At 41.0% G+C, this 97272-nt stretch carries 79 protein-coding genes (1 of these 79 cut by a window edge); 48 read left to right on the top strand and 31 right to left on the bottom strand.

The window, feature by feature from the left end:
- Positions 1–64 carry the 5' portion of a COP23 domain-containing protein gene (locus tag H6G76_RS04835; protein ID WP_190696145.1) on the bottom strand. Its footprint begins 464 nt before the window's first position, so only the first 64 of its 528 coding nucleotides appear in the window; it begins with the start codon at positions 62–64; its stop codon lies beyond the left edge, outside the window.
- A gap of 137 nt (positions 65–201) precedes the next feature.
- Between H6G76_RS04835 and H6G76_RS04840 the strand changes: the two genes are divergently transcribed.
- Both H6G76_RS04840 and H6G76_RS04845 read left to right on the top strand, forming a co-directional pair.
- Positions 202–3273 (top strand): filamentous hemagglutinin N-terminal domain-containing protein, encoded by a 3072-nt coding sequence (locus tag H6G76_RS04840; RefSeq protein WP_190696147.1) that lies wholly within the window; start codon positions 202–204, stop codon positions 3271–3273.
- A 210-nt stretch (positions 3274–3483) separates the two neighbouring features.
- On the top strand, positions 3484–5205 hold the full coding sequence (locus H6G76_RS04845; RefSeq protein ID WP_242056314.1) for a ShlB/FhaC/HecB family hemolysin secretion/activation protein: 1722 nt from the start codon (positions 3484–3486) through the stop codon (positions 5203–5205).
- Positions 5206–5255: 50 nt separating this feature from the next.
- On the opposite strand, the gene H6G76_RS04850 is transcribed toward H6G76_RS04845, so the two are convergent.
- Positions 5256–6077, bottom strand: coding sequence for a sulfurtransferase (locus H6G76_RS04850; RefSeq protein ID WP_190696153.1), 822 nt, complete (start codon positions 6075–6077; stop codon positions 5256–5258).
- 106 nt (positions 6078–6183) lie between these two features.
- On the opposite strand from H6G76_RS04850, the gene H6G76_RS04855 reads away from it, so the two are divergent.
- Positions 6184–6843 carry a LuxR C-terminal-related transcriptional regulator gene (locus H6G76_RS04855; RefSeq protein WP_190696156.1) on the top strand — a complete coding sequence of 220 codons (660 nt, stop codon included), beginning with the start codon at positions 6184–6186 and terminating at the stop codon, positions 6841–6843.
- A 136-nt stretch (positions 6844–6979) separates the two neighbouring features.
- Here H6G76_RS04855 and H6G76_RS04860 read toward each other — a convergent pair whose 3' ends face one another.
- Positions 6980–8866, bottom strand: coding sequence for an ABC transporter ATP-binding protein (locus H6G76_RS04860; RefSeq protein ID WP_190696159.1), 1887 nt, complete (start codon positions 8864–8866; stop codon positions 6980–6982).
- Between the two features lie 190 nt (positions 8867–9056).
- Here H6G76_RS04860 and H6G76_RS04865 point away from each other — a divergent pair, with 190 nt between their 5' ends.
- Positions 9057–9713 carry a class I SAM-dependent methyltransferase family protein gene (locus tag H6G76_RS04865; protein WP_190696162.1) on the top strand — a complete coding sequence of 219 codons (657 nt, stop codon included), beginning with the start codon at positions 9057–9059 and terminating at the stop codon, positions 9711–9713.
- Between the two features lie 2 nt (positions 9714–9715).
- Positions 9716–10939: a glutathione S-transferase family protein gene (locus H6G76_RS04870; RefSeq protein ID WP_190696164.1), complete on the top strand. Its 1224-nt coding sequence runs from the start codon at positions 9716–9718 to the stop codon at positions 10937–10939.
- A gap of 25 nt (positions 10940–10964) precedes the next feature.
- Here H6G76_RS04870 and H6G76_RS04875 read toward each other — a convergent pair whose 3' ends face one another.
- Complete coding sequence (locus H6G76_RS04875; protein ID WP_190696167.1) at positions 10965–12005, bottom strand: isopenicillin N synthase family oxygenase; 1041 nt, start codon at positions 12003–12005, stop codon at positions 10965–10967.
- 129 nt (positions 12006–12134) lie between these two features.
- On the opposite strand from H6G76_RS04875, the gene H6G76_RS04880 reads away from it, so the two are divergent.
- From H6G76_RS04880 to H6G76_RS04890, 3 genes are all read left to right on the top strand, one after another.
- On the top strand, positions 12135–13256 hold the full coding sequence (locus H6G76_RS04880) for an aryl-sulfate sulfotransferase (protein ID WP_190696170.1): 1122 nt from the start codon (positions 12135–12137) through the stop codon (positions 13254–13256).
- A gap of 66 nt (positions 13257–13322) precedes the next feature.
- Positions 13323–13988 carry a glutathione S-transferase family protein gene (locus H6G76_RS04885; RefSeq protein ID WP_190696173.1) on the top strand — a complete coding sequence of 222 codons (666 nt, stop codon included), beginning with the start codon at positions 13323–13325 and terminating at the stop codon, positions 13986–13988.
- A gap of 112 nt (positions 13989–14100) precedes the next feature.
- The gene (locus tag H6G76_RS04890; RefSeq protein WP_190696176.1) at positions 14101–15201 is read left to right on the top strand and encodes an aliphatic sulfonate ABC transporter substrate-binding protein; all 1101 of its coding nucleotides are present in this window, start codon (positions 14101–14103) and stop codon (positions 15199–15201) included.
- Positions 15202–15563: 362 nt separating this feature from the next.
- Here the strand turns inward: H6G76_RS04890 and H6G76_RS04895 are convergent, their stop codons facing one another.
- On the bottom strand, positions 15564–15875 hold the full coding sequence (locus H6G76_RS04895) for a hypothetical protein (protein ID WP_190696180.1): 312 nt from the start codon (positions 15873–15875) through the stop codon (positions 15564–15566).
- A 543-nt stretch (positions 15876–16418) separates the two neighbouring features.
- Here H6G76_RS04895 and H6G76_RS04900 point away from each other — a divergent pair.
- Both H6G76_RS04900 and H6G76_RS04905 read left to right on the top strand, forming a co-directional pair.
- Entirely contained in the window at positions 16419–16868 is a 450-nt protein-coding gene (locus tag H6G76_RS04900) for an SET domain-containing protein-lysine N-methyltransferase (RefSeq protein ID WP_190696192.1), read from the top strand.
- Positions 16869–16971: 103 nt separating this feature from the next.
- On the top strand, positions 16972–17397 hold the full coding sequence (locus tag H6G76_RS04905; RefSeq protein ID WP_190696196.1) for an EamA family transporter: 426 nt from the start codon (positions 16972–16974) through the stop codon (positions 17395–17397).
- A 738-nt stretch (positions 17398–18135) separates the two neighbouring features.
- On the opposite strand, the gene H6G76_RS04910 is transcribed toward H6G76_RS04905, so the two are convergent.
- From H6G76_RS04910 to H6G76_RS04950, 9 genes are all read right to left on the bottom strand, one after another.
- Positions 18136–18864 carry a hypothetical protein gene (locus H6G76_RS04910; protein ID WP_190696198.1) on the bottom strand — a complete coding sequence of 243 codons (729 nt, stop codon included), beginning with the start codon at positions 18862–18864 and terminating at the stop codon, positions 18136–18138.
- 127 nt (positions 18865–18991) lie between these two features.
- Positions 18992–21079 carry an S-layer homology domain-containing protein gene (locus tag H6G76_RS04915; RefSeq protein WP_190696200.1) on the bottom strand — a complete coding sequence of 696 codons (2088 nt, stop codon included), beginning with the start codon at positions 21077–21079 and terminating at the stop codon, positions 18992–18994.
- A 341-nt stretch (positions 21080–21420) separates the two neighbouring features.
- Positions 21421–22341 (bottom strand): manganese catalase family protein, encoded by a 921-nt coding sequence (locus tag H6G76_RS04920; RefSeq protein WP_190696203.1) that lies wholly within the window; start codon positions 22339–22341, stop codon positions 21421–21423.
- 503 nt (positions 22342–22844) lie between these two features.
- The gene (locus tag H6G76_RS04925) at positions 22845–23186 is read right to left on the bottom strand and encodes a cupin domain-containing protein (RefSeq protein WP_190696205.1); all 342 of its coding nucleotides are present in this window, start codon (positions 23184–23186) and stop codon (positions 22845–22847) included.
- 15 nt (positions 23187–23201) lie between these two features.
- Positions 23202–24371: a zinc-dependent alcohol dehydrogenase gene (locus H6G76_RS04930; protein WP_190696208.1), complete on the bottom strand. Its 1170-nt coding sequence runs from the start codon at positions 24369–24371 to the stop codon at positions 23202–23204.
- 251 nt (positions 24372–24622) lie between these two features.
- Positions 24623–25018 carry a hypothetical protein gene (locus H6G76_RS04935; protein ID WP_190696211.1) on the bottom strand — a complete coding sequence of 132 codons (396 nt, stop codon included), beginning with the start codon at positions 25016–25018 and terminating at the stop codon, positions 24623–24625.
- Between the two features lie 57 nt (positions 25019–25075).
- Positions 25076–26245: a zinc-dependent alcohol dehydrogenase gene (locus H6G76_RS04940; RefSeq protein ID WP_190696214.1), complete on the bottom strand. Its 1170-nt coding sequence runs from the start codon at positions 26243–26245 to the stop codon at positions 25076–25078.
- Between the two features lie 87 nt (positions 26246–26332).
- Positions 26333–27028, bottom strand: coding sequence for an SRPBCC family protein (locus H6G76_RS04945; protein WP_190696217.1), 696 nt, complete (start codon positions 27026–27028; stop codon positions 26333–26335).
- Positions 27029–27096: 68 nt separating this feature from the next.
- Positions 27097–28194 (bottom strand): DJ-1/PfpI/YhbO family deglycase/protease, encoded by a 1098-nt coding sequence (locus H6G76_RS04950; RefSeq protein WP_190696220.1) that lies wholly within the window; start codon positions 28192–28194, stop codon positions 27097–27099.
- 324 nt (positions 28195–28518) lie between these two features.
- On the opposite strand from H6G76_RS04950, the gene H6G76_RS04955 reads away from it, so the two are divergent.
- Complete coding sequence (locus tag H6G76_RS04955) at positions 28519–28902, top strand: DUF6335 family protein (protein WP_190696224.1); 384 nt, start codon at positions 28519–28521, stop codon at positions 28900–28902.
- Positions 28903–29176: 274 nt separating this feature from the next.
- Here H6G76_RS04955 and H6G76_RS04960 read toward each other — a convergent pair whose 3' ends face one another.
- Entirely contained in the window at positions 29177–30445 is a 1269-nt protein-coding gene (locus tag H6G76_RS04960; RefSeq protein WP_190696227.1) for an ATP-binding cassette domain-containing protein, read from the bottom strand.
- Between the two features lie 407 nt (positions 30446–30852).
- Between H6G76_RS04960 and H6G76_RS04965 the strand changes: the two genes are divergently transcribed.
- Positions 30853–32085, top strand: a complete 1233-nt coding sequence (locus H6G76_RS04965; RefSeq protein WP_190696230.1) for an FAD-dependent oxidoreductase — start codon at positions 30853–30855, stop codon at positions 32083–32085.
- Positions 32086–32301: 216 nt separating this feature from the next.
- Positions 32302–32850: a single-stranded DNA-binding protein gene (locus H6G76_RS04970; RefSeq protein WP_190696234.1), complete on the top strand. Its 549-nt coding sequence runs from the start codon at positions 32302–32304 to the stop codon at positions 32848–32850.
- Between the two features lie 512 nt (positions 32851–33362).
- Here the strand turns inward: H6G76_RS04970 and H6G76_RS04975 are convergent.
- A complete protein-coding gene (locus H6G76_RS04975; RefSeq protein ID WP_190696237.1) occupies positions 33363–33917 on the bottom strand; it encodes a Uma2 family endonuclease in 555 nt (184 codons plus the stop codon).
- 101 nt (positions 33918–34018) lie between these two features.
- On the opposite strand from H6G76_RS04975, the gene H6G76_RS38210 reads away from it, so the two are divergent.
- Both H6G76_RS38210 and moaA read left to right on the top strand, forming a co-directional pair.
- Positions 34019–34153: a CHAT domain-containing protein gene (locus H6G76_RS38210; RefSeq protein ID WP_190696239.1), complete on the top strand. Its 135-nt coding sequence runs from the start codon at positions 34019–34021 to the stop codon at positions 34151–34153.
- A gap of 29 nt (positions 34154–34182) precedes the next feature.
- Positions 34183–35169, top strand: coding sequence for a GTP 3',8-cyclase MoaA (gene moaA, locus H6G76_RS04985; protein ID WP_190696242.1), 987 nt, complete (start codon positions 34183–34185; stop codon positions 35167–35169).
- A 65-nt stretch (positions 35170–35234) separates the two neighbouring features.
- Here the strand turns inward: moaA and rpsD are convergent, their stop codons facing one another.
- A complete protein-coding gene (gene rpsD, locus H6G76_RS04990; RefSeq protein ID WP_190696245.1) occupies positions 35235–35843 on the bottom strand; it encodes a 30S ribosomal protein S4 in 609 nt (202 codons plus the stop codon).
- Positions 35844–36053: 210 nt separating this feature from the next.
- Between rpsD and H6G76_RS04995 the strand changes: the two genes are divergently transcribed.
- On the top strand, positions 36054–36641 hold the full coding sequence (locus tag H6G76_RS04995) for a hypothetical protein (protein ID WP_242056315.1): 588 nt from the start codon (positions 36054–36056) through the stop codon (positions 36639–36641).
- Between the two features lie 332 nt (positions 36642–36973).
- Here H6G76_RS04995 and hetR read toward each other — a convergent pair whose 3' ends face one another.
- From hetR to H6G76_RS05015, 4 genes are all read right to left on the bottom strand, one after another.
- Positions 36974–37876, bottom strand: a complete 903-nt coding sequence (gene hetR / locus H6G76_RS05000; protein ID WP_190696248.1) for a heterocyst differentiation master regulator HetR — start codon at positions 37874–37876, stop codon at positions 36974–36976.
- 1257 nt (positions 37877–39133) lie between these two features.
- Positions 39134–41353 carry a DMT family transporter gene (locus H6G76_RS05005; RefSeq protein ID WP_190696251.1) on the bottom strand — a complete coding sequence of 740 codons (2220 nt, stop codon included), beginning with the start codon at positions 41351–41353 and terminating at the stop codon, positions 39134–39136.
- Between the two features lie 636 nt (positions 41354–41989).
- Positions 41990–43276 (bottom strand): inorganic phosphate transporter, encoded by a 1287-nt coding sequence (locus H6G76_RS05010; RefSeq protein WP_190696254.1) that lies wholly within the window; start codon positions 43274–43276, stop codon positions 41990–41992.
- A 150-nt stretch (positions 43277–43426) separates the two neighbouring features.
- Positions 43427–44473, bottom strand: a complete 1047-nt coding sequence (locus H6G76_RS05015) for an alcohol dehydrogenase catalytic domain-containing protein (protein ID WP_190696461.1) — start codon at positions 44471–44473, stop codon at positions 43427–43429.
- Between the two features lie 372 nt (positions 44474–44845).
- Here H6G76_RS05015 and H6G76_RS05020 point away from each other — a divergent pair, with 372 nt between their 5' ends.
- From H6G76_RS05020 to H6G76_RS05035, 4 genes are all read left to right on the top strand, one after another.
- Positions 44846–45328: a beta-lactamase hydrolase domain-containing protein gene (locus tag H6G76_RS05020; protein WP_190696257.1), complete on the top strand. Its 483-nt coding sequence runs from the start codon at positions 44846–44848 to the stop codon at positions 45326–45328.
- Between the two features lie 337 nt (positions 45329–45665).
- On the top strand, positions 45666–47447 hold the full coding sequence (locus tag H6G76_RS05025; protein WP_190696260.1) for an FAD-dependent oxidoreductase: 1782 nt from the start codon (positions 45666–45668) through the stop codon (positions 47445–47447).
- A gap of 100 nt (positions 47448–47547) precedes the next feature.
- The gene (gene patX, locus H6G76_RS05030; RefSeq protein WP_190696263.1) at positions 47548–47787 is read left to right on the top strand and encodes a heterocyst-inhibiting protein PatX; all 240 of its coding nucleotides are present in this window, start codon (positions 47548–47550) and stop codon (positions 47785–47787) included.
- Positions 47788–48115: 328 nt separating this feature from the next.
- Entirely contained in the window at positions 48116–48871 is a 756-nt protein-coding gene (locus H6G76_RS05035) for a Uma2 family endonuclease (RefSeq protein WP_190696266.1), read from the top strand.
- A gap of 40 nt (positions 48872–48911) precedes the next feature.
- On the opposite strand, the gene H6G76_RS05040 is transcribed toward H6G76_RS05035, so the two are convergent.
- A complete protein-coding gene (locus H6G76_RS05040) occupies positions 48912–49811 on the bottom strand; it encodes a ferritin-like domain-containing protein (RefSeq protein WP_190696269.1) in 900 nt (299 codons plus the stop codon).
- A 297-nt stretch (positions 49812–50108) separates the two neighbouring features.
- On the opposite strand from H6G76_RS05040, the gene H6G76_RS05045 reads away from it, so the two are divergent.
- Positions 50109–50309: a hypothetical protein gene (locus H6G76_RS05045; RefSeq protein WP_190696272.1), complete on the top strand. Its 201-nt coding sequence runs from the start codon at positions 50109–50111 to the stop codon at positions 50307–50309.
- 134 nt (positions 50310–50443) lie between these two features.
- On the opposite strand, the gene glnA is transcribed toward H6G76_RS05045, so the two are convergent.
- Positions 50444–51859, bottom strand: coding sequence for a type I glutamate--ammonia ligase (gene glnA / locus H6G76_RS05050; protein ID WP_190696275.1), 1416 nt, complete (start codon positions 51857–51859; stop codon positions 50444–50446).
- 356 nt (positions 51860–52215) lie between these two features.
- On the opposite strand from glnA, the gene apcB reads away from it, so the two are divergent.
- From apcB to H6G76_RS05080, 6 genes are all read left to right on the top strand, one after another.
- Positions 52216–52725, top strand: a complete 510-nt coding sequence (apcB, locus tag H6G76_RS05055) for an allophycocyanin subunit beta (RefSeq protein WP_190696279.1) — start codon at positions 52216–52218, stop codon at positions 52723–52725.
- A 183-nt stretch (positions 52726–52908) separates the two neighbouring features.
- Positions 52909–53328, top strand: coding sequence for a XisH family protein (locus H6G76_RS05060; protein ID WP_190696281.1), 420 nt, complete (start codon positions 52909–52911; stop codon positions 53326–53328).
- A complete protein-coding gene (locus H6G76_RS05065) occupies positions 53316–53651 on the top strand; it encodes a XisI protein (protein ID WP_190696284.1) in 336 nt (111 codons plus the stop codon). Before H6G76_RS05060 ends, H6G76_RS05065 begins: the two co-directional genes overlap by 13 nt.
- A gap of 191 nt (positions 53652–53842) precedes the next feature.
- Positions 53843–54307, top strand: a complete 465-nt coding sequence (locus H6G76_RS05070) for a hypothetical protein (protein ID WP_190696287.1) — start codon at positions 53843–53845, stop codon at positions 54305–54307.
- 8 nt (positions 54308–54315) lie between these two features.
- Complete coding sequence (locus H6G76_RS05075; RefSeq protein WP_190696290.1) at positions 54316–56484, top strand: Z1 domain-containing protein; 2169 nt, start codon at positions 54316–54318, stop codon at positions 56482–56484.
- Between the two features lie 87 nt (positions 56485–56571).
- Positions 56572–57390 (top strand): TlyA family RNA methyltransferase, encoded by an 819-nt coding sequence (locus tag H6G76_RS05080; RefSeq protein ID WP_190696293.1) that lies wholly within the window; start codon positions 56572–56574, stop codon positions 57388–57390.
- 57 nt (positions 57391–57447) lie between these two features.
- Here H6G76_RS05080 and H6G76_RS05085 read toward each other — a convergent pair whose 3' ends face one another.
- Both H6G76_RS05085 and H6G76_RS05090 read right to left on the bottom strand, forming a co-directional pair.
- Complete coding sequence (locus H6G76_RS05085; RefSeq protein ID WP_190696297.1) at positions 57448–57726, bottom strand: Calvin cycle protein CP12; 279 nt, start codon at positions 57724–57726, stop codon at positions 57448–57450.
- Between the two features lie 347 nt (positions 57727–58073).
- Positions 58074–59423: a GTP-binding protein gene (locus H6G76_RS05090; RefSeq protein WP_190696300.1), complete on the bottom strand. Its 1350-nt coding sequence runs from the start codon at positions 59421–59423 to the stop codon at positions 58074–58076.
- Between the two features lie 694 nt (positions 59424–60117).
- Here H6G76_RS05090 and H6G76_RS05095 point away from each other — a divergent pair.
- From H6G76_RS05095 to H6G76_RS05120, 6 genes are all read left to right on the top strand, one after another.
- On the top strand, positions 60118–63840 hold the full coding sequence (locus tag H6G76_RS05095; protein ID WP_190696310.1) for a diguanylate cyclase domain-containing protein: 3723 nt from the start codon (positions 60118–60120) through the stop codon (positions 63838–63840).
- 396 nt (positions 63841–64236) lie between these two features.
- A complete protein-coding gene (locus H6G76_RS05100) occupies positions 64237–69543 on the top strand; it encodes a PAS domain S-box protein (RefSeq protein WP_190696313.1) in 5307 nt (1768 codons plus the stop codon).
- 255 nt (positions 69544–69798) lie between these two features.
- On the top strand, positions 69799–70767 hold the full coding sequence (locus H6G76_RS05105; protein ID WP_190696316.1) for a PleD family two-component system response regulator: 969 nt from the start codon (positions 69799–69801) through the stop codon (positions 70765–70767).
- A gap of 44 nt (positions 70768–70811) precedes the next feature.
- Positions 70812–71651: an urease accessory protein UreD gene (locus tag H6G76_RS05110; protein WP_190696318.1), complete on the top strand. Its 840-nt coding sequence runs from the start codon at positions 70812–70814 to the stop codon at positions 71649–71651.
- A 22-nt stretch (positions 71652–71673) separates the two neighbouring features.
- Positions 71674–71976 carry an urease subunit gamma gene (ureA, locus tag H6G76_RS05115; RefSeq protein ID WP_190696321.1) on the top strand — a complete coding sequence of 101 codons (303 nt, stop codon included), beginning with the start codon at positions 71674–71676 and terminating at the stop codon, positions 71974–71976.
- Positions 71977–71998: 22 nt separating this feature from the next.
- Complete coding sequence (locus tag H6G76_RS05120) at positions 71999–72304, top strand: urease subunit beta (RefSeq protein WP_190696332.1); 306 nt, start codon at positions 71999–72001, stop codon at positions 72302–72304.
- 86 nt (positions 72305–72390) lie between these two features.
- Here H6G76_RS05120 and H6G76_RS05125 read toward each other — a convergent pair whose 3' ends face one another.
- Positions 72391–72768 carry a GxxExxY protein gene (locus tag H6G76_RS05125; RefSeq protein ID WP_190696335.1) on the bottom strand — a complete coding sequence of 126 codons (378 nt, stop codon included), beginning with the start codon at positions 72766–72768 and terminating at the stop codon, positions 72391–72393.
- 72 nt (positions 72769–72840) lie between these two features.
- On the opposite strand from H6G76_RS05125, the gene ureC reads away from it, so the two are divergent.
- On the top strand, positions 72841–74547 hold the full coding sequence (gene ureC, locus H6G76_RS05130; protein ID WP_190696338.1) for an urease subunit alpha: 1707 nt from the start codon (positions 72841–72843) through the stop codon (positions 74545–74547).
- Between the two features lie 186 nt (positions 74548–74733).
- Here ureC and H6G76_RS05135 read toward each other — a convergent pair whose 3' ends face one another.
- Entirely contained in the window at positions 74734–75573 is an 840-nt protein-coding gene (locus H6G76_RS05135) for a hypothetical protein (protein ID WP_190696341.1), read from the bottom strand.
- 448 nt (positions 75574–76021) lie between these two features.
- Here H6G76_RS05135 and H6G76_RS05140 point away from each other — a divergent pair, with 448 nt between their 5' ends.
- Positions 76022–78292, top strand: coding sequence for a transglycosylase domain-containing protein (locus H6G76_RS05140; RefSeq protein ID WP_190696353.1), 2271 nt, complete (start codon positions 76022–76024; stop codon positions 78290–78292).
- A gap of 60 nt (positions 78293–78352) precedes the next feature.
- Here the strand turns inward: H6G76_RS05140 and H6G76_RS05145 are convergent, their stop codons facing one another.
- Both H6G76_RS05145 and H6G76_RS05150 read right to left on the bottom strand, forming a co-directional pair.
- On the bottom strand, positions 78353–79858 hold the full coding sequence (locus H6G76_RS05145) for a DUF4335 domain-containing protein (protein WP_190696356.1): 1506 nt from the start codon (positions 79856–79858) through the stop codon (positions 78353–78355).
- On the bottom strand, positions 79855–80481 hold the full coding sequence (locus tag H6G76_RS05150; protein WP_190696359.1) for a DUF3038 domain-containing protein: 627 nt from the start codon (positions 80479–80481) through the stop codon (positions 79855–79857). The genes H6G76_RS05145 and H6G76_RS05150 overlap by 4 nt, the downstream gene beginning before the upstream one ends.
- A 441-nt stretch (positions 80482–80922) precedes the next feature.
- On the opposite strand from H6G76_RS05150, the gene H6G76_RS05155 reads away from it, so the two are divergent.
- The 3 genes from H6G76_RS05155 (at position 80923) to H6G76_RS05165 (ending at position 82929) form a co-directional block, all read left to right on the top strand.
- Complete coding sequence (locus tag H6G76_RS05155) at positions 80923–81441, top strand: adenine phosphoribosyltransferase (protein ID WP_190696361.1); 519 nt, start codon at positions 80923–80925, stop codon at positions 81439–81441.
- A 79-nt stretch (positions 81442–81520) separates the two neighbouring features.
- Positions 81521–82561 carry an ABC transporter permease gene (locus H6G76_RS05160; RefSeq protein WP_190696464.1) on the top strand — a complete coding sequence of 347 codons (1041 nt, stop codon included), beginning with the start codon at positions 81521–81523 and terminating at the stop codon, positions 82559–82561.
- An 86-nt stretch (positions 82562–82647) separates the two neighbouring features.
- On the top strand, positions 82648–82929 hold the full coding sequence (locus H6G76_RS05165) for a hypothetical protein (RefSeq protein ID WP_190696364.1): 282 nt from the start codon (positions 82648–82650) through the stop codon (positions 82927–82929).
- Between the two features lie 147 nt (positions 82930–83076).
- On the opposite strand, the gene lspA is transcribed toward H6G76_RS05165, so the two are convergent.
- On the bottom strand, positions 83077–83550 hold the full coding sequence (lspA, locus tag H6G76_RS05170; RefSeq protein WP_190696367.1) for a signal peptidase II: 474 nt from the start codon (positions 83548–83550) through the stop codon (positions 83077–83079).
- Positions 83551–83613: 63 nt separating this feature from the next.
- The gene (locus H6G76_RS05175) at positions 83614–84201 is read right to left on the bottom strand and encodes a biotin transporter BioY (RefSeq protein ID WP_190696370.1); all 588 of its coding nucleotides are present in this window, start codon (positions 84199–84201) and stop codon (positions 83614–83616) included.
- Positions 84202–85179: 978 nt separating this feature from the next.
- Between H6G76_RS05175 and pstS the strand changes: the two genes are divergently transcribed.
- From pstS to H6G76_RS05225, 10 genes are all read left to right on the top strand, one after another.
- Entirely contained in the window at positions 85180–86361 is a 1182-nt protein-coding gene (gene pstS / locus H6G76_RS05180; protein ID WP_190696373.1) for a phosphate ABC transporter substrate-binding protein PstS, read from the top strand.
- Between the two features lie 197 nt (positions 86362–86558).
- Positions 86559–87509, top strand: coding sequence for a phosphate ABC transporter permease subunit PstC (gene pstC, locus H6G76_RS05185; RefSeq protein ID WP_190696376.1), 951 nt, complete (start codon positions 86559–86561; stop codon positions 87507–87509).
- A gap of 19 nt (positions 87510–87528) precedes the next feature.
- Positions 87529–88410: a phosphate ABC transporter permease PstA gene (gene pstA / locus H6G76_RS05190; RefSeq protein WP_190696379.1), complete on the top strand. Its 882-nt coding sequence runs from the start codon at positions 87529–87531 to the stop codon at positions 88408–88410.
- Between the two features lie 136 nt (positions 88411–88546).
- Complete coding sequence (pstB, locus tag H6G76_RS05195) at positions 88547–89353, top strand: phosphate ABC transporter ATP-binding protein PstB (RefSeq protein WP_190696382.1); 807 nt, start codon at positions 88547–88549, stop codon at positions 89351–89353.
- A 938-nt stretch (positions 89354–90291) separates the two neighbouring features.
- Complete coding sequence (locus H6G76_RS05200; RefSeq protein WP_190696385.1) at positions 90292–90792, top strand: DUF2231 domain-containing protein; 501 nt, start codon at positions 90292–90294, stop codon at positions 90790–90792.
- Positions 90789–91394, top strand: coding sequence for a DUF2231 domain-containing protein (locus H6G76_RS05205; RefSeq protein ID WP_190696388.1), 606 nt, complete (start codon positions 90789–90791; stop codon positions 91392–91394). The genes H6G76_RS05200 and H6G76_RS05205 overlap by 4 nt, the downstream gene beginning before the upstream one ends.
- A gap of 165 nt (positions 91395–91559) precedes the next feature.
- Positions 91560–92471 carry a cytochrome c oxidase subunit II gene (locus H6G76_RS05210; protein ID WP_190696391.1) on the top strand — a complete coding sequence of 304 codons (912 nt, stop codon included), beginning with the start codon at positions 91560–91562 and terminating at the stop codon, positions 92469–92471.
- Positions 92472–92509: 38 nt separating this feature from the next.
- The gene (gene ctaD / locus H6G76_RS05215; protein ID WP_190696393.1) at positions 92510–94180 is read left to right on the top strand and encodes a cytochrome c oxidase subunit I; all 1671 of its coding nucleotides are present in this window, start codon (positions 92510–92512) and stop codon (positions 94178–94180) included.
- Positions 94181–94280: 100 nt separating this feature from the next.
- Positions 94281–94892: a heme-copper oxidase subunit III gene (locus tag H6G76_RS05220; protein WP_190696397.1), complete on the top strand. Its 612-nt coding sequence runs from the start codon at positions 94281–94283 to the stop codon at positions 94890–94892.
- Between the two features lie 239 nt (positions 94893–95131).
- A complete protein-coding gene (locus H6G76_RS05225; RefSeq protein WP_190696400.1) occupies positions 95132–97210 on the top strand; it encodes a cation:proton antiporter in 2079 nt (692 codons plus the stop codon).
- Positions 97211–97272: the final 62 nt, after the last annotated feature.

Here is a 97272-nt window from a genome sequence, read left to right on the forward strand (position 1 = left end):
CTACAGCACCCAGAGCTATTATTGGCACCGTGATCATATTTACCCAAGGCCGCCACTTGTTCATCTTACTTAACTCCCCTTCTTGACCAGAATTTAGGCTTGAATATAGACTCAATATTATTATTTTTTTAGTTGGATTTACTTAAACTAAACTAAAACTTCAAGTAATTTTTCAGTGGAATTCATGATTCCCTGTTCAAAATGAAACATCTCCTTCACCAAATTTTCATCACTAGTAGTGTTTATCTTTGCTGCTTAATTACTGGTTTGCCAGCTGCGGCACAAATTTCTTCAGATAACACACTTGGTAGCAACGTGAATCAGTCTGGTAACAGCTTTGAAGTTACCGGGGGGAGACAAGTTGGCAGCAACCTTTTCCATAGCTTTCAACAATTTTCTGTGCCTACTGGTGGTGAGGCTTTTTTCAACAACACCAGTAACTTGAGTAATATTACTAACATTATCAACCGGGTCACAGGTGGTTCAACTTCTAATATTGATGGTTTAATTAGAGAGAATTACGGTGCGAATTTTATTCTCATTAATCCTAGTGGAATTAACTTTGGTGCTAATGCCCAACTAAATATTGGCGGCTCATTTTTGGGGAGTACAGCCAATAGCCTCAGATTTGCCGACGGTGCAGAATTTAGTGCCACTGACACTTCAATTTCTCCTCAACTTACAATTAGTGTGCCAGTCGGCTTGCAATTTGGGCAGAATCCGCAAGCAATTCGTTTACAAGGTCAAGGTCACAACCTCAGCCGACAAAGTTCCATATCTTCACCCTTCACGCGGGGAAACACCACCGGACTAAAGGTGCAGCCAGGTAACACCTTAGCCTTAGTAGGAGGCGGGATTATTTCAGAAGGAGGAACGCTCACAGCCGAGGACGGACGCATTGATTTAGGTAGTGTGGCGGGGGGTTTGGTCAGCCTCAATCCTAATTCTCAAGGTTGGAATTTAAGTTATCAAGGGGTGACAGACTTTCAAGATATCACCTTATCCCAAAAAGCCTTAGCAGATACTAGTGGTATAGGTAGTGGCTCAATTGGGTTGCAGGGGCGAAACATTTCCCTGCGTGATGGCTCAGTGGCATTAATTCAAACCCAAGGGGCGCAAGCAGCGAGTGGTATTCACGTGAATGCTGCTGAATCTTTAGCTTTGGTAGGAACCACAGCAGATGGCCAGATTTCTAGCAATATATCTACAGAAACTATCGGCAGTGGCAAAAGCGGCGATATTAATGTTTCTACTTCCCGTTTAGTTCTTCAAAATGGGGGAGCTATATCTGCAAAGACTTACTCAAATGCACCTGGGGGAAATATTGATATCAAAGCAACAGATACTGTACAAATGTCCGGTTTTTCCGCTTTTAATCCCCGCCGCTTCAGTAATATCACAGCCGGAGCTTATGGTGGGGGAGCAGGTGGCAACTTAGCGATCGCAACTGGTAATTTAACAATAGGCGATCGGGCATTCATCTCTTCCGAAACTTTTGGTAGTGGCACTGGCGGAAATGTTAATATCCAGGCTGCTAACTCGGTTGATATCTCCGGCACTGGATTTGAGGAATTGCAACAGACTTTTCAAATAGGCGCACTTTTAAATCTACTCCAGCCCACTGACAGAGGAACAGGTATCTTCCTGGGGACTGCGGGTGCAGGAGGTACTTCAGGCAACCTCAATCTTGAAACTTCCTCCCTCATCATGCGTAACGGAGGAATCATCTTTAGTCCGACATTTATTCAAGGAATAGGCGGAAATCTCAACATTCGTGCCTCCGAAGTATTAGAAATGAGTGGCTCTGCTATTCAAGCCGGAAATAGCCGGGGTAGTAATGGTACAGGTGGCAATATCGCAATTGATACCAAGCATCTAAACTTGCAAGATGGGTCTGTGATTATCAGTGCTACCTTTGGTAATGGTAAAGGCGGCGATGTTAATGTTAAAGCTGATACTATAAGCATACAAGAAACCCCCCTAGGAGCCGCTCTTTTAACTGGTATTTATACGAATACCACCATAGGTCAAGGGCAAGGCGGCCACCTCAACATTGATACGGGTAATCTGTTGATCAAAGATGGAGTAATTGCTAGTAATACCGGAGCCTCCTTACCAACTGGCGTTATTCCATTCGGGGGGCCAGGAGGAAATGTCACTATCAATGCTCGTGACACTGTAGAAATAGCTGGGGTACTACCCGATCCTAGGTTTCCCAGTGGTTTAGGGACTACGGCTTTTAGTCAGTCCACCGCAGGAGACTTAACAGTTTTTACGAAGAAGTTGATACTCCGAGAAGGAGCAGATGCATCAACAGCTACTTTAGGTGCTGGACAAGGGGGAACTTTAACTGTCAATGCTTCTGAGTCTGTAGAACTCAGTGGTATTACAGTCGGTAATTTAACACTAGGCGGCTTATCTGCTGCTGCTGGACGCGCTAACCTACCAGAACTGAAAGCAACAGGTGCTTCTGGTGACATCAAAGTATTTACAGACAAGTTGATTGTCCGGGATGGGGCCAGAATTGATGTGGAAAGTTTAGGTACAGGAAATGCTGGTAATCTGCAAGTCGTAGCTAACTCCATCTTTCTAGATAATCAAGGAAGCATATCCGCAGCTACTACATCGGGTGAAGGTGGTAACATTTCTATACACGCAAATTCTTTACTAATGCGCCATACCAGTCAGATATCGGCAACAGCTGGTGGAAGTGGTAACGGCGGTAATATCAACATTACTGGCTTTAGTCCTGCCGACTTTGTGACACTGTTAGAAGGTAGTAAGATTACTGCTGATGCTGTTGCAGGTAGGGGCGGAAATATTAACATCAATGCCAGAGGATTCTTTTTGTGTCCGACTTGTGTAGTCAGTGCTAGTTCTCAACTCGGAATTGCCGGACAAGTCAGCATTATTACACCAGAGGCAGAAAATAACTTTGAAGTTCTCGATTTACCGCAAGAGGTCGCCAAACCTGAACAAGTGGTAGCTCAGGCCTGTCGCTCTGAGAACAGGCAAGCACAAAGCGAATTTACCATCACTGGACGTGGAGGATTACCGCCTCGACCAAGTGAACAACTAAGCAGTGGTGCTTTGATAAATTTTGAGCCTGCTGTTGCTAATAGTGCCATAAAAGGTCAAAATAGCTCTCAACTGCCACCAGCAGCCCGTGGTTGGTATGTGAATGCTAAAGGTGTGGTAGTTCTCGCTAGCCAAACACCAACTCCGAGTCCTTATAGTTCTGAGTTAACTTCGTCTAACTGCCATGTTAATTAAGCAGTGAACAGTGAAAAGTAAACAGTGATCACGGCGTATCGTGGGAGACTTAAACCCAAAGATAAACACCTCATTTTTTACTGATAACTGATAACTGATAACTGATAACTGTTAACTGTTAAACATATGTCACGCAGAGCCGCAGGGTCGCAGAGGAGGATGCAGGAGTGTAGGTTCAAAATTGTAGTTGGGGAAATTGTAGGAGCTAAGATGAATTGGCTAAAAGTATTTTCTTGGGTTCCTTGCCTTTTTCTCATACTCCTGCCATATCAGACAAATTCGGCTTCTGCACAGCCGATAAATCCTAATACTCCAAAACCCTCAGAGCAACCGCTACCTACGCCTATACCGCCAACAAACGCACCCATCGAAATACCGCCTACAGCACCGCCAACCCCGGAAGAAGTTTTAGATATTCCAGGGAGCATTACTGTACAACAGTTTCAGTTTGTCGGCAATACAGCTTTTAATCAAAAAGAGTTAAATTCTACGATCGCTAATTTTACAAACAAACCAATTACTTTTGCCGAACTCCTTAAAGCCGCTAATCAAATCACAGAACTGTATGTCCAAAAGGGATACATTACCTCTGGTGCCTATATACCTGCTCAAGAATTTCGCTCTGGGATTATCAAAATTCAGGTAGTAGAAGGTAGTTTAGAAGATATTCAAGTCAATGTTATTAAAGGACGGTTGAATTCTAATTATGTTCGCAGTCGGATTGCGATCGCTACTAATAAACCACTAAATATCAACCGTCTGCAAGAAGCATTACAACTACTACAACTCAATCCCTTAATTGAAAGGTTAGATGCTGAATTGACTGCGGGTACTAGACCAGGTGTTAATTCTCTAAAGGTAACAGTTCAGGGAGCGAAAACATTTAATACACAATTTACACTAAATAATAACCGCAACCCCAGCGTTGGCAGTTTTGAGCGCGGTATAGGTATATCAGAAGCTAGTTTACTAGGATTAGGCGATCGCTTCACTTTTGCTTACAAAAATACCGATGGTAGCAATAGTTTTGAGGGCGGCTATATCTTGCCTGTGAATCCTCGCAATGCCACTATTGGCTTCAACTTTCAGATTACTGACAACAAAATTATTGAACCACCATTTAATGATTTAGATATTGAAGTTAACTCCCGTGAGTATCAACTAACCTTTCGTCAGCCAATCTTGCAAAAAGCTACACCAGAAATCAGTCAAGAACTCGCTTTAAGTTTAACGGCAGCTAGACGCTTAAATAATTCTTCTATTCAAGGCGTGGAATTTCCTTTGTTTCCTGGTGCTGATGATAGAGGCGAAACAAGAATATCTGAGTTGAGTTTTGCCCAAGAATGGTTACAGCGAAGTCGCCAAGAAGTCTTAGCAGCACGTTCAGATTTTAATCTGGGCATTGGAGCTTTTAACGCCACAATTAATAACGACGAACCAGATAGTCGATATTTTCTTTGGCAGGGACAACTAATTTATTTACGCCAACTCAGTCCAGCAACAGAACAAAGAGCAACTCCCACCTTGTTACTACGTTCTAATGTGCAATTGACAACTAGTTCTCTACTTTCCATTGAACAGTTTAGTGTAGGCGGTCAAGGAAGTGTGCGTGGTTATCGCCAAGATGCCTTACTAGGTGATAACGGCATTTTTGCTTCCGCAGAATTGCGATTACCTATCGCTCGCTTTCCAGAAGTGCAAGGAACTTTACAGGTTGCACCTTTTATCGATGCTGGTACTGTCTGGAACACAGGCACCGAAAATCCTCGCTCCAATACCCTGGTAAGTTCAGGATTCGGTTTACTTTGGCAAATGGGGGATTCCTTAACAGCACGGTTAGATTGGGGTATTCCTTTAGTTAATATTGATACAAACAAGCGCACGTGGCAAGAAAACGGTCTGTATTTTCAATTGGAGTATAAGGCGTTTTGATTGTGATGTATTGTTTATTATCAAGAAGGAACTTTGATTACTGTTTACTGCTAGACATCAGCTAGGCGGCTCCACTCATTCCAAGAGCCATCATAATTGCGAACATTTGGATAACCCAATAAATACTTTAAGACAAACCATACATATCCTGAGCGTCCACCAATAGTACAGTAGGGAAAAACTTCTTTCTCAGCTGTAACGCCCTTACTGGTATAAAGATTTTTTAATTCGTTGAATGATTTAAAAGTGCCATCCTCGTTAAAAGTTAAAGTATGCTCAAGATGGACTGCACCTGGAATATGCCCAGTGCGTTCACCTGCTTTTGGTGGCTGATCAAAAAACCACTCACCAGAGTATTCTTGAAGTGTTCGGACATCTAACAGAATGCGATCGCTGCGACCAATTGAAGCGTAAACTTCAGGATATAAAACTCTGAGGCTGGGATCTGGAGTTTTGGCATGGTAATCAGTGGTAGGAAATGTTGATAATTCATTAGCCAGAGGGCGACCTTCTGATTTCCACTTCTGGTAGCCGCCATTGAGAACGCGTACATTTTCATGACCAAAGACTTTCAACAACCAAAAAATCCAGGCTCCTGTTGTAAGGTAACTGCCATAAGCAATCACTGTTGTATCATTAGTAATGCCTGAACGTGCCATCAGCTTTTCAAAAGCGATCGCATCGAAATTAATGTTGCCATTGGGCAAAAGTAAGTCTGTAAAGAGATCCCAAAAGACAGCACCAGGAATATGAGCATTTTTGCACGGATGTGGACTAGGATCTAATTCAATAATGCGAAGGTTTGGGTTAGAGAGATGATTTGCCAGCCATTGAGTATCAACGAGAACTGATGGATGAGCGTATTCCGGCATATATGTTTCTCCTTGAATGTTCTCTGTTTTGTCGCGCGGTGCTAAAGCTAAGATAAATCTGTGACAATATTGTTACTAGACCTCGAAAGTGTACAATTTGCCGATTATGGTTGCTTTAAGCACTCTATTTAATGGAATTGCTCAAGCAAAAGATGAACAGATATTGCGATCGCACATATCCAGCCAAATCAAAGAATATTTTTCAGCTACACGAGGTGGGCTGTTTTTTTTAAGTCAAATTCCTCTAATTGACAGTAGTAAATTCCAAAGGTCACTACAAATTGCATTCTCACCTCAATACAATCCAGTTGTTCGCTACTTGGTAGAACGTCATGCCCCTGTCCATGAAGCTTTGGTAGTAGAACCGAAGACCTGGAAATTAATTTGCCCTCGTGCTGACCACTGGCACGTTATGGCAGGGCCAATTGTCAGTGCTGGTCAGTTAATCGGTGTAGTAGGATTTACCCGTAAACAAGGAATGTCTGCATTTGATTCACAAAATCTGACAGATTTGAGCGCGATTTGTCTACATATTTCTACTTGGGTGACAACGGCAAAATTGCAACAGCCACTATTGCAAACAGAGCGTTTAACACCTCGTGAAATGCAAATTGCTTCTTTAGTGGCGCAAGGACTAAGCAATGCAGAAATTAGTGCAGAACTTTGGATTACTGAAAACTCCGTCAAACAAGCTTTAAAAAGGATGTTTCGCAAGCTTGAGGTTTCATCTCGAACTCAAATGATTGCCAAGCTTTCACAGTTTTAATGGAATATATAGCGGTTCTCACTTCGTTGCAATACAGTCGGAACCCCACCCCGCCAAAGCTGCGCTTTCTCTCATTCTAGGTTAATGCGATGATATCGCATTCTTAAGATTTGCTTTATAAATGAGTGGCGATCGCCTATATTGTCCGTGATTGTCGGTTATGTATGCGTTCTGGACTACCAGTGGGAATCGAAGCAATTAACTTTTGCGTATATGCTTGTTTAGGTTCACGGTAGATAGTTTCGGCTGTGCCTTGTTCAACAATTTGACCTTGATTCATGACTAAAATGCGATCGCTCATAAATTTCACCACACTTAAGTCATGTGAAATAAAAATATAAGTCAGTTGAAAATCAGATTGCAATTCTTTCAACAAATTTAACACTTGCGCCTGTACTGATACATCTAACGCCGAAGCTGACTCATCACAAATGATAAATTTAGGATTTAATGCCAAAGAACGAGCAATACAAATGCGTTGACGTTGACCGCCCGAAAACTGATGCGGATAGCGGTTCATTCCATCTGTACTCAAACCCACCCGTTCTAACAGTTCCGCCACTCTTTCGCGCCGTTGTTTGAGTGACTTACCCACAGAGTGAATTACCAACGGTTCCATAACTGCATCGCCAACTTTCATCCGGGGGTCAAGTGCGCTAAACGGATTTTGGAAAACAATTTGCATTTCTCGCCGCAATTTCTGCAAAGCTTCACCCTTGAGATGGGTGATATCTTGACCATCAAAAATAATTTGACCACTCATCGGTTCAATTAACCGCAGCAAAGTCCTGCCCAGGGTAGTTTTACCGCAACCAGATTCACCTACCAATCCTAGAGTTTCCCCTGGTTTAACATCAAAAGAAACATCATTCACGGCTAAGTTGTAGCGTTTGGTTGCACCAAAAATTCCGCGTACAGGGAAACCAACTGTCAGCCCACGAACTTGTAATAAAGGAGGCTGTTCTTCAAGTTGTGTCAGCCGAGTCCTGATTTCTTCTGGGGAAATTTCTATTGGCTGTAGAGGTTCTTTTGCTTGAATTAATAACTCGCCGTTTGCTCTTTCTTCTACACTCATGTAGTCAGAAACCGTGAGTAGTTTGTGGGGACGATGGTTAAGTGTGGGGCGACAAGCTACTAATCCCTTAGTATATGGATGTTGCGGGTTACTAAAAATATCGGCCGCAGCACCATACTCGACAATTTTACCTCTGTACATCACCGCTACTTGGTCAGCAATTTCTGAAATTAGACCCAAGTCGTGAGTGATAAAAATTAATGCCATCTCACGAGTTTGTTGCAAGTCTCGTAACAATTCAAGAATTGTGGCTTGCACAGTTACATCTAAGGCTGTGGTTGGTTCATCAGCCATTAATAGCAATGGGTTACAAGAAATTGCCATTGCTATCATTACCCGTTGTAATTGTCCTCCAGAAAGTTGGTGCGGGTAGCGATCTAAGATAGCTTCTTTATGCTGCTTTACCAGTTGTGCCAGTTTATAACCATCTGGCTTTGGTGAGTGGGGATGAGTTTGCGACCAACTTTCGAGATACTGCTGCTGGATTTGCTCATCACTAGGTAAAAGTTTGACTTCTTGTAAACCTGCGATCGCAATTCGTTCGGCTTCAACCGTTGACACATTCTGATGGCGCATAATCGCTTCAGTTAGCTGAAACCCAATCGTGAACACCGGATTCAGCGAAGTCATCGGTTCTTGAAAAATCATCGCCAAATCACAGCCTCGGTGCAGCTGCATTTGTTCTGGCGGTAACTCTAATAAATTTATCGGCTTGGCTTGGGGCTGTTGACGAAACCAAATTTCTCCACCAGTGACTCTCCCAGGAGTTTGTATCAAACCCATGATGGCGAGTGAAGTTACAGATTTGCCACTTCCCGACTCTCCTACGATTCCTAGAGTTTCACCCCGGCATAATTCAAAAGAAATCCCATCCACAGCTTTGAGGCTGTTGTTATCACTGGGAAATTCAACTTGGAGATTGTGAACCTCTAGGACAGTTTCTCTCATAGGAGTTGTGTATGAACATACTCAGAAAATTATTAGGATTCTAGCAGTAGTTTAGTTACTTCTACCTTAAATACACTTGATTTTATCTAAATGTTTGTGATACTCTGCCTTCATTCACAAAATACAGTTGCCCGATAGATTAACCGTATTTTAGATGTAGACAGTTTGCATTAAACGGGAACCACGCCTTATGCCAAAAGATTGGTATGAATGGCACGACCTCTACAAGACTGAGCCAAGGTTGCAGCAGCGTCTAGAAATCGTGCAGGAATTTATTGCTGATAGCTTAAATGCTTCCCCAAATGGAGCTATTCGGATAGTGAGTGTTTGCGCGGGTGATGGACGAGATTTATTAGGAACATTAGAAAATCATCCTCGTAAACACGATGTTTCTGCAAGACTTGTGGAACTCAACCCGTATTTAGTTGAACGTGGACGAGCAACTATTGAATCATTGGGTTTAACTAAGCAAATTGAGTTTATCAATGGTGATGCAACGATCGCCAGCAACTATGTAGGTGCAGTACCAGCAGATATTGTGATTGTTTGCGGTGTTTTTGGCAATCTGACTGATGAAGAAGAACTTAATCGCTTACTAGATAACTTGAGTTTTCTGAGTAAACAGGGTGCTTTTGTCATTTGGACTCGCGGACACTCTAACGGTATTCCCTACTCTGACAATGTGCGAAAAATTTTACGTGCTTCTGAATTTGAAGAAGTTAACTTCAAACTTACAGCAACGGGTGATATGGGTGTAGGTCTGAATCGATACATTGGTGAAAACTTACCTCAACCCAAAGAACAACAGTTATTTGTGTTTTCAGGCGTTCCTAATAAAGCGAGGTAAAAATGTCTATTCAAAACACAGTATCGAGTTGGGAAGAACTGTTAGAAACTGCGAGAAACCATACCTCTGCGCGTCGGGTAAAAAGACCAGGACAATCTCCTTCTACTGCACCCATACCCAGCAGTTTACATAAACTTCTCCCAAACACCCAACCGCCAGTCCTACTGTATCGAGACACTAATTCTTGGTGTCCTTTTTGTGAGCGAGTTTGGTTTGCATTGGAAGAAAAAGAAATTCCCTTTGCAACAGAGTTTATTGATTTAAGTAATAAACCCAAGTGGTATACAGATTTAGTTCCAACAACTCTTGTCCCAGCTGCCAAGATTGAAGGAAATTTGGTATATGAATCAAAAGATATTCTTCTGGCTTTAGAAGCAAGGTTTCATAGTCCTGCATTATTACCAGAAAATCCAGAGGAAAACGCTGTTGCAAGACAGTTGGTTGAAGAAGCTGAGACGAACGGATTTAGAAATATTGCGTTTAAATTCTTAAGAGAAGCACCCGCAGATGCTGATGAATTGGCAAACTTACAAACAGAATTTGAAGCCAAGTTAGATGAACTTGAGCAAGCTTTAGCTAAATATCCTGGCCCCTTCTTTGTCAGCACATTTAGCTTGGTAGATATTATGTATAGCCCCCATTTAGATAGATTGGCGGCTAATTTACCCGTGTATCGGGGATATCACATCAAAGGAAATCCACGCTTTCCTCGAATTAATGCTTGGTTTGAAGCGTTGAATCAACGTCCTGCTTATCACCGGGTGAAGTCGGATAATATTACTAACAATTTACTATTGCGTCGTCGATGGGGTGTAGAACCAATTGGGAATCCCTTAACTCTGGATGCAGCAGATAGTGAGAATATTCAATATCGCGCTGAAGCAGCTGAGAGACTGAGCGATAATCGGGAAGTTGCCATAGGAGATATTATCAAAAATTCTGGAGTCCAAGCTTTAGCCGCAGATGGTGACTTTACCCAAGTTAAAGAAGCAGTTGATTTTCACCTCCGACAATTGGCTAATTATCTCATTCATGGCAATGGTGAGATTTTACCGGGTGGTAGGACGGGTGGTAAAAATAGCAGCGTTGATCCTGTCTTTGCTGCTGTGGGGGCGATTACTTTGGCGTATTTGAGAAATCGCATCTGTGCGCCTCGTGATATGAGTGCGGGTGCAGCGACGGCATTTCGGGCGGCGATAGATAAGCTTTTGGCTTCTGTTTATTAAAGAAGGCAGAAGGCAGGAAGTGAGCCTAAAGCACTGTTTGGCGTAGTTCTGGGAAGACTTTGGAGACTTTGTTTAATAGATATTCGCCGTAGGTTCCGCGAAATTCGTGGACACTGGCTTTATCCCAGCGATCGCTTTGATCATCATTCACTACTACGTCGTTCAGTTCAATGGGTTTGACTTCAACGTTGAAATTGGGATCGAAGAAGAATGGGAATGATAGGCGATGACTGGTTGATGAGTTTAAGACGCGGTGAGGTGTTGAACGATATAGTCCTTGAGTCATGCGATCGAGCATATCGCCAATGTTGCACACAAAGGAGTTAGGAATCGGAGGTGCATCTATCCAACCAGACTTTGATTTAACTTGTAATCCACCAATATTGTCTTGTTTGAGAATGGTTAATACGCCGTAATCAGTATGTTCGCCAACGCCCCATTCAGACTCAGATGATGATGAATTAGGAGGGTAATTAAAAATCCGAAATAATATCAATGGGTCTTTTGTATAACGGTCTGCAAAGTAAGACTCTTCTAATCCTAAACTCAGAGCAATACCAGCCATTAGAATGTGTCCGAGTTGAGTCATTGACTCTATATATTCCAGTACTGTTTCTCTAAATTGCGGAATATTATCTGGGAAAAGATTACAACCGTGCATTGGTACACCAGCTTTCACAAATGGATGGTCTTCTGCTAATTCTGCACCAAAGTAAATGCCTTCTTTTAAGTCTGGTTTACCTGATGTAAGTTCGTTACCAACGGGGAAATATCCTCGCCATGCTCTACCACCAAGAGCCATACGAATTTTCAGTTTAGTGTCTACATCCTGGGCGAAGAATTGTTGGCTAAGTTGTTCTAATTGCTTTTGTAATTGTTCATCAACTCCATGACCAACAATATAGAAAAAACCGTAATCTTGGCACGCTTGTCTGATTTCGTCTGCAATTATTAAACAATCCTGTGATGTTCCGCTAGAAGATTTTTTAGTTTGATCAACCAGCGCACTAATATCAATTATGGGAACTTGTAAAAACTTTTTATCTACAACTTGTAAGACTGTCATTTTTTTATTCTCCTAGTTAATTGTGGATTAGAAACAGTCTCTTTTTCATCTGTGATTTAGTGTACACAATTATTAATGTGAAAGTTTCTAATTACATAAGATACACCTAACCTCTAGCCTCTGAAAATTATGACGATCGCAACAGCATCAGTTGACCAAAATACTATTCGTCGCCGTGGTACTGGTTTAAGAGCTTATAATCCTGACAAAGTATTCAAGGGTTATACACTTTTCACACCACTTACAGGCGATGGAGAAGTATATCTTCTAAACCTAGAGGGCGAAGTAGTACATCAATGGAATTTACCTTATCCACCAGGTCTATACGCTTATCTCTTACCCAATGGCAACCTTTTTTATAACGGTAAAACTCCAGAAAATCCGCCGCGTTTTCCTTTATGGGCTGCTTTTAAAGGTGGTGTTGTTTTAGAAGCAGATTCCAAAGGAAATATTATTTGGGAATACAAACATCCAGATCATCATCACGATGGACGCAGACTTCGTAACGGTAACACGATTTTATTAGCTATTGAAAAGATACCCCAATCTTTAATTCCTCGTATTAAAGGCGGTGTACCTGGAACGGAAGCAGAGGGTGATATCTATGCTGATGTGCTTTACGAAGTCACTCCAGGAGGTGAAATTGTCTGGACTTGGCACGCCTATGAACACCTAGATCCCGATATTTTTACCATCACTCCCCAAGATCAGCGACACGAATGGACTCATGGTAATACTGTAGGCGAACTCGCTGATGGCAATATTATAGTGAGCTTTCGTAACATCTCTACCGTCGCAATTATCGATCGCCAAACCGGAGAAATTATCTGGACACTCGGAGATGACGTATTAGCACAGCAGCACTTTCCAAACGAGTTACCTAACGGTAATATCCTGATTTTTGATAATGGCGCACATCGTCGTCACACTGCGCTGAATTTCTCGCGTGTAATTGAAGTTAATCGTCAAACTAAAGAAATAGTTTGGGAATACACAGATAGCCCACCCCAAAATTTCTTTAGTTCCTATATATCAGGCGCACAACGTCTTGGAAATGGCAACACTTTAATTACGGAAGGTGCTTTCGGACGCATCTTTGAAGTGACAGTTTCAGGAGAAATTGTTTGGGAATATATCAATCCCCACTTTGCTGTTCGGAATCTTGGAGAGAAGTCAGCAGTCGCTCGTGGGGAGCAGAATTCAGTCTTCCGCGCCTTTCGTTACGCGCCTGAAGAAGTGCCTTGGCTGTAGTTCAATTTTGGATTGAATTAATTGCCAAAGCTAGTAAACCAATCCTACTCATAGAGGAACATAAACATGGCTGAAATTAAGATATATAGTGCGGTCGTTTGTCCTTATGCTCATCGTTCACGCTTGGTATTGCAAGAAAAAGGCATCGACTTTGACTTGATAGAAATTAACTTGCAAAACAAGCCAGAGAGATTTACAAATATTTCTCCCTATGGCAAAGTGCCAGCACTTGTACATGGTGAACATAGAGTTTGGGAATCGGCTGTAATTAACGAATATCTCGACGAAGTATTTCCGAATCCGTCTCTTTTACCTAGCAGTCCCATTGCTAAAGCACAGGCTCGGATTTGGATTGATTTTGCTAATACTAGATTTGTGCAAGCTTTTTCTACCCTCTTACGTAGTCCTGAAATTGAACAGCAGGAAGCTGCCAAACAAGAGCTATACAAACATCTGGAATTTATCGAAAATGAAGCTTTCGGAAAATTATCAGGTGAAGGCCCTTACTGGTTTGGTGAATCTATTAGTCTAGTTGATTTCACCTTTTACCCTTGGTTTGAGCGTTGGCCTGCACTAAAGCACTATCGCGGCTTTGGAGTACCAGAGGAATTTACTCGTATACGTCAGTGGAAAAAGGCTTTAAAACAGCGTGAATCAGTAGTGGCGATCGCTAATAGCAAAGAGTTCTATATAGAACGATATGCAAGATTCGCTACTCCTGTCGCGGCTTAACGTCGCGTTGCGATAGAAAACATAAGAGTCCAAAGAATTTTACTGATTCTTTGGTCTTATGTTTATCAAGTTTTCGTTAGTAAATGGTTGATTTTGAATTTTAGGTCAATTAATGCAATCTTTTAAAAATAAATTTGAATCCTGGAAAAACCAACGTATCACTCGTCGTCGCGCCTTATTTGCTTTTGGCTATGGTCTAGTCTTATCTACTACACTATTTAGTTGCAGTCCTGCCAAAAATAATAGTCAACAACAAGCAGCACCATCTACATCGAATGTAGCTAATACTAGTAGTACTGGTGAGAAAGTAGTTAGAGTTGTCCGTTCTAAACAACTTACAGCCCTAGCTGTTTTAGAACAAAAAGGTACTTTAGCAGAACGATTGAAACCTCTAGGTTATAGAGTGGAATGGCCAGAATTTGCGGCTGGGCCTCAGCAATTAGAAGCTTTAAATGCAGGTGCGCTTGATATTGCTTCTACAGCTGAGTCGCCTCCTATTTTTTCTCAAGCAGCTGGTGCGCCCCTTGTATACTTAGCTGCTAACTCTAGTGATGGGAAAGCGGTTTCACTGTTAGTTCCGAAAAACTCTCCTATTAAAAGCGTCAAGGATTTGAAAGGTAAAAGAGTTGCTTTTCAAAAAGCATCGATTGGCCATTATCTTTTAGTCAGAGCTTTAGAAAGAGAAGGTTTAAAACTTAGTGATGTCAAATCAGTTTCTTTGCCACCTCCAGATGCAAATGTAGCATTCAGTCAAGGTAAAGTAGATGCTTGGTTTATTTGGGAGCCATTTGTTACCAGAAATGTCCAAAATCAAACTGGTCGCATTATTACAGATGGTGGTAATGGTTTGCGGGATACTAACAACTTTTACTCTACAAATCGCAAGTTCTATCAAGAAAATCCAGAAGTGATCAAAGTTTTTCTAGAAGAACTGAATAAGGCACAAAATTGGTCTAAAAATCATCCTAAAGAACTTGCTCAATTACTAGCTCAAACGACCCAACTTGATGCGCCTACTTTAGAAATCATGCACGGCAAATATGATTTTGCATTAGTACCAATTACAGATCAAATTATCAACAAACAACAAGAAGTGGCTGACAAATGGTACAACTTGGGACTAATACCTAAAAAGGTAAATGTCAGAGATGGTTTTTTAACTCCAGAAGAATATGCGAAAATTACTCCTCAAGAAGTACTGGCAAAAAAATAATATAGCAGTCATAAATCATTAGCGAACAACAAGATCCCCGACTTCTTCAAGAAGTCGGGGATCTGAATAAGCAGGCAATACATTACTTACTCTGAATAAAAGCACGTGCTTTATATATTCTTATTAGATATTAGGCGGGTGACCCTTTAGCTAGGAATGACGTAGCCTGTAATACCTTCTAACACATACCCTTCAAAGGGCGACAATCGCCTCTAAACCCTGCAAGCTAAAGGTTTGAGAGTCACAGACACCTGAAAAAATTTGTGTGCTTATTGAGAATGAACTGTACAGTTATTAAGAGGCTACCTGTAGGGTACAGTTTAATGGTAAAAAAGAACGGTCTCGTAATTTGACCAAGACCGTCATAATAATGCTGCACATTTAATAATTTGATGCAGCAAATAAGAACCTAAACCCTTACCTTTATCTCGGTCGCTTATAACTTGGATTTCATGTACCCATAGCCTTTGCTTACCAGTAACATTTTCAATGGTTGTACAAGCAAAAGCAACACTTTTTTGATGTTCTTTTTTCCGTTCCCATCGCTTATTCAAAGAATAATCAATATCAATCTCTTCTTCTGAATACTTTCTCTCAAATTTCTTTAATTTATATAAAAAAATAATCCATAAGTCGTGCAAGTAACGCTTGGCAATTGGAATAAATAAATTCACATCAAATCGTCGCCATGAAAAATGGATTTACGCCATAAGCTTAGGTCTGTTGTTGAGGCTAAACATTCATCTTTGATTTTGCGACTCTTCAAATGTACGGAGCTTTATTTGGCTTATTTTAGGCAATATTATGAGCGCAACTGAGCGGAAGAATAAGGTTTGAGCCTTCAGCTTCTATTTTCGGCAATATTTTCTAATTTGGGAGAGATAAGCTCGAAGTGTTCATTAGGCTGAAAGCCAAACTAGGCAGACTTTTCTCTCATATAGACAAAGGCGAACACGTGAAATTTGTTTCAAAAACTTTACATGGTGATAAATTTTGCGCGTATCTTGTCTTTACCCCAATTACTCCCTTACCTCATATTTCTGTAACAATCTTTTAGTCTTACTTATTTATTATTGGTGTAAGAATAAAAAAAAGACACTACAACTAGTTTCAATATGTCAAATTATCCATATTTTCATCATACTTTTATCATAACGCTGTTAGCCTTACATGATATAGTAATCACGTAACGTATATTACTAGTACTTAAAATAATTATGAAAATAGATAGTTTCAACAAAGTTCTCATAAAAACAACACCTAAAGGTCAAGGCGTATTTGCTAATTATAATTTTACAGAAGGGGAAACTGTAATAATTGGAAAGAGAGTAAAAGTAGTACCAGATAGAACTGTTTATTCACTCCAGATGGGCTTTGACTTACATATAGACATTGATGAACCGGGAAGATTAATTAATCACTCTTGCTCTCCGAATACTGGCGTTCGCAATAATGAATTTGGAGGATATGATTTTGTTGCTATTAGTAATATTGCACTATTAGAAGAAATTACATTTGATTACGAAACAACAGAATGTATTGTAAGTGCGTTTTCTAAATGTTTATGCGGTTCTGTAAACTGTAGAGTTATAATTTGTGGGTTTAATTTTAATTCTGAAGAATTAAAATTAAAATCTAATAAATTTATTGCAGATTATTTAAAGTAAGACTTTGGAAGTTATCTATGTCATCTCTTAAAACTATTTAGACATTTCTGCTGCATAACTTTACCTCATAACTAACTTTATACTTTTATTCCGATGGTACGAAATGTTTCAAGTAGATGAATGGCTTATCTATACACTAATCTCTTCAGTTTTATATGGCGTGTGGGGATTTTGTAGCAAAATGGCGGCTAACTACATTACCCCCAAAAGTGCTTTAGGTTACGAAGCAATTGGCTTTTCAGCATTAGCTTTATTTGTCATGACAGGAGAAAAATTGACTTTGAATTCAGATATAAGGGGAGTTATCTATGCAACCTTAGTTGGAGTTACTGGTGCTGTAGCATCACTGTTTTTATTTATTGCACTCAGCAAAGGTAATGTTTCTATTATTATCCCCATAACAGCTTTGTATCCCATTATCACTATTATAATGGCTTATTTTATCCTTAAAGAGCCTATTACTTTTCGACAGAGCATTGGTTTGATGTTGGCTTTAGCCGCTGTAGTACTATGTGCAGATGTTAAGTAGACATTATGTTGTATTGCCAAATGTCGGTTAACAAATTGTTTGTCACTTTAACAGATTAATGTCGTCCTATCAGAAACTGCTAAAGTCAAGACGGCTCAAGGAGTCGTAATTTTTTGGGCATTCCTCACAAGGCACGGATTAGCGCTCACATCAACAACTGAAAACCTTGCATTGTAAGGTTTTCTCTTCCGATAACATCAATATGTTAAAGCGACAAACAATCTGTTAACCGACAACTGTACATACAAGCATCCTTTTTGCTTGATACTAGTTGCGAGTATATTAGCAGATAAATTTGGTTAATAGAGCTATTCTTTCTGCACGACGCTGGTATGGTAACAAAAAGTTTCTTAAAGGTATAATCTGCTAATTCAATCCTCAGTATAAGAGTTATTTCTAAAGTAAAAATAAAATTACTGTAGGGTGTGTTAGGTACTAATTTCGATATGATTTCTCACGAAAAAGATAACTTAAGTGCCTAACGCACCGCTAAATAACAAGGTGCGTTAGGCTAACGCCTTAACACACCCTACTTAAGATTTACTTTATGAATAGTCTCTAAATGTAAGACTTATTTGTCACTTACTTAGGATTGCTGTATAGCAGCCAAAGTATAGGTTAGGACAACAATTAATTATCAAACATGGAAATTAAGAGGCTTTCAAACCTGTTTCCTGTTCCCTGCTATCAGATATTAACAAGCGAAGTAGAATAATAACTATTTTCCAGCGTTAGAAGTTACCAAGCCTGGGGGCTTTCGTTGGAGATTGCTTTAAGTTTTGAGGTCAATGGCTCGGTGCGATCGCTTTTTTCGGGAGTAAACCGCCCAATTGGTGGATGATTGACTGTAGATGTCAGTAGTTTTGTTTGTTTGTCAAGGTTTGATGGCAGATTGTTGGGCAGCGTCGGTTGTGAATTAGCTTTGGATTTCAGACTTGAGGCCGCAACACTCAATGTGGAAGATGCCAAAATGTTTCTGACTCGCTCATTATCTGCTGTGTCGGATGCTATCTCGGTTTGTCTGTTGATAACTTGCACGGCAGAATTTTTTCTCTGCTCATATCCAGCATCAACACTAGCTAAAGAATCTGCTGTTGTTGCCAAATTGGCAACATTCGCTACATTTTCTGAGCTACTATTCTCATTGGCAGGTGGCAAGGCTGGTGTAGCCAATGCCGTTAATATTTCTGGGAACTTGCTACAAATCAGGCGTTCAAATTCCATATTGAAATGATAAATCGGCTGCTCTCGCCGTTGCCAAAATGCGAGGATTTGCTGTACAGAAAATGCTTTATAGCGACCTTGATACAGTGCCTCAATTACTGCCAAATGCAGCCAATCTAAAGGATATTGATTTTGCCAACGGTTAACTAACTCAATGACAGTGTAGCCACTGAGGTCAAAACTGTAATGTAGGAGTAAGGCAGCTGCCAATTCGGCAGAAGTTTCTGGCGCGTTGGTAAACATGGGACTATTGGCTTGCGGCAATAGGTGTAAGTTTTCGACCCATCGCCTATAGCCTAGCGTGTTTTTAGCTATAGGGTTAGTAACCAAGGTTTCCAAGTGTATGAGCAGTGTTTTTCATTTTACTTGGTCAACTGTTGGCTGTCGAAACTATATAGGGTGAATTAATATTTGCTGTACGTTTAATAGCAACTAAGGCCTGATAAACCATTGCGGCTACCTCTGCCCTGGTTGCTTCGCGTGTAGGTGCGAGAAGCTGAGGCTGTGGGTAGTTGACAATAATTCTTTGTTGTGTAGCAGTTGCCACTGCTGTTTGGGCATACTCAGGAATAGTATTACTGTCAGTGTAAGGAAGTAAACCATTGCTCCCGGCTGCTGGTAAGCCTAGCCCGTTGACTAAAGAAACAATCACCTGTAATCTTTGGACATTTTGATCGGGGCGGAAGGTGCGATCGCTAAATCCACTCACAAAGCCGCCACTAGCCGCAATTTGTAGAGCTTTATAAGCCCAAAAATTCTGCGGTACATCGATAAATTCCAGGGCGGGGCGTTTAGGAGCAGGATTAAAAGCGACAGCTATCAAAGCCGCATATTGAGCGCGAGTCATTGGTTTATCTGGTTGATAGCTACCATCAGCAAAACCGTGAGTTAAACTCATGCTGGCCAAACCTCGAATAAATGGTTCAGCCCAGTGTCCGCTTACGTCCGTGAAAGTAGGAATTTCTACTTCGGGGCTGACAATATAAGGCGAGGCGATCGCTTTTTCTTTGCTGTTGGCAACTAATGCCTGATACAGTAGGGCGGCAATTTCACCGCGTGTGACGTCTCGCAGTGGTTCTAACAGGTCAGATTGCGGATAGTTAACTACCAGTAGCTTTTGAGTAGCGGCGGCGACAGCATTGGTAGCATAGCTGGGAATTTGGGCGCGATCGCGGTATACACTTAACACATTTGGACTACCCCCTGTAAATTTTAAACCGTTAACAATTGATACTATTGCTTGTACCCTAGTCAGGTTCTGTCCTGCTCGAAACGAGCCGTCAGGAAAACCACTAATAAAACCCTTTTCAGCAGCACTAAAGATAGCTGGTGCTGCCCAAAAATCAGGTTTAACATCCGTAAATTTACTTCCTTTTGTGCTGGTTGGCAACCCAAAAGTTTTCGCAATCACAGCTGCGTATTGAGCGCGAGTTATGGGTGCGTTTGGGCCGAAAGTGCCATCAGGAAAACCGCTAATTGCCCCTCTACTGACTAATGCTTCTACAAAAACTGTTGCCCAATGTCCTGCCAAATCAGGAAAACTGCTGCTTCCGGTAACTGGTTTGGGAGAGTCTTGTGTCGCCGCAATTAAATTTACCTGTCCTTTCACTAGGCTAGGATTTAATTGATTACCTGCGGAAATTAGCGGTTGTGAGCTAGCATTTTGCAAATCAAACTCGCCATTATCCTGAAAGATATTACTGCCTGCATCTTGGCTGCTACCTAAATCTGGGACAGCGTTAGCATTTACTAACAATCCACCTTGAGGATTTTTGATAATAGAATTTTGTCGTAATACCGGACGCGCATCACGAGAAAGAGCGATCGCAGTCCGGTTCTCTGATAATTTATTATTGGCAATTAAAGGAGCCGCAGAGTCAGTAACCGCTATACCCAAAGGATTTTTTTGAAACGCGTTCCGCAACACTTCGCCTTTACTGTTCCGCGCCATAAACAAACCACTGGCAGCATTCTGCACAAACACATTATCTACAATTGCAGGTTTGGCATTACCAGCAGTAAATATTCCTTCCCGGCCACAGTTAGTGAAAGTATTGTGAGCTACATAAGGAGATGATGACTCTATCCATACACCACTTCCTTTGGCAGTAGGATTAGTCACAGTCACACCCATGAGACTAGCATCGCCAAGCAACAACAACGTGATATTCTGCACCCCAAAACTAGGGCTTTGATACTCACCACTTCCAGAAATGACAACGCCCGTACCTTTATTTGATTCACTGCCAATTACTATTACGCCCGCAGTTAGCACCAAGGGGAACTGTTCACCGTTAGCGGTACTGTAAGTTCCAGGAGCTAGCTGAATAATTATGGGTGTTGTAGTTCTTAAAGCACGGGTGAGACTTTTAAACGGATTTAACCGTGAACCGTCATTAGTATCCTTCCCTGTAACAGGGTTGACATAGAGTGTGGCCACGGGGGTAAAGTTTACCATTGGTTATCAAGATGCAACTATTCAAATGGTCACGGCTTGAATCATAACTTAGTTGTCGCCGCGCTTTTCAAGCATCATACCTATGTATGGTAAATGTACCCAGGCGATCGAAGTCTGAAGCCTGAAATTAAGAAATTGTTAAAGGGAATAGGGGAATATTGGTTATACCGTTTCTTTATGAGGCTGCGCTAAACTCTCTTTTCTCTACTCTTTGAGTCCTTTGAGTCCTTTGCGGTTCGTTTCTTATATAGTTTGGCGCATCTTTATACAGAATTGGTATTAGGTTGTTGACCGTTGACACTCAACAGTCAACAGTCAACACGATTAAAGCTAATTAAGCTTTAGCCTTTAATCACTGTCTTATCAACAACAGTACCGCCGTTAGAAGGATTAACTTGTGCAGGTAGAGGGCCGGGGGTACCATGCAATTTCGGGTCTGCTACTGGTAGATGTGGTTCTGGGCCTAAAGGTTTGGGATTCTCAACATACTCGAATTCACCTTTACCGTCCATTGAAGGCCCTTTTGCCCAACGACCTTCAGAACTTTCGGTACCTTCAGAATGATTCCAGAATTGATATGCAAACTCGCGTTTTTCCAAATCCAATGGGAAAGAACCTGGAACAGGAGTGGTTTCAATTCCCTCTGCTTCTAAATCTTCAATTGCGGCTAACCATTGGTTTTGATGCATAGTGTCACGCGCAATCATAAAACTCAGGAGAACTCTTACCCCTGGGTCGTTTGACATTTCGTACATTCGTACCGCTTGCAAACGTCCTTGACTTTCAGCGTGCAGATTAGAACGGAAATCGGCTAAAAGATTGCCACTAGCAACGATAAAACGACCGTTCCAAGGATAGCCAACGCTATCAGATGGTGTAGCACCTAAACCAGAAACAATGGCGTGCTGCGGGTTCATAGCCGCGTTCATAATGACATCGCGTGGGTTGGAACCACCCATGACTGCACCCACTACCGCATCTTGTGCGCCTTCTTCTTGGACTTTGACTGGTGCTTTGTCTAGCAAGTGGGCAATCATGGTAGCTAACATTTCGATGTGACCGATTTCTTCTGTACCCACATCTAGTAGCATATCTTTATATTTTGCAGGGCCGCGACAGTTCCAACCCTGAAATAGATACTGCATCATTACAGTCATTTCGCCAAAAGTTCCACCAATGAGTTCTTGAATTTTCATGGCGTAAATTACATCGGGCTTTTCTGGTGGTTTGAAGTACTGTAATTTTTTGGTGTGGTAAAACATTAAGTCTCCTAAGTTTTTGTTACCTTATATTGACTAGGAAACTAAGTAAAACTTAAATCTTCATCAGCCTGTAGTTTGAGAAAAAATGTAGAAAATACAGGCAATTTAAGACTATAGATGAACACAAACCAACACAGATGAATTAGCTATTTTTTAGGTAATACATTCAAAATAAATGTTTAAGCAAACTCAACAATTAATTAATAGCAATATCATTAATTACGTCAATATTTTAGTGATTAATTGTTAGTTTTACTGAATTATTATATTTTAAAAAGATAAAATATGACAGCAATGATATCTACTTTTTGGTTGATTGTTATCAGGATTGCAGTAATGCCGTAGTTAGAGGATGTTTGACAAGTTTTATCAGACAGCAATGTATTTTTAACGCGGAGGAACACGAAGGCAAGCGCAGAGTGACGCGGAGTAAAAAAAAGTGCGCTAGTGAAAACTAAACGCACTCTTAAGATAATAGGTATTTGAAAGTGAACTATGAAAGGTTAATTTTCATCGCGTCCATGTACTTGGGCGGGTGGACTGGTTGCTTCTACCGCAGTGAATGGTTCAAGGATTTTGTAGGTATGTTGTGAACCTTTTGGAACTACCCATGAACTACCGGGTTCTAGCAAAATCATTTGTCCTTCAATATGCAATTCTGCACGACCATTAATTACATAACCAACAGTTTCATAGTCGCGTGCTGTTGGTTGTTTATCTTCGCCTGGTTGCTCATTTTCCCAAAGGCGCATTGCTAGAGATTTGCCAGAAGCAAGATATTTCTGACCGAGTTTCCCTTTGGGTGAATGGCTAGAATCGACTTTTTTAACGCTGGTGTCAGTCATAATTAATTACCCATCTTATGGTTTGAGAACAACTTTGATACAGTTATCTTTTTTATGTTTAAAAATTTCGTAACCGTGGGGTGCTTGGTCTAAAGGTAGTTGATGTGTGATCACAAATGAAGGGTCGAGATCGCCGTTTTCAATGTGATTGAGTAAGGGTTTTAAGTATTTATGAACGTGGGTTTGTCCCATTTTGAAGGTGAGGCCTTTGTTCATTGCCGAACCCATCGGGATTTTGTCTAGGAAGCCACCGTATACTCCAGCAAGTGATACATGACCACCTTTTCCAGCAGATAGAATTACTTGGCGTAAGGCGGTTGGACGGTCTGTTTCGAGACGGACTGCTTGTTTTACTTTGTCGTATATAGCCATTGCATCTGTGCCGTGTGCTTCCATACCAACTGCATCAATACAAGCATCAGGGCCACGGCCACCGGTCATTTCTTTAAGTGCTTCGCCAACATCTACCTCTTCATAGTTGAGGACTTCGGCTTTGCCTTGTTCTTTGGCCATTTGCAGGCGTTCGGGGATACGGTCTATGGCGATGACGCGTTCTGCACCCAGGAGAAAAGCACTTTTAATGGCAAATTGTCCGACTGGGCCGCAACCCCAAATAGCCACAACATCTCCGCGTTTGATGTTGCAGTTTTCTGCTGCCATGTAACCAGTTGGGAAGATGTCAGTTAAAAATAGAACTTGCTCGTCGGTGAGATGGTCGGGAATTTTGAATAAGCCAACATCTGCAAAGGGTACTCGTGCATACTCTGCTTGTCCGCCAGCGTAACCACCAAATAAGTGCGAGTAACCAAATAAGCCGGCTGGTGAGTGACCCATTTGCAGTTCTACTAGCCAAGCATTGGGGTTGGAGTTATCACAAAGTGACCATAAATCGCGCTGGCAAAAAAAACAGTTCCCGCAGGATATTGTGAAGGGAACTACGACGCGATCGCCTATTTTTACATTCTTAACTTCACTGCCTAATTCTACTACTTCCCCCATGAATTCATGCCCAAGGATATCTCCTTTTTGCATGGAAGGAATGAAGCCATCATAAATATGCAAATCTGAACCGCAAATTGCCGTAGAAGTAATTTTAACAATTGCATCACGCGGGTTAATAATTTTTGGATCAGGAACCGTTTCTACCCGCACATCGTTTGCTCCGTGCCAGCAAACTGCTTTCATAATTTTTAGTCCTTTGTCATTTGTCCTTTGTTATTTGTTTAAACAAATAACAAAATAGCTAGTAATAAATAAAATAGGGCGTGAGGCGATTTGGTTATCTCTTTCATCAAATTATGCTGAAAAGATACGCCTAACACACCCTAAATCGCTATGAGTCAAATATTATAGAAACAGCCAAGATTGTTAAGAAGTTACAAGAGTTTTAACCCTGTTACCTGTCTCCTGCTATAAGACTCATAATTTGCGACAAACTAGACTCTATCTCTGGTTTGTCTGCTCTGAGGATTTTTGTAATAGCCTTCTCTGCTACCTTGAGAAGATTGATTACCACTAATTGTGTCACCTACTCTATTTTTTGCATCGTTGAGAAACTCTTTTGTAGCTCTGGGAGTATCCTCATCCAAGTTTAGTTTTCCACGAATATTATCAGCAGCACCTTTCAGTTTGGACTGAGCATTTCTTACTTGGTTATCATTTTGAATGCCGCTATTTTGACCTTCGGGGGTGCCTTTGTAATAAATACCTTCTGGGGTTGTGACATCAGCTTGTGCGACATTAACAAAGCTAAATGCTTGTCCTAGTAAGAACATAAATCCTACTAAGAAAACAACCATAATTTTGCGTAAGCTAGAAATGACTTGCTTCATAAATAACCTCATTTGCTTTATTTATTTGTGTGTACAACTGAACGGCTATCAGCCAATTCATGGTTTGAGGACGACTTTGACACAGTTGTCTTTTTTCTGTTGGAAAATGTGATAACCGTGAGCCGCTTCTTCGAGCGGTAGTTGATGAGTTACCACAAAAGAAGGATCGAGTTTACCGTCCAAGATTTGCTGGAGTAACAAATGCATATATTTCTGTCCGTGCATTTGCCCCATTCTGAAGGTTAGACCTTTGTTGAAAGCTGCACCCAAGGGTATTTTGTCTACGAAACCACCATAAACACCCATAATTGCGAGAGTGCCGCCTTTTCGACAGGCTACCATCATTTCTCTTAATACGTGGGGACGGTCGGTTTCTAACCTGAGCTTTTGTTTTGTCTGGTCATAGAAGTCTTCTAAACCAACACCATGCGCTTCTAAACCGACTGCATCAATGCAAGCATCAGGGCCGCGTCCGCCAGTCATTTCTTTTAATGCTTCACCTGCATTAACTTCTTCGTAATTAATTACTTCCGCTTTGGCATATTTTTTTGCCATTTCTAAACGTTCGGGGAAGCGGTCTATAGCAATTACTTTTTCTGCACCCATCATGTAGGCACTAATCATGGCGAACAGTCCAACTGCACCGCTTCCCCAAACTGCTACCGTATCCCCTGGCTGAATATCACAGAGTTCTGCTCCCATGTAGCCAGTCGGAATAGCGTCGGAAATAAATAAAAGTTTTTCGTCGGGTATATCTGACGGAACTTTGACAACGCCAACATCAGCAAAGGGTACGCGGATATATTCGGCTTGTGCGCCTGCATAGCCACCTAATAAATGAGAGTAGCCATAAATTGCTGAGGTGACATTGCCAAATAACTTTTCTTCTAGCCAACTGTTAGGGTTGGAATTATCGCACAGCGACCACATATCGCGCTGGCAATAAGCACAGTTACCACAACCAATTGTAGACGGAACAACAACGCGATCGCCTACTTTTAAATTATTAACTCCCTTACCAACTTCAACGACTTCCCCCATAAATTCGTGACCAATAATGTCACCTTTTTGGACTGTCGGGATATAGCCGCCATATATATGTAAATCAGAACCACAAATGGCTGTGGATGTAATTTTAATAATCGCATCACGGGGATTAAGAATTGTCGGGTCTGGTACTGATTCAACCCGAACTTCATTAGCACCTTGCCAACAGACTGCTTTCATAAATAATTAGTCCATAGTCATTAGTCAGTAGTCATTTGTATCTCTCTCCCCCTGCTCCCCCGCTCCCTGCCCCCCTGCCTCTTTCTTCTACCTGCGTCCTGTTGGCTGCCCTTCTGTGGTGGCGATTTCTCCTGCTTCCATCAGCATTTTGAAGCGGCGCAAGTCATCACCAATTTGCTGTTCTGGTTCTTCACCAAAAAGTTTGGCTAAAGCAGCAGTTAATCCGCCGCCGGGGATGTTGTATTCTAAAACTACTTTGACTTCCGTACCGCGATCGCCTGGGGCTTTTTTAAACCGCACAAAGCCGGAGTTATCAATATCTGCACCTTCCACAGAAGCCCAAGAAATAAACTCGTTTTCTCTATCTTCAAGAATTTCTGCATCCCATTCCACGTTGTTACCCAAGGGCGCACTCGCTACCCAATGAGAACGTTTTGCATCATACACCTTCACAGATTGCAGATGCTTCATAAAGGTGGGCAATTGCTCAAAGTTGTGCCAAAAACGGTAAAGTTCATCTGCTGGTTTATTTATAGTTACCGTCTTTTCAACTTTGATTGGTTTATTCATGTTCACCGCTTCCTGTGCTTGCTGTATTGTGCTTTGCTTGGTTACACCTTGATAAATCAAACCACCACCTGCTAAAGCAGTTAAAGCACCTCGCAACGAACCTTGTCTTAAACCCGTGAGTACCATAGCCCCACCGCCAATTAGAGAAGCCCAACGCTCTAAATCACCTGCTTCTGGTTGATTTTTATTTATGCGATCGCCTGTTGAAGTCACTGTTATTTCTCCTTAAAATCAACACAGAGGCGCATTTCTCTGCGTTCTCCGCGCCTCTGCGGTTCGTTTTACATAGATACAGCAGCACCGGTCGTCGGCTTAGGAGATTGCACCCCCGCACCTAACTTCGCCCGATATAGCTCTACTAAGCGTTGTTCGGATTTCAACAAATCGCGGTAAATTTCTTTGAAAATAGCGGTTGCTACTGGGTCAGTAAACATGGCACACAAATTGCCAATGTCGCCAATACCTGTTTGCAAATCACCTAAAGCGCAACGTATTTGGTATATGTCATCACTACCAGACATAGCAGTTTTGACTTTGGCATATTGATTAGCAATATTCGCCGCTAAAGAAGGCTTTTCACCTAATCTGTTGAGATAGGTTTCTAATATTTCAATGTGGCGTTGTTTATTAGTGATCGTCTCTTGAAACAGAGATTTCGCTTCGGTATCTGATTCTTTTTCAAAATACTTTTGTAAAGCTTCTAAAGAATAACGCTCACCACTTAATGCCGTATTCAAGCCTCTGGCGATTTCACCTTTAGTGGAACCACCCCAAGCATCAGCAATTTTCCACCATTCCGCACTAGTATCTGTTTCTTCTGGAAGTGCTGCATCTTGACCACTGTAGCCCAGGCGACTCAAAATAGCTGTGGTGAAAATTGCTAAGTCTCCGGGTTCGCGGGAAGTAATTAAATTACCATCAACTACTAATGCTTCATCTTGATAATTTGCGCCAGCATTGAGCATATCGCGGCGGATAGCACTAAAACCAGTGGCACGTTTCTCTCTGAGCAAATCGCCTTCTATTAGTAGTTGTGGCCCGTGACAAACTGCTGCTATTAACTTTCCTTGTTGGAATGCTTCTTGCACAAACCTGACTGTATTAGGGTTGCGGCGCATCTTGTCAGGAGCCATACCGCCAGGAATCACCACTGCATCAAATTCTGCTGCGATCGCTTCTGTGGTTGTACCATCAGGTTGAGCCGAAACTCTACCGCGTTTCCCCTTATATTTTTCGTTCATCCGCGAACCGAGGACAACTACATCCATCCCCGCTTGTTTCAGCCCATTATAAGGAATTGTAAATTCTGCATCTTCTACATCATTTTCAATTAGAATTGCAATTTTTTTCTTTCCAGAATGATTGTTTTGATATGTCATAGATCTACCTATTTTGATAATTTGACTAATTAGATTAATTAATGAATGAATGTATGGCTTAATTAAATAAAAATAATTATGAGTAAGAAGACTGAAGATTAAATGGCATCGCTGTGTGGGTTGAGTTCTTCTTAACTCATAATTACCAAATTCAAATACAAGTGGCTTTTTCTTTGATTTACACTTACCAGATTAGAAGGCAACAGTTTTCTCAACTTCGTTCTTAGGGGATATATTGTTTTATTTCTAAAGTTGTACATCCCAAGCTAGACAAAATTAAAGAATAAAAACGTTATTCTAAATAATGCAGAAAAGGCTGAGATTATGGCAGAAACAAATAATCATCAAGAAATTAATTCTGAGGATTTGCCGCAGGAAATTACCGAATCCTACGGTACAGGTGTGAAAGACCTGCCAGGGTACAATATTGGTCAGCGATCGCTCGAAACAAGCCCAGAGTTTCCCGATAGCCCCGCCCTCAGCAGTGGTGATGTTGATACTTATTGGCAAGATACCGTAGGTGATGAAGCGGTTGGCGGTACTGTTGCCATGCCAGAGCAGGATGTTACAGAAGAAATAGAAGCAGCCGTAGGCTTAGAGATGGATGATCGAGCTTTTCTCCGTACAAACGATATTTTAGAAGAGCGCGATGATCGTCGTTGGGAGTTAGATCCAAAGTCTTCGGAAGATTATCAGGAACGTAGGTGACAGGGAACAGGTGACAGGCAATAGGCAATAGGCAATAGGCAATAGGTAAGAGTAGTGATGGGCGACTGAAGTCGTGGCTACACTATCTTGATTTTGGGTTAATCCGTGTGGTGCGCCAAGCGCGATAGGCGGGCTTCCCTACGGGAAGGCGAGTAAAACTAATCATCAAATATAGACAATAAGCAACTTTAAACACTATTGCCTCTTGCCTATTGCCTCCTAACTATTGCCTATTGCCTGTTGCCTATTGCCTATTACTATTGCCTATTGCCTCCTATATTTCTTGAGGAAATATAGCTAATTCAGTATCAGGGTCAAAAAAGTGCATTTTTTCAGGGGTGAGGGATAACCATAATTGCTCACCTATACTTACTTGGCGGTCTGTGGGTATACGCACTTGCCAGTAAGGGGCTGTAGACGCGGGGGAAGAGTTAGGTTCGGTAGGTCTAACACTCACAAAAGCATCGTTACCTAAGTTTTCTACTAAGTCTACTTGCACAGGGATATTTTTAGTTGCGGGTAAACTCAGGCTCAGATGTTCTGGCCGAATGCCTAAAATTAAATTTTGTTTATCGTATTTTTGCAAAGCTTTCCCCCAACTTTCTGGCAAGGTGAACCGAAACAGGGGATGGGTAATTAACAACGGGGCATGAAACTCTACAGGAATAAAATTCATTGGTGGTGAACCAATAAATTCAGCAACAAAACGGTTAGCTGGACGGTTGTACAGTTCCAAAGGCGAAGCAACCTGCTGAATTTGCCCTAAATTCATAATTGCAATGCGATCGCCCATTGTCATTGCTTCGGTTTGGTCGTGGGTAACGTATATTGTTGTCGTCCCTAACTGGCGTTGCAACTTCACAATTTGGGCGCGGGTTTCCGCCCGGAGTTTGGCATCTAAATTAGATAGTGGCTCATCCATTAAAAATACTTGCGGATTACGAGCGATCGCTCTGCCTAAAGCTACCCGTTGTCTTTGTCCCCCCGATAGCTGTTTAGGTAAGCGATTCAGCAACATTTCAATTTGTAACAATTGCGCCACCGACCGCACCCTCTCATCAACCAATCTTTCTTTGGGGGAAACATAACGCAATCCTTTCGGCAACTTCCGCGTCACTCCCACCAAAAAATTTTCCGACCACTGAGGAGTTTTCGCTCCCCTGCTCCCTGGCTCCCCTGCTCCCCGGCTCTCCCTTCGGCGTAACCCAAAAGCAATGTTGTCATACACCGTCATGTGCGGGTAGAGGGCGTAATTTTGGAACACCATTGCAATGTCCCGTTCCTTTGGTGGTAGGTCATTAATCAAGCGATCGCCTACTAAAATATTGCCACCAGTCAGCGTTTCCAACCCAGCAATCAATCGCATGAGGGTGCTTTTACCACAGCCAGAAGGCCCCACCAGCACCATAAATTCACCATCGGCAATTGTCAGGTTAATCCGCCGTAAGACATTAATATTTTCTGCACGCTCTTGTGCTGCATTAATTTCCCCTTTACGTGGGGGGAAACTTTTATAAACGTTTTCTAAAATTACTTGCGCCACGAGTTTTATTAATCGTCATTGGTCATTAGTCATTAGTCATTAGTCAAGCGCTTCGCGCAGGGTGTAGGGGGTAGGGTGTGGGGTGTAGGGAAGGTCTTCTTGCCTCTACCAACACAACTGCCCTCAAGCATAGAGCTTGTATCAAGCGCGGTTGTTGGGGCTGTCTGTTTCCCCACACTCTACACATCACACCAGACCCAACGGGGCTTAGTCATTAACTAAAAACAAATGACAAGGGACATTTTAGCGTTCATCTTACATTTTCCCAGTGACTACGAAAAGTTAAAAAAATTGTTTCCACTCAAAAAACCAAACTACCCTTGATATTACAGACATAAAAAATACATTTCATTCCCCCTCTGCCTCTCCTGCTCCCCCGCCCCCGCTTCCTATCAAGAGGTGTTGTGATGACTACCCACATATCGCCGAATCCTGCTCATGACATTGTAGACGTACAAACTACAGATTGTTGCATTGTTGGTGGTGGCCCGGCTGGGGCTGTTTTGGCTTTGTTATTAGCGCGTCAAGGCATATCTGTAATGCTGCTGGAAGCACATAGAGATTTTGACCGTGATTTTCGGGGAGATACAATTCATCCATCTGTAATGGAAATTATGGAGGAATTGGGATTAAGCGATCGCTTATTACAATTGCCCCATACCAAAATGCGCCAAATTAGAATCCAAACTCCTCAAGATACAGTCACTTTGGCCGATTTTAGTTATTTAAAAACGCCCTATCCTTACATCACAATGTTGCCGCAGGTGAAATTTTTAGAGTTCATTACCCAAGAAGCGCAACAATATCCGAATTTTCAGTTAATTTTAGGTGCAAATGTCCAAGAGTTAATTGAGGAAGACGGAGTAATTAAAGGTGTACGTTATCGGGGTGGTGGTGGCTGGCATGAAATTAGAGCAATTCTGACAGTTGGTGCAGATGGACGTAATTCACGTTTAAGGCAGTTGGGAGGTTTTGAGTCTGTTGAAACTTCGCCGCCGATGGATGTTCTGTGGTTTCGCTTACCTCGCCATCCAGAAGATTTTGAGGGAGGGATGGGGCGTTTTGGTGCTGGTCATATCATAGCTATGCTTGACCGTGGCGATGAATGGCAAATTGCCTATGTGATTCCTAAAGGTGGCTATCAAAAATTGCGTGCTGCTGGTTTAGAAGAGTTAAAAAAATCTGTTGTCGAAGTTGTGCCAGAATTAAGAGAACGTGTCAACAATCTCCAAGATTGGTCACAGGTAGCCTTTCTTTCTGTAGAATCTAGCCGTGTGAAACGCTGGTATCGTGCAGGACTGTTATTAATTGGTGATGCAGTCCATGTCATGTCTCCCGTTGGCGGTGTTGGAATTAATTACGCCATTCAAGATGCTGTCGTGGCTGCTAATGTTCTGAGTCAACCACTGCATAACAAACATATAGAACTAAGCAACTTAGCAAAAGTCCAACGTCAAAGAGAATTACCTACACGCATCATTCAAGCATTTCAAACCTTTATTCAAAAACAGATATTTGCTCCAATTCTCGCTACAAATCGCACCTTTCAAGCACCAGCGTTGCTACGCTTGCCCATTTTGCGTGATATTCCCGCAAGATTGATTGCTTTAGGTGTATTTCCAGTTCATGTACAAACTTAACTGTGAGTATTTTTTCTGCTTTAAGTGGTACAATTATACTACTCATGCAGAATTCAATGCTCGTTCCAGTCAGGCGAAGGCTGCCAGTAGTGTTATGACTACTGTGCAATGTCATCGCTTGGCTTTTATGCTAAAAGTAGCTAAAAATAGAAAGCTTACATTATTGATTCATAATTACGAACTACGCATTACGAATTATTTGATTAGGAGGAAGTAATGAACAGCTGCGTTTTAATGGCAGATATTATTCAAGAGCCACAATTAAGATACACAGCCGATAATAATCTAGCAGTTACAGAAATGCTAGTACAGTTTTCTAATTCTCAACGACCAGAAGATCCGCCAGCAACTCTAAAAGTTGTGAGTTGGGGAAACTTAGCCACAGAAGTGCAGCAAAATTATCATCAAGGCGATCGCGTCATTCTTGAAGGGCGTTTAGGCATGGTAACATTTGAGCGTCGCCCCGAAGGATTTAAAGAAAAACGTGCCGAACTCACAATACAACGCATTCATCCTGTAGGCGCAGGTTTTCATACTACTCCATCAGCGACAGACACTTATTCGCAGCCATCATCTTCAGTTCAAACATATACTCAAGCTGATGTTTCCAGTTATGAACCGCCACGTTCCGCACCCACCCCTGCAACTAGTGTAAGTGTTGCGCCTCCAGCCACACCAGAACCAACCTATCAACCCAGCAACTTTGAGCGTAATACCTATACCCCAGCTACAGAAGAACCCGATCCCGATGACATTCCGTTTTAACAGTTATCAGTTATCAGTTATCAGTAAAGGTGAAGTGTTTATATGAAGGTGAAACACCACACCAATTGGTAGTAGGCGTTGGTGGCAGATTTAAACCTCCCACCATATGCCGTGATCACTGTTTACTGTTCACTGTTTAAGTTGGGTAATTTGTAGTCTTGAGATCCTCGACTTTTTAAAGAGGTCGGGGATTTTATTATTTAAGATTGTGACAAACCATCAAACATTAGTCACTAACGTTGCAACATTTACTACAAATCTTTAAGCATTTGTTACAAACTATCTAACATTAGTCACTAACGTTACAACAGTTACTACAAATCTTTAAGCATTTGTGACAAACCATCAAACATTAGTCACTAACGTTGCAACATTTACTACAAACCTTTAAGCATTTGTGACAAACTATCCAACATTAGTCATTAACGTTACAACATTCATAAACAAGATTAAAGCATTTATTACAAACGCTTTAATGTTATCTATGGATGAGGCGATCGCTAGCTGATACTCTAAAGAGTTAGCCAACTAAAAACTTGCTCAACCGTTAAAGACAAATCAATATTACTGAGTATAGGAAGCGCGTCTGTACCCGTAAACATTTCTACCCGTTGATTAGGAAAAATGCCTAAAACACTAGCTTCATCTGGAAAAATCAACCATCCCAACTCAGTACCATTTTGACAGCAGTGCAACAAATTACGCAGAACCTTAGCTTGGCTTTGGTCTGGAGATAAAATTTCTATAGCCCAGTCGGGATGAATTTCAAAACAGTTAGAAATCTTGCCAGAAGCGTCACGAGGAATGCGTTCCCAGCGAAACACCGCAACATCAGGAACAATTGCTGCACCACCAAATACACACCGCAATTCCGGGAAGGCAACAGCAATTTTTTGCGGTTTAGCATTCCGGTTGATAGCTTCGCACAGTTCAAGTTGTAATAAGCTGTGTTCTCCTTGCGGCATAGGTTTTTGACTCACTTGCCCATCAAAATATTCAGCAGCAGGTTTAGTTTCAGCCTGTTGCAGGAATTCTTCTAAAGTGATGGATGTAACTAATGCACTCATCGCTTTGCCTTGCCAAATTCTCTTACATCAATTTTGCTGGTAAAAATTAGACCTCTTGCAAACTCTCTCCGCACCTCTAGCAGAAAATTAACTAAGGATTAATGTATGCGGCTTGGGCGAGTGTAGTTTTTTCATTATGGCAGTTGAATAATCAAGCAGCAGCCCAACTGATGAAAGAGTTGTATAAGCAAATGTTAACGGGCTTTTATTACGTTGAATGTTTTCCCGATTCCTAGCTACTTACAATAGAAATAAATACTTAAAAATGAACCAGGTAGATTATCTTCGTATTAGCTTAATTGATCGCTGCAATTTCCGTTGTCAATACTGTATGCCGGAAGGTGCAGAACTAGAATATGCTTTAAAGCAACAATTACTGACTGATGCAGAATTACTCACCCTGATTCAAGAGGTGTTTATTCCTGTTGGCTTTACACAGTTTCGGTTAACGGGAGGAGAGCCTTTACTCCGCCCTGGTGTTGTAAATTTAGTAAGGGCGATCGCATCATTAAGCGAAACTAAAGACTTATCCATGACTACCAACGGGTTTTTACTCGCTCCCATCGCCCAAGGTCTTTACGATGCAGGTTTACGCCGCATTAATATCAGCCTAGATTCTCTTGATCCCGATATTTTCGATCAAATTATCGGCAATCGCGGACGTTCTCGCTGGCAACAAGTCTGGGATGGGATTCAAGCCGCTTACAAGGTGGGATTTGACCCTCTTAAGCTCAATGTAGTGGTGATCCCCGGTGTTAACGACCACGAAGTTCTTGATTTAGCCGCCCTCACCATTGACAAACAGTGGCACGTCCGATTTATTGAGTTTATGCCGATTGGCAATTGGGAATTATTTGGCGATCGCGGTTGGGTATCTTCTGCTGATTTACGCCAACGCATCCGCAAACAATGGGGCTTGACAGATTCGCAAGTGCGTGGTAATGGGCCTGCTGATGTTTTTCAAATTCCGGGAGCAAAAGGGACACTGGGATTTATTAGCCAGATGTCAGAATGTTTTTGCGATCGGTGTAACCGGATGCGTCTGAGCGCAGATGGCTGGTTACGTCCCTGCTTATTAAATGAAACTGGTCAATTAGATTTAAAAACTGCCTTGCGTTCTGGTATTAGCACCCAGCAACTACGAGAACAAGTCAGACATTTATTAGCAATTAAGGCAGAAATTAACTTTAAAAGCCGCGACTCTGGCACTACTGGTACATACAGCCGTACCATGTCACAGATTGGGGGTTAGTCAATAGTCCAAAGTCAATAGTCTAAAGTCTATTGACTCTTGACTGTTGACTTTTGACTCTTGACTTATGCTTGGCGTGAATAGTATTCCACAACCAGCAGTTCGTTAACTTGTAGAGCCACCCACTCACGCTCAATCACAGCGTTAACTTTACCAACTAGCTTGTTTTTGTCAAATTCCAAATGGCTAGGAAGGTTAGCTAAACCGGGATATTGCAAGTTAGCTTCTACTAACTTCCGCGATGGTGCTTTATCTCTAACAGCAATTACTTCACCAGGACGGCACTGGTAGCTAGCAATATTAACTACACGACCGTTAACTGTGACATGGCAGTGATTCACCAGCTGACGCGCTGCTGGAATTGTGGGAGCCATACCCAAGCGGAAAACGGTATTATCTAACCGCATTTCTAGCAATTGCAGCAACACTTGTCCGGTAGAACCAGTCACGCGCCTAGCTTTACGCACATAGCGCAGCAATTGCTTTTCTGTTAGACCGTAGTTCATCCGGAGCTTTTGTTTTTCTTCTAGACGGATAGCGTATTCAGAACGCTTTTTGCGATTCTGACCATGCTGACCCGGTGGATAGGCGCGTCTTGCGCTTTTACGAGTTAATCCTGGTAAGTCGCCTAAACGGCGAACAATTCTGAGGCGTGGCCCTCTGTATCGGGACATGAGTTTCCTTAATCTAATCCTGTTTAAAATTTACCCAGACATACTATTATAAATATCTGTAAATCAAAAATGCCAAAAATCCTAAATTTAATCATTAAAATTTTATAGTCAACTCTCAATTTTTCACGACAACTCCCATAAATTTTTGATTACTGATTAGAGTTGCCGTACATTTGAGGTAGCATAACTTAGGGTTTTTGGAACATGGCAATGGGCAAACAAAAGATTAGCACAGCTAAAAAATCGCAAGGCTGGTCTATGTCTGGGATATTCAAAGCTAAAACAATTCGTTTAGCTACACCAGTTGTAGCTACAGCTGGGCTGTTAACATCTATCCTGCCCAGTGACGCAGTTACAGATGCCTATTACAACAATAGTTATCGTGCTTGTGCTGGTCAACTTTTAAAGGCAGATGTAACACCAGAAGCAGCAGCACAGGGTTGTTCTACAGCAATACGCCCAAGAGATTTATCTGCCTGTGTAGCAGCAATTAGACAGAGAACACAAATTGCCCCAGCAGATGCACTAGCTTCTTGTAGCAGGGCGCGTCGTCCCAAGGAATTAGCTCGCTGTGTTGTGGGTGTTAGCCAAAATACAAAAGAAGAAGTTAACCCAGCAGTATTAACTTACTGTGGGCGCAGTTTATTACCGGAAACTTTTGCACAGTGCGTAGTTGGTTTACGTAGAGAAATTTCTGCTTTGACACCTATTCAGGCATTAGATTCTTGTATTGATGCTGCTGAAACAGCTAACGGGATCGCTACTTCACCACCTATATTGCAATTGCCAATTAAATAATCTAAGAGTAACGAGTCACTTTTTGACTACAAATTTTGAGTAGGGAATAGGTAAGAACGATAATTATTCTTTTGCCTATTGCCCATTCCCTATTCCCTTTTAATAAAATTAACCCTGTTTGAAATTTTATATAAAGCTGAAAAATACTGGCTATCAGGTTTGCAGTAGCGGATGCCAACGGAAGCTTCCTGCTATTTAAGGTAAGTAATCAGCTAGGTTTCTGATTCTTGCAGCAGGAGCGATCCCGTCGTTATCACTAAACATTTCAAAATTTTCCAACCGTTGAATTTCACGGTGATTATATTACTGAGCGCAAGGTTTCAAGAGAAAATTTATTCGTCTTCTTTTCTACCAAAAACCATCTGTAAAATCATGGGGATGCCACCACTTTGGTGATATTTATCAGCCCAAGCGCGGATGACTTCATCAAGCTCTTCCATAGCTTGCTCCCACTTTTCTGGCGGAATATCCAGTTCTTCTAAGGCGCGCATAGAATTTGGCTGTTTTTCTGCCCAGTTTCTCATCATCCGAAAATACCGCGCTGTATCTTCTAGCATGATGTAGGTACGCTCTTGATCGTCGGCTGGCGCATAGAAAGGACGAGTCAGCGCATAAAAGGGCATTCCCCAGGGGGAATCAATTCTAGTTACCGTACCGGAGTAAAGGAGACGACGCTTAATGTGTTCTGCTAAGGCTTCGCTCAACGGCATCTGATGTTCAGGCGGCAGAACTTCTTGCGATCGCTTGTGCAGAAATTCAATCAGTTCTAGAAACTCAAAAGAGCTAACTAATTGTGCATCTGGCAAGTTACTGGGTAATTTCTGCTCAATTTGACGCTTTTCTTCACTCGTCAAACTTGTACCAGGAACGCGCGATCGCCCCGGTTGCCAAGGAAATTTTTCCATCCACACGTAAGGCAGTTGAATTAAGTAGCGTGGTTCCTGAGAACCCAGCATTTTCAGCAACTTACCTTCTGTCAGAGCTTGTCTGACTTCTTCGACAATAATCTTGACTCTTTTTGGCTCCAGGTGGTGCAAGTGACCTGTCATTCTGAGATTTTGCCCTTGTTCGAGATAGGTCATGTAAATTGCACACTTAGCTGCGGTGGCTGCTGCATCTAGGAATGCTCCATGCCTATGTCCACTCGTCCGCATGGCACTAAAAGCCAGATAAAGCATGATCTGATCCATCGCACTAGGGCTAAGACGTTTGATCAGATCTATGTCGTTACTCATATTACAGACAGTTGAATAGCACGTTTACAAATTTATAGTCAGAGCAAAGTAAGCAGTATACACCTAAATTTAGGTGATATCTTTACTTTAAACTTTTTAGGATGCTGTGATTTTCTGGTTACTAGTATTTGGTTCTGCCAATGGCTCCGAATTATATAGCAAATTACTACTAAAAAGAAGCTTTTTTTTGCTATTGTTATTCTTTCCTGACAAACTCAAAAATCACCCTTTCTTTTCTCTACTTGTCATACCAATTACAAAATTATCTATCTTCCCCGTTTAATCTATAAAGATTCTTTCGGTATTTAGATTTTTTCATCCTTTACTAGTAACAACAGGAAAACTACTTGCCTCCTAATTGTGGTTCACACCTTATTGCTGAAATAGCAGTAACTAGCTGATGGACTTGATGGTAAGCACCTTTCCCAAGATTTTAAATTTCTTTGGGTTTGTAGAGAATTTTGGTTACCCGTCGATTTCCTGTTTGGTAGGGGTAATCTCAGAGTCAATCGTCTACTAAACTTGGAAAATATTACAGGTTTAATAGATACTAGTAGACTACCATAATGCTCACAGCTTTCGGCAATTTTTTGGCAGTTTAGGTAGTTAGCACCGAGGAAAATCAAATTCCTCAAATTAGGTAGATAATTCTCAGTCCAAAAATACCTTTTCTTTCTTCATTTATGATATTCTATTTCGCAAACTTTTTTATCAAGTTTATGTAAATTAACCTAATCTTAATATTGTATTTAGAGACACTTTAGTTATGTTTACATAGCCATAATTATTAAGGATTCCTGATATTTTAATAAATAAAAAATTGATTTTATTATTCAGCTTGATATCGGTTAGTAGAAATGATGTTTTGACAATAAAAATGCTGATTAGATAGACGTTTCAGTAACTGAAGCGGCTAAAACATTCACAGCAATTCTGTGGATGAACGCTTCAATAAATAGAGATTTTATCTAGGATTTTGTACTAAGTATTTGGGTGTTAAACGGCTAAGAGGCAAGTAAAAATGACTTGTTCATTTGCCATTTATATAATACACAGATATCTTATTTTGTAATGAAAGTAACAGATTTAAAACTTTTATTTTAAATTGCCTGCTGAAGCTGTTGTAATTTTAGGTTAAACTGTTTGATGATTCTAAAAAGAAAGTAAAGAATTGAAAAGTTAAAAATCAAACTTGAGATAATTAGAAGCTTACTTAATATTTGAATTTTAACTTTTCTGGCTTTTATATAGCGGGTCTTAAGCATTTTCAGTTTCGGAACTAGAGGATTTAACCTGATTACGCATTTTTTCAAAACTGAAAGCCGCAGCACCGAACGTGACAAATAACACGCCCAAAATTTGAATTATCTCTAATGTTTCCTGAATCATTAAACCCGCAAAAACTACGGTTAAGATTGGTACGCCTGCGCCAATAATTGCCGATCGCATGGCTCCTAACTTGCGAATACCAACATTGTTGAGAACGTAGCTTAAAAGTGTCAGTACACCCAAAATAAAAGCACTTAAAACAATCTCCAGCAACTTAGAATTATCAATTGTGAGGCTCCAATTGCTGGGTAGGGGTAACATCAAACCAATCAAGCTCAAAACGAACATGGTGGTTAAACTAATTAAAGTAAAAGACACAGGATGCAGTTTAGCAGCACACACACGAGTCAGAATTACATAGCAAGCAAAAGCTACACCACCAAAAATTGCAGCACTACTACCAACAGAAAAATCACTGATCCCCGCAGTAGCAGCACCTCCTAAAATTAATAATTCACCTAAGAAAATCGAACCGATGGCGGCGGCGCGGAATCCACTGGGTTTATCGCTGAATAACAACCAAGACAACAAACCGCTAATACTGGGGTAGATAAAGAAAAGTGCGATCGCCATACCTGTCGTTACTTGACCGATAGCCATGTAGATTAGCACCTGCGATAAAAACAAAAAGCAACCACTAGCAATTGATAGTTGCAAAACACTCCGCGCCCTGACTTTCGCTGCTGAGGGTTTACCGCGTACTGATTCCATCAAGTTTTTGAGATCTTGCCAAATCTGGGGATGCATGATTGGTGCTAACAGTAACGTTAGCGGTACAACCACCGCCAACCGCAGCAACAGAATTAAGAAAATATTCCCCAAAGTTGGTAATAGCAACCTTTCCACTGCTAAACTCCCAACCACCGCAGAATCTTGGTGGAACATCATCTTGACGGCGACGTTATAAACTGATGACACCACCGTAGACAACACAATCAGCAAGAACCCAATTTGGATTGGCGATAAAGTTTGCGATTTGCCAGACTTTCCTGATTTAGGTTCTGGTGCAACAGGTTGAGAAACTGTTTCCTTCTCAACTAAATCTGGCTTAAGTACGGAAACTGGCTCATTAGCCTTGTTAGATGAAGATTTTGATTTAGTTTCTGGTTTATCTAAACGGAGTACAGACTTTTGTTCAGTTCCCTTAACTTTGCTGGTTGAAGATGGCGTTTGTTGTTCTGCAACATCTTTGTTAGGTAAAACAATTGGTTCAGGAGGTTTTTCTTTTGGGGGAAAGTCTTTGGGGGCGATAGAAAGCGGCTGGGTTGGACTTTCTTTAATTGGGGGAATAATAACTGCTGACGATGCTACTGGTGCAGAAGATTTCGGCTGATTTTCGGTTGAGTTATTGGTAACTTCTGATAACAGTGGATAGCTTACTGAAGAACTAACTGATGCTGGCTCATCTGGTTGTAAAACTGTGGGTGAAGATACTTTTAAAGAACTACTAGGCGATCGCTCACTTGATTGTAAAACCGTAGCCGGCGAAATTTTTATCGTACTACCCGACGGTGGCTCATCTGGTTGTAAAACCGTTGGCGGGGATGATTTTTTTTCTTGGGTAGTTTCTTGAATTGCTTTTGTTAATTCACTACGCAGCCGACCAACTAATTCCTCAACAATAGTTTCTCCTTGCTGTTGCTGGCTTTGCATCCGAGACAATTGCTGTGACAGATTACCTTGATAATTTTTTAGTTCTTGTTGCAGCGAGTTAAAAGTAATGGTTAGAGTATCATCCAAACTGCCCAGCATTTGTTTAATCTGCTCATTACTTTCGGCTGATTTTAGAACTGCTTGTTCATCAGCCTCGCCCATCTTCAGTTCGTTAGCTAAATTTTTGAGCGATGATTGCAGTTGCGAAGAAATATGTTTGGCTAAAACTTCTGCCAACTGACGAATTAACACTTGCTGTTCGGTAATTTGTCGCACTTGTTGTAAGTGTTCTTTTTCCTCTAGCAGCTTTTGAATGTCATCGTACAGGCGTTCTTTTTCCGCTTGTAGCCGTTTTATTTCGTCTTGCAATGATTTCAGCACATTTTGTTGAAGATTTTCTAAATCCTCGACAACAGCCCAGAGTGCTGTTTCTGCCGATCTCGATAGTTCGCCTCTAACTCGCGGGTTGTCTGGTCGTTTCTCAAATCGCCCCATTAGCTTCTAACCTCTAACACCTTGAAGATAAAGCTGCGTCCCGTAAATTTGCTTGGCGTTCATACTAGTTTTCAGTATTTTGTTAGATAGACCAAAAAATTTAACAAGATTTGCACGTATCACAGTAATTTTGTCATGCTGTACACAGCTTGGCAAAGGATATAGTTTTGGACTTTACAGCTTCACATACTATGTGCCATGTATCACCCGAAAATTCAATCCTTTAAAAGTGAGATTTTTAGATAGAAAATATATCACTCAATATAAATACTTGTTATTTTGATACCAACCGTAAGTTTTAAATACTTGTCAATAAATACCTGGTAATTTTTAACAATGGCGATTAAAAAAGTTAACTGTAAATCAAGGCAAACTGTAACATAAGTTACAGTTTACTTTTCGCCTAAAGCTTAGTTTGTCCTGGGAATTTTTAAATCTAATTTTCTCCTCAAAAATATTTTAGCTAATTCTTGTATTTCTAGATAGTGTGCAATAGAAAGTAAGGTGAATTTAAATGTTTATTTTGCACTTTTTACTTCCTGCCTTTTTCAAGTTAGTCATTAGAAAATTGCCCTATCAATCAAAAAAAATCTACCTTCTCTAACCCAGCCTCTATTCCCTACTCTCAGTGTTCTGCTAGTACCAAAAAATCCGAGCCAAACTAAAGATACTTGCACTAAGAACTGCACTTAATGGAACTGTAATTAACCATGCAGCAGCAATACTTTGCAGAGTTTGGAATTTAATTGCATTCAGGCTTTGCACCATTCCAATACCAACTACGCCCCCAACAAGTGCATGGGAAGTAGAAACAGGTAAACCTAACCGAGAAGCTAGGAGAATGGTAGTGGCGGTTGCAAGTTCTGCACAAAATCCACTACTAGGTTGCAACGCAATAATGTTTTCGCCAATGGTAGCAATGACTTTTTTGCCCCAAATGGCTAAACCTGCAACAATACCTGCACCACCCACAACTAAAATCCACACTGGGATAGTAATGCCATTTATCGGTACGTTACCAGTCGTGTTGATATATACGATCGCCGCTAAAGGTGCGATCGCATTTCCCACATCATTAGAACCATGTGCAAAAGCCACAAAGCAAGCACTGAGTAGCTGGAATCGACCGAATAATCTTTCGATAGGAGTGGGGAATGGAGAATGGGAAGTTATGTATTCTTCCTCTGCACCCCTACATTCCTCCACTTCTAGTTGTCGCCAACTAATTAAAGTCAGTCCTACTGCTGCTAATGCACCTGTGAATAGGGGAATGTCGTATGCAGGTATATCGATCCCAACTTTTTCAATTAAGAAATTAGTTAAAGGTTGCGTTAGAGAAGGTAGCACAATTACGCCAAACACACCCAACAAAGCAGAACTCAGCCAAGGAATCCACTCTCTTAGCTGAGTAACTTGATTTGGTTGATCTAAAATCCAGCGTTTAATTTGGCTGTAAAACAAGGCGGCAATACTACCGCTAATTATCGGTGTCACAATCCAACCAATGGTAATCATGCCAATTGATGGCCAATCAATTGCACCTATGCCCATTGCTACCGCACTAAATCCAGCGATCGCACCAACAACTGCATGAGAAGATGATACAGGTAAACCTTTGGCTGTGGCGATTTGCAACCATACACCACAGGATATTAATACTGTCATCATTCCTGTAACTAACAATTGGGGTGTAGCTGCAAATAAATTAGGATTTGCAACTTTTGTCGCTAAAGTTTCTGATACTTCATGCCCAAACAAGACTGCGCCAGTAAACTCTAAAACTCCCGCAATGATGATTGCTTGTTTGAGAGTCACCGCTTTAGAACCGACGGATGTTCCCATCGCGTTGGCAACATCGTTAGCGCCAAGATTAAAGGCGACATAAAAGGCGAGGATGACAACTATCACTAAAGTCATGGGCATTGTTTGGGTAGATGTATAGGAACTAGGGAACAAAGATTAGGCAATGTGCGTTTTGATAATTAAATTCCCTCCTAAGTTTGACTCCCATTTTGAGAGTCGATGGCAAAATTAGCTATAAGTATTTTCTAGGAGTTACCTTCTTTGCCCGGATCAAGGATAGATTAAAATTTTGTATGTATCGGGAGAAGGGGCGATCGCTTGTTCTACGGCTGCTGATAAGTCTTTTAAGGGGTAGCGATCGCTAATTAAAGCTGACACATCAATCCGCCGATTAAAGACAATATCAGCCGAAAGTGCCTGAATACGATAGGAAGAACTGTAACTACCCATCAAGTCAATTTCTCGGCGGTAAAGAATATTCGGATTGATAGGAATTTCTAATTCATCGGGAAACTCGGCAAAGAACAGTATTTTCCCACCTTTACGCGTACAGTCTAGTGCTTGAAAGAACGCTTTATCACTAGGTACAGCTAACAATGTCACATCTACACCCAGTCCATCGGTGAGTGCATGAATTTTTGCAGGTAAATCGGGATCGCGAGCATCAAAAGCTGCTTCAGCGCCAACATTTAGGGCTTTGTCTATTCTAGAAGGCAGTAAGTCAGTGGCGATCGCTTTTGCCCCAAAATACTTCACCAACATGATAAACATTAACCCAATTGGCCCGGCTCCTGTAACTAACACAGTTTGTCCAGGGGCAATTTGAGCTTTTTTCACTGCTTTGAGACAGCAATTAGTTGGTTCAACAAAACTCGCTTCTTCAAAAGAAATATCATCGGGGATAGGAATTAACCCGCCATTCTGCACAATATGTCCTGGGACTTTCACATACTCGGCAAAACCGCCACCACTGGCATTAAATCCGGCTGTGGTGGAGATATTCTTGTAGACATCGCACATCGAGAAATTTTCATTTAAACAGTAGGCGCAACGCATACAAGGAATGTGATGCATCACAGCTACTCGTTGTCCCACCTGCCAACCTCTGACTTCCGAACCTACTGCGGCAATTGTTCCCGCAGTTTCATGTCCAAATATGCGTGGTGGTTCATACAGAGGATAACGAATTTTTTTAATATCTGACTGACATAACCCTACAACTTGCACCTGCACCAGTACTTCATCTGCTAAGAGCGTTGGTACTGGGATGTCTTCAAAAGACAGTTGATTTACGCCTCTAAATACCTGTGCTTTCACGTTGATTTTTTCACCGTTCAACGATCTTAGATGTAACATTAGCTGTCAACGTTAAGCTATAAACTTTCAGAAACAAAGTGCGATCGCCTTAATTCAGAAATAGAACATTTTTTCTAACCTCAGTAAATCAGATTGATATATAAAAACCACTAAATCTATCGGAAATATGCATTATTTATTCCAAACATCGGTTAACCGATAGACTAACCGTATATTATGGATAGAACAAGAAAATAATCAAAGCAAAAAGACAAATTTAGCAGCTATCAGCCGATGGTTTGCCATATTTGTCAAATTTGACTGCGAATTTTTGAATAGCTGCTCACAGCTTGGTTATCAGCATATTTGCAAAGAAAAGCACAAGGAGTGAATGTGAACAACGCCATATTGATTAATGAAAGTTTAACAACAACAGGACAAATCTCATTAAAACAGCTTGAGCAAGCTATCCAAGAAGGTTATAAGTCAGTGTTAAATCTGCGATCGCCTGATGAACTAGGATTCTTTCAGGATGAGCAAAAGCTAGCCCAAAAATTGGGGCTGTATTACGTCAACGTACCCGTGAAGCTAGAAGAATTGAATGAAGAGTTAATTACCAAAACCCTGAAGACACTTGAAAAGCTACCAAAACCAGTCGTCATACATTGTGCCGCAGGGATGCGTTCAACAGGAATTGCCTTGTTGAGTATAGCCATTAAAGAAGGATTAACAACAGAGCAAACTTTAGCAAAAGCCAAGAGTCTAGGTTTTGAATTCTTAGAAAACTTTAATGGCTTTAGTGTTAGTCCCAGGCTGAAGCAATTATTTGTGAACTATGTAAATAAACACGCAAAGATAGCTGTAGCTGCTCGCTAGGCTATTAACAGTATCGGTAAGTAGGGGCATGGGTTTCGTTAGCAAAATCCATGCTTTTTCCAGCATATATTTTTATCAAGGAAGGCAGGAGGAAAACAGTATAGCTGTAACAGCCCATACCATTACAACAGGGTGAAACACCTCACCAAATTTTCAATTTGGTGGCCCTTATTAAGGAGGGGTGTCCCCATAGTTGGGATTGCCCAATGGTTGAGCCTGTGAAAATATGTTGAGCAACCTGGCTGGTGGATACTTGTCAATACTTTGTTCGGTTGGTTTGGTGGTATTCTGTCGGGAGCCGTACTAGTTTTGCTGTTAAAGAATACAAAAAATATTAATGGTTAATCAGATATATACAGTTGATGTTTTAGTTGTAGGTGGTGGAACTGGTGGCACGGCGGCTGCTATTCAAGCGGCGCGACGGGGAGCCAAAACTATTTTGGTGAGTGAATTTTCTTGGGTGGGGGGAATGCTGACTTCAGCCGGAGTATCTGCACCAGATGGTAATGAATTAATTGCTTTCCAAACGGGGTTATGGGGTGCGTTTTTACAAGAATTACGACACCGGCAACCCGGAGGATTAGATAATAGTTGGGTGAGTTTTTTCAGTTACGATCCCCGTGTGGGGGCAGAGATTTTTGCAGATTGGATAAAAGAATTGCCAAATCTGCATTGGATTTCTGGGCAAGTACCTTTGGAGGTGTTGCGTGAGGGAGATTGTATAACTGGCGTTAGGTTTGCTGATTTTACTGTTCAAGCCAAGGTGATTCTCGACGGTACAGAATTAGGAGATTTATTGGCTTTGGCAGATGTCCCTTATCGTTGGGGTTGGGAGTTGCGATCGCAGTGGCAAGAACCCAGCGCACCAACTACATATAATACAATTACAGAAAAATATCCGGTGCAGTCACCCACTTGGGTTGTAATTATGCAAGATTTTGGTGATGCTGTTGCACCAAGAATTCCGGCTGCGCCTAATTATAATCCTTCTCTATTTGATGGCACTTGGGAAAACTATGGTGCAGAGCAATTTTTGAATTATGGACGCTTGCCAGGCGATCGCTTTATGATTAACTGGCCGATCAAGGGTAATGATTACGCTGAAGGTGTTGGGCGTTTGGTAGAGTCAAAAACATCTCAAGCCGAGTTTCTGCAAGAATGTCGCTGGCATAGTCAAAACTTTGCTCATTTTATTCAAAGTCAGTTAGGCCGCCGCTATGGTTTAGCGCAAGAAGTTTTTCCAACTGCTGACACAGCTTTTGCATTACATCCTTATTATCGAGAGAGCCGCCGTCTAGTGGGACTCACTACAATTCGAGAACAAGATATCTTACCTGTGACTGGCGGTAGAGTTGCATCTTTGTTTCCCGATACCGTAGCTATTGGTAACTACGCCAACGATCATCATTATCCTGGGTTTGATTTACCACTACAACCCAAGTCAATTCGTTGGGGAGGACGCTGGACAGGAACACCGTTCACCATTCCTTACCGTTGCTTAGTTCCAGCTGCTGTAGATGGTTTATTAGTTTGTGAAAAAAATATTTCTGTGTCTCACATCGCTAATGGTGCAACAAGATTACAACCTGTGGTGATGGGTATCGGTCAAGCCGCAGGAATGGCGGCTGCTATGTGCGTTGAGTTGGGCGTACAGCCGAGGGATTTACCTGTGAGGGTTTTACAAGAAGCATTATTACAAGATGCACAAGCACCTGCTGCCATCGTTCCTTTATTTAATCTAAATTTTCTGCCAAATCATCCGGAATGGTTTTCTGTACAACAGTATTATTTAGATAGACCCCAAATTTATCCATTGAGTGGGGATTCTCCTCAGCTAGCTTTGGGGAATTCTAATTATTTAGATATTGACCAAGCATTAATACAAGAAAGTAACTCTTTTACAGGTATTTTCCAGCGTTTAGATCAGCAAGATTACAAGCTTCAAATTACTGCACCAACTGCTAATCAAGGGGAACTGTGGCAACTAGTAACTTTGCGATCGCCAGTAGACGAACAGTTACAAATAGCACTACATGAGCAATTAGTCACTGTTTGGGGTAGGCTAAATTACTCTGGTAACTGGATATTAGTTGACAAAATCGACATAACTTCAACATAAATTTATTTCTGTAAAACCGAATACTATTTATCAAACTTTCCGGATACATTTCAAAAACTTAGTAGCAGTAAATATAAGACATTTAAGATTAATATCTGCTATGCGTGTTACATTTTCCCTTTTAGTTTCTAGTTTGGTGTTCGGTTCTTTAGCTTTTGATTGTCAGGAGAAATTAAATCGCTCACATACGCTCTCTTCTGCTACAGCACCACAACAGTTACTTTCAGCAAAGCCAAAACCGAAACCTAAACCCAATGTGCCAGACAACCCCACACCTCATCGTGGTAGTGGACGCAGAGATTTAATAGAATCTATCAACAAAGCTTTTCCAGCTACATAAAGCTCTTTAGTATGATGAATTTTGACAAGTCAACAATCATCTTCTAGCCCAAAAATCAAATCAGCCTCAAACTTTAAAGCATACTGACTTACAACAAGATAAAATTTTTAATACTCAAGAAATTTAACATTCTTTCGATTTTACATTCATAAGTTCTTTGTATAGATTCGGTTGACACCTTTGCATTGGTAACATCAAGCAAAGTTACGGAAGTTATAGCATCATCTATTCCTCAAATCAGATAATTTATTTTTAGAAACTCAAACTATATCTACAACTTCTCCAGGGAGCGATAACATAAGAAGAAACTAATATTTATGCTGTGTTTATGGCAACCCAACTGGGCGAAGCTAAATCGCTCACTGAAATGGTAATCTCTTGGGAAGCGTTACCCGATGATTATCAATTAGAGGATGAACCTGTGGAGAATACTAATCAGCCGATTTTGGCTGGTGCTTTGCGCGAAAGCTTAGAAATTAGTGGGTTCATCCAACCACAAATGTTGATAGCGTCAAATTTTGGACTTTGTGCGACTGTCAACGGACAATTAATTTTGAAAGCACCTGACTGGGTTTATGTACCAGCAGTTAATCAAGTTTTGAGCGATCGCAAAAGTTATACTCCTAATTTAGAAGGAGATGTGCCGGTGATCGTTATGGAGTTTTTATCCGACACTGAAGGCGGAGAATATTCTGTTAAGCGCACATACCCACCAGGAAGATGGTTTTTCTACGAGCAGATTTTACAGGTTCCCATCTATATAATTTTTGAACCCGATAGCGGCTTATTGGAATTTTACCAACTGGAAAATAAACGTTATGAGTTGCAGCTACCTGACGAAAATGGTCGTCATTGGATAGAGTCAATTGGTTTATTCTTGGGAACTTGGCAAGGCACTAAAGAAGCCCGCACAGGATATTGGTTGCGTTGGTGGGATGCAGAAGGCAATTTGTTACAGTGGGCTGTGGAACAAATTGAACAAGAACGCCAACGTGCTGAACAAGAACGTCAACAAAAAGAACGATTGATGGCTTATTTGGCATCTCAGGGTATTGACCCGAATAATTTGCCAACTTTCGATTAGCTAGTAGGAGCGAACAAATTTTCGCCCCTACTAAACATTTTTAAACACTAGTTTTCTCTTGCTTGTCCTCTGGCTTTTTGAGGCCGTTGAGAAACATTGGTACAAACTTCTCCATAAATGCTTGTGGGTCACGCTGCCAAGCTTTTTGTGCAGCTTGAATTCTAGTGAACTGCAACTGGGGTGCTAGCAAAGCCTGTGGTAAGCGTTCCATTAGGTATTGCGGACGTTCCCACACTGGCATAGTATTTGCAATTTCCACTAGCCTCGTTACTCGTCGGAGTTCTGCACCTAGAGTAATGTCCATGCCTGATTCAAAGGCGGCCTGTTCAATTGCTGCATACTTGCGCTTGGCTTGTTCGACTTTTTGCCGATGTTCTGGACTTTTATTAGCTATTTGCACTAGCCAACGGTTACCCCAACGGACGTGTCCGGCTTCTTCTGGCAGAATTTTTTCGATAGTTTCGCGGATTTTGATATTTTCTGCTGTTTGTGGTGCTTGCTTAAGAGCATAAATGTGGGCAGAAAAATACTCACAGCCACGTTTCTCAGTAATGTTAATTGCTGCCATACCAGCAATTATGGTGTCGTCTAAGTTGGTTTTTGGATCGTGAGTATCTTTATCCAACAGCCAATCAAATTCATCAATATAAGGCATTCCAGGGGGATTGCCGATATCGGTTCCTAGTTCTACTAATAAATCAGTTAGCCACATGGCGTGACGAGCTTCATCAGAAATGTGATGTGATAAATCTCGGACTAGTTCTCGTGGCTGTCCGTCTAGTTTTTCAATTACCTCTGTGAGGTCTTTGCAACTGCGCTGTTCGCTGTAGCGGTAGCGATTTAGGGTCATCAGATGCAATTCGCGATCGCGAACTACGTGTTTTAAAATATCTCTCGCCCCTAGATTCCCTTGAAATTTCCGTGGGTAAATAACGGTCATAGTATGAAGATTTATTAAGTGTCTTTTTTGATGCTAGCTCAATTTTTCGCTGCTGAACGGAAACCTAAATGATTGTTTTTTCCGAATTTGCCAGGAACAGAATTATGAGAATTTCGTGACTTTTGAAATTACATCTCACGTAAAAATACTCATTCTAGCCTCTAGAATATTAAGATTTATTTTAATTTTAGCAAAAAAATTAAAACTGTAACTTTAGCTACAGAATTTTTGTTATAGTGATATCAACAAAGAAAAAATGTCTAAAAAATATAACTAAAACCCTAGGGGGACTGAAGTATGTCTATTCAAGAAAAATCTCGTGCAATTATGATGCGTCAATATCAACAAGTTAAAAACCGTCAACAATCGATGCTGATGCGTTCTGCACAAGAACTCGGTCTTCCTGAAGAAGTGTCCCATTATTGGAATCCCATTCAAGGGAAGATAGACCAAACTACACGCACCATATATGGAAGCAGCAATGCTGCTATGAGCTAGGTTAAAAGTAGGTGACAGGGTTAAAGTCTTTGGTGTTTAGGTTTAATCCTCTGTTCATTTCTTAACTGTCTTGGCTGTTGTTATATAAAAAAAGCCACCCTTAAGGGTGGCTTAAAAATCACTACTAGTTGCAATTAGCAGTCGTAATAGAGGTAAAACTCATAAGGATGAGGACGCAATTGTAACTGCTCAACTTCATTAGCCAGTTTGTAGTCAATCCAATTTTGGATGAAGTCTTCAGTGAACACGCCTGTTTCAGTCAAGAAAGCGTGGTCATTCTCTAAAGCTGCTAATGCTTTATCTAGAGAACCTGGAGTAGAAGGAACCTTCGCCAGTTCTTCGGGAGACAGTTCGTAAATATTTTTATCTAAAGGCTCACCTGGATCAATTTTGTTCTTGATACCATCCAAGCCAGCACAAAGCATGGCTGCAAATGCCAAGTAAGGGTTAGATGTAGCGTCTGGACAACGGAACTCTAGGCGTTTTGCTTTGGGGTTAGTGCCAGAGAGAGGAATACGCACAGAAGCAGAACGGTTACCTTGGGAGTAAGCCAAGTTAACAGGTGCTTCATAGCCTGGTACTAGACGTTTGTAGGAATTGGTGGTGGGGTTGGTGATAGCTAAGAGTGCTGGTGCGTGTTTAAGAATGCCACCAATGTAATGTAATGCCATTTCGCTCAAACCAGCATACTTATCGCCAGCAAATAGAGGCTTGCCATCCTTCCAAATAGACTGGTGACAGTGCATACCGGAACCGTTATCGCCAAAAATTGGTTTTGGCATGAAGGTAACGGTTTTGCCGTAGTTTTTAGCTACGTTCTTAATGACGTATTTGTAAGTCATTAGCCAGTCAGCCGCTTCAACTAACTTACCGAAGCGGAAACCGAGTTCGCACTGACCACCAGTTGCAACTTCGTGGTGTTGCTTTTCAATGGGGACACCGCACTGCGCCATTGTCAGCAACATTTCTGTCCGAATGTCTTGGAAACTGTCGGTTGGCGAAACTGGGAAATAACCTTCTTTGAAGCGTGGTTTGTAACCCAAGTTGGGGCCTTCTTCTCTACCAGAATTCCAACGACCTTCTACAGAGTCTACGTAGTAGTAGCCGGAATTAGCAGTTTGGTCAAAGCGAACATCATCAAAAATGAAGAATTCAGCTTCAGGGCCAAAGAAAGTAGTATCACCAATACCAGTAGAAACTAGATAATCAACAGCTTTTTGAGCAATAACGCGTGGGCAACGGTTGTACCATTCCCCTGTGCGGGGTTCCTTAATGCTACAAATTATGCTTAGGGTTGGCTCTTTCATGAATGGGTCGATCCAAGCTGTGTTGGGATCTAACACCATTGTCATGTCTGATTCTTCGATACCTTTCCAACCCCGAATACTGGAACCGTCGAAAGGCACGCCATCAGTGAATGAACTTTCATCGATTTGGTTGTGGTACACGGTCAAATGTTGCCATGTTCCTGGAGTATCGATGAATTTCAGATCAATCATCTGAATGTTTTGGTCTTGGATCAATTTCAAGACTTCTTGTGGGGTTGTCATTGTTACTCCTTCTCTGCCAATTTCCTATTGTAAAACCAGAATCTGCCAAAGCATCTTAACCCTACTGATCCCAACCAAGTTGTGACACACCTGGATTATCGTAAAGATTTGAGATTACATAAATATGTAGTTTTTGTTACAGATTCCCTGGATTACAGGTTATATTAACCTTTCACACGTCATCTGTACAAAACTGGAAAGTTCATTCATCGGGGGCAACTTTGGCATAGAATCCTTAAAGTAGCCGATAAATTGTTTTTGTGCCGAACTTATTTTAAATAGCACAAAAATTCACTGGTGCGTATCGCAGCCAAATAAATATCAAATCATAGAAAGCAACGATTGGGAGAAAAAGAATGCGCGATGCAGTTACAAGTTTAATTAAGAATTATGACGTAGCTGGACGTTATTTTGACCGCAATGCGATCGACAGTCTGAAATCTTATTTTGAGAGTGGTACAGCACGGGTACAAGCTGCGGCTGCTATCAATTCAAATGCTGCTGCTATTGTTAAGCAAGCTGGTTCTAAATTATTTGAAGAACTACCAGAATTGATTCGTCCCGGTGGAAATGCCTACACAACTCGTCGTTATGCGGCTTGTTTGCGGGATATGGACTATTATCTACGCTATGCTACTTATGCACTTGTTGCTGGTAACACAAATGTGTTAGATGAGCGCGTACTCCAAGGGCTAAGAGAAACTTACAATTCTCTAGGTGTACCTATTGGGCCAACAGTTCGTGGTGTCCAGCTGATGAAGGATATAGTCAAAGAACAAGTAGCAGCAGCAGGCGTTGTTAATGCTGCTTTTGTCGATGAACCTTTTGACCATATCACCCGCGAGTTGAGCGAGCAGGATGTTTAAAAGCTGAGAGAGGGACTAGGGACTAGAGGTTAGGAACTAGTTTTTTTAGGCTTTTCAAGCTGTACTTTTTTTGCTGCTGTGGATGTCTGCTATTTAAATTTTTGTAAAGCGATCGCCTCTTGTTTTTGTTAAGAAGCGATCGTTTTTTTACAGTTATTATCCGTAAGGACTTATCTTCTACCAATGCCTGCCAGAGATATATATCATGCCGCATTCATTAAAGCACTTACAGCAGATGGTTGGACAATAACCAACGATCCTTTTTATCTTGCCTATGGTGGTAGAGAACTTTACATAGATATTGGAGCCGAAAAAGTTACTATTGCTGCTGAGAGAGATAATGAAAAAATAGCGGTTGAAATCAAAAGTTTTCTCAGCCTTTCTCCTGTGAGTGACTTGCAAGAAGCTGTGGGACAGTATGAAATTTACCGCACTGTGCTTAAAGAACTGGAACCATCACGCAAACTATATCTAGCAGTGGCTCAGCGAGTTTATGAAGGTATATTTTCTGAACGCTTTGGTCAGCTAATTATCACTAATATAAAAATAAATCTAATTATTTTTGATGAGAAAACAGAGAGGATTATTACATGGGTAAGCTAACTCGCTATCGTGAAATTATTCGTCAATTAATATTTGAATATGCTGGTCATAAACCTGCTAATGGTCAAATAGAAACAGAAGCAGTTATTGATTCAGAACGCGACCATTACGAAGTGGTACACGTTGGTTGGGATGGAGTACGCCGCATACACGCTTCCATCGTGCATATAGATATTATTAATAATAAAGTGTGGATTCAATATGATGGTACTTCTGAGCCAGTTGCAACAGCATTATTAGAAGCAGGTATCCCACGCGAAGATATTGTTTTAGGTTTCCATCCAGAAGAACTGCGCCAGTACACAGATTTTGCTGTGTCTTAATTATTTTGATGTAGTGGCGTAGTCAGACTAAAATGTTGAATACTTTCGTGTAAGATGAGCATCTAGCTGCTTACCCACACAAATCATTCGTTAATTCAGCAATACCAAAATGATTTATGTCCCTTTAACAAAAATACTAGTATACTAAAGTATACTATAGTACATAGTATTTAACTAATGCCAATATTTCCATGAGCATTAATGATCTAGAATTCTTGCACGGTGCGGCTTTTCTTCGACTTCTCAAAGGAGCATCTTATATATCTATAAGTTATTTATCTTCTATCCATCCGTCTCTTTATCTTGCCAAAAGTGATTATAGAGAATCTGCTATCTTATTCAAAATATCAAAAAAACCCAATTCTTCTTGGTCATTTAGCTTTAGTTCACAGGAAGAAATAGCATTAAGAATAGTTCATCAAACATATCCTAATGTCAAATTTTTTATAGCATTAATTTGTCATCGGGATGGGATTTGTTGTCTATCAGAAGAACAATTATGGACAATTATTAATCATAACGATGGTTTAGCAAATCAGCGTATCTCTGTGAAAAGAGAATTAAGAGGAAGCTATTATGTTAAAGGTACAGGTAGAGTTCCTTTAGAGCGAACAATACCTCAAAATAATTGGCCTGAAGCAATTTTATCAGCATAAAATAATTTATGACACATACTCCGATTGAAATTAATGGCGACTGTATTGATAGATTAATTAAAAAATTAGAGAAAAAAATAGGTCAGCGAGAAGCAAATAAACTTAAAGACACTGCTATTGAAGTTGTTCAAAACTGCGTCAATGTTTATTCAGAAAATTTTGGTCATGGTGATGTAGGAAAAAATAGCACAGGGTTAGTCAGTCAAGTTTATAAAGGACAAGACCCAATTCCTAATGGTACAACCGGACTTATTTATGGTCGAGTTCAAAGTGGTAAGACTAACACAACTATTGCAACTTTAGCACTAGCTCATGAAAATAATTTTCGTTGTTTTATAGTTTTAACATCTAACAATACATGGTTAGGAGAACAAACTGCAAACCGTTTTAATAATCAGATCGAAGGCGGCCCTGTTATTTTTGATTGGGAGGCATGGAAAGAAGACCCAGATGATTTTGCAAAAACTAAAGTTATACCCTATATTAAAGATACAGGCGTTGTTTTAGTTACAACCAAAAATATCTCTCACTTGAAGAGATTATTGATAGTTTTAAAAACCGCTAAAGTCAAAAATTTCCCTACATTAATTTTTGATGACGAAGCCGATAATGCTAGTTTAAATACGAATGAATCTAAACAAGCTAAACACGGAAAAGATGCGGTTCCTGACAGTTCCACTTTTGTACACATAGGTGAGATACGTCAAGAAGTTGCTAATCATATTTACATTCAGATTACGGCGACTCCTCAAAGTTTGCTATTACAAAAGTTATCCCATCCTTGTAGTCCACAATTTTGTGCAGCACTACCAGAACCAGGAGAGAGTTATATGGGTGGTGAATTATTTTTTACTGAAAAAAGTAACTACTGTTGTCTTGTAGATGCTGAAGAGATCAACGAAATCAAGAAACAAAAGGGTGAAAACCCTGGTAATCAATGGATAATTCCTGATGGATTGAGGTTTGCACTTTGTTGCTTCTTTCTAGGTTCAACTTATAAAATGCTATCTTCGGATAAAGAAGATGCAACATATTCTTTTCTTGCTCATATTTGTTATAAACAAGATATTCATAATGTCTTAGAGAAAGTTATTAGTCAATTTGTAATTCATTTAGATCAAGCAATTCGAGATAAGAGTTCAGCAACCAAAAACAAACAAGCAATAAAATGGTTAGAGCAAGCTTATGAAGAATTAAACAAAACTGTTGATAAATTACCACCATTTAATGAACTAATAGATGAATTAAAAATTCAGCTAAGACGTGCAATACCTAAAATCATTAATGCAAACAACCCTGACAAAGAGCCTAACTATAATCCTGGGATGAATATACTAATCGGTGGTAATAGGTTAGGTAGAGGAGTGACAATTGAGGGTTTAATGGTAACTTATTATGGGCGTGATGCAAAACAAAAGGTAATCGATACAGTTCATCAACACGCTCGAATGTATGGTTATCGTCCACAATTAAAAGATGTTACTCGTCTCTTTTTAGCAGAACATATACTTGAGTCTTTTCGTTCTATTCATGAATCGGATGAAGCAATGCGTCAAGCTATAGGAGATGATATTCATAACATTCAAATTCAACCTGTCTGGATAGGAGGAAATCTTAAACCAACTCGCTCTAATGTTTTAGATCCCTCCACAATTAATGTATTAAAACCTGGGAAATTGATTTTTCCTCAAAGTCCAGCTTACAAAAGAGAAGATATTGAGGAAAATTTTCATAAAATAGAAAAAATATTGATGAACTATACAGAAGATACAAAATATTATGAAGTAGATATAGATTTTATTATTCAAATTCTTAGTCACACAAAAAGTTATTATATTCCATCTGAAGAATGGGAAGATAAACGTATTCTTAAAGGATTAAAAGATCTGCAATCAAAAGGTATGAAAAAGGGACGTTTAAACGTTCGTAGAGGTATCAAAAATAAAAGTCAAGGATTAGATATGCCAAGAAAAGCTCCTTTTGAATGGGGCGGATTTGGCTTCGGCTCAGGTGAATGGTCAATAAAAGCTCAAAAGGACTACCCTGATGTACCAACGTTAATTATTTGTTATCAGAAAGGAAATGATAAATGGGATGAGCATCCAATATATCTACCTATGCTGGTATTGCCTAAACAAAAATTTGTTTTAATGTTCAACTATGATGAGGAGGACTAATGTTTGGAATAGAATCCTAACTGATAAATAAGGAAGGACATAAATTTCAATAATAAAGCTAAGAAAAAAGTTCTTAGAAGGTAAGATTTGGTTAAAAAACGGCTTGATACATTATTAGTAGAGTTAAATTTATGTAATTCTCGCGCTTTAGCACAAAGGCTAATTCAAGCGGGGGAAGTGATGGTTAATGAACAGGTAATTGATAAGGCGGGGACAGAGGTTGATGTTGCGGCACAAATCAAAGTAAAAGAACGATCGCGCTTCGTTTCTCGTGGTGGTGATAAACTAGCCAAGGCTTTGGAAGTATTCGCCATTCCTGTAGCAGAACGGGTTTGTTTAGATGGCGGAATATCTACAGGTGGCTTTACTGACTGTTTGCTCCAAGCTGGAGCCAGTTTAGTTTATGGTATTGATGTCGGTTACGGTCAAGTTGATTGGCGGTTGCGAAACGACCCGCGAGTAGTTTTGCGAGAACGCACCAATTTACGGCAACTACAACCCGAACAATTATATAGTGAAGGCGATCGCATCCCTGATTTGGCGGTGGTGGATGTATCGTTTATATCCTTAACCAAGGTTCTGCCTGCATTATGGCAATTAACTCAAGCTCCCCGTGAAGCGGTATTGCTGGTCAAGCCACAATTTGAGGTGGGAAAATCCCGCGTTGGCAAAAAAGGTGTGGTGCGCGACCCTGACGACCAAGCTGATGCTATTTTCCAGGTATTGCAAGCAGCTGATAAAATAGGCTGGAGATACAAAGGCTTAACTTGGTCGCCTATTACAGGCCCAGCTGGGAATGTGGAATATCTGTTGTGGTTAGGGATGGAAAGTGAAACACCACCGCCGAATTTAGACGTAATTAAGCAACTGACGAAATCAGCAATGGCTGACTTACACGAGAATTAAACCAGTTATCAGTTATCAGTTTTTGATTGATAACTGTTTACTGATGACTGTTCACTGTTAAACATCGTAAATTAGACACTCTAAAGCCTCTGGATGCATATCGCAGAAACTTTCTAGCGAGGTTTTGCGTTGTTTTGCTTGCTGTTTATGAGATTTTTCGGCTTGTAACTCTTCGACGATATCCCAAGCTACAGCACAGTTAGGAGAACCATCGCCGCTCAACTCACAAGTTTGACGAGCTTCTGCGATCGCTTCTAAAATTGCTTGTTCAATGGTTGTGGTGCCATTGTGAGCAGATTGATTTACAGTGTCGAATCTGTCGTATGTTGCTGTCATGTTAAATCTACCTTTGTTTACTGCGATAGAGATTGGATGTGCGCTGCTGAATAAATCCAGGAGCCAATACTTCCAGTTTAGTTAGCACGGAAAAAGATGACGGTGGTGAATACCCACTCTTAATAAACTAATTTGATTGGGATTTCCCTCTTGTCATTTTTGATGCAAAAAGCTAGTAGCAAAAAGTATCAAGTCATAAGAATGAAGTATGAAACATGAACTTTATACTTCACCCTTTATATAGTGCATTCTAAAAAGGCAATCTAACGCAATTATCAGAGGAATTTGATACAAGTTGACGAAGAATTATCAACTGCAACAATTAGGTAAATAATTCTTAGAAATTCTCAATATTTCAAACCTAATTCTTGTTGCAGACGATACAGAATTGTATTTTGGTCAACTTGAGAGAGAATTTCTTGAATGACGGTACTAGCTCCTAGTTGTCCCCAAGTACAACCTTTTTCTAGATAAACTTGGGCGGCTTTACCGACAGAATAAGCACCATAACCAGCAATTCCGGCTTGAGCGATCGCACTGCCAGCAAAGCTAGTAATATTTACGGGATTATCACCACTAGCGATCGCCGCAGTACTTTTACCTAATCCTAAAACAAAACTACTGCCTAATTCTCCCAGCAATAAGCCGCCAGAACTGGTTAAAATCGTCTTTAAAATTTTCCCCGCCTCATAGCTAGTCATCGGTAAACCATATAATCGTGCTAAAGCCCGAATTAAAGCTAAATCAGCAAAAGTTCCGCCGAGAATATCTAAGAAAGCGATAGGATTTAATGCTACGGCTAAAGCTTTATATTTAGTAAATTGCCAGATAATTTCTTCTGCTTCTTGTTCGCGTAAATCGATAGTTTTCTGAGCGATCGCAGCTTCAGCTTCTCGTGCTTGTACAAGTGCATTTAAGGCCAGGAGCGATCGGCCTTCACGATTGAGAATATTTAAAATTGTCTGCTGAAGTTCTTCGATTTGCGGTGGTGGTGTTTCCCATTCATAACTCACACGCCCATCAGGCCATTCAACGCGCACTTCCATTGGTGCAGGTTCCGCCGCCACCATCACGATTTCATCGGGTAACAAAGGCTGGGCTTGAGGATGTCCGGCACCAAGCTGCTGTAAGTTTTGATAAATTGCAGATCTGTCAGTATCGGGGTAAAGGTCTATTTTGTTAAATACTAAAATCAGGGGTTTTTGTGACTGGCGTAAATCTAGCAATGCTTGATATTCAGTCCGAGTAATATCGCCAGACACCACAAATAAAATTAAATCTGCCTGACGCGCCACTTCTTTTGCCATTTGCGCCCGTGACTCGCCAGCAATTTCATCTAGTCCCGGTGTATCAATTAACTCTACTACTATCTTGCCCCCTGGTGGTTGCCATCTGACAGAACGCGGCCATTGCGTTACACCATTTAAAGGCCCAGTTTGTAAAATCTTCTCTCCTAGCAAAGCATTCAATACGGCCGATTTTCCCCGACTCACCAAACCAAAGACAGCAATTTTAATTAAATTAGAGTCCAGTTTACTGAGTGTGGCATTTAAAGCGTCTAATTCTGGTTTTACCAAACCTGCCAATTTTGGGTTAGATGACAGATGTCCTGACTTGCGAAGATATCCATACCAAGATAAAGCTTGTCTGAGACTAGCGCGGGCGCGGTTTAAATGTGTTTCTTGCAGATTAGGCACGGAATTAACTTGATTCAAGGTTAAACAAACAACAGGCTATATACAGCAGGGGATAGGCAAAAAGCAATAGGCAATAGGGTTAAAAATCTTCTAATATATGACTTTGTTCTTCAAATCTTTACTTCATTTACCTGCAATCTGCTGTATTTTCTATAAACAAAGGAAATATAAAAAGTAAATAGAACTGAGTTTTTGGTTTTATTTGTCGCCAGTATAATTGCTTTCAAGAAACACATTTGTTTCAAGTAATTTTATTAAATGCGAGATATTTGGGCTAACAATGCGAATTAATTAGAGTAACTAGGAAAAACAAAGCTATGTGAAGAAAAATGAACTAGGCGAACACCCGCATTACCCCTGCCTTATCCTAACTATCTATATTCACGCCGACATACTTAGTTTAGCCCAAGGCTACAAATTTTTTAGCGTGAACTAGTACACCATCTGCATTGAGTTTTCTGCACAACAGAAGAGGCCTTTTATATTTTATTAAAAAAATTATACAATAAACAATTAAGTAATACGTACCAGATAAATTTGAGGAGAAAATTAAGTTTAGTCTGCGATAAATGCTTTAATGTTAAAGGTTTTACGAATTACCAAATGTTAACTTGAATTTAAATTTTGCTTCTCATATTTTATAATTATCGTACTTTAAATAAATATTAAATACAAAAGTCTCAGTATTATTACTGTGCCAGCATACTCTTTGAATATTGCCATGCCCTCTAATAGCCTACCGGGTTCTGAAATTCGGTTACAGCAAATCCTTAATCAAATAAAGATGCTGGCTGTACGAGTTCACCAATCACGTGAATTGGATGAAATACTCAACATCGTCGTCAGCGAAGTCAGAAACACTTTAAAAAGCGAGCGCGTAATTATCTATCGCTTTTTGCCTGATGGAGATGGAGTAATAGCCCAAGAGTCTGTCAACCCCGCCTGGAAACCCCTGAGAGGAAAGTTCATTTATGATCCTTGCTTCCAGATGACATGGCTAGAGCAATATCAACAGGGACGGATAAGTGTTATTGAGGACATTCATACTCAAACGCTTAAGCCTTGTTACAAAGAGCTATTAATTAGTTTGCAGGTTCAAGCTAATTTAGTAGTACCTATTTTAGTCAATAGTCAGAACATTACGCTAACTTATAGTAAATCTTCTCATTTATGGGGCTTACTGATTGCCCATCAGTGTAGCAGTTCACGTCAATGGAGTTCTTTAGAAATTGAATATCTCAATCTGTTAGCAGCAGAACTAGGAATAGCTGTTAGGCAAACACAACAGCCCCAGAGATTACTACAACTGAATCAACACTATAAAAATTTGACAGTTCCACCCAAGTTGAAGTTGAAACCAATTAAAAGAACTCTGCACAAAAACCGTAGAAACCCCATTACAACAGAAACAGTATTACCAAAGCATCTATCAGCCGCAGAGTTGATAGTTTTTGACAGATTACAAACTCCAACTTGGATTTACGATATTGAGAAATTGCAGATGTACTGGGCGAATAAAGCAGCTCTTACTATTTGGAACGCGCAAAGTCGAGAAGAACTGCTCAAGCGCAACTTCAGTGATGTTTCTGAATCTACTCGGATTCGGCTGCAAACCTATTTGCAAAAATTTCAGCAAGGACAAACCATCAGTGAAAACTGGACATTTTATCCAGAAGGTAAACCTGTTTGGGTTCGCTGCCTCTTTTCTGGAATTGAAATCGAACCAGGGCGAATGGCAATGCTAGTTGAAGGAAGCCTGGAAACTGTCAATGCGATCGAACAAGAAACATTGCGCTCAATTGAAGCACTGCGCCATACCAAAGTGATGATATCGCTCTACACAATGGATGGTGTACCGTTGATGCAAAATCCCGCAGCCCAGGATTGTTACGGAGATACCTTACACCCGAATCTATCAACTCAGAATGTTTTCCTGAGTCACTTTGTTGACCCCACTGTTAGGCAACAGGCTATAGAAGCGATTCAGTTAGGTGAGGTGTTCAATATTGAAACCCAGGTGTTCACTAATAAAGGGATTCGATGGCATGGGATGGATATACGATGCACCCGCGATCCCGTCACAGGTAAGTCCCTGATTCTTGTTAACGAAAAGGATATTAATAAACAGCAAACTGCTTTAAAAGAACGCCAAAGTGTAGAAGACGAGTTACGCTGGCGTTCAGCTTTGCTGAGTTCCATGACAGAGACTTCTTTGCTGGGATTCTTTGTAGTTGACAATCGTACCGACGAAATTCTCTATTTCAATCATCGCTTTTGTGAAATTTGGGGCATCAAACATTTAGAAAATCGGATGCGATTAGGTACTTTAAAAAACAAGGATATCATCCCTGACTGTATACCGTTAATTGCCGACTTACCAGCATTTTTTGAATCTTGTCCATCATTACAGCCTCAAGAAAATCGCGGCTCAATTGAGGATGAAATTTTATTTGTGGATGGGCGTACAATTCGCCGCTTTTCCAGCCAAATTCGAGATAGTGCAGATAAATATTTTGGCAGACTCTACATTTTTGAAGACATCACAGAACGTAAACGCATCGAAGCCGCATTCAAAGCTAGTGAACAGAGATGGCAATATGCCTTGGAAGGAAACGGTGATGGCGTTTGGGACTGGAATATTAAAACTGATGAGGTGTTTTTCTCTCGTCGTTGGAAGGAAATGTTAGGGTTTGCAGAGCATGAGATTGAAAACACCATCACGGAATGGGAGCAACGGATTCATCCTGATGATAAATGGCAAGTTTACGAGGAGTTGAACAAGCATCTTTGCGGTGAAACGCAACAGTATGTCAGTGAACATCGAGTCCAGTGCAAAGATGGAACTTATAAGTGGATTCTAGACCGGGGGCAAGTTTCGACTCGTTCAGAGGATGGTGTTCCCCTACGGATGCTGGGAACGCATATTGATATTACTCAACGCCGACGGATGGAAGAAGCGTTGCGAGAAAGTGAACAACGCTATCGTTCTGTCATTACTACGATGGCAGAAGGTATTGTCTTACAGCAAGCAGATGGCAGCATTACTGCTTGTAACGGCAGTGCCGAAAGAATTTTAGGATTAACAGCTAGTCAAATGATGGGTCGCGCTTCCATCGATGAGCGATGGCGCGCAGTTCATGAGGATGGTTCTCCTTTTCCTGGTGAAACTCATCCTACCGTCGTCACGTTACGTACAGGACAGCCCCAATTTAATGTCATTATGGGAGTTTACAAACCTGATGGCAGTTTAACTTGGATTTCGATTAATTCTCAACCATTATTTCAACCAAATGAGTTACAGCCCTATGCCGTGGTGGGATCATTTACAGATATTACAGCCCGTAAACAGGCTGAAATAGCACTGCAACAGCAGATGGAACGAGAACGGATGGTGAGTGCGATCGCACAACGTCTCCGTCAATCATTAGATTTAGATCAAATATTGAACACAACTGTTGCTGATGTCAGACAATTTCTCCAAAGCGATCGCGTCATTATCTACCGCTTTTATCCAGATTGGAGTGGTATAGTAATCAGTGAATCAGTGGCAGACGGTTGGCAAACTCTGCTGAATAGAGAAATTACAGATGATTATATTGTCCAAACGCAAGGACAGATTTGTCTACCAGGTAAGCTCAAACCTACTTCAGACATCTACACCGCCGGATTTGCTGATTGCCATATCCAGTTATTAGAACAGTTACAGGTTAAAGCCAAGTTACTTGTACCAATTTTACAAGGTGATAAACTTTGGGGACTTTTGGTGGCTCATCATTGCAACGCCCCGCATAAGTGGCAAGCTTGGGAAACTGAACTACTTCAACAACTAGCAACACAGCTAGAAATCGCCATTCAGCAAGCAGAACTGTATCACCAATTAAAGCTTGCTAACCAGCAACTGGAAAATATAGCGATGGTAGATCAATTAACCCAAATACCCAATCGCCGATGTTTTGATAGCAGGCTAGAACGTATATGGCAATATCTTTTACGCGAACAAGGTTGTGTCTCGTTACTGTTATGCGACATTGATTATTTTAAACAATATAACGATGCCTACGGTCATACCGCCGGAGATGATTGTTTGCGCCTTGTTGCTAAAGCTTTTAAACAAACTGTTAAGCGTGCTACAGATTTAGCTGCTCGTTATGGCGGAGAAGAATTCGTAGTCATCTTACCAAATACTGATAGTTATGGTGCTTTTCAGGTTGCCCAAGCAATTCATCAAGCTATTGAACAGCTAAATATTCCTCATGTTGCATCGGCTGTGAAGCAACACATCACCTTGAGTATTGGCATTGCGACTGTAATTCCTCAAATTGAGATGCTTTCTTTAGATTTGATTGAGTCCGCAGATCAAGCCCTTTATCAAGCTAAATCCCAAGGGCGTAATCGTTCTTGTATTAATCAACTATAGGAAGGCAATAGGTGATAGGCAATAGGCAACAGGCAACAGGCAATAGTTATTTACACTCCCCTGCTCCCCTGTGGTCTGAACTGCAAATTAGGTGCTTAATCGCTTACTGCACTCAACCGAAAACGCTGTATTTGATTTCTGCCGCAGCGATCGCATCAATATTTTGGTTGATACTATAGGATTCATATTTGATTTCTGAAAAAAACTCAGTATCCTTTTATTCCTTCTTTACTGTTCCCTATTGCCTATTGCCTCTCTACACAAGTATGTTCAGTCATCAAATCGGATTCCTATATCACCTCTGCTTTATTAAATAAAACTGAGGAATTCTACATAACCAATAAGCCAGGGTCAAGCATAGGGAACACTAAACCTACTGCAAAACCAGGGTTAACAATGAAAAAAAGCTATTTGGATCATTTATTCAAATTTTTTAAGTTTATTGAGCCGCGATCGCTGGCGGTCGCAATTGGTATTATTATTTCAATTGTGGTTTTTTTAGTTTGGCAAAATTTACATAGTTTAGCTTTTTTAGATCATAAGCGATCGCTCTTACCAACTTTTTTTCTGATTGGAGGACTTTTTATTGCCTGGTCTTCAGCGTTGACCTTATATTTTGGATTTTTAGGTATTAGTAGAAATATTACAAAGGGTAAAGAAGCTAAACATTTACTAAACAAAACTCTACGTGAATTAGAATTTCAGAAATTTGCCCTTGATCAACCAGGAATTGTGGCAGTTACAGATCATCGCGGAATTATTACCTACGTCAATGATAATTTCTGTGAACTCTCGCAATACACTAAGGAAGAATTGATTGGGCAAACCCATCAACTGATTAAATCAGACTATCATCCACCCGCTTTCTTTAAGCAACTCTGGTCAACAATTTCTAGTGGTAAAGTTTGGCAAGGAGAAATTCAAAACCGAGCAAAAGATGGTTCATTTTACTGGGTTGATACGACGATTGTGCCATTCTTAGATGATGATGGTAAGCCTTTTAGTTATTTAGCAATTCGCCTTGACATTACTCAAGTCAAACAAAAAGAACTAGACCTCAAAGAAAACGAAGCAGCCATCAAATCGCTGTATGAGATTACATCTGCCCAGCATCTTAATTTTGAAGAGCGCATTCAACAGCTAATAGCGATGGGATGCCAGTTATTTAATCTTGAGTTTGGTATCTTAGCTCGTCTACAAGATAACCGCTATGAAGTGATGGCTGCCCAATCGCCTAATAATACCCTCAACAAAGGTGATATCTTTGATGTGAAACAGACTTTCTGTTATGAGGTTTTAGATAGAGATGAACCTCTAACGATTGAACATACAAAAAATTCTCAATGGAAAAACCATCCTGCCTATAGTGCATTTGGCATGGAATCTTACTTGGGAATGCGAGTATCAGTTACAAATGAAATTTATATTACTCTCAGTTTTTCTAGCCATACACCACGGGCAGAAAAATTTAAATCTGCTCATCAAGAACTGCTCAAGCTCATGGCGCAATGGATTAAAACTGAAATTGAGCGTCAGCAGACCCAGGAGACATTGCAAAAAGAGCGAGAATTCCTGAAAGTTCTGCTCGACAATGTGGGAGCAGGAATCATGGCTTGTAATGCGGAAGGTGTTTTGACGCTTTCTAATCGCACTATCCACAACTGGCATAGGCAAAATACACCTCAACAACTCACATTGCCCGAACAATGGTTGCAATACTGCGATCTTTACTTACCTGATGGTGAAACCCCAATATCAAAGGAGGATATTCCACTTTTTCGAGCTTGGCAAGGAGAACAAGTCCATGATGTGGAAATGATCATGGCTCCAAAGCATGGAAAAGCACGCATTGTGATGGCAAATGCCCAACCTATTCTTGATGCTCAGGGGCGACAACTAGGTGCAGTTTGCATATTACATGATATTAGCGAACAGCAAGCTGCGCTACGCGATCGCAAAGCACTTGAGCAAGAAGTAGTTCAAAAACAGCAGATGTTAGACGCATTTATTACTAGCGCACCTGTTGGCATTACGGTGCTGGATAGCCAATTGCGTTTTCTGGTAATTAATGAAGCATTGGCCGAAATTAATGGAGTCGCAGCCACAGAGCATATTGGCAAAACACCTTGGGAGATTGTTCCTGATTTAGCACCGCAGCAGGAGCAAGTATTCCAGCGTGTTTTAACTACCGGGGAATCTGTTCTCGATTTTGAGGTAAATGGAAAAACTGCTAAATTTCCAGGTTTAGTTAGAACTTGGTTAGCTTCTTACTTTCCGATTCTGTCACCAACCAGCCAGCCGATAGGCATTGGCATTGTTGTTGTCGAAATTACCGATCGCAAAGCCGCACAAGAGTCATTATTGCAAAGTGAATCTACCCTCCGCAGTTTCTTTAACAGTGGTGCAATGATGATGGGGATTGTTGAGTTACACGACAACGATGTTCGGCATCTTTCAGATAATTTCACCTCAGCACAGTTTTTTGGCACAACTCCAGAGGCGATACAAAATCAGTTTGCCACAGACTTGGGAGTACCGCGATCGCACCTGAACCTCTGGCTTAGTAAATATAAAACAGCCATCCAAACTCAAGCTTCCGTAAAATTCGAGTATCCACACGAAACTGCTGATGGCCCAAAATGGCTATCTGCAACTGTTTGCCCGGTTGAAACCCGCCCTGGTGAACATCCCCGACTTTCATACATAGTGGAAGATATCACCCAACGCAAACACGCGGAAGCTCAACTGCGACAAATCAGTATTGCCCTGGGGAACGCAGTAGAAGGAATTTCCCAACTTGATCCCCAAGGACGCTATACAGACGTTAACCCAGTCTATGCCAAAATTACAGGCTATCAACCCGAAGAAATGCTAGGCATGGAGTGGCAACTGACAGTTCATCCTGATGATGTTGAACGGATGATGGGTGCGTATAATCAAATGCTTAGGGATGGCAGAGTAGAAGTTGAAGCCAGAGGAATTAAAAAAGACGGGACTATTTTTTATAAACAGCTAGTGATGATCTCTGCTTACGATGAACAGCAGCAATTTGTTGGGCATCACTGCTTTATGAAGGATATCACCGAGCGCAAGCAGGCTCAAGAAGCACTGCAACGACAACTTCGCCAAACCCTGCTACTCAAACAAATTACTCAACAAATTCGTCAAAGCCTGAACACTAAAACAATCTTTGAAACAGCTGCTATTCAAATTGGACAAGCATTGAAAGTAGATCGCTGTGCAATTTACTCTTACCTGAAAGATCCCAACCCGCGAATTCCTTTAGTTGCAGATTATGTTGTCCCTGGTGAAAACTCTACTGTAGAAATTGAGCTTCCCAGTGCTGCCAATCTTTATGTTAAACAACTTTTAGCACAAGATGTGGCGATCGCTTCTGATAATGTATACGCAGATTCTTCACTGCAAAATTCTCAACCCATTTTTCAGCAGACCAGACTAAAGTCGATGTTAGCAGTCCGAATCTCTGATCAAGGAAATCCTAATGGAATCATAGCACTACAACATTACAGCCATTTTCGCTCTTGGATTCCCGAAGACATAGAATTATTAGAAGCAGTTGCAGCGCAACTAGGTATCGCCCTAGCACAGGCATACTTACTAGAGCAAGAGACTCGCCGGTTAGAAGAACTCACTTGGAAAAACTGGGCTTTGAAGCAGGCAAAACGCGAAGCAGATGCCGCAAATAGAGCTAAAAGTGAATTTTTGGCCATGATGAGCCACGAAATCCGCACTCCGATGAATGTCATTATTGGGATGACAGGGATATTGCTGGATATGGACTTGAGTCCTCAACAACAAGAGTTTGTCGAAATTATCCGCACTAGCAGTGATGGCTTGTTGACGATCATCAATGATATTTTGGACTTCTCTAAGATTGAGTCCGGTAAATTAGATTTAGAGGAATATCCTTTCGATCTGGGCTATTGCATAGAAGAAGCATTAGAACTATTATCACCTCAAGCGGCTGCTAAAAATCTAGAGTTAGCCTACTTAATGAATATCCAAACCCCAATCACAATTGTTGGGGATGTAACGCGAGTGCGACAAATTTTAGTGAATTTGATTAATAATGCGATCAAATTTACCGAAAATGGCGAAGTTGTTGTTTCTGTAATCGTCAATCAAGACATTAGCCAAAACCAATACAAAATTCAATTTGCCATTCAAGATACAGGCATTGGTATACCCCAAGAGCGGATGGATAGGCTATTTAAAGCTTTTACCCAAGTTGATTCCTCAATGACTCGCCAATACGGCGGTACTGGATTGGGTTTAGCAATCAGTAAAAGATTGTGTGAAATGATGGGTGGCTCAATGTGGGTTGAGAGCAAAGTTGGAGTTGGCTCGACATTTTATTTCACACTGATGGCTCAGGCGGCTTCTAGTTGCGAAATAATTGATTTTAATTTAATTCAAGATTTAACTGGAAAACGTCTTTTAGTCGTTGATGACAATGCAACTCACCGACAAGTAATTAGTTTACAAGCTTCTAATTGGGGAATGATTGTTCACTCAGTGGAATCAGGTTTACAAGCTTTGGAATTAATTAACTCCGGTAAGCAATTTGATATTGCAGTTTTAGATATCCAAATGCCAAATATGGACGGTTTAACTTTGGCAGAACGTATTCGCTCCTTACCAGCGTGTCAAAACTTGCTTTTGGTAATGCTGAGTTCGGTTGAAAAATTAATCCAGAAAGAGCATAGAGAAAAACTAGGTTTTGTGGCTGTTCTCAATAAACCAATTAAGCGATCGCAGCTTTATAACGTATTTATGCAGACCATGTGTGAACAAAAAATTTCTCTCTTACCGACAAAATTATCTTTACCAAAATCTGATTCTGGGTTAAACCAACGACCATTACGCATTCTCTTAGTAGAAGATGTTGCTTTAAATCAAAAGGTAGCTATACGGATGCTAGAGCGCATAGGCTATCGCCCTGACATAGCAAATAACGGATTAGAAGCACTGTCAGCTTTGCACCAACAACCCTATGATTTGGTTTTTATGGATGTGCAAATGCCTCAAATGGATGGTTTGCAAGCGACGCAGGAAATTTGTCAACAATGGTCAGAGAACAGCCGACCTTGGATTATTGCCATGACTGCCCATGCTATGCAAAGCGATAAGGAAAAATGTCTTAGCGTTGGGATGAATGACTATATTAGTAAACCAATTCGGATGGAGGCTCTAGTTCAAGCTTTAAAGAAATATCAAGATTTGCATTCTTTAGATAGTGATCATCAAAAATCAATAGCTATTATCAGCCAGGATGAATTAATTTCTCACTCGGAAGTTGAAAAACAATCTCTGCAAACTCCAGCTATTGATGTCCAAATTTTTCAAGATTTAAAAGATGCAATATGTGATGATGCTGAAATTTTGGCACAGTTTATTGATTGCTATTTAGAAGATGCTCCACAAAGACTCCTTGCGATTCAGAAGGCAGTTAACAAACAAGATGCGGCTGAACTTCGGAGTTTTGCTCATTCGCTAAAATCTTTGAGTGTGACTATCGGTGCTATGCCTCTTGCCGAACTATGCCATGAATTAGAAATGATGGCTAAGACTGATTTTATACTCAGTGCTTATACTGTAGTGACAAAGCTCGAAACAGAGTATCAAAGGGTAGTATTTGCTTTACAGTTACAACATCCTCATAGGCAAAATGACTCACTATAAAATTCACAAGAAACCTCCTGTAGTTCTTGCCCTCGATGAAACTGATGGAGCCAGCCAAGTTAAAAATAATACCATTTCACCAAATAAATGATACAAACAATTTCTCCTCTGCTCCCCTGCCCCCTGCGGCCTATTTGTATCAAACTTAAAGTGAGACAGTATAAGCGATCGCATCGTTTTTTTAACTCAAGATTTATTTAATCTATTGTTAAAATATATTTTCTAATTTGAAAAAATATTATAAATAAAGTACTTGTGAATAACACAATTGAAAACCATAAAAATTTAGTTTTAATTGTTGATGATGAGCGATTAAATAGAATCCAATTGCGACTGTTTGTAGAAGGGGCAGGATATCAAACAGTAGAAGCCCAAAATGGAAAAGAGGCTTTAACTGTTTTTGGGCAATTGCATCCTGATATAGTCCTCCTAGACGCAATGATGCCAGAAATGGACGGATTTGAGTGTTGCCGACAATTGCAATCTCTTGATTTTAGTAAGTATATTCCTGTTTTGATGATTACAGGATTAGATGATCAAGAATCAGTTGATCGTGCATTTGAAGCAGGAGCCATAGATTATGTCACTAAGCCAATTCATTGGCCAGTGTTGCTTCAGCGCATAAAAAGGTTGATTCATCAATCTCAGTTACAACAACAACAAGAACTTTTAACTCAAGAACTCCAAAAATTAGCTATTATTGACGAGTTAACTCAAGTAGCTAACCGCCGGAAATTTGAAGTTTATTTTGATCAAGAATGGCGGCGCATGGCACGGGAGCAAAAGCCCCTTTCGCTGATTCTCTGTGACGTTGATTTCTTCAAATCTTACAACGATACTTATGGTCATCGAGTAGGCGATCGCTGTTTGCAAAAAGTTGCTCAAGCCATCAAAGATGCGGCTAGACGCTCCGTTGATTTAGTTAGCCGTTATGGTGGGGAAGAATTCGCAGTAATTCTGCCTAATACAGATGTCGCCGGAGCTACTCAAGTTGCCCAGAAAATATGTTCTGCTGTCTCTAGTTTGGCAATTCCTCACAGCAGTTCCTCAGTCAATTCTCATGTCACTTTGAGCGCTGGAGTTGCGACAATAGTTCCCCAGCCAGGTTCAGAGTGTGAAGAAATGATCATTGCGGCAGATAAAGCATTGTATCAGGCAAAGTCAATGGGACGCGATCGCGTTCTTGTTTATAACTGGAGTTTAGAAATAATAACCGGCATTTAAATGCATGGTTAAATCTTGTTGTGTAATGTCGTCGTCTTATCCGAATGATTTCGCATCCACAGACAGCAGCAGGTTGGCATGGCAAACTTAACTTAGTCTACGCCAATCGCCAAAATTCCACCCAGCTAATTTACAATCATCATCAAGCACCCCTGAAGATACAACGCCCGTTTTATCCCGAAGGCCAACAAGTCTGCCATAGCGTCATTTTACATACAGCCGGGGGAATTGTGGGAGGCGATCGCCTATCATCCAACTTCCATCTCCAAGCCAGCACCCAAGCTTTAATCACTACAGCCGCCGCCAGTAAGATATATCGCAGCAATGGTTTGCAAGCTAGACAAAATATAGATATCCAAATTGATGCAGATGCTTGTTTAGAATTTTTGCCGCAAGAAACAATTTTGTTTAACGGTGCAAATTACCGGCAAGATTTACGAGTAGAATTAGCACCCAGAGGCAGTTTTTTAGGCTGGGAAATTACCCGATTTGGTCGCAGTGCTAGAGGCGAAAAATTTTTACAAGGAGAATGGCGATCGCATACTGAAATTTGGCAGCAAGGTGTACCCTTGTGGATAGATCGTCAATTTTTACCTGGTAACTCAGAAATTTTTCACAGTCCACATGGTTTGTTTGGACAGCCAATTGTCGGTAGCTTGGTTTGGGTTGGTCATCCAGTTTCAGCCGAAATTCTTGAAAAAGCCCGTTCTTCTTTCACTTCTCACTCTCTCATTGGAGTGACACAGCTAGAACATGGACTTTTGTGTAGATATCGCGGTGCTTCCACATCGGAGGTGAGAAACTGGTTTACGGCTGTTTGGCAAATACTACGAACATCTTTTTTGAGTCGTGGTAGCTGCATACCAAGAGTTTGGCAGATTTAAACGAACTACAAAGGACGCAAAGATGCAACTTACGCCGCAGGAAAAAGATAAATTATTAATTTTTACTGCTGCTTTATTAGCACAGAGACGCAAAGAAAGAGGTTTGAAATTAAATTACCCCGAAGCAGTTGCTTATATTTCTGCTGCGATTTTAGAAGGCGCGAGAGATGGACAAACTGTTGCCGAATTGATGAGTTATGGCACAACTTTATTAACCAGAGATGATGTGATGGAAGGCATACCAGAAATGGTGCATGATGTCCAAGTAGAAGCAACCTTTCCTGATGGCACAAAGTTAGTGACAGTGCATAATCCTATTCGTTAATTTTGAAATTATAAAAATACATATGATACCAGGTGAAATTATTCCAGCCACAGGGGAAATAGAACTAAATGCAGGTCGTCCTACTATTAAATTGCAAGTTGCTAATACAGGCGATCGCCCTATACAAGTTGGTTCTCATTTTCACTTTTATGAAGTTAACAATGCCCTAAATTTCGATAGAGAACAAGCGCGAGGAATGCGCCTTGATATTCCCGCCGGAACAGCAGTTCGCTTTGAACCAGGGGATGAAAAGGAAATAACTCTTGTTCCTCTTGTTGGTTCTCGTCAAGTCTACGGCTTCAACAACAAAGTTAATGGCAATCTTTAAACGCAGAGTATCGCTGAGGTAAACGCAAAGGTAAGGCAGCGCGTTGGGCGGCTTTGCCGACTTGAAGCGACTGCCGTTACGCGGAGTTAGAGTTTATTGGCGACGCGTTTGATACCTTCTTTGAGATGGAGGACGTTAAAGTTGAGGAGGAGACCGAGTTTACAATGAGTGAGTTTTAGATAAGTTAAAAGTTGTGCTGAGTGAATTGGTTTGATAGATTCTACCGCTTTAATCTCAATAACTACCTTATTTTCTACTATTAAATCTAATCGATAAACACAATCTAATTCCACCTCCTTATACACAAGAGGTAATGGAACTTGCCTACCAACCTTAAATCCCTCCTGCTTCAACTCATAATGCAAACACTCCTCATAAGCAGACTCCAATAACCCAGGCCCCAACGCCGTATGCACCCTCATTCCACACCCAATAATCACGCCACTCAAATCATTCTCATTCATACTCCGCGTTCCTCTGCGTTTACCTTTGCTCCCCTTTGCGTTTAAACTCAATCCTAACTCAAGGAGTGTATAATGTCTTACAAAGTGTCTCGTCGAGCTTACGCAGAAACCTACGGCCCGACAGTCGGCGATCGCATCCGTCTCGCAGATACAGAATTATTTATACAAGTAGAACAAGACTTTACTACCTACGGCGATGAAGTGAAATTTGGCGGTGGTAAAGTTATTCGTGATGGGATGGGACAATCGCCCATTTCTAACGCTGATGGTGCAGTGGATTTAGTAATTACTAATGCCTTGATTCTCGATTGGTGGGGGGTAGTCAAAGCAGATATCGGCATTAAAGATGGCAAGATATTTAAAATTGGGAAAGCAGGTAATCCTTATATTCAAGACAACGTAGATATTATTATTGGCCCTGGAACCGAAGCTTTAGCTGGGGAAGGAATGATTCTTACAGCCGGCGGGATTGATAGCCATATTCATTTTATTTGTCCCCAACAAATTGAAGTTGCGATCGCCTCTGGAATCACAACGATGATTGGCGGTGGAACAGGCCCTGCTACGGGAACCAACGCTACCACTTGCACTCCCGGCCCTTGGAACATTTACCGGATGCTACAAGCTGCTGATGCTTTTCCGATGAACTTAGGTTTTTTAGGTAAAGGTAATGCCAGTCAACCCCAAGCACTAGCAGAACAGGTGAAAGCTGGTGCAATGGGTTTAAAGCTGCACGAGGACTGGGGGACAACTCCCGCCACTATTGATACTTGTCTCAGCGTAGCCGATGAATATGATGTGCAGGTAGCCATCCACACCGATACCCTCAACGAAGCTGGGTTTGTGGAAGATACGATCGCCGCCTTTAAAAACCGCACTATTCACACTTACCACACCGAAGGCGCAGGCGGTGGACACGCACCAGATATCATCAAAGTCTGCGGTCAAGCCAATGTGCTACCGTCTTCTACCAACCCCACCCGTCCTTATACAGTCAACACCTTAGATGAACACCTAGATATGTTGATGGTATGTCATCACCTTGACCCCAGCATTGCTGAGGATGTCGCCTTTGCCGAGTCTCGCATTCGTCGTGAAACTATCGCGGCTGAAGATATTTTGCATGACTTGGGCGCGTTTAGTATGATTTCTTCTGACTCCCAAGCAATGGGGCGGGTAGGTGAGGTGATAATTCGTACTTGGCAAACTGCTCACAAAATGAAGATTCAACGAGGAAGTCTTGCTGGGGATAGCGAAGCCGATAATTTACGAGCCAAAAGGTATGTTGCTAAATATACTATTAATCCTGCCATTACGCACGGTATTGCTGATTATGTGGGTTCGGTAGAAGCAGGAAAACTAGCAGACTTATGCTTATGGCGACCTGGATTTTTTGGTGTCAAGCCAGAGATAGTAATTAAAGGCGGTATGATTGCATGGTCGCAAATGGGTGATGCTAACGCCAGCATTCCCACGCCGCAACCAGTGCATATGCGCCCCATGTTTGGTAGTTTTGCAGGTGCGAAGAATGCCACATCTTTAACTTTTGTTTCGCAAGCTGCGTTAGAAAAAGACATTCCTAACCAGTTGGGTTTAAAAAAAGCGGTTGTTGCCGTTTCTGGAACACGTCAGTTAAGTAAGCGCGATTTAATCCTAAATGATGCCTTACCTGAGATTGAAGTAGATCCCGAAACTTATGAAGTCAGGGCCGATGGTGAATTATTAACTTGTGAACCTGCGACGGTTTTACCAATGGCACAGCGATATTTTTTGTTTTAAACAAGAAAGAGAGAATGCGATCGCACTCTCTCTTTCTTTTCTTACCCCACTAGCTTTTAACTATCTGTCATATGATGTTCGTCTTATTACACATCATCAAAACTTTTTTTATCGTCAGCCTTTACGATGAGTGTTCATCTAGACGCTATATTACAGAAGTTTTGTCACAATCGGATTTTATCTTTTTTACTTAGAAGGTGATGCTGAACCGGGTTTGATACTATCGTTAGGTACGTTTGTAGTACCAGGATTTGTGCCGGAACCTGGTGTAGTTGTGCTACCAGGAATTGTGCTGGAATCTGGTGCAGTTGTGTCAGGAGTTGTGCTACCAGGAGTGCTAGAATCTGGTGCATTCAGATTGCGGGAGCCTGGTGCATTGGTGCCAGGAGTTGGACTACCAGGAGTAGTTTCAGGTGTAGTTGTACCAGGAGTAGTGTTACCAGGAGGGGTAGCATCTGGCGCAGTTGAGCCTGGATCTGAGGTACCAGGAGTAGTGTTACCTGGCGTGTTGATATTGCTACCAGGAGATGTCTCAGGTGTAGTTGTGCTACCAGGAGATGTCTCAGGTGTAGTTGTGCTACCGGGAGATGTCTCAGGTATAGTTGTGCTACCAGGAGATGTCTCAGGTGTAGTTGTGCTACCAGGAGATGTCTCAGGTGTAGTTGTGCTACCAGGAGATGTCTCAGGTGTAGTTGTACCCTCTGGTGTAGTGGGGGTAGGAGGAGTTGTACCCTCAGGAGTGGGACTGCCAGGAGTTTGGATATCAGAAGGCTGTGTTCCTCCTGGTGTAGGCGCAGAAGTACTTGGTGAGGTCAATGGTTGACCGTTAGGACAACGAGAGTTATATGGGAAATTTTTACAAAGAATCTCGAAACCTTCTGGTGACAGCTTGATTTCCGTTGGAGAACTAGTGGGTGTGGTGCTGGATTGAGCAATTTGGGATTTACTGGATTGAGCAACAGCAACATTAGCGCTCAGAGCCAAAGTCAAGGCTGTACCAATCAACGACAGAGATTTTCCCTTCATTATTAAATTAACCTCAACGGAAACAGAACACTCGCCCCATTAAACCAGATATTTAAATAAATAAAATCATCCGAAATGCTGATGTTTAATTTTGCAACAAAGATTATCTAAAAATTATTGAACTATGTTAGATTTAAGAGTTTACCACAGGTTTTAGAGTTTTTAGAAATACAAAAATAAAAAGTTAATAATCTAGTTATTCAACGAACAAGGCTAATAAAATCAGTCTTTTAAAGCAAGGAACAAAAATTTATTGCGGTAAATCCAATCACCTTAGATAGAAAATTTAATCCTAGGCTCTAAATTATTGTCATGGTGTAAGATTGAATCGACAAAAATTTTCTACAGCCAAATTCTACTTTGGCTTACGAGTAAAATGGTGGAAGACCTGTATGGAGATCGCCATTACCCGATTCTTCACTAAAAATAATTGTGATGTAAATAACCGATGAGTTCCCCCCAACCCCCTCACAAGCCACAGACGTTACTTGGTCAACTGACTCAAGCAGTACATACTATTCAAGCTAGGGTTGATTTTTCTAAGCTAGCACTTAAACCTAACGCCAAAGTACCAGAACTGTGGGTACAAGATTCGGGGGCGGACAAGGCGGAGATATATCCACTGTTGGGCGATCGCTACATCCTCGGCAGAAGCTCTAAATCTTGCGATATAGTAATTCGCAACCCAGTTGTTAGCCAAATCCATCTTTCATTATCGCGTGACTCTACACAACGCAAGCCAGTTTTCATAATTAGAGATGAAAACTCTACTAATGGCATTTATCGCGGTAAACGGCGGCTCTCTTCCTTAGAAATGCGGCATGGCGACATTATCACTTTAGGGCCACCAGAACTAGCGGCATCAGTCAGACTGCAATATGTTGATCCGCCACCTTGGTATTTAAAAGCTGCAACCTGGGCAGGTTATGGTGTTGGCGGGGCGACGGCATTATTAGCATTAGTCATTGGTGTCGAATCGCTGAAATTCAAGGTCAGACCTTTACCAACCGCAACTCGCGCCCCAGTTATAGTTTACGCCCGTGATGGCTCAACGCCTCTACGTGAGCCGCGCACGACTTCCCACGTAGATATGAAACGGCTGCAAGATTTTGGCCCCTATTTAGCCAACGCTGTAGTCGCCTCAGAAGATAGCCGTTATTACTGGCACGTTGGCGTAGATCCTTTGGGTGTTTTACGTGCCGTGTTAATTAATACTCGCAGTGGAGATTTACAACAAGGAGCCAGTACAGTTACCCAACAAGTCGCTCGTAGCTTGTTCCGTGACTATGTTGGTAATCAAGACTCCTTGGGGCGGAAATTGCGTGAGGCGATAGTTGCTCTCAAATTAGAAACTTTTTACAGCAAAGATGAGATTTTGCTGACTTACTTAAACCGGGTATTTTTGGGCGGTGATACTTCTGGCTTTGAAGATGCTGCTCAGTTTTACTTTGAAAAGTCAGCTAAAGAATTAACCCTGGCGGAAGCAGCAACGTTAGTAGGAATTTTGCCTGCTCCCAACGCTTTTGATTTTTGTGGTGATGGGCCAAATAAACTAGAAGCTGCTGATTACCGCAATCGCGTCATCAAGCGATTGCTGGAAATGGGCAAAATTTCCCAAGAAGAGGCTAACCGCGCCAGACGTTCTACAGTTCAAGTCAGCCCGAAAGTCTGCGAACAACAAGCCAAAACCATCGCTCCCTATTTTTACAGTTATGTCTTTCAAGAACTGGAATCAATCTTGGGGGAAGGCGCAGCTAGAGAAGGCAACTACATTATAGAAACCCAGCTAGACCCAACAATTCAAACCCAAGCTGAAACATCATTGCGGAACTCAGTGAATAATGCTGGCTCCTCTTTTCGGTTTTCCCAAGGGGCGATGGTTACCCTAGACTCTAAAACAGGTAGTATTTTGGCAATGGTAGGCGGTACTGATTATCGCAAAAGCCAGTTCAATCGTGCTGTCCAAGCCAAAAGACAACCTGGTTCTACCTTTAAAATCTTTGCTTACACCGCCGCTATTCAACAGGGAATTTCAGCAAATAAATCTTATTCTTGCGCTCCTTTAACTTGGCAAGGCTTTACATATAAACCCTGTCGTGCTGGTGCAGATGTCAGTTTAGATATTGCTACTGGTCTTGCCCTTTCTGAAAATCCCATTGCCTTAAGAGTTGCCCGCGAAATCGGCTTAAATAAAGTTGTTGCAATGGCACAAAATTTAGGAATAAAGTCACAACTTGATCCGGTTCCTGGTTTAGTACTGGGTCAAAGTGTAGTGAATGTTTTAGAAATGACAGGTGCTTTTGGTGCTATCGGGAATCAAGGTGTATGGAACCCACCCCACGCCATTAGCCGCATCCTTGACAGTGGCGATTGCAAAGATCGTAATGATTTAAAAAGCTGCCGTGTGATCTATTCCTTTGACCAAGACCGTGAAGCCAACAAACGAGTCTTATCTACAGCAGTAGCTGATGAGATGACTACTTTGATGCGAGGTGTAGTCACCAGAGGTACTGGTCGTAGTGCTGCTATTGGTCTAGGAGAAGCTGGTAAAACAGGTACTACTGATAAAAACGTTGACCTGTGGTTTATTGGTTTTATTCCTAGCCGCCGCCTAGTTACAGGTGTCTGGCTAGGAAATGACAATAATTCCCCCACCTCTGGCAGTAGCGCTCAAGCTGCTCAATTGTGGGGTAATTATATGGGTAAAATCACAAGATGAATTCGTAATTCGTAATTCGTAATTTTTAACTATGAATTACGAATTATCAATTACGAATTATTAACGGTATCCCTGCCAAGGAGTTACATCAAGTTTGCCATTGGGCGTAAACACTACTTGGAAATGAGCGAGTGGTTCTTGATTATTAGGTGCTGCGCCATTTGAACCATAAATGGCTTGAAACATATCTGGTAGGGGTGTTTCGCGGAAATGATTAAAGGCAACTTGATTGAGAGGTTCATAATCAGCAATGATACCTTCTTTGTTGACTGCCACTCGGTAGCGTAAATCCTTGGTGTAACTAGGAGTTCCTTTCCAGCTTTGGCGAATGGTGTCGTATAGCTTTTTGTTTAAACCCTTAACTGTATTAGCGTCTGTGATTTTTTGACCTATTACTTGGGGTGTACTAGCGTAGCCACGCCAAGGGCTAACTTCTAGCACGCCTTTGTTAGTAAAAACAACTTTAAATTGAGCGATGGGTTCATTCGTAGAACGCTTTGCGGGATTGTAAAGCAGTTTTGGTAGAGGAGTTGATTCTATTGCCTCATTTGAGCCTTGATTTATTGCTTTATAACCAACGATCGCACCATCAGCCGCAACACCTACACGATAAACTAAATCTTGTTTCACTGTAGAGCGATCGCTCCAAGCTGGATCAATTTGATTCCAAACCTCACGATTCAAAGCCCGCAATTGTGATGGGTCGGTAATTTCGGTAACTGTCTTTAACAGGGCTTCTATATCTGCAACTGCGGGTGCTGTTGCTGCTGCGGTGGGTGTTGGTGCAGGAGTTGCAACTGCTACAGGAGATGCAGTTTCGGTAGGAGCGGTTGTTGGCGTAGCCGCAGTTATGGGAGATATCGCATTATTACTAGGAACGGTTGTTATTGGTGGCGTAGCCCCTGTACTAGTATTGGGTGTTGGTGTTGCGCTACTCTGTGGTTCTGGCTGCGGTTCTGGTGGACGGACTTGAGGAGGCGGAATCAAGCTAAAAGCTAAGGCGGCAGCTGCTACACTTGCCACTCCAATAGTTGCTGGCACGGCTTGCTTGAGTACAGCTTCACTAGCACCGCCATAACGTTTAGCAACTGGTTGTAGTTCTAGTGATAACTCTGGTAGAGTTTGGGTATCCGCAAAAAACTGATCTACAGCTTCTACTAAATCAAATAACTGCACCGTATTCATATCTATTTGAATCGGTGAATTAGTATTATGAGAATTTTGCTCTAAACCTTCTGTATTACTTTCAGAATGAACAATTAATCTATGCCTATTACTATTAATTTTTTGTAACTCTACTATTTCTGAATCCTGGTTATGAGCTTGTGCATTCGGCACATTGCTTAAAAATTCTTGGGCATAGGCACTAACAGCCCTCACCAAACTTTCAAAAAATTCTCTTCCTCCCACAAGAGGCTGTTTATGACCAGATATATAGCATTCTACATTTACCAATATTGATAATTCTGGGCGCAATTCTTGTAAATGTGCCGCCCTTGTAGCATCGCTTAAACCCTCTAAAAGCAACGTACAGTTAGGGAGACTGTACTTACGTTGAATATTCATGCCACTTCCCCGTCAAAAAGACTAATCCAGAATCGCTGCATTCCGGCTGTGCCAGTGCAGAATAGTAATTGTCCTAACAAATTAATAGCTAACTCATCTAATTTTTCGTCAGAAGTTAAAGCTAATACCCCAGAACGTCGAGCATTCATTCTACTTTTAAAATGGACGCGAAATCGCTCTAAATAATTAGATAAACGCAAATTTTGTTCTAGGGGAATCTGCTTGTCATTCATTTGTTGATATATCATGAGCATCTGGCGAATCACCACCGTTAACCGCCGTGCAATGTAGCAAGCAATGACCACTAGAGCTTTTGCTTCCATAATAGTTAAAGGACGGCGGATATTAGCTCTTCGCATCGGGTTAGAGCTACGCATCCGCCACAAATTAACTCTGTCTTTAATAATTTCTTTTAAATCTAACTCTTCAGCAAAAGTTAAAATTGCTTCCGAACCACCAAGCTCTAAAGCTTCGATCGCCAGTAAAATTAAGTCAATTTGTAGCCGAGTTCGGGGTGGACATCCTTGTCCCGCGATCGCCGGATCTGGTAACGTGTCCAGAATCATCGGTAGTGATGCAGGCGCGGGACTGTTGAACGGCGTTAAGCTCGCGGAGACATTCATTCTATAAATTACCTTGTGCGCTTCCAACAGACTAGATACAACTAGTACAACTAAATTTAAGATAAGTAGCCAAAAAATAACATTAAACTTGTGGCAGTAGCCATAATACTTCACGTATACATGACTTAACTTGTTCTCCTACAAGATTTACCTATAGTTAAATTTCAGTTTTTTCAGCATCAGTTTATCTTCCTTTATCATGAATAACAGCCATATTTAAGCTTGGTGTAGATTCTCCGTATCGTCAATGGCGGTGATACTAGAGTCTTAAAACCAGCGTATGACATTATAGTGTACGATTTTTCTGGGAATGAGAAATGAAAAGAGGAAACGGGGCAGGGAGCATGAGGGAATATCGCTGTCAGTTTTCCCTCTACTCCTTTTCTCCCCTATCGCTTCTTTCCTACTCCCCACTCCCTACTCCCTATTCCCTAACTGTTTATGGATTTAAGATCTCTCATTCGTGACATTCCAGATTTTCCCAAGCCAGGCATTTTATTTCGAGATATTACTACTTTACTGCGCGATCCAGAGGGACTACGCTACACTATTGACTTTTTTACAGAAAAATGCAAAGAAGCTGGGTTTCAAGCAGATTATGTGCTTGGTATGGAATCACGGGGGTTTATTGTTGGCGCTCCATTAGCTTATAAATTAGAGGCGGGGTTTATTCCTGTTCGCAAAAGAGGTAAGTTACCCGCAGCCGTTCATTCAATTGAGTATGAGCTAGAGTATGGTACTGACTGCTTAGAAATGCATCAAGATGCTTTGCACGCAGGTAGCCGAGTCTTAATTGTGGATGATTTAATTGCTACAGGTGGAACAGCCAGTGCCACAGCAAAGTTAGTACAACAACTTGACTGCGAATTAGTTGGTTTTGGGTTTATTATCGAGCTACGGGATTTACAAGGGCGCAAGCATCTACCCGATGTACCGATTATCTCGTTAGTTGAATATTAGTCATTGGTCAAAAGTTTATAGTCCAAAGACATTGACCATTGACCATCGACCATTGACCATTGACTATAAACTAAATTCTATGACGGCTACAAAAATTTCCCTGGAGACAAGTCGAGATTGGCTAATTAGGCTAGTCACGAGTGAAACGTTTATTTATGTGATGAAACGGATATTGCAAGCACTGTTGACTTTATTGTTGGCATCAGCACTATCGTTTTTCATCATCAAATTGTCTCCAGGGGATTATGTAGATACCCTGCGACAAAATCCAAAAATTTCGCCAGAAAGAATCGAAGAAATTAGGAGACAGTTCGGTTTAGATAAATCTTGGCCTGAGCAATATTTCTCATGGTTGTGGCGGATATTGACTAAAGGGGATTTTGGCACAAGTTTTATTTATCAGCGTTCTGTTGCGTCGCTGTTGTGGGATCGAGTAAAGGCTACCTTATTATTAGCGATCGCTTCTTTAATTGTGACATGGGCGATCGCTATTCCCCTAGGAATTCTCGCTGCGGTCAAACAAAATAAAGCGACAGACCGCATATTACAGGTTGTCAGCTATACCGGACAAGGGTTTCCCAGTTTCATCACCGTTCTAGTTTTATTAATATTCGCTCAATTTACCTCACCCCTATTCCCCATTGGTGACATGACCAGCATCGACAATGCTGATTTATCTTGGTTCGGCAAAATTATTGATGTTGCTTGGCACATGATTTTACCCACCATTGCTTTGAGTATTACCAGCTTTGCTGGTTTACAACGCATTACTCGTGGGGAATTATTAGATGTACTGCGTCAAGATTATATTCAAACAGCCCGTGCCAAGGGACTACCAGAAAACCGAGTAATTTACGTTCATGCTCTCCGCAATGCTATCAACCCCTTAATAACTTTGCTCGGTTTTGAGTTAGCTAGTTTATTAGGTGGTGCATTTATCGCTGAACAATTCTTTAACTGGCCCGGCTTAGGAAGATTAACTTTACAAGCCGTTATCGCTAAAGACCAATATTTAGTGATGGCGAGCCTAGTTATGAGTGCTGTGCTATTGAATGTCGGCAACTTAATTGCAGATTTAATGTTAAAAGTAGCCGATCCTCGCATTCGTTTAGATTCTTAAGTAATAATGATGAGTCAAGGGTTTATAGTCCATAGTAATCACAATCAACTATTGACTCTTGATTATTGACATTGGACTCTTAAAATATGCTTTCCGAAGTTTATTACCTACTGCGTGTAAAAGCAGATGGTCGTTACCTTACAGCCCGTCCTAACTCTGAAGATAATGGTTATTTATTACTATTTCGGGAAAACTTTGATGCTTTAAGCTATCTCAACACCCATGCAGGAGAAGTAGCAAACCGCTTTGCTGTAGAATCTCTTCCTGGAAGCCAATTAAGTAGCTTGCTAAAACGTTGGGGCTTTATTGGGGTAGCGATGGTGTCTGATCCTTTGTTACCCAAAATAGACTTTTTACAGCATAGTTAAGTAGAGTCAACAGTCAATTGTCAATGGTCAATAGTTACATAGCAGTAACCACATAGATTAGGACATCAAAAAATCATACAAACCTGACTCAACGGGCTTTTAACTCTGTCACCTGTTCTCTGTCCCCTGTCCCCTGCTATACCTGCGTTACCTTCTATGATTTACCGTTGGTGTTTTTTGGAAAGAAGCAATTAGCAAACACACAATACCAATACTAATAAATGAATCTGCCACGTTAAATACGGCAAAATTAATCAATCGAAAGTCAAGAAAATCTACTACATAGCCTAAAACAAAACGATCAATACCGTTGCCCATCGCCCCGCCCAAAATCATTCCATACCCCAACTGATCCCAACGATTTAATACTGGGCCTAACAAAGCCAAAGCTATCAATACTAAACTTACTCCTAACGATAACCAGCGCAGCCACTCTACTTTCCCACTGAGCAAACTAAAAGCCGCACCAGTATTAGTAACATAGGTAAAGTGAAAAACCCCTGGTATAAGTGGGAGGGTTTCTCCTAATTTAAAAGTTTGTACTACCCAATATTTTGTCAGTTGGTCTAAGAAAAAAGCGAAAAAAGCAGCTATCCAAAACAGGCGATTTTTTAAAGTCATGGTGAGTTGGTTAACAGTCAACAGTCAACAGTCAACAGTCAACTATTGACAATGGACTATTGACTAATAAAACATTAAGTGACGTAATAAATATGCTATTACGGTAACGGCACAGACTACAGCTAATTGCCCTGGTATTGGTAACCAAGAGTATTTGAGGATTGCTTGAATTAAAGACAATTTTTCTGTGCCTTGCCACTGAAAAAAGTAACTGATAATCAAATAAGTAATACCGCAGAAGTGGACGGTTAACAAGCCACAAAGACAACTAAATGCTAAAGATTCTAGTTTTGGTCTGGCTTGAAAAGCAATAAAGCCACATATCCATGCGCCAGGAATAAAGCCCAGTAGATACCCAAACTGTGACAGCCTGACATAACCAAGACCCCCACCATCAGAAAATACAGGGAGTAAGGTTAATCCCATCACTAGATAGGCAATTTGTGAGAGTGCGCCAGCATTTTGCCCTCCCAAGCAACCTACGAGTAGCACCGCACCAATTTGACAGGTGACACCTAAAGAAAAAGTTTGAATTCCGTGCTGACTCCAACTCCAAGGCAAGGTGATACCATAGGCTTCAAGGAATGTACCACCCATTGTTAGGAGTAAGCCGATCATAGACCATAATAATTGATTGGAAGCAGCAAACATCTATAAGGCAAAAGCGAAAAGCAATAGCAACCAGTATAGGCATTAATCAAGAAAATAAATTTTTACTTATACCTTAATCAACTAGCATATCTTTGTTGTGAGTATTTGGCTGGTAACTTTTGTGCTTTTGTCTATGTCATTCTGGCTTGGGAAATTCACAGCTTTTCTAAATTTTAGTCTTCACGCCATTTTTTATAACGAGATTTTACTTAAATGGCTGTAAAATAATTAACATTGTTTTCTTGATTTATCCAAGTTTATATATCTGCTGTCGATAGTTAGCAGCACAGCAGTGAACATTTTATCAAAGTAAACATTAGGCGATCGCTTCATATTTCATTTAAAGACTTATTTATAGTCTAATTTTTTTGAAATTAGCTTTGTAGCAGTCGAAATAAGGGCTAGGACAAGCACTAATTATAAAACATTGACAGTAAGAGACTTTCAAACCTATTCCCTGTTGCCTATTGCCTGACTACACAAGTATGTTCAGTTATATAGCAATCCTATTTGATTTATGAAAATCCCAAGAATCAGATACTCGACTTCTTCAAAAAGTCAGGTATCTTGTTATTTACGAATGATTTAGAAATGCTATATTGCCCAGATTATAATACAAACAAATTTATTAGTTACAAGCAAATAGATAATTTTTAGACTGCCTATTATCCTAAAACTTATTATTTAAGTATCATAATCTGATTCATGACAATTTTACAAATTTCTCTAGCTTTGATCCATAAAAATACGCTGATCGTCAGTCGTTCAAACTTAGATTACTGCGGCTTAGATTCATCTGAAACTTAAAACAAAGATTTGATGTATAAATTTTATCCAATAAAGACCCGTAAAGATTGGAAAATTTCTTCAAATATAAGTTCTCTTTTGCCTTTTATTAACCTTCCCTTAACCTAAACGTCTATTCTTTAGGAGTATCGTAGAATCGCTAACCTGGAAACTTACTGAAAATTGACACCGATGCTCTCAAGTCTAAATGCAATTAAAAATCACCGTTTCGCTGCTTCGACAGCAGTATTATTACTGAGCCTGAGTCTAGCTGCTTGTGGCGGACAGCAAGGTTCCGATAATACTGCTAGCAAAGACGCACCTGCTGGTACAGCTAAAGATGCTACAGCCTCCACCACTACAAAATTAGACTTAGGCGGTAACGTTGCATTAACTGGTGCAGGAGCTTCTTTTCCTGCTCCTTTATATGCAAGTTGGTTTAATGACTTAAACAAAAAATATCCCAATCTACAAGTAAACTATCAATCAGTTGGTAGCGGTGCGGGAGTTGAGCAATTCATCAAAGGTACTGTAGACTTTGGTGCTAGCGACGTGGCGATGAAGGATGAAGAAATCCAAAAAGTTCCACAAGATAAAGGTGTAATTTTGTTGCCGATGACTGCGGGTAGCATTGTTTTGGCTTATAACTTACCAGATGTGGCAGAACTGAAGCTACCAAGGGCAGTTTACACCGATATTTTATTGGGTAAAATCAAAAATTGGAACGATGCCAAAATTAAAGCCGCTAACCCAGATGCGAAGTTACCTGACCAAGCAATTACAGTAGTACATCGTTCGGATGGTAGTGGTACCACAGGCGTGTTTACAAAACATCTAAGTACTATCAGCCCTGAGTGGAAGAGTAAAGTGGGTGATGGCAAGACTGTAAACTGGCCAGTGGGCGTTGGTGCTAAAGGTAATGAAGGTGTGACCGCCCAAGTTCAACAAACTCAAGGCTCGATTGGCTATGTCGAGTATGGCTATGCTAAACAAAATAATCTTAAATTCGCGGCGGTAGAAAACAAAGGCGGCAAATTTGTTGTCCCAACCGATGAGTCCGCATCTAAAACTCTAGAGTCAGTAACCCTACCAGCAAATCTCCGCGCCTTTATTACAGACCCAGAAGGTGCAGATTCTTACCCCATTGTTACCTACACATGGATTTTAGCTTACAAAAAATATCCTGATGCTGCCAAAGCCAAAGCAGTAGAAGCTATGATTGAGTACGGTTTAACTGAAGGTCAAAAAGTTGCCAAAGATTTAGGGTATGTTCCGCTACCTCAAAATGTAGTTCAAAAAGTGGCGGCTGCTGCTGATCAAATCAGCCCAGACTACAAAATTGCCATTGGTGGTAATACCAGTGCCAGTAAATAGCATTCAGAAAATAGTGAATATTTAACAAGCAAAATATGAGGCATCTACAGTCAAGAATTATCTAGTTAATCTTAAGAGCTTGAAACTGTTAATTTTGACGCTGTGATGTCTCACTTTTTAAATGTATACAGCAAAAATTTCACTATTCTGGTTTCTTCAGACATTTTTCTCTACTTGAATCTTTAAAGTCAGTATACATGGCTACAAATTCTCAAAATTTGCCATCAGCAATTAAAAATCGCTCCGAAATCGGTAAATCCTTAGATAGGGGCTTTATTTGGCTGACTCGAATTTTCGCCTTGGCAGTTGCTGCTACTTTATTATGGATTGCTATACAAGTTACTATTAGTGCTTGGCCTGCTATCCAAAAATTTGGGGTTGGCTTTTTAGCTAAGAGTACCTGGAATCCTGTTAATGATGAGTATGGCGTACTGCCTCAAGTTTACGGAACTTTAGTCAGTTCTTTTATTGGTCTATTAATTGCTGTACCTATAGGCGTTGGTACGGCGGTTTTATTGAGTGAAAATTTTCTGCCAGCTAAAATCAAACTGGTGTTAGTTTTCTTAGTAGAACTGCTGGCTGCTATTCCCAGTGTTGTCTATGGCGTGTGGGGAATTTTTGTCTTAATCCCAATCTTAAATAACTTGGGTAAATGGCTGAATCAATCATTGGGTTGGATACCATTGTTTAGTACCCCTCCCACAGGCCCAGGGATGTTACCGGCGGGAATTATTTTGGCAATTATGACTTTGCCAATTATCACAGCGATATCTCGTGATGCTTTGATTTCGTTACCATCCAGTTTACGACAAGCATCTATAGGTTTAGGTGCAACTCGTTGGGAAACGATTTTTCAAATAATAATTCCCGCAGCTTTTTCGGGAATTGTGAGTGCTGTCATGTTAGCACTCGGTCGGGCAATGGGAGAGACAATGGCAGTTACAATGCTAATTGGTAACTCTAATAACATTAGTCTTTCACTGTTAGCTCCAGCCAATACAATTTCTTCTCTATTAGCCAATCAATTTGCTGAGGCTAGTGGTTTACAAATAGCAGCGTTAATGTACGCTGCTTTAGTTTTGTTTGTATTAACACTCATAGTCAATATTTTGGCTGAGTTGATTGTGATCAGAATGAAGCGACTGTAGCTGAGTTGTTGGTTAAATTATGATTTCTCATTATCCTGAAAGGAGTTTAACTCGTTCGTCAACGTCTCCCCGGACATTGTTTAATACTACAATGACTGTGGTAGCATTTATCTGTGGGGCGTTGGCACTTTTGCCTTTGCTGGCTGTACTCTCTTACGTTTTAATACAAGGGTTTAGTAGTCTCAACCTCAGCATCTTCACCCAGTTACCACCAGCACCTCTAAGACCAGGTGGTGGTTTTGGTAATGCAATTTTAGGAACTTTGCTGATGGTAGGTATTGCTGCCTTAATCAGTATACCGTTTGGGGTAATTGCAGCAATTTATCTCACAGAATTCAGTTCTGGTAAAATAGCTAGATGGGTACGTTTTGCTACTAATGTCCTGAGTGGAGTGCCTTCTATTATTGCTGGGGTATTTGCTTATGGAATTGTGGTATTAACATTAGTAAGGCTGAACTTAGGTTCATATTCAGCTATTGGTGGAGGATTTGCTTTGGCAATTTTGATGTTGCCAATTATTGTCAGAACAACTGACGAAGCTTTACAACTAGTATCACAAGATTTACGGCAGGCATCGGCAGGTTTAGGTGCAACTAATTTTCAAACAGTTACACAAGTTGTATTGCCAGCTGCATTACCTGCTATTGTAACTGGTTCAACATTAGCGATCGCCAGAGCATCTGGCGAAACTGCTCCCTTATTATTTACTGCTTTATTTTCTACCTTCTGGCCAAATAGCTTGTTTCAACCGACAGCATCCCTCGCTGTTTTGGTTTACAACTTTGCGATTTCTCCATTTAAAAATTGGCAGTCACTAGCTTGGGCAGCATCTTTAATTTTGGTGTTAATGGTTTTGCTTACTAGTATTATTGCCCGTTGGGCAACTCGCCAAAAAGCCTAAGAAAAAGGCTGAAGTATGAAGTCTGAAATGAAGAAACCTTTGGATGATAGGTGCTTTATTTCTGTCAAAAAACTAGTCAATGACATGGCATAGCACAGTTGCATTGCTACCTCTTAAAACCTCAATTAGAGTATTTATGGCTACAAACATTAGTACAGCAAACAGCACTGACACAGTATTACACACAGAAAATCTGAACGTTTATTACGGTAAATATTTAGCCTTGCAAAATATTTGGCTAGATATACCAAAAAATAAAGTTACAGCTTTTATCGGCCCGTCTGGTTGCGGTAAAAGTACATTGCTACGATGCTATAACCGTCTCAATGATTTGATTGATTCATTTAGAGCAGAAGGTAAGGTTTTTTATTACGGGAAAAACTTGTATGCGCCAGATGTTGATCCTGTAGAAGTGCGCCGCCGAATTGGGATGGTATTTCAAAGACCAAATCCATTTCCCAAATCCATTTATGACAATATTGCTTTTGGTGCCAAAATCAATGGCTATAAAGGTAATATGGACGAATTAGTAGAGCAGAGTTTACGCAAAGCAGCTTTGTGGGACGAAGTTAAAGATAAATTACGGCAAAGTGGTTCGTCTTTGTCTGGCGGACAGCAACAAAGATTGTGTATTGCACGGGCGATCGCAGTTCAACCAGAAATTATACTTATGGATGAACCTTGCTCGGCTCTAGATCCTATCTCTACATTGCGCGTAGAAGAGCTAATTCATGAACTCAAAGAGCAATATACAATTGTCATCGTTACCCACAATATGCAACAAGCAGCACGGGTATCTGACAAAACAGCCTTCTTCAACGTGCGCCCTACAGAATCAGGCGGACGAATTGGCTTCTTGGTGGAATACGATGCCACAGAAGTAATATTTAACAATCCCAAACAAGAAGATACCCGCGATTATGTTAGCGGTCGATTTGGTTAAATGTTAAATATTACTATTTGTTGTTGATGTTGCAACGGTTAGGGATTGCAAAACATTTTGCGCTTTATATATCTTATTTTGCATCCCTAACTAAATGTAGGTAAATCTTACTTAGGTATGAATTTTTTCATATTGAGATTTACACAAATATGTATTCTTAGACCGATAATAGGGTAACGTAGTGAAAGTAAAAATAATTGTTAAAGCTACGTGAACTACAAAGGTAAGCTAATCAAGAAAAGAAATTATATTGTGTTGATTTTGTGGGATGGGCATCTTGCCCGTCCCATAGATTTTTAAAGCAGTCAGTATGCCTACCCTAAAAAATAGCTCAATCTCTGCGTTTGGTCTGTTAATGCATCGCAACTTTATTATCTGTAGCTATTTTTTGCAGTGTAATTCTCATCTTAATATAATACGAACTTATTGCAAGTTAATATTTAACTCATCGTTGCAGAGATTTTGTATTTTTAACTACAAAGCTATATTTGATAATTGTGCAAACTTGCATATACAAATATTTTTTTATGTGTAATATAGCAAAATAAAAGCAAAATTAGCTACATTAGGGTTCTGATTTTTCTGATAGTAAAAATATTTTTAAGATTTTATATTATTTCTTTTGACAACTACTAAAAAAATCCTTAAGCTAATAGATAAGGTACCAACGTTAAAATCAAAAACCACGATTTTGTGAGGTAAATTCAAAATCGTTGTTCTAAAGTATCAGCATGAACAAATGAATTGAACTTAATCATTGAACATAAATAGTAGCTTCAACCAATTTAGCTAAAACATACCTAATACCTGATGCACTGGATTTCGCCGCGCAGTGTAAACATAATCCAGTCAGGTATGAATACTTGTTGTAATTTTCGTGCTTGTTTGTCAATTCTAAAACTTGGGCTGAGTGCAATAAATATGTCTAGGAGAGTAATATGCTTGAGTTTTTTACCTCATTGAACGACCATAATTTACCCTATCCAGATACGGTACATCCCATCGTTGTTCACTTCGTCATTGCGATGGTCTTGTTTGCATTTTTTTGTGATGTATTAGGTTTTTTAACTGGGAAAGCTCGCTTATTTGAAGTGAGTTGGTGGAATATGTTTGTCGCTACGATCGCCATTTTTATAGCGATTATTTTTGGACAATTTGAAGCTGGTTTAGCGAGACCTTACGACGTAGCTAAATCAGTGCTAAATGTTCATACATTAATTGGTTGGTCACTTTCAGGCATCATCGCTGCAATTACAGCATGGCGTTATGTTCTTCGTTCACGCAACCCCCAAAAATTACCTATTCATTATCTAGCAGCAGGAATTCTCTTAGTTGCAATAGTTGGTGTGCAAGTATATCTCGGCGATGAATTGGTTTGGATATATGGACTGCACACAGTACCAGTTGTTGAAGCAGCAAAGGATGGGATGTTGCCATGAATTCAGAATTGATTGACCAATTAAACGTACAGATAGGTGCTAACGGACTACCTTACACTCTGCCGATTCACCCTAATTTAGTGCATCTCACCATAGGTTTATTCATCATTGGTATTACCTTTGATTTCGTTGGTTTTTTGTTTCCCATTCAAAAATGGGTGTTCAAATTTTTGGCAATTACTGTTGAACGCTCCAACTTCTTTGATGTTGGTTGGTACAACATGGTTGGCGCAACCATTATTACCGTTTTCACCGTTGCGGCTGGCTTTTACGAAATGCTCTTAGCATCTCCACCAACTGATGTTAAAAGTGCCTGGGGAATGCCAGCAATGGAAACCATGATTTGGCATGGAATTGGTGGTGTCATCTTACTAGGTATGTTTGTTGGGATGACCATGTGGAGAGGCTGGCAGCGTTACGCATGGAGCCAAGACGAAGAAGTAGAAGTGCAATGGAGCTATTTATTAGCGGGAGTATCAATTATGTTTTTGATGTTCCTCCACGGCACATTAGGAGCGCAATTAGCTGCTGAATTTGGCGTACACAACACAGCAGATAGTTTGTTGCGATTGGGTGAAGACCTCAACACAATGCTCAAATAACTGTCCAGGGTCAAAAGTCCAAAGTCCAAAGTAATTAATTTTGACTATTGCCCCTTCGGGTGACGCTCGTTCCGACGCTGGAAGACTCGCTAACGCCAGCTACTCATGGCGGAGACCCCCTTCCGCTACTGGCTCACCATTGACCATTGACTCTTGACCAAAACCATGAAGAAGATTCTAAACATTTTGACATTAATTACTGGTGCGATCGCTGTCAGCATCACCAGTATATGGATAGGCAAACAAGCCTATTCCTGGCTACCTCCCCAAGCGGCTGCCGAATCTCATTTGATAGATGATTTGATTAGCTTCTTAGTGACATTAGGTGCGTTTATCTTCCTCGGCGTAACCAGCACCATAATGTACTCGGTGATTTTCCATCGTGCTAAGAAAAACGACTTCAGCGATGGCCCCCACATTGAAGGTAACGTTGCGTTAGAAGTAGTTTGGACAGCAATCCCCATCATGTTAGTGCTGTGGATTGCTGGCTATAGCTCTCAAGTTTACGAAGAAATGGGGATTCAAGGCCCCACCCAGTTAGTGCATCTGCATAACCCAATGGGTATGGAATCAGCTTATGCAGCACCAACAGATGCCGCTATTAGCGAACCCGTTGAAAAAATTGATGTCATCGCCAAGCAATGGGCGTGGGTATTCCATTATCCTGAGAAAAATGTTACCAGTACCGAATTGCATTTACCAAGCGATCGCCGCGTGCGTCTAGCACTGCAATCAGAAGATGTACTGCACGGTTTTTATATCCCTGCATTCCGCCTCAAACAAGACATCATTCCCAGCCATACTATCGACTTTGAATTCACACCTATTCGCCAGGGTGAATATCGCCTCACCGACTCCCAATATAGCGGCACTTACTTTGCCACTATGCAGGCAAATGTAGTTGTGGAGTCTCCCGAAGAATATCACAAATGGCTTGCCAAAGTAGCCACACACAAACCCTTCTTTGCCAAGAACCAAGCTGTTAATGAATACGCCGAAACAGCTAGCGAACCAGTGAAGAATGGCTGGGATACCGTTGTCCCCGCCGCACCTCCCCTAGTTAATTACTCCGGTTGACACCCCCACACCCTTATTTTTTATAAGGAAACTTCTCGATGACTAACATCCCTATTAAAGGTCTCAGCGTTCCGGTTGAGAAACCTCACCACGAAACCCCAGGTGGCTGGAAGCAGTACTTCAGCTTCAGCACCGACCACAAAGTTATCGGTATTCAATACCTCGTTACAGCATTTATTTTCTTTCTAGTCGGCGGTATCTTTGCAATGATATTGCGCGGAGAACTAATCACCCCCGAAGCCGACTTAGTAGACCGCACCGTTTATAACGGAATGTTCACCATGCACGGCACAGTCATGCTGTTCTTGTGGACATTTCCCTCACTAGTTGGTTTTGCTAACTATCTCGTACCCCTAATGATTGGGGCGCGAGATATGGCCTTTCCCCGCCTCAACGCTGTCGCCTTTTGGATGGTGCCAGTAGTCGGTATTTTGTTGATGTCCAGTTTCTTTGTTCCTGGTGGCCCTGCCCAAGCAGGTTGGTGGGCATATCCGCCAGTCAGCCTCCAGAACCCCACAGGGAACTTGATTAACGGTCAAGTACTGTGGCTGTTAGCAGTGGCAATTTCTGGTGTCTCCTCAATTATGGGGGCAGTCAACTTTGTCACCACCATTGTGAAAATGCGCGCCCCAGGTATGGGCTTCTTCCGGATGCCTTTGTTTGTTTGGGCAGTATTTAGCGCGCAAATCATTCAATTGTTTGGACTACCGGCACTAACAGCTGGTGCAGTCATGCTGCTACTTGACCTTACCGTTGGTACTGGCTTTTTCAACCCCAGCAACGGCGGAAATCCAGTCATGTTCCAGCATTACTTCTGGTTCTACTCTCACCCTGCTGTTTATGTGATCATTCTGCCAGTCTTTGGCATCTTCTCAGAAATCTTCCCTGTCTACTCCCGCAAACCCTTATTTGGCTACAAAGTAGTTGCAATTTCATCACTGTTAATTGCCGTAGTCAGTGCCATTGTCTGGGTACACCATATGTATGTCAGTGGTACTCCAGCCTGGATGCGGTTGATTTTCATGCTGACAACTATGTTTGTGTCTGTACCAACTGGCATTAAAGTGTTTGCTTGGGTAGCAACCATTTGGGGCGGTAAGCTGCGGTTGAATACAGCCATGTTATTTGCCCTTGGTGCATTAATTATGTTTGTCTTTGCAGGCATCACAGGGATCATGCTTTCTTCTGTACCTGTGGATGTTCACGTTAACAATACCTATTTTGTAGTTGGACACTTCCACTACGTCTTGTTTGGCACTGTGACAATGGGCTTGTATGCCGCTATTTATCACTGGTTCCCCAAAATGACTGGGCGGATGTATTACGAAGGTTGGGGTAAGTTGCACTTCTGGTTGTCATTTATTGGTACAAACCTCAACTTCTTGCCTATGCACCCATTAGGTTTGCAAGGAATGTTGCGTCGGGTTTCTTCTTACGCACCAGAGTATGAATTCTGGAACATTATTGCTAGTCTTGGTGCATTCTTGTTAGGTATGTCTACCTTGCCCTTCATCTTCAACATGGTGATTTCTTGGATGCATGGTGAAAAAGCACCAGATAATCCTTGGCGGGCAATTGGTTTAGAGTGGATGGTTTCTTCTCCACCACCTGTTGAGAACTTTGAGGAGATTCCGGTGGTGATTTCGGAACCTTATGGTTACGGCAAATCTGAACCTTTAGTAGCAGAAGCTAATAGTCAGCATCAATGAGTGACAACATCTGCGTCCATCTGCGGTTTTAAACGCAGAGGGGCACTGAGGTAAACGCGGTGGTACGCGGAGTAATATTACAAAATCAAGAATTTCACCAATGGACAGCTATATCGTTTCAGAAGAGTTGAAAAATCACTCTCATCATGCTGGCGAACATGGACATGATGAAGAAGGCAATAAGATGTTTGGCTTCATTGTCTTCTTACTTTCGGAAAGTGTCATTTTCTTGAGCTTTTTCGCTGGTTATATCGTCTACAAGCTCACCATTCCTAATTGGTTGCCGCCTGGTGTTGAAGGATTAGAAGTTAGAGATCCCGCTATCAATACCGTCGTGTTGGTTGCTAGTAGTTTTGTGATTTACTTAGCAGAAAAAGCTTTGCAACGTCACAATTTGTGGGGTTTTCGCCTGTTTCTCTTAGCAACAATGGCGATGGGAAGCTACTTTTTAGCAGGGCAAGCCATTGAGTGGAGTCACTTGGCTTTTGGTTTCACCACTGGAACCTTTGGCGGGATGTTCTACTTGTTAACAGGTTTCCACGGTTTGCACGTTTTCACTGGCATCCTGTTGCAATTGATTATCTTTGTCCGCTCTTTCTTTCCTGGCAATTACAACTCAGGACACTTTGGCGTTAACGCTACCTCATTGTTCTGGCACTTCGTCGATGTCATCTGGATTGTTTTGTTTATCCTAATTTACATTTGGCAGTAAATCTGAGCCTTTGTGCAGAAATTACAGCAAAGTTTAAGGGGAGGTAAGGTAATTTCCTTCCCTATTTTTATTAATTATATATTTCTAAAAATATGTCACTATACCCTTGTATAGATGTTTCAAAATTAAGCTTAAGGTAGAAATGTTAAGGCTTAAAATGAGCCAGATTATTTTTTGTTAAAAATTTTAAAGGCAAAAAATATAAAATTTTATCACGAAGACACCATTATTAATGACAAATGGCACTCCAATCTTTAGTACAAAGCCCTATTATCCAATTTACGATTCTTCTAATAGTAATATTTACAATACCTCCTATATTTGAACGCATTAAGCTACCTGGATTGGTAGGTTTGCTAGTGGCAGGAGTTGTTTTAGGACAGAATGGACTCAAGCTGCTAAATTCTGAATCTGAGACTATAGGACTGCTATCAGAAATCGGCAAAATTTATTTGATGTTTGTAGCAGGTTTAGAAATAGATTTAGACCAATTTCGGAAAACAAAGTATCGCTCAATTGGCTTTGGCAGCCTAACATTTTTAGTACCGCTAATTGCTGGTATTGCTGTCGGACGTTTATTTAATTTTGATTGGAATGCCTCTTTTCTGATTGGTTCTTTACTAGCATCCCATACTCTTTTGGCTTATCCAATTGTGAGTCGTTTGGGAGTTGTGACTAATGAAGCTGTGACAGTCACTATTGGAGCCACAATTTTTACTGATACAGGTGCTTTGTTAGTTCTCGCAATTTGTGTGGGAATTCACAAAGGAGAATTTTCAGCCCTGAGTTTAGCGACGTTGTTGGGTGGCTTGGCGATTTATTCTGTGGTTGTATTGTTTGGTTTTGACAGAGCAGGAAAAGAGTTTTTTAAACGTACTGGGGATGAACAAAGTAATCAGTTTTTGTTTATATTACTGGCATTATTTTTAGCCTCTGTCGGAGCGCAAGTTATTGGTGTTGAAAAAATTGTCGGTGCATTTTTAGCAGGATTAGCAGTTAATGATGTTCTAGGACGCAGCCCAGTTAAAGAAAAAGTTGAGTTTATTGGGAGTGTTTTATTTATCCCATGTTTCTTTGTAGATATGGGATTATTAATTAATATTCCAGCGTTTTTGAAAACTGTCAGTTCTATTTGGTTGACTCTAGCAATTGTAGTGGCATTGATTGGCAGTAAATTTATCGCAGCCTTTTTAGCTAAGTTACTTTACCGCTACAACACACCTGAGTTGTTAACAATGTGGTCGCTGTCATTACCACAAGTAGCAGCAACATTAGCAGCAACATTAGTGGCTTATCAAACTGTTAACCCGGCTGGTGAAAGGTTAATTAATGAAGGGGTTTTAAACAGTGTAATTGTTCTTATGCTGGTGACGGCAATTTTAGGGCCAGTAATTACAGCTAGGTTTGCGACTTCTTTACAGTTAACAGAAGCTGATATTGCCACAGATAGCTTGACAAATTGGTGGGATAATTCTGATATTCAGCAGGTAGAGTTACAAAAGCCATTTACTGTAGTAGTTCCAATATATAATCCCGAAACCCAACGCTATTTAATAGAAATGGCTGCACTTTTAGCACGTCATGAATCTGGACAAATTGTGCCATTAGCAATTACCAAAGCTTTAGTCCAGATGGATGATCCGCAGTTAATTACAGCCCTTGACCAAAGCCAAAAAAGATTGCAGTTGGCTAAAGAAATTAGTCAAGAATTTGATGTAGAAGTTGCACCTGCAATTAGGATTGATGATGATGCTGCTTTAGGAATTAGTCGCGCTAGCCGAGAACGCAACGCTAATTTAATTGTGATGGGTTGGTCTCGGACTACAGGTTTACGCGCTCGCTTGTTTGGGAGTGTAATTGATAGTGTATTTTGGTCTTCGCACTGTCCGGTTGCAGTTACACGGCTGTTGAGTAGTCCTACGACTATTCAAAGAATTCTTGTACCAGTAGGTGACTTGACAAGGCAAACAATAGGTACAGTGAGGTTTGCCCAAATTTTAGCTGATGTTAATCAGGCAGAGGTGGTATTGTTGCACGTAAGCGATCGCAAAACTCCCCCAGCTTTAGTAGAAAAATTTACCGCACAAATGTCGGAAATCGCTGCTAAAAGTCAGCTACAAGTGACAACAAATATCCAGACAGTTAAAGGTGATGATATTGCTAGAACTATTATTAAGGAGTCGCAAGGCTTTGATTTAGCGGTGTTGCGTTCTGTTCGTTATCGCACAGCCGGGGGTTTATCAGTTAGCCAAGTCACAACTCAAATACTTAGAGAATTGAAATGCTCAATTGTGATGTTGGGCGAACCTCACTCGTAAGAAATGGGTGTGAGGGGGTAGAGGGATAAAGATAAGGGTGTAGGGTAAGAATTTTCCCTTAT

Origin of the sequence: Nostoc sp. FACHB-152, assembly GCF_014697475.1 — a bacterium.
GTDB lineage: Bacteria > Cyanobacteriota > Cyanobacteriia > Cyanobacteriales > Nostocaceae > Nostoc_B.

What these genes read in the sequence shown, in the direction of transcription:
- H6G76_RS04840 (WP_190696147.1), top strand. Translation starts at nt 202, where the DNA reads ATGAAACATCTCCTTCACCAAATTTTCATCACTAGTAGTGTTTATCTT.
- H6G76_RS04845 (WP_242056314.1), top strand. Translation starts at nt 3,484, where the DNA reads ATGAATTGGCTAAAAGTATTTTCTTGGGTTCCTTGCCTTTTTCTCATA.
- H6G76_RS04850 (WP_190696153.1), bottom strand. Translation starts at nt 6,077, where the DNA reads ATGCCGGAATACGCTCATCCATCAGTTCTCGTTGATACTCAATGGCTG.
- H6G76_RS04855 (WP_190696156.1), top strand. Translation starts at nt 6,184, where the DNA reads ATGGTTGCTTTAAGCACTCTATTTAATGGAATTGCTCAAGCAAAAGAT.
- H6G76_RS04860 (WP_190696159.1), bottom strand. Translation starts at nt 8,866, where the DNA reads ATGAGAGAAACTGTCCTAGAGGTTCACAATCTCCAAGTTGAATTTCCC.
- H6G76_RS04865 (WP_190696162.1), top strand. Translation starts at nt 9,057, where the DNA reads ATGCCAAAAGATTGGTATGAATGGCACGACCTCTACAAGACTGAGCCA.
- H6G76_RS04870 (WP_190696164.1), top strand. Translation starts at nt 9,716, where the DNA reads ATGTCTATTCAAAACACAGTATCGAGTTGGGAAGAACTGTTAGAAACT.
- H6G76_RS04875 (WP_190696167.1), bottom strand. Translation starts at nt 12,005, where the DNA reads ATGACAGTCTTACAAGTTGTAGATAAAAAGTTTTTACAAGTTCCCATA.
- H6G76_RS04880 (WP_190696170.1), top strand. Translation starts at nt 12,135, where the DNA reads ATGACGATCGCAACAGCATCAGTTGACCAAAATACTATTCGTCGCCGT.
- H6G76_RS04885 (WP_190696173.1), top strand. Translation starts at nt 13,323, where the DNA reads ATGGCTGAAATTAAGATATATAGTGCGGTCGTTTGTCCTTATGCTCAT.
- H6G76_RS04890 (WP_190696176.1), top strand. Translation starts at nt 14,101, where the DNA reads ATGCAATCTTTTAAAAATAAATTTGAATCCTGGAAAAACCAACGTATC.
- H6G76_RS04900 (WP_190696192.1), top strand. Translation starts at nt 16,419, where the DNA reads ATGAAAATAGATAGTTTCAACAAAGTTCTCATAAAAACAACACCTAAA.
- H6G76_RS04905 (WP_190696196.1), top strand. Translation starts at nt 16,972, where the DNA reads ATGTTTCAAGTAGATGAATGGCTTATCTATACACTAATCTCTTCAGTT.
- H6G76_RS04910 (WP_190696198.1), bottom strand. Translation starts at nt 18,864, where the DNA reads ATGTTTACCAACGCGCCAGAAACTTCTGCCGAATTGGCAGCTGCCTTA.
- H6G76_RS04915 (WP_190696200.1), bottom strand. Translation starts at nt 21,079, where the DNA reads ATGGTAAACTTTACCCCCGTGGCCACACTCTATGTCAACCCTGTTACA.
- H6G76_RS04920 (WP_190696203.1), bottom strand. Translation starts at nt 22,341, where the DNA reads ATGTTTTACCACACCAAAAAATTACAGTACTTCAAACCACCAGAAAAG.
- H6G76_RS04925 (WP_190696205.1), bottom strand. Translation starts at nt 23,186, where the DNA reads ATGACTGACACCAGCGTTAAAAAAGTCGATTCTAGCCATTCACCCAAA.
- H6G76_RS04930 (WP_190696208.1), bottom strand. Translation starts at nt 24,371, where the DNA reads ATGAAAGCAGTTTGCTGGCACGGAGCAAACGATGTGCGGGTAGAAACG.
- H6G76_RS04935 (WP_190696211.1), bottom strand. Translation starts at nt 25,018, where the DNA reads ATGAAGCAAGTCATTTCTAGCTTACGCAAAATTATGGTTGTTTTCTTA.
- H6G76_RS04940 (WP_190696214.1), bottom strand. Translation starts at nt 26,245, where the DNA reads ATGAAAGCAGTCTGTTGGCAAGGTGCTAATGAAGTTCGGGTTGAATCA.
- H6G76_RS04950 (WP_190696220.1), bottom strand. Translation starts at nt 28,194, where the DNA reads ATGACATATCAAAACAATCATTCTGGAAAGAAAAAAATTGCAATTCTA.
- H6G76_RS04955 (WP_190696224.1), top strand. Translation starts at nt 28,519, where the DNA reads ATGGCAGAAACAAATAATCATCAAGAAATTAATTCTGAGGATTTGCCG.
- H6G76_RS04965 (WP_190696230.1), top strand. Translation starts at nt 30,853, where the DNA reads ATGACTACCCACATATCGCCGAATCCTGCTCATGACATTGTAGACGTA.
- H6G76_RS04970 (WP_190696234.1), top strand. Translation starts at nt 32,302, where the DNA reads ATGAACAGCTGCGTTTTAATGGCAGATATTATTCAAGAGCCACAATTA.
- H6G76_RS04975 (WP_190696237.1), bottom strand. Translation starts at nt 33,917, where the DNA reads ATGAGTGCATTAGTTACATCCATCACTTTAGAAGAATTCCTGCAACAG.
- H6G76_RS38210 (WP_190696239.1), top strand. Translation starts at nt 34,019, where the DNA reads ATGTATGCGGCTTGGGCGAGTGTAGTTTTTTCATTATGGCAGTTGAAT.
- moaA (WP_190696242.1), top strand. Translation starts at nt 34,183, where the DNA reads ATGAACCAGGTAGATTATCTTCGTATTAGCTTAATTGATCGCTGCAAT.
- rpsD (WP_190696245.1), bottom strand. Translation starts at nt 35,843, where the DNA reads ATGTCCCGATACAGAGGGCCACGCCTCAGAATTGTTCGCCGTTTAGGC.
- H6G76_RS04995 (WP_242056315.1), top strand. Translation starts at nt 36,054, where the DNA reads ATGGGCAAACAAAAGATTAGCACAGCTAAAAAATCGCAAGGCTGGTCT.
- hetR (WP_190696248.1), bottom strand. Translation starts at nt 37,876, where the DNA reads ATGAGTAACGACATAGATCTGATCAAACGTCTTAGCCCTAGTGCGATG.
- H6G76_RS05005 (WP_190696251.1), bottom strand. Translation starts at nt 41,353, where the DNA reads ATGGGGCGATTTGAGAAACGACCAGACAACCCGCGAGTTAGAGGCGAA.
- H6G76_RS05010 (WP_190696254.1), bottom strand. Translation starts at nt 43,276, where the DNA reads ATGCCCATGACTTTAGTGATAGTTGTCATCCTCGCCTTTTATGTCGCC.
- H6G76_RS05025 (WP_190696260.1), top strand. Translation starts at nt 45,666, where the DNA reads ATGGTTAATCAGATATATACAGTTGATGTTTTAGTTGTAGGTGGTGGA.
- patX (WP_190696263.1), top strand. Translation starts at nt 47,548, where the DNA reads ATGCGTGTTACATTTTCCCTTTTAGTTTCTAGTTTGGTGTTCGGTTCT.
- H6G76_RS05035 (WP_190696266.1), top strand. Translation starts at nt 48,116, where the DNA reads ATGGCAACCCAACTGGGCGAAGCTAAATCGCTCACTGAAATGGTAATC.
- H6G76_RS05040 (WP_190696269.1), bottom strand. Translation starts at nt 49,811, where the DNA reads ATGACCGTTATTTACCCACGGAAATTTCAAGGGAATCTAGGGGCGAGA.
- H6G76_RS05045 (WP_190696272.1), top strand. Translation starts at nt 50,109, where the DNA reads ATGTCTATTCAAGAAAAATCTCGTGCAATTATGATGCGTCAATATCAA.
- glnA (WP_190696275.1), bottom strand. Translation starts at nt 51,859, where the DNA reads ATGACAACCCCACAAGAAGTCTTGAAATTGATCCAAGACCAAAACATT.
- apcB (WP_190696279.1), top strand. Translation starts at nt 52,216, where the DNA reads ATGCGCGATGCAGTTACAAGTTTAATTAAGAATTATGACGTAGCTGGA.
- H6G76_RS05060 (WP_190696281.1), top strand. Translation starts at nt 52,909, where the DNA reads ATGCCTGCCAGAGATATATATCATGCCGCATTCATTAAAGCACTTACA.
- H6G76_RS05065 (WP_190696284.1), top strand. Translation starts at nt 53,316, where the DNA reads ATGGGTAAGCTAACTCGCTATCGTGAAATTATTCGTCAATTAATATTT.
- H6G76_RS05070 (WP_190696287.1), top strand. Translation starts at nt 53,843, where the DNA reads ATGAGCATTAATGATCTAGAATTCTTGCACGGTGCGGCTTTTCTTCGA.
- H6G76_RS05075 (WP_190696290.1), top strand. Translation starts at nt 54,316, where the DNA reads ATGACACATACTCCGATTGAAATTAATGGCGACTGTATTGATAGATTA.
- H6G76_RS05085 (WP_190696297.1), bottom strand. Translation starts at nt 57,726, where the DNA reads ATGACAGCAACATACGACAGATTCGACACTGTAAATCAATCTGCTCAC.
- H6G76_RS05100 (WP_190696313.1), top strand. Translation starts at nt 64,237, where the DNA reads ATGAAAAAAAGCTATTTGGATCATTTATTCAAATTTTTTAAGTTTATT.
- H6G76_RS05110 (WP_190696318.1), top strand. Translation starts at nt 70,812, where the DNA reads ATGATTTCGCATCCACAGACAGCAGCAGGTTGGCATGGCAAACTTAAC.
- ureA (WP_190696321.1), top strand. Translation starts at nt 71,674, where the DNA reads ATGCAACTTACGCCGCAGGAAAAAGATAAATTATTAATTTTTACTGCT.
- H6G76_RS05120 (WP_190696332.1), top strand. Translation starts at nt 71,999, where the DNA reads ATGATACCAGGTGAAATTATTCCAGCCACAGGGGAAATAGAACTAAAT.
- H6G76_RS05125 (WP_190696335.1), bottom strand. Translation starts at nt 72,768, where the DNA reads ATGAATGAGAATGATTTGAGTGGCGTGATTATTGGGTGTGGAATGAGG.
- ureC (WP_190696338.1), top strand. Translation starts at nt 72,841, where the DNA reads ATGTCTTACAAAGTGTCTCGTCGAGCTTACGCAGAAACCTACGGCCCG.
- H6G76_RS05135 (WP_190696341.1), bottom strand. Translation starts at nt 75,573, where the DNA reads ATGAAGGGAAAATCTCTGTCGTTGATTGGTACAGCCTTGACTTTGGCT.
- H6G76_RS05140 (WP_190696353.1), top strand. Translation starts at nt 76,022, where the DNA reads ATGAGTTCCCCCCAACCCCCTCACAAGCCACAGACGTTACTTGGTCAA.
- H6G76_RS05145 (WP_190696356.1), bottom strand. Translation starts at nt 79,858, where the DNA reads ATGAATATTCAACGTAAGTACAGTCTCCCTAACTGTACGTTGCTTTTA.
- H6G76_RS05150 (WP_190696359.1), bottom strand. Translation starts at nt 80,481, where the DNA reads ATGAATGTCTCCGCGAGCTTAACGCCGTTCAACAGTCCCGCGCCTGCA.
- H6G76_RS05155 (WP_190696361.1), top strand. Translation starts at nt 80,923, where the DNA reads ATGGATTTAAGATCTCTCATTCGTGACATTCCAGATTTTCCCAAGCCA.
- H6G76_RS05160 (WP_190696464.1), top strand. Translation starts at nt 81,521, where the DNA reads ATGACGGCTACAAAAATTTCCCTGGAGACAAGTCGAGATTGGCTAATT.
- H6G76_RS05165 (WP_190696364.1), top strand. Translation starts at nt 82,648, where the DNA reads ATGCTTTCCGAAGTTTATTACCTACTGCGTGTAAAAGCAGATGGTCGT.
- lspA (WP_190696367.1), bottom strand. Translation starts at nt 83,550, where the DNA reads ATGACTTTAAAAAATCGCCTGTTTTGGATAGCTGCTTTTTTCGCTTTT.
- H6G76_RS05175 (WP_190696370.1), bottom strand. Translation starts at nt 84,201, where the DNA reads ATGTTTGCTGCTTCCAATCAATTATTATGGTCTATGATCGGCTTACTC.
- pstS (WP_190696373.1), top strand. Translation starts at nt 85,180, where the DNA reads ATGCTCTCAAGTCTAAATGCAATTAAAAATCACCGTTTCGCTGCTTCG.
- pstC (WP_190696376.1), top strand. Translation starts at nt 86,559, where the DNA reads ATGGCTACAAATTCTCAAAATTTGCCATCAGCAATTAAAAATCGCTCC.
- pstA (WP_190696379.1), top strand. Translation starts at nt 87,529, where the DNA reads ATGATTTCTCATTATCCTGAAAGGAGTTTAACTCGTTCGTCAACGTCT.
- pstB (WP_190696382.1), top strand. Translation starts at nt 88,547, where the DNA reads ATGGCTACAAACATTAGTACAGCAAACAGCACTGACACAGTATTACAC.
- H6G76_RS05200 (WP_190696385.1), top strand. Translation starts at nt 90,292, where the DNA reads ATGCTTGAGTTTTTTACCTCATTGAACGACCATAATTTACCCTATCCA.
- H6G76_RS05205 (WP_190696388.1), top strand. Translation starts at nt 90,789, where the DNA reads ATGAATTCAGAATTGATTGACCAATTAAACGTACAGATAGGTGCTAAC.
- H6G76_RS05210 (WP_190696391.1), top strand. Translation starts at nt 91,560, where the DNA reads ATGAAGAAGATTCTAAACATTTTGACATTAATTACTGGTGCGATCGCT.
- ctaD (WP_190696393.1), top strand. Translation starts at nt 92,510, where the DNA reads ATGACTAACATCCCTATTAAAGGTCTCAGCGTTCCGGTTGAGAAACCT.
- H6G76_RS05220 (WP_190696397.1), top strand. Translation starts at nt 94,281, where the DNA reads ATGGACAGCTATATCGTTTCAGAAGAGTTGAAAAATCACTCTCATCAT.
- H6G76_RS05225 (WP_190696400.1), top strand. Translation starts at nt 95,132, where the DNA reads ATGGCACTCCAATCTTTAGTACAAAGCCCTATTATCCAATTTACGATT.